The 113542-nt window shown below is 61.7% G+C and carries 101 protein-coding genes, 1 tRNA gene and 8 pseudogenes (1 of these 110 cut by a window edge); 57 read left to right on the plus strand and 53 right to left on the minus strand.

The window, feature by feature from the left end:
• Positions 1–301: 301 nt before the first annotated feature.
• A complete protein-coding gene (locus tag QME24_RS08360; RefSeq protein ID WP_054905696.1) occupies positions 302–1009 on the minus strand; it encodes a LexA family transcriptional regulator in 708 nt (235 codons plus the stop codon).
• 88 nt (positions 1010–1097) lie between these two features.
• Here QME24_RS08360 and QME24_RS08365 point away from each other — a divergent pair, with 88 nt between their 5' ends.
• Positions 1098–1409 carry a hypothetical protein gene (locus QME24_RS08365; RefSeq protein ID WP_054905697.1) on the plus strand — a complete coding sequence of 104 codons (312 nt, stop codon included), beginning with the start codon at positions 1098–1100 and terminating at the stop codon, positions 1407–1409.
• A gap of 434 nt (positions 1410–1843) precedes the next feature.
• Positions 1844–2359 (plus strand): DUF4880 domain-containing protein, encoded by a 516-nt coding sequence (locus QME24_RS08370; protein WP_192439842.1) that lies wholly within the window; start codon positions 1844–1846, stop codon positions 2357–2359.
• 57 nt (positions 2360–2416) lie between these two features.
• Here the strand turns inward: QME24_RS08370 and QME24_RS08375 are convergent, their stop codons facing one another.
• Genes QME24_RS08375 through QME24_RS08390 form a run of 4 tightly spaced genes read right to left on the minus strand, consistent with a single transcriptional unit; the run spans position 2417 to position 5257 of the window.
• On the minus strand, positions 2417–3148 hold the full coding sequence (locus tag QME24_RS08375; RefSeq protein ID WP_009686366.1) for an amino acid ABC transporter ATP-binding protein: 732 nt from the start codon (positions 3146–3148) through the stop codon (positions 2417–2419).
• The gene (locus tag QME24_RS08380) at positions 3135–3782 is read right to left on the minus strand and encodes an amino acid ABC transporter permease (protein WP_009686365.1); all 648 of its coding nucleotides are present in this window, start codon (positions 3780–3782) and stop codon (positions 3135–3137) included. The genes QME24_RS08375 and QME24_RS08380 overlap by 14 nt, the downstream gene beginning before the upstream one ends.
• Entirely contained in the window at positions 3783–4448 is a 666-nt protein-coding gene (locus tag QME24_RS08385; protein WP_009686364.1) for an amino acid ABC transporter permease, read from the minus strand.
• Between the two features lie 23 nt (positions 4449–4471).
• Positions 4472–5257: a transporter substrate-binding domain-containing protein gene (locus QME24_RS08390; RefSeq protein ID WP_054905699.1), complete on the minus strand. Its 786-nt coding sequence runs from the start codon at positions 5255–5257 to the stop codon at positions 4472–4474.
• Positions 5258–5516: 259 nt separating this feature from the next.
• Between QME24_RS08390 and QME24_RS08395 the strand changes: the two genes are divergently transcribed.
• Positions 5517–6209, plus strand: a complete 693-nt coding sequence (locus QME24_RS08395) for a FadR/GntR family transcriptional regulator (protein ID WP_029887434.1) — start codon at positions 5517–5519, stop codon at positions 6207–6209.
• A 203-nt stretch (positions 6210–6412) separates the two neighbouring features.
• Here the strand turns inward: QME24_RS08395 and hchA are convergent, their stop codons facing one another.
• Together hchA and QME24_RS08405 are read right to left on the minus strand one after the other, a co-directional pair.
• Entirely contained in the window at positions 6413–7285 is an 873-nt protein-coding gene (gene hchA, locus QME24_RS08400) for a glyoxalase III HchA (protein WP_054905700.1), read from the minus strand.
• Between the two features lie 103 nt (positions 7286–7388).
• Entirely contained in the window at positions 7389–9305 is a 1917-nt protein-coding gene (locus QME24_RS08405; protein WP_280091255.1) for a methyl-accepting chemotaxis protein, read from the minus strand.
• 327 nt (positions 9306–9632) lie between these two features.
• Here QME24_RS08405 and QME24_RS08410 point away from each other — a divergent pair, with 327 nt between their 5' ends.
• Entirely contained in the window at positions 9633–10604 is a 972-nt protein-coding gene (locus tag QME24_RS08410) for a helix-turn-helix domain-containing protein (RefSeq protein ID WP_054905702.1), read from the plus strand.
• A gap of 2 nt (positions 10605–10606) precedes the next feature.
• Here QME24_RS08410 and QME24_RS08415 read toward each other — a convergent pair whose 3' ends face one another.
• The 9 genes from QME24_RS08415 to vasI all read right to left on the minus strand — a co-directional run bounded on the left by QME24_RS08415 (position 10607) and on the right by vasI (position 21586).
• On the minus strand, positions 10607–11533 hold the full coding sequence (locus QME24_RS08415; protein ID WP_054905703.1) for a dienelactone hydrolase family protein: 927 nt from the start codon (positions 11531–11533) through the stop codon (positions 10607–10609).
• Between the two features lie 66 nt (positions 11534–11599).
• On the minus strand, positions 11600–11827 hold the full coding sequence (locus QME24_RS08420; RefSeq protein WP_029887440.1) for a hypothetical protein: 228 nt from the start codon (positions 11825–11827) through the stop codon (positions 11600–11602).
• Positions 11820–13070, minus strand: coding sequence for an aminotransferase class I/II-fold pyridoxal phosphate-dependent enzyme (locus QME24_RS08425; RefSeq protein WP_054905704.1), 1251 nt, complete (start codon positions 13068–13070; stop codon positions 11820–11822). The genes QME24_RS08420 and QME24_RS08425 overlap by 8 nt, the downstream gene beginning before the upstream one ends.
• A gap of 46 nt (positions 13071–13116) precedes the next feature.
• Positions 13117–14346, minus strand: coding sequence for an MFS transporter (locus QME24_RS08430; RefSeq protein ID WP_054905705.1), 1230 nt, complete (start codon positions 14344–14346; stop codon positions 13117–13119).
• Positions 14347–14368: 22 nt separating this feature from the next.
• Positions 14369–15091 carry an iron-containing redox enzyme family protein gene (locus QME24_RS08435; protein WP_009686353.1) on the minus strand — a complete coding sequence of 241 codons (723 nt, stop codon included), beginning with the start codon at positions 15089–15091 and terminating at the stop codon, positions 14369–14371.
• A gap of 72 nt (positions 15092–15163) precedes the next feature.
• Positions 15164–15742: a GNAT family N-acetyltransferase gene (locus QME24_RS08440; RefSeq protein WP_054905706.1), complete on the minus strand. Its 579-nt coding sequence runs from the start codon at positions 15740–15742 to the stop codon at positions 15164–15166.
• Between the two features lie 227 nt (positions 15743–15969).
• The gene (gene tssM / locus QME24_RS08445) at positions 15970–19557 is read right to left on the minus strand and encodes a type VI secretion system membrane subunit TssM (protein ID WP_280091254.1); all 3588 of its coding nucleotides are present in this window, start codon (positions 19555–19557) and stop codon (positions 15970–15972) included.
• A gap of 8 nt (positions 19558–19565) precedes the next feature.
• Entirely contained in the window at positions 19566–21017 is a 1452-nt protein-coding gene (gene tssA / locus QME24_RS08450; protein ID WP_192439840.1) for a type VI secretion system protein TssA, read from the minus strand.
• The gene (vasI, locus tag QME24_RS08455; protein WP_082414713.1) at positions 21005–21586 is read right to left on the minus strand and encodes a type VI secretion system-associated protein VasI; all 582 of its coding nucleotides are present in this window, start codon (positions 21584–21586) and stop codon (positions 21005–21007) included. Before vasI ends, tssA begins: the two co-directional genes overlap by 13 nt.
• A gap of 369 nt (positions 21587–21955) precedes the next feature.
• Here vasI and tssB point away from each other — a divergent pair, with 369 nt between their 5' ends.
• The 25 genes and pseudogenes from tssB to QME24_RS08580 form a co-directional block, all read left to right on the plus strand.
• A complete protein-coding gene (tssB, locus tag QME24_RS08460) occupies positions 21956–22459 on the plus strand; it encodes a type VI secretion system contractile sheath small subunit (RefSeq protein ID WP_009686347.1) in 504 nt (167 codons plus the stop codon).
• Between the two features lie 16 nt (positions 22460–22475).
• Positions 22476–23966 carry a type VI secretion system contractile sheath large subunit gene (tssC, locus tag QME24_RS08465; RefSeq protein ID WP_280091262.1) on the plus strand — a complete coding sequence of 497 codons (1491 nt, stop codon included), beginning with the start codon at positions 22476–22478 and terminating at the stop codon, positions 23964–23966.
• Positions 23963–24373: a type VI secretion system baseplate subunit TssE gene (tssE, locus tag QME24_RS08470; protein WP_009686345.1), complete on the plus strand. Its 411-nt coding sequence runs from the start codon at positions 23963–23965 to the stop codon at positions 24371–24373. The genes tssC and tssE overlap by 4 nt, the downstream gene beginning before the upstream one ends.
• Before the next feature lie 3 nt (positions 24374–24376).
• Complete coding sequence (gene tssF / locus QME24_RS08475; protein WP_280091253.1) at positions 24377–26143, plus strand: type VI secretion system baseplate subunit TssF; 1767 nt, start codon at positions 24377–24379, stop codon at positions 26141–26143.
• Positions 26107–27123, plus strand: a complete 1017-nt coding sequence (gene tssG / locus QME24_RS08480; protein ID WP_054905712.1) for a type VI secretion system baseplate subunit TssG — start codon at positions 26107–26109, stop codon at positions 27121–27123. The genes tssF and tssG overlap by 37 nt, the downstream gene beginning before the upstream one ends.
• A complete protein-coding gene (locus QME24_RS08485; RefSeq protein WP_280091252.1) occupies positions 27120–27674 on the plus strand; it encodes an FHA domain-containing protein in 555 nt (184 codons plus the stop codon). Before tssG ends, QME24_RS08485 begins: the two co-directional genes overlap by 4 nt.
• The gene (gene tssJ / locus QME24_RS08490) at positions 27671–28465 is read left to right on the plus strand and encodes a type VI secretion system lipoprotein TssJ (RefSeq protein WP_054905714.1); all 795 of its coding nucleotides are present in this window, start codon (positions 27671–27673) and stop codon (positions 28463–28465) included. Before QME24_RS08485 ends, tssJ begins: the two co-directional genes overlap by 4 nt.
• A gap of 52 nt (positions 28466–28517) precedes the next feature.
• Entirely contained in the window at positions 28518–29855 is a 1338-nt protein-coding gene (gene tssK / locus QME24_RS08495; RefSeq protein ID WP_192439839.1) for a type VI secretion system baseplate subunit TssK, read from the plus strand.
• A gap of 64 nt (positions 29856–29919) precedes the next feature.
• The gene (gene icmH / locus QME24_RS08500; protein WP_280091261.1) at positions 29920–30705 is read left to right on the plus strand and encodes a type IVB secretion system protein IcmH/DotU; all 786 of its coding nucleotides are present in this window, start codon (positions 29920–29922) and stop codon (positions 30703–30705) included.
• 132 nt (positions 30706–30837) lie between these two features.
• A complete protein-coding gene (locus QME24_RS08505) occupies positions 30838–31353 on the plus strand; it encodes an Hcp family type VI secretion system effector (protein ID WP_280091251.1) in 516 nt (171 codons plus the stop codon).
• A 72-nt stretch (positions 31354–31425) separates the two neighbouring features.
• Positions 31426–33396, plus strand: coding sequence for a type VI secretion system tip protein TssI/VgrG (tssI, locus tag QME24_RS08510; protein ID WP_281690803.1), 1971 nt, complete (start codon positions 31426–31428; stop codon positions 33394–33396).
• Positions 33397–33411: 15 nt separating this feature from the next.
• Entirely contained in the window at positions 33412–34773 is a 1362-nt protein-coding gene (locus QME24_RS08515) for a DUF2169 domain-containing protein (RefSeq protein WP_260776969.1), read from the plus strand.
• Entirely contained in the window at positions 34773–35129 is a 357-nt protein-coding gene (locus QME24_RS08520; RefSeq protein WP_260776970.1) for a DUF4150 domain-containing protein, read from the plus strand. Before QME24_RS08515 ends, QME24_RS08520 begins: the two co-directional genes overlap by 1 nt.
• A gap of 2 nt (positions 35130–35131) precedes the next feature.
• On the plus strand, positions 35132–36223 hold the full coding sequence (locus tag QME24_RS08525; protein WP_281690804.1) for a hypothetical protein: 1092 nt from the start codon (positions 35132–35134) through the stop codon (positions 36221–36223).
• Entirely contained in the window at positions 36224–37186 is a 963-nt protein-coding gene (locus QME24_RS08530) for a hypothetical protein (RefSeq protein ID WP_281690805.1), read from the plus strand.
• A gap of 178 nt (positions 37187–37364) precedes the next feature.
• Positions 37365–37751, plus strand: a pseudogene (locus QME24_RS08535) (Hcp family type VI secretion system effector); the annotation flags it as partial.
• A 35-nt stretch (positions 37752–37786) separates the two neighbouring features.
• Positions 37787–39262: pseudogene (tssI, locus tag QME24_RS08540) on the plus strand (type VI secretion system tip protein TssI/VgrG); the annotation flags it as partial.
• A 15-nt stretch (positions 39263–39277) separates the two neighbouring features.
• Positions 39278–40633, plus strand: a complete 1356-nt coding sequence (locus tag QME24_RS08545) for a DUF2169 domain-containing protein (RefSeq protein WP_281690806.1) — start codon at positions 39278–39280, stop codon at positions 40631–40633.
• Between the two features lies 1 nt (position 40634).
• Positions 40635–40991, plus strand: coding sequence for a DUF4150 domain-containing protein (locus tag QME24_RS08550; RefSeq protein ID WP_235768723.1), 357 nt, complete (start codon positions 40635–40637; stop codon positions 40989–40991).
• A gap of 4 nt (positions 40992–40995) precedes the next feature.
• On the plus strand, positions 40996–42327 hold the full coding sequence (locus QME24_RS08555; RefSeq protein ID WP_192439836.1) for a polymorphic toxin type 15 domain-containing protein: 1332 nt from the start codon (positions 40996–40998) through the stop codon (positions 42325–42327).
• A gap of 3 nt (positions 42328–42330) precedes the next feature.
• Positions 42331–42993, plus strand: a complete 663-nt coding sequence (locus QME24_RS08560) for a GAD-like domain-containing protein (protein ID WP_192439835.1) — start codon at positions 42331–42333, stop codon at positions 42991–42993.
• A gap of 713 nt (positions 42994–43706) precedes the next feature.
• The gene (locus QME24_RS08565) at positions 43707–44258 is read left to right on the plus strand and encodes a LysR substrate-binding domain-containing protein (RefSeq protein ID WP_280091267.1); all 552 of its coding nucleotides are present in this window, start codon (positions 43707–43709) and stop codon (positions 44256–44258) included.
• A gap of 381 nt (positions 44259–44639) precedes the next feature.
• Positions 44640–44856 (plus strand): annotated as a pseudogene (locus tag QME24_RS08570) (AlpA family phage regulatory protein).
• Positions 44853–45136 (plus strand): annotated as a pseudogene (locus tag QME24_RS08575) (AAA family ATPase); the annotation flags it as partial. The pseudogenes QME24_RS08570 and QME24_RS08575, both read left to right, overlap by 4 nt.
• Before the next feature lie 25 nt (positions 45137–45161).
• Positions 45162–45447 (plus strand): annotated as a pseudogene (locus QME24_RS08580) (type VI secretion system tip protein VgrG); the annotation flags it as partial.
• 7 nt (positions 45448–45454) lie between these two features.
• On the opposite strand, the pseudogene QME24_RS08585 reads toward QME24_RS08580, so the two are convergent.
• Positions 45455–45623, minus strand: a pseudogene (locus tag QME24_RS08585) (IS66 family transposase); the annotation flags it as partial.
• 310 nt (positions 45624–45933) lie between these two features.
• On the opposite strand from QME24_RS08585, the gene QME24_RS08590 reads away from it, so the two are divergent.
• Complete coding sequence (locus QME24_RS08590) at positions 45934–46449, plus strand: autoinducer binding domain-containing protein (RefSeq protein ID WP_054904193.1); 516 nt, start codon at positions 45934–45936, stop codon at positions 46447–46449.
• 102 nt (positions 46450–46551) lie between these two features.
• Here the strand turns inward: QME24_RS08590 and QME24_RS08595 are convergent.
• The 10 genes from QME24_RS08595 to QME24_RS08640 form a co-directional block, all read right to left on the minus strand.
• A tRNA-Gly gene (locus QME24_RS08595) sits at positions 46552–46627 on the minus strand.
• A 64-nt stretch (positions 46628–46691) separates the two neighbouring features.
• Positions 46692–47252, minus strand: coding sequence for a CDP-diacylglycerol--glycerol-3-phosphate 3-phosphatidyltransferase (pgsA, locus tag QME24_RS08600; RefSeq protein ID WP_029885978.1), 561 nt, complete (start codon positions 47250–47252; stop codon positions 46692–46694).
• A 32-nt stretch (positions 47253–47284) separates the two neighbouring features.
• Positions 47285–49108 carry an excinuclease ABC subunit UvrC gene (gene uvrC, locus QME24_RS08605; protein WP_232892003.1) on the minus strand — a complete coding sequence of 608 codons (1824 nt, stop codon included), beginning with the start codon at positions 49106–49108 and terminating at the stop codon, positions 47285–47287.
• A 5-nt stretch (positions 49109–49113) separates the two neighbouring features.
• Positions 49114–49752, minus strand: coding sequence for a UvrY/SirA/GacA family response regulator transcription factor (gene uvrY / locus QME24_RS08610; protein ID WP_003251380.1), 639 nt, complete (start codon positions 49750–49752; stop codon positions 49114–49116).
• 239 nt (positions 49753–49991) lie between these two features.
• Entirely contained in the window at positions 49992–50423 is a 432-nt protein-coding gene (locus QME24_RS08615; protein WP_054904191.1) for a GNAT family N-acetyltransferase, read from the minus strand.
• A 117-nt stretch (positions 50424–50540) separates the two neighbouring features.
• Positions 50541–51050, minus strand: coding sequence for a ProQ/FinO family protein (locus QME24_RS08620; protein ID WP_009686322.1), 510 nt, complete (start codon positions 51048–51050; stop codon positions 50541–50543).
• A gap of 83 nt (positions 51051–51133) precedes the next feature.
• The gene (locus QME24_RS08625) at positions 51134–51688 is read right to left on the minus strand and encodes an XRE family transcriptional regulator (protein WP_009686321.1); all 555 of its coding nucleotides are present in this window, start codon (positions 51686–51688) and stop codon (positions 51134–51136) included.
• A 143-nt stretch (positions 51689–51831) separates the two neighbouring features.
• Positions 51832–53190, minus strand: a complete 1359-nt coding sequence (locus QME24_RS08630) for an aspartate aminotransferase family protein (RefSeq protein WP_235768721.1) — start codon at positions 53188–53190, stop codon at positions 51832–51834.
• Positions 53191–53203: 13 nt separating this feature from the next.
• On the minus strand, positions 53204–53998 hold the full coding sequence (locus tag QME24_RS08635; RefSeq protein ID WP_192439821.1) for a gamma-glutamyl-gamma-aminobutyrate hydrolase family protein: 795 nt from the start codon (positions 53996–53998) through the stop codon (positions 53204–53206).
• A gap of 67 nt (positions 53999–54065) precedes the next feature.
• The gene (locus QME24_RS08640; protein ID WP_154211435.1) at positions 54066–55412 is read right to left on the minus strand and encodes a glutamine synthetase family protein; all 1347 of its coding nucleotides are present in this window, start codon (positions 55410–55412) and stop codon (positions 54066–54068) included.
• A gap of 339 nt (positions 55413–55751) precedes the next feature.
• Between QME24_RS08640 and QME24_RS08645 the strand changes: the two genes are divergently transcribed.
• Positions 55752–56456, plus strand: coding sequence for an SDR family oxidoreductase (locus tag QME24_RS08645; protein WP_009686317.1), 705 nt, complete (start codon positions 55752–55754; stop codon positions 56454–56456).
• Between the two features lie 27 nt (positions 56457–56483).
• On the opposite strand, the gene QME24_RS08650 is transcribed toward QME24_RS08645, so the two are convergent.
• Positions 56484–57191: a murein L,D-transpeptidase catalytic domain family protein gene (locus QME24_RS08650; RefSeq protein ID WP_177331323.1), complete on the minus strand. Its 708-nt coding sequence runs from the start codon at positions 57189–57191 to the stop codon at positions 56484–56486.
• Positions 57192–57526: 335 nt separating this feature from the next.
• Between QME24_RS08650 and QME24_RS08655 the strand changes: the two genes are divergently transcribed.
• The 5 genes and pseudogenes from QME24_RS08655 to QME24_RS08675 all read left to right on the plus strand — a co-directional run bounded on the left by QME24_RS08655 (position 57527) and on the right by QME24_RS08675 (position 61743).
• Entirely contained in the window at positions 57527–59047 is a 1521-nt protein-coding gene (locus tag QME24_RS08655; protein ID WP_009686315.1) for an NCS1 family nucleobase:cation symporter-1, read from the plus strand.
• 328 nt (positions 59048–59375) lie between these two features.
• Positions 59376–59903 carry a DUF3455 domain-containing protein gene (locus QME24_RS08660; RefSeq protein ID WP_235768720.1) on the plus strand — a complete coding sequence of 176 codons (528 nt, stop codon included), beginning with the start codon at positions 59376–59378 and terminating at the stop codon, positions 59901–59903.
• A gap of 103 nt (positions 59904–60006) precedes the next feature.
• Positions 60007–60555 carry a sigma-70 family RNA polymerase sigma factor gene (locus QME24_RS08665; protein WP_009686313.1) on the plus strand — a complete coding sequence of 183 codons (549 nt, stop codon included), beginning with the start codon at positions 60007–60009 and terminating at the stop codon, positions 60553–60555.
• Positions 60552–61250 carry an anti-sigma factor gene (locus QME24_RS08670; RefSeq protein WP_054904186.1) on the plus strand — a complete coding sequence of 233 codons (699 nt, stop codon included), beginning with the start codon at positions 60552–60554 and terminating at the stop codon, positions 61248–61250. The genes QME24_RS08665 and QME24_RS08670 overlap by 4 nt, the downstream gene beginning before the upstream one ends.
• A 185-nt stretch (positions 61251–61435) precedes the next feature.
• Positions 61436–61743: pseudogene (locus QME24_RS08675) on the plus strand (chorismate mutase).
• 23 nt (positions 61744–61766) lie between these two features.
• Here the strand turns inward: QME24_RS08675 and QME24_RS08680 are convergent.
• A complete protein-coding gene (locus QME24_RS08680) occupies positions 61767–61955 on the minus strand; it encodes a DUF1737 domain-containing protein (protein ID WP_235768719.1) in 189 nt (62 codons plus the stop codon).
• Positions 61956–62390: 435 nt separating this feature from the next.
• Between QME24_RS08680 and dusA the strand changes: the two genes are divergently transcribed.
• From dusA to QME24_RS08695, 3 genes are all read left to right on the plus strand, one after another.
• Positions 62391–63401 (plus strand): tRNA dihydrouridine(20/20a) synthase DusA, encoded by a 1011-nt coding sequence (dusA, locus tag QME24_RS08685; RefSeq protein WP_280091266.1) that lies wholly within the window; start codon positions 62391–62393, stop codon positions 63399–63401.
• Between the two features lie 187 nt (positions 63402–63588).
• Positions 63589–64515, plus strand: coding sequence for a transaldolase (gene tal / locus QME24_RS08690; protein ID WP_054904173.1), 927 nt, complete (start codon positions 63589–63591; stop codon positions 64513–64515).
• 71 nt (positions 64516–64586) lie between these two features.
• Complete coding sequence (locus QME24_RS08695; RefSeq protein ID WP_232892056.1) at positions 64587–66437, plus strand: alkaline phosphatase D family protein; 1851 nt, start codon at positions 64587–64589, stop codon at positions 66435–66437.
• Between the two features lie 82 nt (positions 66438–66519).
• Here the strand turns inward: QME24_RS08695 and rssC are convergent, their stop codons facing one another.
• Both rssC and rssB read right to left on the minus strand, forming a co-directional pair.
• Positions 66520–67002, minus strand: a complete 483-nt coding sequence (gene rssC / locus QME24_RS08700) for an anti-sigma factor antagonist RssC (RefSeq protein WP_009686305.1) — start codon at positions 67000–67002, stop codon at positions 66520–66522.
• Complete coding sequence (gene rssB / locus QME24_RS08705; RefSeq protein ID WP_029885859.1) at positions 66999–68180, minus strand: two-component system response regulator RssB; 1182 nt, start codon at positions 68178–68180, stop codon at positions 66999–67001. The genes rssC and rssB overlap by 4 nt, the downstream gene beginning before the upstream one ends.
• Before the next feature lie 280 nt (positions 68181–68460).
• Here rssB and QME24_RS08710 point away from each other — a divergent pair, with 280 nt between their 5' ends.
• Positions 68461–68760 carry a PilZ domain-containing protein gene (locus QME24_RS08710; protein ID WP_009686303.1) on the plus strand — a complete coding sequence of 100 codons (300 nt, stop codon included), beginning with the start codon at positions 68461–68463 and terminating at the stop codon, positions 68758–68760.
• Between the two features lie 60 nt (positions 68761–68820).
• Here the strand turns inward: QME24_RS08710 and QME24_RS08715 are convergent, their stop codons facing one another.
• Positions 68821–69528 (minus strand): VacJ family lipoprotein, encoded by a 708-nt coding sequence (locus tag QME24_RS08715; protein ID WP_054904171.1) that lies wholly within the window; start codon positions 69526–69528, stop codon positions 68821–68823.
• A gap of 200 nt (positions 69529–69728) precedes the next feature.
• Here QME24_RS08715 and QME24_RS08720 point away from each other — a divergent pair, with 200 nt between their 5' ends.
• Together QME24_RS08720 and QME24_RS08725 are read left to right on the plus strand one after the other, a co-directional pair.
• A complete protein-coding gene (locus QME24_RS08720) occupies positions 69729–70292 on the plus strand; it encodes a hypothetical protein (protein ID WP_054904170.1) in 564 nt (187 codons plus the stop codon).
• Between the two features lie 122 nt (positions 70293–70414).
• The gene (locus QME24_RS08725; protein WP_009686300.1) at positions 70415–70678 is read left to right on the plus strand and encodes a DUF4404 family protein; all 264 of its coding nucleotides are present in this window, start codon (positions 70415–70417) and stop codon (positions 70676–70678) included.
• A gap of 43 nt (positions 70679–70721) precedes the next feature.
• On the opposite strand, the gene queF is transcribed toward QME24_RS08725, so the two are convergent.
• Entirely contained in the window at positions 70722–71552 is an 831-nt protein-coding gene (queF, locus tag QME24_RS08730) for an NADPH-dependent 7-cyano-7-deazaguanine reductase QueF (RefSeq protein WP_009686299.1), read from the minus strand.
• Positions 71553–71620: 68 nt separating this feature from the next.
• Positions 71621–72166 (minus strand): cupredoxin family protein, encoded by a 546-nt coding sequence (locus QME24_RS08735; RefSeq protein WP_232892058.1) that lies wholly within the window; start codon positions 72164–72166, stop codon positions 71621–71623.
• Positions 72167–72365: 199 nt separating this feature from the next.
• Here QME24_RS08735 and cinR point away from each other — a divergent pair, with 199 nt between their 5' ends.
• The gene (gene cinR / locus QME24_RS08740; RefSeq protein ID WP_009686297.1) at positions 72366–73046 is read left to right on the plus strand and encodes a two-component system response regulator CinR; all 681 of its coding nucleotides are present in this window, start codon (positions 72366–72368) and stop codon (positions 73044–73046) included.
• Positions 73043–74387: pseudogene (locus QME24_RS08745) on the plus strand (heavy metal sensor histidine kinase). The gene cinR and the pseudogene QME24_RS08745 overlap by 4 nt, the downstream one beginning before the upstream one ends.
• Before the next feature lie 44 nt (positions 74388–74431).
• Here the strand turns inward: QME24_RS08745 and QME24_RS08750 are convergent.
• The 3 genes from QME24_RS08750 to QME24_RS08760 form a co-directional block, all read right to left on the minus strand.
• Positions 74432–75673, minus strand: coding sequence for a lipoprotein-releasing ABC transporter permease subunit (locus QME24_RS08750; protein WP_054904199.1), 1242 nt, complete (start codon positions 75671–75673; stop codon positions 74432–74434).
• A gap of 61 nt (positions 75674–75734) precedes the next feature.
• Entirely contained in the window at positions 75735–76418 is a 684-nt protein-coding gene (gene lolD, locus QME24_RS08755) for a lipoprotein-releasing ABC transporter ATP-binding protein LolD (protein WP_172828393.1), read from the minus strand.
• A gap of 7 nt (positions 76419–76425) precedes the next feature.
• Positions 76426–77676 carry a lipoprotein-releasing ABC transporter permease subunit gene (locus tag QME24_RS08760; protein WP_192439814.1) on the minus strand — a complete coding sequence of 417 codons (1251 nt, stop codon included), beginning with the start codon at positions 77674–77676 and terminating at the stop codon, positions 76426–76428.
• A gap of 93 nt (positions 77677–77769) precedes the next feature.
• On the opposite strand from QME24_RS08760, the gene QME24_RS08765 reads away from it, so the two are divergent.
• Together QME24_RS08765 and QME24_RS08770 are read left to right on the plus strand one after the other, a co-directional pair.
• Complete coding sequence (locus QME24_RS08765; protein WP_054904167.1) at positions 77770–78354, plus strand: PilZ domain-containing protein; 585 nt, start codon at positions 77770–77772, stop codon at positions 78352–78354.
• 30 nt (positions 78355–78384) lie between these two features.
• Positions 78385–79107, plus strand: a complete 723-nt coding sequence (locus tag QME24_RS08770) for a glycerophosphodiester phosphodiesterase (protein WP_009686291.1) — start codon at positions 78385–78387, stop codon at positions 79105–79107.
• A 42-nt stretch (positions 79108–79149) separates the two neighbouring features.
• On the opposite strand, the gene sthA is transcribed toward QME24_RS08770, so the two are convergent.
• Both sthA and QME24_RS08780 read right to left on the minus strand, forming a co-directional pair.
• Positions 79150–80544, minus strand: a complete 1395-nt coding sequence (gene sthA, locus QME24_RS08775) for a Si-specific NAD(P)(+) transhydrogenase (RefSeq protein WP_009686290.1) — start codon at positions 80542–80544, stop codon at positions 79150–79152.
• Between the two features lie 493 nt (positions 80545–81037).
• On the minus strand, positions 81038–82501 hold the full coding sequence (locus tag QME24_RS08780) for a glyceraldehyde-3-phosphate dehydrogenase (protein ID WP_009686289.1): 1464 nt from the start codon (positions 82499–82501) through the stop codon (positions 81038–81040).
• 167 nt (positions 82502–82668) lie between these two features.
• On the opposite strand from QME24_RS08780, the gene mfd reads away from it, so the two are divergent.
• Genes mfd through QME24_RS08795 form a run of 3 tightly spaced genes read left to right on the plus strand, consistent with a single transcriptional unit; the run spans position 82669 to position 90022 of the window.
• Complete coding sequence (mfd, locus tag QME24_RS08785) at positions 82669–86118, plus strand: transcription-repair coupling factor (protein ID WP_009686288.1); 3450 nt, start codon at positions 82669–82671, stop codon at positions 86116–86118.
• 9 nt (positions 86119–86127) lie between these two features.
• Positions 86128–86700, plus strand: coding sequence for a CsiV family protein (locus QME24_RS08790; RefSeq protein ID WP_235768715.1), 573 nt, complete (start codon positions 86128–86130; stop codon positions 86698–86700).
• A 4-nt stretch (positions 86701–86704) separates the two neighbouring features.
• A complete protein-coding gene (locus QME24_RS08795; RefSeq protein ID WP_280091264.1) occupies positions 86705–90022 on the plus strand; it encodes a DEAD/DEAH box helicase in 3318 nt (1105 codons plus the stop codon).
• Between the two features lie 100 nt (positions 90023–90122).
• Here QME24_RS08795 and nagZ read toward each other — a convergent pair whose 3' ends face one another.
• Positions 90123–91121: a beta-N-acetylhexosaminidase gene (gene nagZ / locus QME24_RS08800; RefSeq protein ID WP_172828394.1), complete on the minus strand. Its 999-nt coding sequence runs from the start codon at positions 91119–91121 to the stop codon at positions 90123–90125.
• 83 nt (positions 91122–91204) lie between these two features.
• Complete coding sequence (locus QME24_RS08805) at positions 91205–91912, minus strand: TetR/AcrR family transcriptional regulator (RefSeq protein WP_009686283.1); 708 nt, start codon at positions 91910–91912, stop codon at positions 91205–91207.
• A 217-nt stretch (positions 91913–92129) separates the two neighbouring features.
• Between QME24_RS08805 and lexA the strand changes: the two genes are divergently transcribed.
• Both lexA and sulA read left to right on the plus strand, forming a co-directional pair.
• Positions 92130–92738 carry a transcriptional repressor LexA gene (gene lexA, locus QME24_RS08810; protein WP_029887015.1) on the plus strand — a complete coding sequence of 203 codons (609 nt, stop codon included), beginning with the start codon at positions 92130–92132 and terminating at the stop codon, positions 92736–92738.
• 13 nt (positions 92739–92751) lie between these two features.
• The gene (gene sulA, locus QME24_RS08815) at positions 92752–93228 is read left to right on the plus strand and encodes an SOS-induced cell division inhibitor SulA (protein WP_009686281.1); all 477 of its coding nucleotides are present in this window, start codon (positions 92752–92754) and stop codon (positions 93226–93228) included.
• 56 nt (positions 93229–93284) lie between these two features.
• Here the strand turns inward: sulA and QME24_RS08820 are convergent, their stop codons facing one another.
• The 7 genes from QME24_RS08820 to QME24_RS08850 form a co-directional block, all read right to left on the minus strand.
• Positions 93285–93518, minus strand: a complete 234-nt coding sequence (locus QME24_RS08820) for a hypothetical protein (RefSeq protein WP_009686280.1) — start codon at positions 93516–93518, stop codon at positions 93285–93287.
• A 50-nt stretch (positions 93519–93568) separates the two neighbouring features.
• A complete protein-coding gene (locus QME24_RS08825; protein WP_054904165.1) occupies positions 93569–94084 on the minus strand; it encodes a DUF6586 family protein in 516 nt (171 codons plus the stop codon).
• Between the two features lie 89 nt (positions 94085–94173).
• Positions 94174–96783 carry a type I DNA topoisomerase gene (gene topA / locus QME24_RS08830; protein ID WP_054904164.1) on the minus strand — a complete coding sequence of 870 codons (2610 nt, stop codon included), beginning with the start codon at positions 96781–96783 and terminating at the stop codon, positions 94174–94176.
• A 101-nt stretch (positions 96784–96884) separates the two neighbouring features.
• Complete coding sequence (locus tag QME24_RS08835) at positions 96885–97136, minus strand: DUF1653 domain-containing protein (RefSeq protein WP_025754461.1); 252 nt, start codon at positions 97134–97136, stop codon at positions 96885–96887.
• A gap of 76 nt (positions 97137–97212) precedes the next feature.
• Positions 97213–98388: an acetyl-CoA C-acyltransferase FadA gene (gene fadA, locus QME24_RS08840; protein WP_003248768.1), complete on the minus strand. Its 1176-nt coding sequence runs from the start codon at positions 98386–98388 to the stop codon at positions 97213–97215.
• Between the two features lie 31 nt (positions 98389–98419).
• Positions 98420–100567 carry a fatty acid oxidation complex subunit alpha FadB gene (gene fadB / locus QME24_RS08845; RefSeq protein ID WP_029887012.1) on the minus strand — a complete coding sequence of 716 codons (2148 nt, stop codon included), beginning with the start codon at positions 100565–100567 and terminating at the stop codon, positions 98420–98422.
• Between the two features lie 692 nt (positions 100568–101259).
• A complete protein-coding gene (locus QME24_RS08850; RefSeq protein ID WP_235768713.1) occupies positions 101260–101697 on the minus strand; it encodes a hypothetical protein in 438 nt (145 codons plus the stop codon).
• Between the two features lie 110 nt (positions 101698–101807).
• Between QME24_RS08850 and QME24_RS08855 the strand changes: the two genes are divergently transcribed.
• A complete protein-coding gene (locus QME24_RS08855; RefSeq protein ID WP_009686273.1) occupies positions 101808–102248 on the plus strand; it encodes a universal stress protein in 441 nt (146 codons plus the stop codon).
• A gap of 125 nt (positions 102249–102373) precedes the next feature.
• Here QME24_RS08855 and QME24_RS08860 read toward each other — a convergent pair whose 3' ends face one another.
• Complete coding sequence (locus QME24_RS08860; protein WP_110679572.1) at positions 102374–104302, minus strand: ATP-binding cassette domain-containing protein; 1929 nt, start codon at positions 104300–104302, stop codon at positions 102374–102376.
• 222 nt (positions 104303–104524) lie between these two features.
• On the opposite strand from QME24_RS08860, the gene QME24_RS08865 reads away from it, so the two are divergent.
• Positions 104525–106450, plus strand: coding sequence for a transglycosylase SLT domain-containing protein (locus tag QME24_RS08865; RefSeq protein ID WP_054904161.1), 1926 nt, complete (start codon positions 104525–104527; stop codon positions 106448–106450).
• A gap of 64 nt (positions 106451–106514) precedes the next feature.
• Here QME24_RS08865 and QME24_RS08870 read toward each other — a convergent pair whose 3' ends face one another.
• Together QME24_RS08870 and QME24_RS08875 are read right to left on the minus strand one after the other, a co-directional pair.
• On the minus strand, positions 106515–107318 hold the full coding sequence (locus QME24_RS08870) for an MOSC domain-containing protein (RefSeq protein WP_054904160.1): 804 nt from the start codon (positions 107316–107318) through the stop codon (positions 106515–106517).
• A 55-nt stretch (positions 107319–107373) separates the two neighbouring features.
• Positions 107374–108309, minus strand: coding sequence for a chemotaxis protein CheV (locus QME24_RS08875; protein WP_192439809.1), 936 nt, complete (start codon positions 108307–108309; stop codon positions 107374–107376).
• 326 nt (positions 108310–108635) lie between these two features.
• Between QME24_RS08875 and QME24_RS08880 the strand changes: the two genes are divergently transcribed.
• The 3 genes from QME24_RS08880 (at position 108636) to QME24_RS08890 (ending at position 111056) form a co-directional block, all read left to right on the plus strand.
• Entirely contained in the window at positions 108636–109145 is a 510-nt protein-coding gene (locus QME24_RS08880) for a hypothetical protein (RefSeq protein WP_054904197.1), read from the plus strand.
• A gap of 365 nt (positions 109146–109510) precedes the next feature.
• Entirely contained in the window at positions 109511–110407 is an 897-nt protein-coding gene (locus tag QME24_RS08885; RefSeq protein ID WP_280091263.1) for a histidine kinase, read from the plus strand.
• A complete protein-coding gene (locus QME24_RS08890; RefSeq protein WP_054904157.1) occupies positions 110397–111056 on the plus strand; it encodes a response regulator transcription factor in 660 nt (219 codons plus the stop codon). Before QME24_RS08885 ends, QME24_RS08890 begins: the two co-directional genes overlap by 11 nt.
• Here QME24_RS08890 and yegS read toward each other — a convergent pair.
• Positions 111040–111927, minus strand: a complete 888-nt coding sequence (yegS, locus tag QME24_RS08895) for a lipid kinase YegS (RefSeq protein WP_054904156.1) — start codon at positions 111925–111927, stop codon at positions 111040–111042. The two genes, QME24_RS08890 and yegS, sit on opposite strands and share 17 nt — an antisense overlap.
• Positions 111928–112291: 364 nt before the next feature.
• On the opposite strand from yegS, the gene QME24_RS08900 reads away from it, so the two are divergent.
• Positions 112292–113536, plus strand: coding sequence for a glycosyltransferase family 4 protein (locus tag QME24_RS08900; protein WP_054904155.1), 1245 nt, complete (start codon positions 112292–112294; stop codon positions 113534–113536).
• Here QME24_RS08900 and glp read toward each other — a convergent pair.
• Positions 113525–113542, minus strand: partial view of a gephyrin-like molybdotransferase Glp gene (glp, locus tag QME24_RS08905; protein WP_054904154.1) — the end only. It continues 1209 nt past the right edge of the window; 18 of the gene's 1227 nt are visible here — the last part of the coding sequence; the start codon falls outside the window, past its right edge — the gene reads right to left on this strand; it ends in the stop codon at positions 113525–113527. The genes QME24_RS08900 and glp overlap by 12 nt on opposite strands.

The raw sequence follows: 113542 nt of genomic DNA on the forward strand, positions 1-113542 counted from the left end.
TTTGATACGGCCAAGCTTTTCAGCTCTGAACACCTCAGAAAAGCTTGACCGCCAACAGAGTATCTACGTTTGTTTCGGGCCAGTTATGCCTGGGGGATTTGCGCGCGCCCCCTTGGGGCATGGCACGATACCGCGCCGTACGAACAAGGCGGTCGCGCGCGCCTGTCACAGGCCATACTGGCCTGAAACAAACGTAGGAGCGAGCGCAGCTCGCGATGCGCCGCGCGGGCGGCGCTCGATTTCACAAGCGCCATACTGATCAAGCCCTACGCTCACCAGCCTCACAACAACCCCAAAACACCTAGAAGGAGCCATGCACCCGCACAACCACCCCCAAGAACTCGCAGCCTTCCTCGCACAACAAGGCCGGGTAATTACTGTTCAATGCCTTCAGATACCGCTGCCCACCCTCCTCGGCCAATTCACGAAAAATCGCCGGTTTACCTGGCTGACGCGCAATCACCAGACGCCCAGGTACAGCTTGCGCCCCAGGGTCCACCAGCATTCGCATGCCCTGCGGCACACTGCGGCCACTGATAGCACTCATCGCATCATTTTCCACCGTCAGCCAGAACGCCTTCCCCTGAGCCAGGTAATCGGTCTGCTCGAACTCAGCAGGCTCCGCGATCTGGGCACCACCTAGCTGATCCCAACTCAACACCGGATAGCGGAAACATACGATGTATTGCATCAGGTCCAGGTCATCATCATCGTCATCCACCTCGTAGGCACCGCGCTCCTCGCCGACCTGGCCCTGAACGCGCAACTGCAAGCTGACGTGGTAATGAGGCATGCCAATCTCGACGAACGTGCGGTTCATCGACTCGATCTTCGGCTGACGCCTTTTGTTCACCCAATGCCCCACGCTGCCTTGAGACACGCCAACGCGCTCGGCAAGCTGCTCTTGGGTAAGCCCTAGCTCCTCCATCCGGTCACGGACGAGGGCAATCCATTTATCCATATTCATCGCTGGCACGATACGGACTGCCTTCTGGCGCTCAATAAACATTCAGTATTATTTCTTGGTGGCAATTCAAATACTACAGGTATTAGTATCGGCCTGATCCCTTTCCTTACTGGCATTAGCAGGTATCAGGATGAAACTACCGAAAAACGACGAAACAGATCTCGACAGCGAAGCCGCCCGCCGCGCCCTCGACTACTACCTAAACCCCAACCCGCCACGCCCGACGCTGGACAACAAGATCTGGACCCTGCACGAAGGCGTGACCAGCGAGCAGGCCCAGGAACACGCCATCGCCCTGCTGCGCTGCGCTGCGGCCACCGCACAGGAAACCGCCACGCACCAGCACGGCAGCCAGCGCGAGCTGACCTTCGCGCTGATGCACATGATGGACATGGCACGCGCGCTGCTGGAGCACAAGCAACATGAAGACCGGGGTTTGTAAACGGAAGGGAGAGCACGTGATGGCCGCGTAACGGCAAAGGCCCCGATTGCCGGGACAAGGAAGCGCACCGGTAAAACTTTTTTACCGGAATGATGAAAATTCATTTGACTGGCAAATGATAACGATTATTATTGCACTCAGCTGATCGCGAGATCTGCTGGATAACCTGAAAGCTTAGGTCGCTTTCAGATTATCTCCTCATCAGGCTAATCACGGTTTTTGACCCGGCTTTTTGCCGGGTCTTTTTTTTTGGCTCTTCAGGCTAATGAAGATCGTGATGGCGCGCATGGTAGCAAATGTGTTTCAGGGCGTGAACGCTCATTACAAAACTTTGCGCAATCAGCACTTGAGAATCAATCTCGTTTCGCCTACGCTGAAAACGCATCACGGAAGATGCCCCCACCCCTTCCCCTTTGTAGCGCAAGGAGCCGGTCATGACCCGTCTGCTGCTGCCCCTCGAACACCCCACCGCGGTCAATGAGCCTGATGCCGAAAATGCCCTGCTGCACGCGCTGAAGCGGCTGCCACGCCGGGTGCAGCAAGTGATGCTGCTGAGCCGCCTCGACCAGCTGGACTTCGCCAGCATTGCCACCCGCCTTGACCTGCCACTGGCCACTGTCGAACGCAACATGGACCAGGCCCTGATGGCCGGGCGCCCGCGCCGGGACGTGCTGGCAAGCGTGGCCAGCCAATGGTACGTGCGCTTGCAGAGCCCCCAGGTGACCGCATGCGAGCGCATCGACTTCCGCCGCTGGCTGGACGCAGATGCCGCGAACTTACAGGCGTTTCACCAAACGGAATTACGCTGGCGCAGCCTGCTGGCGCCGGCGCGCCAGCTTGGCCAGGATGGTTGGTACCGGCAAGGCCGGGCGGCGCTGTCGCTAGGCGGCTGCTCGGTAGCGGTCGGGGCTGGCCTGGCGGCGTTACTGGTGTGGGCGTGGTGCAGCTGATGCCCGCTGCCGGTTCACTTCAGGCCCGCCGCCGCAGCCCTTCTGAAGCCTGCCCCCTCAGCCCATTACGCTGCCAATGAAATTCGCCAGCTCCGCCGTACGCGGCGCGGCGAATACATCACGTGGGTGACCGGTTTCGTGAACCTTGCCGTGGTGCATGAACACCAGCTTGTCACCCACTTCCCGGGCAAAGCGCATTTCATGGGTCACCATGATCAAGGTCATGCCTTCCTTGGCCAATTGCCGCACAACGCCGAGCACTTCGTTGACCAGTTCCGGGTCGAGCGCCGAGGTGATCTCGTCGCACAGCAAAACCTTGGGCGACATCGCCAGGGCGCGGGCGATAGCCACCCGTTGCTGCTGCCCGCCAGAGAGGCGGTCCGGGTAGGCGTCGAACTTGTCGCCCAGGCCAACCCTGGCCAGCATTTGCTCAGCCAGTTGGCGGGCCTGGGCCTTGCTCGTCTTCTTCACCACCTGCGGCGCGAGCATGACGTTCTCGCCCACCGTCAGGTGCGGGAACAGGTTGAACTGCTGGAACACCATGCCGACTTTCTGCCGCAGCGTGCGCAGGTCGGCGCGCGCGGCATCCAGGTACTCGCCATCCACTTCGATCACGCCGTCACTGATCGACTCCAGGCCGTTGAGCGTACGCAGGAAGGTACTTTTGCCGGAACCGCTACGGCCGATGATGGCGACCACCTCACCCTCTTCGATGCTCAGGTCTACGCCCTTGAGCACGTGGTTGTCGCCATAGTACTTGTGCAACGCGGACACTCTAAGCAGGGGCATGCAGCCTCCTTTCCAGGTAACGGGCGCTCAGCGAGAGCGGGTAGCAGAGCATGAAATAACCCACGGCCACCAAGCCGTAGATCAGGAAGGGCTCGAAGGTGGCGTTGGCGAGCATGCCGCCGGTCTTGGTCAGCTCGGTGAAGCCGATGATCGAAGTGACCGCCGTGCCTTTGACCACCTGCACCGAGAAACCGACGGTAGGTGCCACGGCAATCCGCAGCGCCTGCGGCAGGATCACGTAACGCATTTGCTCCAGCCGGGTCATGGCCAGGCTGCCGGAGGCTTCCCACTGGCCACGTGGAATGGCCTCGACGCAGCCGCGCCAGGTTTCGGCGAGAAAGGCACTGGTGAACAACGTCAAGGCGATGGCCGCCGCCATCCAGGCCGAAATATCGACGCCGAACAGGGCAATGCCGAAAAACACCATGAACAACTGCATCAGCAGTGGCGTGCCCTGAAATAGCTCGATATAGCCCTTGGCGGCCCCGCGCAGCACGAAGTTGTCAGAGAGGCGCGCCAGCAGCACCAGCAGGCCGGCGACGCCACCGCAGATGAACGCCACCAGCGACAGCAGCAGGGTCCACTGCATGCCAACCAGCAAGTTGCGGACGATGTCCCATAAGGTGAACTCCATTCATCGTCTCCCCATCAGAAAGCGCTGCCCGAACCACAGCAGCAGCTGGCGTACTGCAATGGCCATGATCAGGTACAGGCCCGTGGTCAGCAGGTAAGTCTCGAACGCCCGGAAATTGCGCGACTGAATGAAGTTGGCTGCGAACGACAATTCTTCGGTGGCGATCTGCGAACAAACCGCCGAGCCCAGCATGACGATCACGATCTGGCTCGAGAGGGCCGGCCAGACTTTGGCCAGCGCCGGTTGCAGGACCACATGGCGAAACGCCTCGGCGCGGCTCATGGCCAGTGCCGCCGCCGCCTCCAGTTGCCCTTTGGGAATGGCCTGGATACCGGCGCGGATGATTTCGGTGGAATAGGCACCCAGGTTGATCACCATGGCCAGCACCGCGGCTTGCCATTCCGTCAGGCGCACCCCCAACGCGGGCAAGCCAAAGAAGATGAAGAACAGCTGCACGATGAAGGGCGTGTTACGGATCAGCTCCACGTACACGCCGAACAGCACATCGAACGGTTTGAGCCGCCAGGCACGCGCCACAGCGCCAAGTACGCCCAGGGCTACCCCGAACAGGGTGCCCACTGCGGTCAGCTGGAGCGTGAACAACGCCCCCTTGAGCAGCAGGTCGCCTTGGGCCAGCACGGGCGCGAAATCGAATTGATAGGCCATCAGTCAGCGAATCCAGGGGCAATTCAGAGGTCGGCCGGCAATGGTTGCTTCAACCATTTTTCAGCATTGCGGTTGAGGCTCCCGTCTGCCTTGGCGGCATCGAGGGTGGCATTGACCTTGGCCAGCAAGGCAGGCTCCTGCTTGGCCAGCCCGACGTACACGGGCGAGTCCTTGAGCTTGACCTTCATCACCGGCACCTTGGCCGGGTTCTTCTCGGCGATGACAGCCATCACCACGCTGCCGCTGGCAATCAGTTCAACCTGGCCAGACAGGTACGCTGCGATAGTGGAGTTATTGTCCTCGAACCGCTTGATGACCGCGCCTTTGGGGGCAACCGCTGTCAGTTCCATGTCCTCGATCGAGCCGCGGGTCACGCTGATGGTCTTGCCGGCAATGGCACCGATGTCGCTGATCGACGTCTGCTCCGGCCCGAACACGGCCAGGTAGAACGGCGCATAAGGGCGGGAGAAATCGATCACGGCTTCGCGCTCGGCATTCTTGCCCAGGCTGGAGATCACCAGGTCGACCTTGCCCGTGGTGAGGAACGGGATGCGGTTGGTGCTGTTGACGGGCGTGAGGGCCAGCTTGACGCCCAGCTTGTCCGCCAACAACTGCGCAGTGTCGATGTCCAGGCCGCGGGGCTTGAGGTCGGGGCCGACCGAGCCGAACGGTGGAAAGTCCTGAGGCACGGCCACTTTGAGCACACCACGGGCAGTGATGTCGGCCAGGGCGTCGGCCTGGGCATGGGCAGCGCCCAGTGCGCCACCACACAGCAGCGTCGCCAGCAACAGGGAGCGGATGTTTTTCATGGGAAAGCCTCGGGGTATGCAGAAGGTCGTTAGCGCTGAAACTGCACAGCCCGTGCCAGCATTGGCGCCTGGCCCCGGAAAAGCCCGGGGCATGCGGCTGTTCGCGGTCTTACTGGTCTGAACAGTCAGCCCGCCAGCGATGGCCGCGCCCCGCTTTCGTGCAGCCTGCCCTGCACTTGCGCCAGCACGGAGCGAGGCTTGCCAGACACCCGGTAAAGCCTTTACAAAGCGCAGACCGCTTCCCAACTGGTCTGAACAGATGCTCGACACGCTCCCCCGCGCCGTTCCGGAAATAGCCTTGCAGGCCATTCGCAAGCTGATCGAGGCAGGCGACTATCAACCCGGCGATGCCCTACCCTCGCAACGCGACCTGGCCGAGCAGTTGGGCATCAGCCGTGCGTCGCTGCGCGAAGCGCTGTCGTCGTTGAGTGCGCTGGGGCTGGTGAGCGTGCAACCGGGCAAGGGCGTTTTCGTGCAGGCGCCCTCGGCACCCCCGGCGGCCACGTTCTCATGGCCATACGCCGAACAGGTATCGGCGGTGGACACCTTCCAGTTGCGCTATGCCTTGGAGGGGTTCGCGGCAGGCCTGGCTGCCCTGTACCTGACCGGTGCGGATATCGATGCGCTGGAGGCGAATGTCGAGGCGATGCGCCAGGAGCTGCGTGCCGGCCGTTTCGACGCCGCCGCCCGCCTCGACTACGCCTTCCACCGGCGCCTGCTGGAGGCCAGCGGCAACCTGGCGATGCTGCAGGTGATCACCGCCAGCCAGGACATTTTCCTGGAAAGCCAGAAACTGCCCTTCATTCGCCCCGAGCGGGCCATGGAAACCTGGCAAGAACACCGCAAGATCCTGCGCCAGCTGGCCCGTGGCAACCAGGCCGGTGCACAGCGTGCCATGCAGGAGCATATCCGCAATGCGGCTGCCCGTACCGGTGTGGTATTTGCGGCCTGAAACCCGGCCGCCGCCCTATTCCGGGCGGCTGCCCAACTCGCCATTGTGCAGGGCGATCTTGATCGCCTGAGCCGTGGTTGCCACACCCAGGCGCTACCGCTCCGCACGCAGGTGACTGTACGCGGTGCGTCAGGCGTCGACCGCTTGCCCATCCCCCCATAGTGCCAAGGCCACCTGCATCGCCACTTCGGCTACGCCGCAGGTCATCGCCCGGAGGTTTCTTTCAACAGGGCGGCCGCGGCCAGCTTGCCAAGGTTGTTGCCCGCAAGCGGGCTGTCGCCGGTGAGCAACTTGCGGTCCTGGTACACCTTGCCAGTAATGTCCTGGTTGATGATCTCTACCCCCAAGGCCCGCAGCTTTTCACCAAACTTCCAGGTCAGGTGCCCCGGCATGTAGCCGATATCCGGGGTTTGCGCATCCAGCGCGTCAGGGAACGCACAGATCTTGTAGCCGCTGAACCTGTAGTTTTCCGCCGTTTTACCCACGCCCGCGGCCAACAGTGCCGCGGGGCCATGGCACAGCGAAATGATGAATTTATCGTGGTCGGCCGCCCACTCCAGCACCTGTTTGACCTCGCTGCTTTCCGGCAAGCCGATCAGTGCACCGTGCCCCCCGGGAATGAACACGCCGATGTAGTCGGAGTCATCACCCAAGCCCTTGACGACCTCTGCCAGCTTCAGCGGCTGCCTGAATGACGCCTGGTACTTGCGGTAAAACGCTTGTACCTCCTGGTCTTCCGAGGGCATGGCCCAGAATTCGAACTTGACCGGGTTGCCCGACACCGTGGCGATATCGAAAGCGAAGCCCGCCTTGTCCATGTGGTACATGGGCAACAAGGTTTCTACCGGGTGGTTGCCTGTCGAGAAGAGGGTGCCATTGGCAGTTTGCAGGTAGCGCTCATCGGCACCGATGACCAGAACCTTCCAGCGGCCACCTTTGTACGCACCAGGGTACTCGGCATCGCTCAGGTCAGAGGTGGGCGAAGTGTATTGGCTCAACGAATACGGTGAGGGGAAAAACGCGCCCACCTCAGCAGGGTCTGGGGTTGGGCGTTTGTCTTCAGTTGCAGTGGTCATCGCGTACTCCTCGATAAAGGTTGACGTCGATGACCATCCTAGGCCCCGCCCCACGTTCCAGCAATGCGGGTTTTCCCTTAATGGCGCGCTACCTCAGGCCGGGTCAGAGCTGAAACCGGCGTACCTGCCCCTGCAGTGAATTGCCCAAATCGGCCAACTCCAGGCTGGCCGTGCTGGTCTGTTCGCTGGCGGTTTGCGCCTGCTCGGTAATGTCGCGTACGTTCAGCACATTACGATTGATTTCTTCGGCGACGGCACCCTGCTGTTCGGCAGCCGCCGCGATTTGCTGGGTCATGCCCTGAATGCCACTGATGCTGTGGGTGATGTTGTCCAGCGCAATGCCTGCATCGCGGGCCAGTTGCACGCTCTCGCCGGTCAGGCCGCGGCTGGTTTCCATGCGCTGCACGGCTTGCAACGTGCCCGCGCGCAGGGCTGCGATCAGTTGTTCGATGTCTTCGGTTGAGCGCTGGGTGCGCTGCGCCAGGGCACGCACCTCGTCCGCTACCACGGCAAAGCCACGGCCGGCCTCGCCTGCCCGCGCGGCCTCGATCGCCGCGTTCAATGCCAGCAGGTTGGTTTGTTCGGCCACCGCCTTGATCACGTCGAGCATACTGCCAATGCGCCCGCTTTCTTCAGCCAGCGTGCTCACCGCTGCGCTGGTCAGCTCCACCTCGGCAGACAGGTTTTCGATGCGCGCAATTGCGCTTTTGACGATGTCGCCGCCACTGACAGCATCCTGCGCCGCCTGGTTGACCGAGCGCGCGGTTTCGACCGCGTTGCGGGCCACATCCTGCACCGAGGTGGTCATTTCGTGCATGGCCGCAGCCACCTGCTCGGTTTCCTGCATCTGCTCGGTAGCACCTGCCTGCGTCTGCCGGGTAATCGCCGACAGCTCTTCGGTGGCGCTGGCGATCTGCGTCGCCCCATCACCGATATGCCCAACCAGTTGTCGCAAGCTGCCGGTCATGTGCTGCAAGCCATCTTGCAACTTGCCGATTTCGTCTTTGCGCGAGCCCGTGGGGAAGACGCTGAGGTCACCCTCGGCAATGCGCCGCACCCGGGCCAACGCTTCGCGCAGGGGTGGCACGATCTGCCGCGTGATCAACACTGCTGCCAGCCCGCCCAGCAGCAGCGCCAGCACCAGGCAACTGATCAGCGTCCACGCCGCATCACGGGTATCGTCCTGGCGCATCTGCATCTGCTGGTCGTACAGGTCCTGGCTGGTCTGCAGCAATGCATCACCCTGCTTCTGGATGTCCTTGAGCAGGGTGTCGATGCGGGTCAACGCCGCGCGGTGAGTGTCCAGCGAGGCCCGGTAGGCGGTAACGGATTGCGTCAGCTCATTGAGCAGGCTTGCACGCGAGCCCTGCAGAACATCCCCCAGGGTTTGCGACGCGGTCAGTGTCGCGTCAACGGCCTTGGCCGCAGCAGCGTACTGCTTGCCATTGCCACCGTAGGTGTAGCCACGGGTTTCAAAGCGCGCGTACAGAAATTGCATCTGCAGGTCGTTTACCGCCTTGTAGAGTGCCTGGTCACGCAAGCCGTTCTGTTCACCCGTCAGGCTGTCGAGCTCATCCAGGCGCTTGAGTGCGCTGTCGCCGCTGCTGCGGCGTACCGCCCGCGACTGCTCGATCTGCTCATAGGCCTGGCCCAAGGATTCAATACCCCGCTGGTAGGTGGCCAGGTATTCCGCCAGCGAGGCAATCCGCCGTGCATTCTCGGCATTGGCAAAAAACCCTTGCAGCTCGACCAGGTGCTGCCCAACTTCGACGATCTTGTCCTGCAAAACCTTGGCAGCCTGGGCGTCGCCTTCACTTTGCAGGTAAGCCGAACGGTCCAGGCGCATCTTGGATATGTCGTCCATCAGCCGGTTGACCGCACTCATGCGGTCCATCCGGTAGGACAAGCTGCTGATGGCGCTCCAGCCTGCGCCAATGCTCAAAACCACCAACAGCAATAGCAGGCCGAAGCCGATCATCAGCTTCTTGGCGACAGTGAGGTGGGTTAGCCAGTTATTCATATCATTGCATCCTTGAACGATGTCGCTGCCAGGTCGCGATGTAATGAATGCGAATGGGCAGCTGGGCGCGCCGCCCAAGCGATAAAGCGGACCGGGCTGGGCTCAGGCGATATTTGAGGCAGCTCGAGAGCGTGACAGGGCCATATAAATCAATCAAATGCAAATATCGAAGCAATTGTTGCGAATGGGGAATTAATAGCGGCTATTTACAGCGTTTCCCTAGTGCCTGCATCCGATCAGGGCAGGCTTTCACTGCATGGCCTTTTGACGCTATTTTGCTGAGGTGCCGCTTTACGTCAGGCGCTTGAACATCATAGGAATACCGTCATGCGCACCATTTGGTTCTTGTTACTCCCGGGCACACACATTCTGGACCTCGGCGGGCCGCTGCAGATCATGGCCAGCCTGGAAGAGCTCCGGTTGGCGCCGGTCAGCGTCCGTTGCATCGCAGCCAGACAACAGATGAGCAGCTATCAAGGTGTGACCTTGAGCGGCTTGCATCCCCTGCCCGAACAGCTTTCGCCCGAAGATATGCTGTTCGTGGTCGGCAACAAGCTGTCTACCAGCCCCAGCGACGCTGCGACCATGGCCGCAACCGCGCAGTGGCTGGCGAACGTGATGGGGCAAACCCCAGACGTGCAACTGTGTTCCATCTGCACCGGCGCGTTCCTGCTGGGCGAAGCCGGGCTGCTGAACGGCCGTGAATGCACCACCCATCACCGCTATGTCGGCTTGCTGCAGGCACGCTACCCAAAAGCCAAGGTGCTGGAAAATCGCCTTTTCGTGGAGGACGACGGTGTGTTCACCTCGGCGGGCGTGTCCAGCGGTACCGACCTGGCCTTGCATATCGTGTCGCTGCACTTCGGCAAAGCCGTGGCCAACCAGGTGGCCCAGGAACTGGTGATCTACCGTCGCCGTGCTGGCGAAGATGTGCAACTGCGCGCGGCCGACCTGGCACGCAACCACATCCACCCGCTGGTACACGCGGCCCAGGACTATATCGACACGCACCTGGGCAGCAGTTTCAGCTTCGAACAACTGGCCAGCCAGTTCAATGTCAGCTACCGGCACCTGGCACGCCTGTTTCGCGAGAACACGGGGCAAACCCTGCAGGACTACCTGCGCGCCCAACGCATCGACCTGGCCCGTGACCTGTTACGCGGCAGCCGCCTGAATGTGGAACAAATCGCCGAACGTTGCGGTTACGGCAGCAGCCATGCCTTTCGCCTGGCCTGGCGGCGGGAAATGCCGCAACCGCCGCTGCAGTTTCGCAGCGTGATCACCCAGGACAACACCTAGTATCAGCGACCACTGACGGTGGGCGTGGCGAAACTGTCTGTGAAAAACGCTACCACAGCCTTGCGCGACGCCTCCCGGGCTGTTGGGTCCGGTGCCGAACGCCCCAAGCCGCCCTGGCCACGGTGCAGGAACGGGTCCTTGTATTCCTGCGCGGCTTCCAGGCCATTGAAGCCATGCTCGGCACCGGGGTAGACCAGCACCTTTGCCCGTGCCTGGTCTTCGGCTGGCAGGCTTGCAACCAGTTTGGTGCAAGCCTTGGGGTCATCATCGTACTGGTCCTTTTCACCGACCAGCACCAGCAGGCGGGCCGGCGCCAGGTGCTTCAAGTCATAGCCTGGCACACGGTTGTATCCCCAGCACACGGGATAGAACGCTGCCAAGGCTACGGGGCGCACCCCAGAGGCCTGTTGCAACTCATCGTCGATGGACGCAGACGCGGCGAGCATGGCCTGGGCGCCACCCCATGAAAACCCGAGCACCCCTACCCGCTCGCTATCGACCCCTGGCTGATTGGCCAGATAAGACAAGGCGCCCGCCAGGTCCGGCAAGGTATCGTGAACCCGGGGCGGCCGCCCCTGTGCGCCGCCAGCCAGCCGGCGCGCGCCCCACATGTCCAGTTCCAGCGTGGCGATGCCGCGGGCATTGAGGTCGGCCGCGTGCAACGGCCCGCGTGAGTCCATCCCCGCCGAGCCGTGCAATATCACCACAGCCGGTGCTGGCCCGGCCTGGTTGGCCGGCATGGAGAGCACCGCTGGCACCCTGATCGGTTTCAGTTTGCCGGCAGAAGGCAGGGGCTGGCTGTAGAACGAAACGAGCCGCTTGCTGACGCTGGCCACAGTCTCGCCAGCGTCGGATGCAACCTCAGCCTGGGCCGCTGCCAACGGCAGCGCACACCCCAATAACAGGCTGATGGCCAATTTTTTATACATTTAACGACTCCTGAACGCCCCAACGGGCTTTTATTGCTGCTGTTTCACAAAGAACGGACGCCCGTCTCAGCCGCACATCGCCATCGCTGCCACACCCTCGATGGGCCAGCGGCCAAGCGCCAACGGGTCCAGCACCACCATTGCGATCAGCACACAGCAACCCAAGCCGAACGCCACGGCATAACCGCGCACTTGCCGGGCGGTGCACGCGCCATACACCGCGACCAGGGCGAGCAATTGCATGCCCACGGCAAACACCCCAATGGAGAACCCGGAAGCGAGCAGTTCAGCCATTGGCGACCACACTGCGGGGGCGGCCCGACGCTGCCTGTACCGCGGGTTGGAAGGCCACGGCATCGAAGGCCTGTTGCAGGTCGGCCTTGATATCGCTCACCCGCTCCAGGCCGACGCACAGCCTGATCAACCCGTCGGAAATGCCGGCGTGGCGCCGCGCTTGCGCATCCAGGCGGCCATGGGTGGTGCTGGCCGGGTGCGTGACCATGCTGCGGGTATCACCAATATTGGTGCAGCGCGCCACGCACTGCAGTTGATCGATCCATTGCCAGGCCGCTGCCTGGCCGCCGAAGATCTCGAAACTCAGCAAGCCGCCATGGCCATCCTGTTGCCTGCACGCCAAGGCATGCTGAGGGTGTTGCGCCAGGCCGGTGTAATGCACAGCGCTCACCAGGGGTTGTTCGCCAAGCCACTGGGCCAGCTCCAGGGCGCCCTGTTGCACCCGCAGCATGCGGATTTCGAGGGTTTCCAGGCTTTTCAGCAACAACCAGGCATTGAACGGGCTGCAGGAAATACCCAACGTGCGCAACACGCCCCTCAACACCTGCATCAGGCTCTTGGAACCGGTCACTACACCGGCCAGCGCACGCCCCTGGCCGTCCATGTACTTGCCCGCCGAATGGATGACCAAGTCCGCACCCAGGCTGTGCGGGCGCTGGAGCACCGGCGTCAACAGGGTGTTGTCCACCACGACCAGCGCATCCTTGGCGTGCGCCAGAAGGCTGATGGCACGGATGTCACCAATTTTCAGCAGCGGATTGGAGGGGGATTCCAGCACCACCAGGCGGGTCTTGTCGTCGATCGCCTGCTGCCACTGGCCCAGGTCGGTAAGGTCGACGAACCGCGCCTCGATGCCGAACCGCGCCATGTAAACGCTGAAGGCACTGGCGGTGGTACCGAACACATCGCGGCTGCAGACAATGTTGTCACCCTGCTGCAGGAACCCATGGCACAGCGCGGTGAACGCGCCCATCCCGGAAGCGAACGCCACCGCATCTTCGGCTTGTTCGAGCGCCGCCACGCGGCCTTCGAAGGCTTGCACCGTGGGGTTGGTGAAGCGGCTGTACACATTACCCTGCTGTTGCCCGCTGAAACGTTCTGCAGCCTCTTGCGCCGACGCAAAGGTATAAGCAGACGTCATGGCCAATGGCTCGCAGAAAACATCGGACAAATCGCTGACCCGATTGCTGTGCAGCGCCGAAGTTGCGTCAAAGCCGTCCAGGCCAATCGCAGACGATTGCATGGTGCATCTCCTTGTTTGCATTGAACAATGCGCAGTTGATCGGGGGCTATTCCGCTTCAGCCACTGGCGGGGCCGAGGCTTCTGCGGCCACGCGTGCCGAAACCAGCCACAGGGAAGCCAGTGCAGCCATCACGGTGGCCGTCGCCAGGCCAACCAGGGTCAACTGGTAGCTTTGATGCCGGTCGAAATCCAGGGCGCCGAGCTGTGTGGCCAGCAACGCACCCAGCTGGTGTACAAGGAACAGCAGGCCAAACACCTTGCCTTTGATTTCGGCGCCATACAGGGCAAAGCAGAATGCTGACGTGAGCACCACCGTACCCAGGTAACTGGCACCGAACAGCACCGCAAACAGGTAGGTACCCAGCGGCCCAGGTGTGGTCAGCAGGACGATCACCGCCGCCGTACGCAGCAGGTAGAACATCATCAGCAGCAGCCCTTTGTTGTAACGGGTAGCCAGCCACCCAGCCATCAGGCCACTGACCAGTTCCAGCACACCCAGCAAGCTCAGGCCGCTGGCCTGTACCGAGCTAGGCAGCCCCTCGCCCTGCCAGAACGACACCAGGTGCACGTCGATGAACGCCATGGTGGCCCCACAGCTGGCGAAGCTGAGGGCCAATACGAAGAACCGCGAATCACGCCACAGAAACGCGACCGAGTGCTTGACCAGCGCCGCCTGCGGGTCGGGCTTGAGCGCAACGGTGCGCGCCACCCAGTACAGCGCCAGGCTCAACGGCACCAGGAAGATCAGGCCGACCCAGGAGAACACCGGCTGCCAGCCCACGCGCTGCTGCAGCATGATCCACAGCGGCGAAAGCACGATGAAGCCGATCGACGTGCCATTGGTCACGAAAGCGAAGGCGAAGGCCTTGAAACGCTCTGCGACCAGGCGATCGACCAGAATGCCCATGGGTACGTAGGTCATCGCGGCAAGGGCGAAGGCACCCAGCAGGCCATACAACAGGGTGAACAGCATCAGCTGGCTGCCGACCAAGGTCACCCCCAGCAGCACCACCCCTGCACTTACGCTGCCCAGGGCAACCGTGCTCAGCGGCCCAACCCGGTCGCTCAGCCAACCCACCACCGGCGACACCAGGCCAATGGTCAGCACGAACAAAGAACCTGCCGTGGCCAAGGCTGCACGCCCGCCACCAAAGTGCGTGGCCAGGTCGACGAAGTACACTTGGTACAGCCCTTTCAGGGCGCTGGACAGGAACATCACCACGAAGCCGACTACCAGCACCGAGACGATCAGGGTTGAGCTGAATTTCTGTTTCATGGCCAATCCTCTGCGCGGGGTATTACACCGCTTCGGCCTGGGGAGCCCGGCAATACACCTGGTACATGTTTTCGTACATCGCGTAGAACAGCTGGCAGGTGTGATCTACCGCTTGCAACGCCTCTTGTTGCATCTGGGCCGTGGTGCACAGCTGCGAAACCAGATCCAGGCCTTCGTTGACGTGGCCAACGTCTTCCTTCTGGTGCACGGAGAAGAACAGCAAGTCGTGCTCGGTCAGGCCGTACGCCCGGCCGAGCAGCACGTGACGTGCATCACCGGCAACGGTCTCGAGGTTTTGCCCCTCGCTGGCGATCATCACCGCGGCAGCCCCCACGTGGTAACGCGCCGGGTCACGTACCGCCTGCAGGCGGTAGTCGATCAGCTCCCAGGTGGCCGGCAGCGGTTGCTCGGCATCACGCTCGGCATCGCTGATGCCCAGTGCACGCAAGAAATTCTGCATGAGCACCACATGGTTATCGGTACGCGAGAGCCGCCCGGTCTCCTCCTCGAAGCAGTTGGTGATCAGCGCGCGCTTGTGGGCAGGCAGCGGGCAATGGAAGAACAGGTGCTCGACATAAGTCAGGAAGTACTTGGTGAGTTGGTAACCTTGCAACGCGACCTTGCGCAGCAGCGGCTTGTTGCCTTCAGGTGAAAGCAGGGCTTCGAAGATCGGGTGAGACAGCGTCAGGTGGTGGTGCAGTTTCTGTTCCAGCTGATCGCGAAAGGCTGCAGTCGACAAGGCCATGGTGGCGTTCCTTGAATGATGGAAAAGGGGGCCCTTGGCGGCGATGGCCGCAGGCGAAGGATTGAGGGCGCTTCAGCTCAGGTTGAGTCGCTGGGCCAGGCTTTGTACTGACTGGGCCATGTAGTGGCCGCGGTGCTTCACACCGTTGACCCGCGCGTAGTCGTCGAGCACGCCGTAGGTCTGAAACCCGAAACGTTGCCATAGGCGGTGGGCACGGGTGCCTTCGCGTACGTCCAAGGTCAGCAGTTCGATACCCTTCGCCTGGCACAGCCGCACGATTTCCGCGAAGGCCCGGGCCACCAGCCCGGAGCCCCGGTAGTCTGGGTGTACCACGCCTTTGCTCAGGTCAGCGATATGGCGGCAGTTGGGCATGCTGCTACGGGACAGGATGACCAGGCACGCCGCGCCGGCAGGTGCACGGCCGAGCAAAGCGTAGGTATGCCCGCCCTCGATACGTGCCTGCAACGCCGCGGCGAAATCGACACCCTGGTCGACCGACATCGCCTGCTCGTAGCCCAGCACCCCGCCATCCTCAACCGTGCTGTTGATGAGCGTCATGATGTCCAGTGCAACAGTACGGTCAGCCCGTTGTAGCCATTGCAACTGCGCCTCGGTGGAAACTTGTGGCGCCAAGGAGAGGGAGGTGTTCATGGTGAAATCCCGTGTACGTTCAGGCAGGGATTTAACCGTTTAGGTGTAACGTGGAGTAAGCAGGCAATCGGACAGAAACCGGAAAGATAGTGACAACCCTCAACCTGCCCGGGAACCGCGGCGCAGACGCTGTGCTGCACCGCGCCGCCTGCTCGGCGCGCAGGGTCGCGCACCCGCCCGGTGCCGTGGCATTTTTCAAACGATCCCTGCGCCCCTGCGAACCCGCCTTACAGCCGGGCCTCAAGCGGCTGCTGCAGCAACCCACGGGGTAACTGGAAGCCGTTGAACGGTTCCTGGGTAATGGGGTTGAACGCTTTTTCAGCGCTGAGCCGGTAGCGCATCACGCCATCACCGGTGCTGAAGCTCAGGTCCACGCTGGTTGCGGTTCGCCCATTGAGCGAACCGCGGCTGAGCAAGCGGAACATCGACCAGGGGCCGCGGTACTCCAGGCGGCTGCTACTGCCGTTCTGCCTGAGCAGGGTCAGGTTACTGCGCACGTGCCGGCCAAGCGTGTTCGGCCAGATGATGCCGGTGAGCTGCCGCGGGCCATGGGTGTAGGCAATCAGCTGGCCGTCAAGGTCCAGCAGGCTGGTGCGCTGGTTAGCGCTGAGCCCCAGCGGCTCGATGCTGAACTGCACGCTCAGGTTGCCACGCTGGTCGAAGAAGGTTTCGCGAATGCGGTTGGCCTGCGCCAACTGCTCGATCACATCGCTGCGGATCAGCGACTGCCCTTGCGGGCCGGCGCGCAGCGCCTCGAGGTTGTCGTGCAGGAATGCCTTCAGGTATTGATCACTGAAGCGCTGCAACCGCCCCTGCGGCCCGAAGAACGCCTCGAAGTCATCCAGCGATGCATCCGGCGCCCTGGCCACGAAAGGGTAACGCCCGGCAAGGCGCTGCTGGAAGAAGCTGTAGACCTCGGTGTCCCAACGCCGCTCCAGTTCGCGCAGGGCTTCGATGTGCAGCACCCGGGCGGTTTCATCGGCCACTTTCCTGGCGTGGTGATTGAGCGGTTCAGGCAAGCCGGTGGCCACCCGTTGCAGGGTGCCGATCGGGTCTGGGCCGGTCATTGCAAAGCGCTGCTGCACCGCTTGCAGGGCGGCCTTGCCCCGGTCTGGGCTGCCCTGCACGGCCTTGGCGTAATCGTGCACGGCCACCATGGCCGCCAGCACTTCATCGTAATAGCTTGGCTTGTCTTGCGTTGCATGCAGCATCCCGTTCAGCCCCGCAAAAGCCCGCTGGATGGCCCAGGCCTGCTGGCGCTCAAGCTCGCTGCCCTTGGGCATGAGCGTGTCGCTGGCGCTGCCCGTGTCGGGTACCTCAGCCGATGACAGCGAAGTGTTTTCCTTCACCGTAGCCAGCAGCCGATGCCACGGCGCCGCGGGCCCGGTCAGCTGCTGCAGGACCATTACGCCATGTTCGAGGTCGTGAAAATCCGCCACCGAAACGGCATTCAATGCATGCCGCCAGCTGTTTATGTAGTCGGTGCTATACAGGTTGCGCAGACGCTCGCTCAACACCACCCGGTCAGCGTCCGAGTACTCCAGCTGGCTGCGCTCACCCAGCGCCCACTGGTCGATCATCGCCATGTCGGCGAAGCTTTGGCTGCGGGGCTCGAAGTACTCTTTGAAACCCTTGGCGGTGTGTATCGGCGCCAGTCGCACATCCTCGCCGCTGGCCCCAGCCGAGCGCTGGTACACCACGTCGAACGCGGGGCCGACCTGCTGACGCAAATCCAGGCCCGTGAGCAGGTGTTCCTGAGCCTGCTGCTTGAGCCCGGCATATACCCGCTCCGGTAACGGCACCTTGCGCAACGCCGCCTGCACCACGGCGATACGCTGGCGGTACTGCGGCAACTCGGTGTCGGCATAGGCCAAGGCGTACTTCAGGTGGCGCATGAGGTCGCGCTGCAGCTGCCCTTGGCCAGGAAACTGTTGCTGCCACTGGCGGGCCATCCATGTCTCGACCCACTCAGGCCGCCGGTTCTGGCGGTCTTCCAGCATACGGTAAACCCGCAGGGCAGCCATTTGCCGTTCACTGCCAGGCGTAGCGGCTTCCATGGCGTCGAGCACGCCACTGGCCAAGGCCGGCAGGAATCGCCTGGAGAGCAAGCTGAGGTAAGCCTCATCGACACGCGGGCCAATGATACGCCCCTGGTAGAGGCCTAGATCGGAAACACCCGGCCAGGCGGCGCGGTAGTCGCCAAACACTGAAACCGCATCGCGGATCTGGTCCAGCGGCTCCAGCAGGTTGCGCCCGGTCGGGTCCAGGCGCTGATCCACCTGGTGGTGGCTGTACTCCCGGCTTTTGGCGAGCACGTTGGCGGCCTTGGCGCCATTGATGTCGAAAAAGCGCTGCCAGCTGGCTACGGCAACACAGAAAGCCAGCATGCCTACACCCGAGCCGACCCATAACAACCGGCGCTTGCTGCGCGCCACCTTGATGTTGTCTCCGGCAAGCCCCGCCTCCTTGTAGATGACACGCCGGAACGCATGCTGGATGAAGTAGGCAAACGCTTTGCCTTGCGCTTTGCCCTCCAGCAACGGAAGCGCTGTGTTGTAGGGCTGGGCTGACTCGCGCACGAAGGCGTTGAGCACGTCCCCTTGCTGAATGACCGAAGACCAGTACACCCCCCGCACCAAGGCGGGGGTGGTGTAACGGTCACTCGCCAGCGTTTCTTTCAGGAAACCCAGCAGTATCGGGCGCAAGCCGATCAACTGGGCATGCAACGAGAACAGCCGCGCGCGCTGCGGCGCACTGGCCAAGGTATCGAGTCGATCCACCACCTGCTCGAACAGCCGATTGAGCAACTGCTGGTAATGATCGCCATACTCCTGCAGCCAGGCATCGAAGGTGCCGACCGTATCCAGCTTGAAGGTGAAGCCCAGCATGTTTTCCCGCAGGTCGACGGGAAGGCCCCCATAGAGCTGGTCGAAGCCGTCCAGCAGGTCGAATTTACTCAGTACCACATACAACGGCAGGCGCGAGCCCAACTGGCTGCTGACTTCGTACAGCCGCGTGCGCAGCCTGTGGGCCAAGGCAACACGCTGCTCGGGCGTACCCTGCAGTAACGCAGGCAGGTCCACGACCAGCACCATGCCATTGAGTGCCCGCTGGCTGCGATTGTGCACCAGCCAACCCAGCAGGTGCTGCCAGAGCCTGGCGGGGGCAGCCGGTGGCACCTGCGAGGCACCTGGCGCCCCGGCGAGCGAGCCTGCCGGCGAGTCCTGCCTGATAAAGGCCCCGGGCGGGTCGATGATCACCGCCTCGTTGCTGACCCACCAGCCTATCGGGAAGGCCAGCGCCTGCACCTGTGTACCCCGCGCCTGCACCTTGTCGATCCGGGTCAGGGAAAAGCTTTGCTCCGTACGGTCGATGAAACTGGACTTGCCCGCATGCTGGTCGCCTATCACCAGGTACCAGGGCAATCGGTACAGGGCACGCCGCCCTCCCGCACTGCCGAGCAATCGCGCCAGCCCTTGGTCCAAGGCGTTTTCCTGGGCCCGAAGCAACGGCAATACGCTGTCCAGCTCTGCGGCCGCCGCCTCGTTGCGCTCTGCCTGAAGGCGCACGTAGCGCCTGCGCAGCACCAACAGCCAGCACAGCAGCGGCACCAGCACGAGCACCAGGCTGGCCAGACTGCGGTGCGCGATGCTGGCAAGCGGATGCTGTTCACGCCATGCCCACTGTGGGCCTAGCCACCAGATGGCGACCAGCATCAGCACGCTGCCCAGCAGAAGCAGCACAGGCATGGCCAGGCCGACTCGAGTCGCCAGGGGCAAAAGCCAACGTTTCAATAGCGTCCATCGTTGATTCATGGCGGGTCCTAGTCCTTGTTCTGATCGGCCAACGCATCAGGGGCGGCATGCTGTTGCAGGCGTTTGAACACCTCCGGCTCCCAGGCACTGGCCATGGTTTGCTGCATGGTTCGGGCAACGCTGGCGCACAGGTCCTGGGCCAGCCACGAGACGCCGCGCGCGGCCAGCAGATCGGCCGCGATCACGGTGGTGTGGCAGCGCTCACGCGGCGCGCGAATATCTGCCTGCATGGCCTGGAGCCTGAGCAAAACCGGCTCTACCCCACCGCTTTCCAACTGGCTGACAAGTTCTTCGCGCAGGCCCACGAACTCTTGCGCCGTTTCAGCTTGCGGTTGCTGGCCTGCGCCTTTGAGCCAGGCCATGCACTGGTCGTCCAGAAACGCCGTGCCGTCGCTGAAGCACAACTGCTGCAGGGCGGGGATACGCTGGACGAACCGGGCAGTCGCTGCGCGGATGGCTTCGGCCACCTCAGGCATTGCCAACCGTGTGGCGGTGGTGGCCGCAAGCAAGCTGCCGCGCATCCAGAAGGGGCAAGCCGACACGCTTTTTTCGATCCGCTGCAGCAGCGCCGCGTCGAATACGCTGCCGGCAATGGCCTCTTCATAATCGCCGGCGATCTCCAGCGGCACCGCCATCAGCTCGGTGCGGTGACCTTGCCCCGCCTGAGGCGCGGCCTGGATGTGAGCCCACAAGCCGAAGCGACGCAACTGATACCCCGCTGGGTCGTAGGGGTCCTGCTGGTTGATCAGCTCAGCCATGCTCAGCACCGCCCTTCGTGATTCACGCTCGTTGCCTAGCGACACGCGGGGCATGGGTGTGGCGATGACTTCGGCCAGTGGCGCGGGCTTGATGACGGGCGCCGAAGCCCTGGCCGCAGCAGGCTCGCCTGCGCCACTCGCCCGTTCCGAGTGCTTGCGTAGCAGCCGCGCCATATCATCGAGCATGGCGTCGTCCAGCAGGGCCACGGCTTGCAGCTGTTGCAGCCGCAGCAGCGCCTGTTGCGCCCCGGCCGCATGCGCAGGGCTATAGGTGAAACGGTCCAGGCGCGGCAGGGCTTCGTTCAAGCGGTTGAGCACCAAGCCAACCAGCTTGCGCTTACCCAGGTAACCCTTGGGCCCTGGCTTGGGATAAGCCGTCTCCCAGTAGCGCTCGACCATGCCGGCCAGCAAGGTCAACGTGAGCGCCCAGCGTTCCCAACAAGCACTGCGAAGCCATGCGGCACTCAGGTGTGCCACGATGCGCAGATGCTTGCACTGTTGCTCCAGGTACTGGCGCGACGCTTCCTCGATGTACACCCAATCGATAGTGGCCTCCTGCAGGCCACCCAGCTTGACCATTTCCTGGTCGATGGCCTGGTAGGTCTCATCCTCCACATCGAACAGGCCGGCCGGTGCTTGCGCGTCGATGGCTGTGAGCAACCGGGCGATTTCCTGTGCATTGACCTCGGCTACCAGCGACATGCCTTGCGCACCTCGCCGATAAGCCGGTCAAGCCCCTGAGCGTCGAAGACCAACCCGCCAACGGCAGGGTTTTCGCTGTGCACCTGGATGCGCCGGGCCCCGATCAGCTGCCTGATCTGTTCGATTCCGGGCAGGCCGCGGCCGGCATCGAGCACCTGACCGTTCTCCGTCACCTGCCAGGGGGTTGCGGCGGTGGCGCCACGCTCCCCCTGCAAGCGCACCGTCAGCCGGCTGGCATCCACGGGGTGTGCGGCGATCAGTTGCAACCGCGAGATGTTCTGCAAACAGCTGATTACCAGGTAGGGGTGCGGTGCAGCCGAAGCGATTGCGGGTGCAGAAATCGTCAGCCCCTCGTCTTCACGCGTGAGCCGGAACGTCAAATCGTCGGGATTTCGGCCTGTTTCATAGGCCAGCACCCGACGCACCGTGGGTGAGTCCTGCTCCGGTGCCGACCACTGCGCGGCCACGCGGTGCACAGGTGTTCCGGCGGATTGATCGAAACAGGCCAGGCGCTCAACGTTGGATACGATGCGCGAGCAATTCTGATCGGCATGCACTGGCAGTGGCATGCAATTGATTATCAGAAAAAGACCTGCGCCAGAGGTATGTTTCGCCAGGCATCGCAATTAAATTCCCTCTCGATAGTACATATGCCCTGTACCAGCTCCGCTGATATTTAAACGCAATCACGAGCACTCTTACCCGCGAGTGGCAAGAGACTAGCTCATAAAAAATCGCAAATACAAACAAATATTTTTTTACACTTTGACCCTCGACTGAATAACAATTTCAGGCGCAAGGTTTTTACGCAAGAGGCAATGACTGCCCCGCTCTTGTTTATATCGTAATCAAGTCTGAAGGAAATTTCCTACAAACTAAATCAGAACTCGCGAACAACTATCAGGGACTTCCCACACAAACCAAGGAGAGATTCTGCGATGGCAAAGCCCACAGGATCGGTTGCACCCAAAGAACGAATCAACATCCGATACGTGCCCGCCACAGGTGATGAACAGGCCGAAGTAGAGCTGCCGCACAAGATGCTGGTGATGGGCGATTTCGGCCTGGATGACGCCCGCGCGCTGGAAGACCGAACGGTCATGCGCATCGATAAACACACCTTCAACAATGTGTTGAATGACGCCGACGTCAGACTGGCCATGTCGGTGCCCTCCATGCTCACCACGGCTGCCGACGCGGAGCTGGCGGTTCATCTGCAGTTCAGGTCGCTCAATGACTTCGCACCAGACGGTATCGCCCGCCAGGTACCGGAGCTGAGCAAGCTGCTGGAGCTTCGCGAAGCGCTGGTGGCGCTGAAAGGCCCACTGGGCAACGTGCCCGCGTTCCGCAAGCAACTGCAGCACCTGCTGAGCAACGAGCAGGCCCGCAAGCAACTCGCCGAAGAGTTGAACCTGGTGCTTGAGGCGCCAAAAGAAGACTGAGACAACGGAGCGTCCCATGGCAAAATCAACCAGCACTCCCCTCGCCGCTGAACGGTCGGGCGAAGCATTGAGCAACGCCACGTTGCTCGACCAGATCATGGCCGAAACCAAACTGGTGCCCGCACAAGAGGGCTATCAAGTTGCTCGCCAAGGTGTATCGGCCTTTATTGCCGAAATACTCAAAAGCAATGATCCAGATCAACTCATCAACAAACACCGCGTCGATCAGATGATTGCAGAGCTGGACCGGGTGCTCAGCCGGCAGATGGATACCATCCTCCATCAACCGGCATTCCAGGAACTTGAATCTTCATGGCGCAGCCTCAAACTGCTGGTCGACCGCACAGACTTCCGCGAGAACATCAAGCTTGAAGTATTGCATGTCAGCAAAGACGACCTGCTCGATGACTTTGAGAATGCGGCCGATATTACCTGCAGCGGTATGTACAAACACGTTTACACCGCAGGTTATGGGCAATTCGGTGGTGAGCCGGTAGCGGCCATGTTGGGCAACTACCACTTCGGCCCCGCTGCCACAGACATCAAACTGTTGAGTTACATGGCGTCTGTCGGTGCCATGGCGCACGCCCCCTTCCTTGCCGCCCCCGCACCCGATTTCTTCAATTTGAGCAGCTTTGAAGAGCTGCCCAACCTGAAGGAGATCAAAGACATCTTCGCAGGGCCACGGCATGCCAAGTGGCGCGCCTTCCGCGAAAGCGAAGACGCTCGACACGTTGCGCTGACCGGGCCACGTTTCATGCTCCGCTCGGCCTACCACCCTCAGGAACAGCCGATCAAAACCTTCAACTACGAGGAAAACATCGACGGGCGACACGACAACTACCTGTGGGGCAACTCCGCTTTCCTGCTGGCCAGCTGCATCAACGACAGCTTTGCCCGCTACCGGTGGTGCCCGAACATCATTGGCCCGCAGTCCGGTGGCGCCGTCGAGGACCTGCCCGTGCATCTGTATGAGGCGCTGGGGCAACTGCAAGCGAAAATTCCAACCGAGGTGCTGATATCCGACCGCAAGGAATTCGAGCTGGCCGAAGAAGGCTTCATCGCCTTGACCATGCGCAAGGACAGCGACAACGCCGCGTTCTTCTCGGCCAATTCGGTCCAGAAACCGAAGCAGTTCCCCAAGACGCCGGAAGGCCTGCAGGCCCAAACCAACTACAAGCTGGGCACGCAACTGCCCTACTTGTTCATCGTCAATCGCCTGGCCCATTACATCAAGGTGCTGCAGCGCGAGCAGATCGGCAGCTGGAAGGAACGCCGCGATCTTGAGTCCGAGCTGAACAAATGGATCAGGCAGTACGTCGCCGACCAGGAAAACCCTTCGGCCGATGTGCGCAGCCGTCGCCCATTGCGGGCCGCGAAGGTCGTGGTTTCGGACGTTGTCGGGGATCCGGGCTGGTACCAGGTCTCGCTCGCCGTGCGCCCGCACTTCAAATACATGGGCGCAAATTTCGAGATCTCGCTGGTTGGCCGGCTTGATACCGAATGAGTGGTTTTTTCAATCGCTTGGTGACGGACCCGTCTGTTACCCGCACGCCTTCCCGGCAAGAAAACGCTGCCGAAAAGATTGCCGCCATCAAGCGCCACCTGGAAACGCTACTCAATGCACGTCAGGGCTGCTCACAAAGCAGCCCTGAACTGGGCCTGCATGACTTCAACGGGCATGCCACAAGCAGTGGCGACCTGTTGAAGCAAGTGAGTGCCGACATACGCCGCACCATTCAGCGCTTCGAGCCGCGCGTGCACGTGCGCGCGCTCAAGGCCATGCCCGCGTGTCACGCCCCGCTGGAGCTGCATTTCAGGCTGGACTGCCAGGTGCAGGTCAACAACCACCACGAGCAGCTGCAACTGGAGCTGCTGGTCAACGGCCATAGCCGCCATACCCGAGTGAGGTGACCGATGTCACTCAAGGATCGATTCAGCGAAGAGTTGCGTTACCTGCATGAACTGGGCAACGACTTCGCTACCGACAACCCACAACTTGCCCGGCTGCTGGGCAAAGGTGGCAGCGACCCGGACGTCGAACGGCTGATGGAGGCTTTTGCCTTCCTCACCGCCAAGTTGCGCCTCAAGCTGGAGGATGACCTGCCAGAGCTGACGCACCCCATGCTGCAGTTGCTGTGGCCCAATTACTTGCGGCCCCTGCCAAGCGCCACGATCATCCAGTTCACGCCACTCAAGCAAGCGCTCAGCCAATCACACTGCATTCCCAAGGGCTCACCGTTGTTCTCCAGGCCCGTGGATGGCGTGACTTGCGAATTTCGTACGTGCACGGCCGTGGACATCCACCCGTTCGAGATCCAATCGGTCAGCGCTACCCAGACGCTCGACAGTTCGGTAGCACGCATCGAACTGCGCACCCTGGTCGAGCGCCCCTTGAACACCCTCGGCTGCGACAGCCTGGATTTCCACTTGAGCGGTGATGACAAGACAGCCCGCACGCTCTACCTGTGGCTTGCTCAATACCTCAAGCATGTCGCGGTAACGATCGATGGCCAAGTGCACCGGTTGCCGGCCAGCAGCATCATCTTTCCGGGCTTCAGCGCGAACGATGGGCTGCTGCCGTATCCGCAGAACGTCTTCGATGGCTATCGGATCCTGCAGGAATACTTCGTTTTCGCGAAGCGCTTCCACTTCTTCAGCGTTAGCGCACTGCAGAAAGTCTGGCCCGATCAAGCGACTCGGCAGGTGGGCATCGAACTTCACTTCACCCGCCAGCTCCCTGCCTCGGTGCGTATCGGCATGGCGGATTTGCGCCTGTTCTGCACGCCGGCGGTCAACCTGTTCAGCTACAGCGCCGAACCTATCGACCTCTCCAACCGGCAGGCCCCTGCCGAGCTGACCCCCAGAGGGAAAGAACGGCATGCGTATGAGATTTTCAGTGTCGACAAGGTGGTCAGCACCCGCACCACAACAGACGGCAGCACCGGCGAACACCTACGCACGTTCCGCCCGTTCGAATCGTTCGCCCATGAGATCGAGCATGCTCAAGGGCGCACGGCGTTGTACTACCGCTATACCCTCGAGGAGTCCTTGCGCGGCGAGGGCGTCACACATCGCATCGCCTTCGTGCGTGCCGATGCCAACGCTTACACCGGTGAGCTGGAAACGGCGTCCATCGACCTGACCTGCACCAACCGCGATCTGCCCCTGGCGCTGGGCGTTGACGACATCGATGTGATTTCCGAAGCCACGCCGGCGCTGACCACCTACACCAACATCTGCAAACCCACCCGCCCCTACCGACCAGTGCTGGATGGCCAGTTGCAGTGGGCGCTGGTTTCCAACATGTCGCTCAACTACCTGTCGCTGCTGTCTGCCGAGCCGCTGAAGGCGGTGATTCGTGCCTATGACTTCGTGGCCTTGCACGACCTGCAGCAGACACGCACGACCCACAAGCGCCTGGAAGGCATTCGCGATGTTCAGACCGAGCCTCTGGATTGGCTGATCAAGGGCCAGCCCATTCGCGGGCTACGCACACGGCTGAAGCTGGACCAGGCCGCCTTCCTGTGCGAAGGCGACCTGTACCTGTTCGGCTGCGTGCTGGCGCACTTCTTCGCCCTGTACGCCAGCATCAATTCCTTCCATCAACTGGAAGTGATCAACATCACCAACAACGAGCACTACACATGGCCCATCCAGACCGGCAAACAACCGCTGATCTAGCCGACAGGCTGCTCGCCGAGGCACACCAGTACAACTTCTACCAATTGCTGGAGCGCCTGCACGGCTTGCATGGGGATGACCTGGAACCGCGCTGGCCGGACCAGGCCACCCGGCTGCGCGTGCGGCTGGCCTGTGACCCACGGCTGACGTTTCCGGTTTCCGACGTGTACAAAGCCGAACGCATGCCCGGGGCAGAAGACCGCTACCGCGTGTGCGCCACCTTCATGGGCCTGCATGGCACTGACTCACCCTTGCCTGCCTACTACCTGGAGCAGGTGGCCTACGAGCATGCGCAGGGTATCGGTATGCGGCCGGCCTTTTTCGACTTCTTCAACCACTACCTGCTCAGCCTGCTGCACCGCGTGTGGCGCAAGTACCGCTACTACATTCGCTTCCAGCCAGGTGCCAGCGATGGCTTCTCCCAGTACATCTTTGCCCTGCTGGGGTTGAATGACAAACAACTGCGCGGCGACACGCCGTTGCCGTGGAGCCGACTGCTCAGCTTCGCCGGTGTCATCGCCAGCCGCAGCCGCGCACCGGGCACCGTCGCGGGCATCATCGCCCACTGCTTCGACCTGAAACAGGTGCACATCAGGGAGTTCGAGACCCGCTCGGTGCCTACGACAACCCGGCAACTGGTAAGCCTCGGCTGCAGCAACGGCGAGCTGGGCACTTCGTTCCTGGTCGGCAGCCGCACGCGAACGCGCAGCAGCAAGTTCACCATCGTGATCAGCGAGCTGGACCAAACCCAACTGCGTGGCTTGCTGCCCAGCGGCATCAACTTCAATCGCTTGCGCGCCTTGATCGACTTCCTGCTGCGCGATGGGTTGGCCTACGACCTGGAATTGCGGCTGCAGCAGAACGCGCTGTCGCCCTTCTGCCTGCACCCGAGCCAGGGCGCCCACCTGGGCTGGACCAGCTTCACCGATGACCGCCATGGCCAGATCAGCCCCGTGGTGCGCTTTCGGGGGCGCTCATGAGCACATTGACCTTGAACATAACCAACCTCGACCAGTTGCAGCACAACGTCACGGCCCGGCACACATTCGATCGCGCAGGCGGCACCATCGGCAGCGTAGGGGCCGCGTGGCTGATCAATGACGGTGCACAGAGCGTGGCACCGATCCACTGCGAGATCCGCTGGCTGGAAGGTAGCTTCTGCGTCATCGACCGCTGCGGGCGCACCTACCTGAACGACAACCTGGGCAGCCTGGGTACGCGGTCAGCCAGGCGGCTGCTTGAGGGCGACCGACTTCGGGTCGGCGCTTATCGGCTGTTGGTCCAGCTGTCGCCAGCGGATGCCCGTTCGCTGGAGGCGTTATTTAACCCCGACTCACGGGTGCTCGACCAATTCATCCTGGATGCACCTGCAGAGCGTTCGCCTGCCCAGCCCGCAACGGCCCCGGTCGCCGAGATTTGCTCGGTATTCGCCCAAGGTATGGGCAACGATCCCTTGGCAGCACTGGACGCGGTGACGCAAGCCACGGCGCAGGACCCGCTGGACCGCCTGGTTGCAGGAGAACACCCATGACGCGTCATTCGCTGGTGGCCGGGCTTCTGGCAACCCTGATCGGGCTCTCGGGCTGCACCGCCCTGGGCAAAATGGGCCAAGTGGCGCTGAACCCTTCGATACCCGTCGGGCCGCCCAAGGATCACCCTACCGAAATTGCTTTCAGCATCAACGCCAGCCCCACACTCAACAGCAACCCCAGCAGTGTGGACGTGCTGGCCGAGCAAGAAAGCAGCCTAGCCCCCAGCCCCTACGCAGTCACTTTGAGCGCGGGCGACCCCTACGCCCTGGCCGAGAAGGTCGGCACCCTGTTCGAGTTTCTGCAGGAGCAGTACCCGGCCGCCTCGCCTGTCGAGTTACCAGAGGAGGAGGCTGATCTCCCGCTTCGCTCGCCCTTCGAGCACAGCACACCCGGCCGCTACGAAGACGCGAACATGGTGCTGAGCTTACCGCGCAGCACCACGCCGGCCACCGAAGCGGTGGCTACGCCCATGGCTATCAAGATCCTGCAACTGCGCGACGACTCATTGCTGCGCAACAGCCTTTATGAGCTGCTGGACAAAGACCCCGCCAAGGCGCTGCGCAGTACCTATATTCGCGATGACGATTACCTGCTGCACCCTGGGCAGTTCAAGTTCATTCCCTTTACCGCCATCGAGCCCGAGACCCGCTTCGTTGCCGTGATCGCCGATTACCGCAACCAGGACGATGCCACCTGGAACCAGGTACTGCGCATTCCACCGCGGGGCCACCAGATCATCCTGTCGGTGTTGCTCAATGACACGCAGGTTTTGCTCAAGGAGCAAGACTGATGGCGCCTGCAACCCTACCCTTCTCGCTCACTCACGCTGACACGGAGCGCTCATGAGTTCACGTAATCCCGTCCTGTGGCCTGAAGGCCTGTTCGTCAAACCGCAGCATTTCCAGCAGGCTACCCGCGCCGCTGAAGCAGCCCAGCACCAACGTCTGGCCAGCCTGAACGCGGCCTTCTATGGCTTCAGCGAGCTGCAACTGAACGAGGAATACCTGAGCCTGGGCAAGGTCGCGATCACCCGCGCCCGCGGCATCATGCCGGACGGTACGGTGTTCGACATTCCGGCAGACCTGCCGCCGCCGCCGCCGCTGGAAATCGACGACGACGGCGCAAAGGACAGCGAGGTTTACCTGTGCCTGCCGCTGCGCACCGAGGGCGGTCGAGAGGTGAGTTGGCCCGACAACGCCGCCAATTTCCGCTACAGCGCTCAGCCCCAGGAAATCAAGGACACCCACAGCGCCGATGGCGACCTGGCCCAGGTCGATCTGGCAGTGCCCAACCTGCAACTCAAGCGCAAGGCTGACGACAGCAGCGCCTACACCCGCCTGGCACTGGCACGTATCCTGGAGCGGCGACCCGATGGCAGCCTGCAACTCGACGAAGGGTTCTACCCGACCAGCGTCTCGGTACGGGCTGTGCCCGCACTGCAGCGTTACCTCGAAGAAATCACCAACACCCTGCGCGAGCGCTCACGCAACCTGGCCAGCCGAATCGGTGCTGCTGGCCAATCCGGCATCGCCGATATCCGCGACTTCAACCTGTTGCAAGCCATGAACCGCTGGTGGCCGTGCTTCCAGCACTTGGCCAGGCAGGGGCAGACACACCCTGAGCAGCTGTACCTGCACATGAGCCAGGCGTGCGGCGAGTTCGTGACCTTCACCGACGAAAGCCGGCTGCCTGCCGAGTACCCCGCTTACCAGCACAGCGCATTGCGTGCGTCGTTCAAACCCCTGCAGGACACGTTGCGCCGCGCCCTGGGTACGGTCCTGCAGCCGCGGGCGGTCTCCCTACCGCTGAACGCGCTGGATTACGGGGTAATGACGACGACGCTCGAAGACCGCCGCCTGATCGATAACGCGGACTTCATCCTCGCCGTGGGTGCAGACATGCCGCCGCCGACCTTGCGCCAACTGTTCATGCAGAAGGCCAAGGTCACGTCCCTGGAAACCTTGAATGACCTGGTGCACAAGCAACTACCCGGTATTGCGCTACAACCGCTGCCGGTGGCGCCGCGCGAGCTGCCCTTCCACGCGGGCTTCAGCTATTTCGGGCTCGACCGCCGCGACCCGGCCTGGGCCTGCATGAACACGGCCAACGGTTTCGGGATTCATATCGCCGGGGAATTCCCCGGGCTCGAGTTGCAGTTCTGGGCAATCAGGAGTGAGTGAAATGCACGCGAACGACCACCCGGGCGATGGCAGCGCACCTGCGAAAGTCGAGCAGCTGCGCTGGATGCTTGAAAACACTTCAGGCACAAAGGGGGCAGGATGCTCGACACCCACGCCAGAACCCGATCCGGCGGGTGAAGGCTACCCAGCCGATCCGGATTTCCAACTGCGGGGCGGCTACAGCAACGTGATGCTGGACGCCGCCGCCCCTTTGCTCGGCTTGGTCATGCGCATCCGCACGCTCGATACACTGCCCAACCTCGAACAGGTGCACCGGCAGGTGCGCAACCAGATCGAAAATATTCAGCAAGAGCTGCGTCAGCATGGCTACGAGGCCACCCAACTTCTGGCCTATTCCTATGGCCTGTGCCTGTTCATCGATGAAGCCGTGATGGAGAGGCCCTGGGGCCAAGCAAGCCTCTGGAGCCAGGAGCCCCTGCTCAGCATCTACCACAGCGAAACCTTTGGCGGCGAAAAGATCTTCACCGTGATCTCGCGCCTGATGCAAGAACCCCAGCGGTACCAGGACGTGCTGGAGTTCATGTACTTCATCCTGTGCCTGGGCCTGAAGGGCAAGTATGCATTGGCACCAAAGGGCGAAGAAACAATGAACACCCTCATTCACCAACTCCACGGAATCATCCGTGAGCTGCGTGGACCTACGCCGACAACGGTCTGCGACCCCTACACCAACGTCGCCCCGCGCAACTTCCGCATGAACCGGCAATGGCCCTGGTGGAGCCCCTTGGTGATTTCCGCCATTGCGATGGCTACAGCCTACGGCATCTACAGCTACCGCCTGCACCTGATCACCGATGAGGTGCTGCAGTCGCTCAACGGCATCTTGTAGCAGTAAACAGGCGGCACACCCGAATTCAACGAATTGACGGGGCATTTACCTCGTTGAAAAAGCCCATCGATTTCGATGGCCACGCTGCCCTTTGTGCACGTGCTTATCCACATGGACGCAGGAGAAACTGCCATGCCAACACCCGCTTACATCAAGATCGAAGGCCAGACCCAAGGCAACATCACCGCGGGCGCCTTCACCTCCGATTCGGTCGGCAACGTGTTTGTCGAAGGCCACGAAGACGAGATCCTGGTACAGGAAATCAAACACCGGGTAACCGTACCTACCGACCCGCAAAGCGGCCAGCCGGCCGGCCAACGCGTACACAAACCGTTCGCCTTCACCAGCTCACTGAACAAGGCGACACCGCTGATGTATCAGGCACTGTCCAGCGGCGAAATGCTGCCGACCGTTGAAGTCAACTGGTATCGCACTTCCGTTGAGGGCAAGCAAGAGCACTTCTTCACCACCAAGCTGGAGGACGCCACCATCGTCGACATCAACACCACCCTGCCTCATGCACAAAACAAGGAGAACGCTGACTTCACCCAGTTGATCGAGGTGTCGATGTCATACCGCAAGATCTCCTGGACCCACGTCACCGCAGGCACCGAAGGCTCCGACGACTGGCGTAAACCGATCGTCTAACCCGGCTGAACACCCCTGGCAGGCATGCCCTGCCAGGGGTTTTTGAACTCTCAGACGGCGGAAGGATTTTTCATGGCCAGCCAATCTGATTTGCGGTACACCTTCGAGCCACTCGTTGGCAATGCCGAATTTGAAGTGGTGTCGTTCGAACTCAAGGAAGCGATCAGCACGCCCTTCACCCTCGAACTGGAATTGATCAGCTTCGAACCCGACATCGATTTCGGCCAACTGCTGGATAAACCCATCGTGTTCACGATCTGGGATGGCAAAGGTCCGGTGCGTTACGTGCACGGCCTGGTCAGCCGATTCAGCCAGGGCGAAAGCGGCTTCTACCGTACCTACTACAACGCATTGGTCGAACCCATCCTGGCCCGCGCCGGACTGCGCTCGAACTGGCGCATCTTTCAGCAAAAGACCGTCCCGCAGATTCTTGAGCTGATGCTCAAACGTCAAGGCATCGTTCAATACGAGCTTCGCGCGATCAGGGATCACCACGTGCGCGAGTTCTGCGTACAAGCAGGCGAGACCGACCTTGCCTTCATCGCCCGCCTGGCGGCTGAAGAGGGCTTTGTCTATCGCTTCGAGCACAGTGAAACCCTGCATAAGCTGATCATCACGGATCAGCTGCTATCCCTCGGGCTGATCAGCCATGGGGCGCTCAAGACCGACAACGGTGACGAAGGGTTCTTCGACGGCGACGACGTTATCGACCCCGACACCGTGCTGTATCAGTCCGACAGTGGCGGCGATCAGGCCAGGCCTTGCCTGCGGCGCTTTTGCTACAGCGAGCACGTCAGAACCTCGCGACAGGTACAGCGCGACTACACCTTCACCAACCCGGCGTATCGCCAGGAACACCGTGCTTCAGGCGCTTTCCTGGAACACCAGTCCAGCGACTACGAGCGCTTCGACTACCCTGGCCGCTACAAACGCGATGCCGTGGGCAAGCCGTTCACTGAAAACCGGATCACCGCCCTGCGCCATGATGTGCGCATCGCGCAGGTGCAGGGGGATGACGTCAGGCTGCAGCCTGGCCTGAGCTTCACACTCACAGGCCACCCTCGCGACGACTTAAATGTGCATTGGCGCGTGAACAGCGTGGCTCACAAGGGCAGCCAGTTCACCAGCCTCCAGGAAGAAGCAGCCGGCGTCGATCAAAGCACACGCTATGAGCAAACCGCCCAACTGGTACCCGGCAGAACCGAATGGCGCCCCCCTCCGCTGGACAAGCCTCGAGTCGATGGCCCGCACATGGCAACCGTGGTCGGCCCTCCGGGCGAGGAGATCTACTGCGACGAATGGGGCCGGGTCAAGGTCAGCTTCCCTTGGGACCGGGAGAGCAACAACGACGAGTTCAGCTCCTGCTGGGTGCGTGTATCCCAAGGGTGGGCAGGTGGCAGTTGGGGAGCGATGGCCATCCCGCGCATCGGGCAGGACGTGGTCATCCAGTACGTCAACGGCGACCCCGACCAGCCGATGATCACCGGGCGCACCTATTGCGGTAACCAGCTGCCGCCCTACGACCTGCCCGACCACAAAACCCGCATGACCATCAAGAGCCAGACCCACAAGGGTGATGGCTTCAACGAGCTGCGGTTCGAGGACGAGCTGGGTCGACAGGAAGTGTTTATCCATGCGGAGAAGGACCAGAACAACGTCGTCAAACACAACGAAACCACCTTCGTCGGCAATGACCGCAGAGAGCGGGTGGATCATAACGAAACCATCTCCATCGGTGCCAACAAGACCGAGACCATCGCATTGGCCAAGGGATTGACCATTGGCGCGGGCTACCAGGTCAGTGTCGGTGCGGCAATGAACACGACAGTTGGTCTTAGCCAAAGCGAGCAGGTGGGCATTCACAAGTCCGTGATCGTTGGCAACCGCTTCAACATCACAGCAGGCGACGAACTCAGCATCACGGTTGGTAAAGCGTCGTTGGTCATGAAGTCCGACGGAACCGTGCTGATCAACGGCAGCAACTTTGACTTCAGTGCCACAGGGCCTGTGCAAATCAACGGCAAGGATGTCGATATCAACTGAAAGGGACCGCCCAAGATGGAATTTCGCAACCTGACGCCGTTTGACGTCATGTGCTTCAGTGCGCTCAGCAAACTGGATATAGAGCACCCAGTGATTGTGATGAAAGTTGGCTATCGACTACAACCCATTGCCAAGAAACCGGGGAGCTTTTCCGCTGAAGTAATCGATGATGATCCAGTTCCACTTTGCCTAGCCGATAAATATTATGGCGAGGAAGGGCGCAGTAGCGTCAAGGAAGAAAGTGATTTAGCACCTTTCAAACCTCGCTGTGATGTTATTGTCAATGGACATGCCTATGCACCAGGCATGGAAGCTACGCGGTCGTGGACTGCTGGAATTCGCTTGAGCGAACCTGCGGCGCCATTAAAGATAAATATTACATCACCAAAATCGTCCACTTCAGACGGACCTCCGACGGAGCAACAGTTATATGCATGGCGGGATGCACAAGCGGAGGCAACACTGCGCCGCGCTAATGCCCCAACTCGTAATATCTTGTTGAACAAGCGGCTCCGCTTCACCGGGCCTAGGATCTTCAAGCCAAGCCTGTTTACTGGGTGGCATGTTACTGAAGCTGAACTTGCCGAGCGCGTACCACTGCAATGGGAATACGCTTTTGGCGGTTCAAGCATCTTGCATAACCCTCAATTTCCTGATCGTGCCTCTGAGCCTCATATCATTAATCAGGTTTGCTATAGCAATCCACTGGGCCAGGGATGGGTCGACACTCGTCACTTTGAGCTCGCGAGCGCAATTGAGCAGCCGATAGAGGCCTTGCTGGCTCCTCAGATTGAACAAATCAATGACCCCATTACAAAACTTGTAAGTAGCCACCAGCCCGATGGTGATGTCACTGCTAAAGAGATGGCCGAGATATCCAGAGCGCTCACTCACCAGCCAGCAGGGTTTGGAGTAGTCGGGCGCGCTTGGGCGCCACGCCTTGCCCTCGCGGGCACCTATGATGATGAATGGCGGGACACTCGCTGGCCTGGCCTCCCTGCCGACTTTGAGTTTGGCTATTGGAACTGTGCTCCTGCAGATCAGCAAACAGCCTTCTTGAGGCCTGATGTACAGATCGAATTGTTCAACCTGACTTCACATGAAAACGGCCACAACGGTCGCCTGATCGTTGAATTACCAGGTCATCGCCCATTTCTGCTGGCACGGTTTCACAACGGTGCGCTGATTCCCATTCCCTTACTCACTGACACCCTGGTTATCGACACAGACGCAATGAGTTTATCGTTGACTCATCGAATCAGCCTTCCCTCTACCGAACCTATCCGTGCACTGGAAGCCAGGTTCGAGATCGATCCCACAGCCCCACTCATAAAACGCGCCCGACCCACAAAACAAACTGAAGGGGAGAGAGGCTGATGGCAACGAATATACTTGCTCGTAAACAAGCAAACTGGAGAGTCGTCAGCATCGCCCCCGATGTTTGTAAAACTCCCATGGGTAGCGCGACCCCGCCTGTTCCCTATCCCGTCACTGCTGAGCTGAAGATAGCAACTGGCGTAGCGAAATCCGTGCGTGTCAACGGCAAACCAATTGTCGTATATGACATGAGCCTCGTACCCAAAACTGATGGGGATCAGGCAGGTGCGGCGAAAGGGATAGCCAGCAATACCGTTGGCGGTAAATGTTACCCGCAAGGAAAAAGTAGCACAGTGCGCGCCGAGGGGAAATTGGTCGTCCGCCACAATGATCTATTTTGGATGAATGGATCGTAGTCATGGACGAACCTTTAGAAATTAAAATCAGTAAATTCCAACAATACATAAGCGATACGCACAGCATCGCCACCTATCAAGAAGGTAATGCCGTAGTCGTTCAACTCTGGAACGGAAAAATACTAACAACCAGAGAGCACCTGTCTTATGAAGAATATAAAAAATTTCGCGCAGACGCCCCAGAATATGGATTGCCCGACTACGCACCGCCGAAAACAACGAAAGATGAGCACATAGGAACAACTCCCAATGGAAACACTGTAGGTCGAGTCATAGGCTCAGTCGACTTTCCCAACAAGAAAAACAGCGACTACAACCCCACTATCGACGAAGAATTAGATCCTGAACTCAACTCTAAAGACAACACACTAAACAATATACAACTGGGTCTTGAGTTGTTAAGCATTATCCCTGGGATCGGAACAATTGCTGGGGGCACTAACGCTGCCATCAGCATAGGAAGGGGGAATTACACTGAAGCAATGGCATCTGCCGCAGCAATGATTCCGTTTGCTGGGGGACTCATTAAAGGTGGAGTACTCATTGGGAAAACTGGCGGAAAATTCAGCAAATCAACGGCTAGGTTACGAGATGGAGGGAAAGGCAAGCGTGTTATCGACCCGCGCTGCATACTCCGTCCATATAAAATCAAAGGAAGACCGACATGTCCCCCGCCACTGACCGGCCACCATGTCGTCCCAGACCGTGTTTTTCGATTAGGCTCAAGGACTCGAATTCCTGGTGGGCTTTCCAATAATGATGGGTTAGTGATATGCGTTCAGGGCAAAGATCGGACAGGTGAGCATGGTAGAATTCATCGAATTTACGATCCGGAAGAACAGGCTGTGGGTCTACTCAACTCACCGAGGGGTACCGCCCCACTGCTTACATTAGAAGAAATTGGCGCCAGAGCAGTCAGCAGAGTAACAAAATGCAATGAAGCCAACCTATTAGCGCAGCTTAGAGACTATCACCAATCCAAAGGGTTGCAGCTTGACTTCATAGGCAGAGCCGACCCATATGGACATATTACTAAAACCATTCCTGTAGAATCAGTTGGCTCAAAATCCAATTCAGGCACAGGACCACTTTAAATGAAAAAAACAAACAACTCCAGCATCACGATGCTGGCCGGGACCGCAGTAAGCGAAACCATATATTACATGACTGGCACGCTAGACAATCTAGCCAGCGACATGATTTTCACAAGAATGTTTATTTATGACGATAGTGCGACACCCTCCAATCAATGGTTCCATCACGACCTACCGGGTTGGGCAGTGATATCTACATGTTTAGTTCCTGCGAACCCCACAACTCCCCGGCATGTTTGTTCGCTAAGCGAGCAGGGTGATGTAGAACTCTATAGCTCCGCAGGAATCAGAATAGAAAAAATCAAAGGTGCCGGCCTCAGTCACACAGAGGAGAGCCGAGGCTATATGACTCGCATTAGACATATAGGAGATGCGCTATACGCATGCGGGTATGCCGGGCAGGTATACAAGAGGCAAAAAGAAAAGTGGGAGCGCTTTGATGCCGGAATTAGAGACAAAAGCCCCAGCTCCCTCACTACCATCGCTACTCCCTTAGACTTGATTGACATTCACGGACTGCACCAATCTGATATATACATTGTCGGAAGCGAAGGTTTCATCGCTCACTACAACGGAATCAATTGGTCAATACTCCCCCCCATAACCAGGGCATGCCTGTACGGCATATTTATACAGTCGGAGAGCGAGGTCTGGGTCGCCGGATCAAATGGCACCATTCTAAAAGGGAACGCCATAAATGGCTTTCGAGCAATTTGCCGAAAGACGCTTGACTGCGACTTTTATTCTATAGCAAATTTCGAGGATGAATATTACATTGGCGCAAGCGACGGGTTATACAACATGCGTCACGGCAAAATACTAAAAGTTAATCTGCCCGAGAAAATCATTGAGATTGACTCGATAGAGACAAAGAAGGGAACACTTTGGGCATTAGGATCTAAAAAATTAATCAGATACGATGGAAACACCTGGAAATTGATTAATAACATTGACAACAACTGACCTTATCATTCAAGCCAGTGCAGAGGCATCACTCTGCACTGGCAGGACGTACAAATACCACCATAACTTCACAATACCAAACCACATTACAACATTACTCACTGTAGACGTCCGATTAACAGCATGACCTCACCACTCAAAAGCAGGCTTTATCCACATGGGCTCAGGAGAAACTGCCATGCCAACACCCGCTTACATCAACACTGAAGGCCAGACTCAAGGCAATATCACTGCGGGCGCCCTCACCTCCGACTTAGTCGGCAAAGTGTTTGTCGAAGGCCACGAAGACGAGATCCTAGTGCAGGAGATCAAGCACCAAGTGACCGTACCTACCGATCCATAGAGTGGCCAGCCTGCAGGCCAACGGGTCCACAAACCCTTCATCTTCACCAGCGCGCTGAACAAGGCGACACCGCTGATGTATGAAGCACTGCCCAGCGGCGAAATGCTGCCGACCGTTGAAGTCAATTGGTATCGCACTTCCGTGGAGGGCAAGCAGGAGCACTTCTTCACCACCAAGCTGGAGGACGCCAGCATCGTCGACATCAACATCACACGGCCTCATGCTCCTACAGGTATTGCATGGCCCTTGCGTCTTGCTTCGTCTATCGCTTCGAGCACAGTGAAAACCTGCATAAGCTGATCATCACGGATCAGCTGCTATCCCTCGGGCTGATCAGCCATGGGGCGCTCAAGACCGACAACGGTGACGAAGGCTTCTTCGACGGCGAAGACGTTATCGACCCCGACACCGTGCTATATCAGTCCGACAGTGGCGGCGATCAGGCCAGGCCTTGCCTATGGCGCTTGCGCTACAGCGAGCACGTCAGAACCTCGCGACAGGTACAGCGCGACTACACCTTCACCAACCCGGCGTATCGCCAGGAACACCGTGCTTCAGGCGCTTTCCTGGAACACCAGTCCAGCGACTACGAGCGCTTCGACTACCCTGGCCGCTACAAACGCGATGCCGTGGGCAAGCCGTTCACCGAAAACCGGATCACCGCCCTGCGCCATGATGTGCGCATCGCGCAGGTGCAGGGGGATGACGTCAGGCTGCAGCCTGGCCTGAGCTTCACACTCACAGGCCACCCTCGCGACGACCTAAATGTGCATTGGCGCGTGAACAGCGTGGCTCACAAGGGCAGCCAGTTCACCAGCCTCCAGGAAGAAGCAGCCGGCGTCAATCAAAGCACACGCTATGAGCAAACCGCCCAACTGGTACCCGGCAGAACCGAGTGGCGCCCCCCTCCGCTGGACAAGCCTCGAGTCGATGGCCCGCACATGGCAACCGTGGTCGGCCCTCCGGGCGAGGAGATCTACTGCGACGAATGGGGCCGGGTCAAGGTCAGCTTCCCCTGGGACCGGGAGAGCAACAACGACGAGTTCAGCTCCTGCTGGGTGCGGGTATCCCAAGGGTGGGCAGGTGGCAGTTGGGGAGCGATGGCCATCCCGCGCATCGGGCAGGACGTGGTCATCCAGTACGTCAACGGCGACCCCGACCAGCCGATGATCACCGGGCGCACCTATTGCGGTAACCAGCTGCCGCCCTACGAACTGCCCGACCACAAAACCCGCATGACCATCAAGAGCCAGACCCACAAGGGTGATGGCTTCAACGAGCTGCGGTTCGAGGACGAGCTGGGTCGACAGGAAGTGTTTATCCATGCGGAGAAGGACCAGAACAACGTCGTCAAACACAACGAAACCACCTTCGTCGGCAATGACCGCAGAGAGCGGGTGGATCATAACGAAACCATCTCCATCGGTGCCAACAAGACCGAGACCATCGCATTGGCCAAGGCATTGACCATTGGCGCGGGCTACCAGGTCAGTGTCGGTGCGGCAATGAACACGACAGTTGGTCTTAGCCAAAGCGAGCAGGTGGGCATCCACAAGTTCGTGATCGTTGGCAACCGCTTCAACATCACGGCAGGCGACGAACTCAGCATCACGGTTGGTAAAGCGTCGTTGGTCATGAAGTCCGACGGAACCGTGCTGATCAACGGCAGCAACTTTGACTTCAGTGCCACAGGGCCTGTGCAAATCAACGGCAAGGATGTCGATATCAACTGAAAGGGACCGCCCAAGATGGAATTTCGCAACCTGACGCCGTTTGACGTCATGTGCTTCAGTGCGCTCGCACCTGACGGTCAAGAACATCCTGTTATCGCCATGAAAGTCGGATATCGGCTCGAGCCGCTTGAGGGCTGTCTTGGCAAACTCCGAGCCGTCGTCATTGATGACGAACCAGTGCAGCTTTGCACGGCCGATATCTATTATGCAGAGATCGGCAGCAGTTCCGTAGTCGAAGAGAGCGACTTGGCGCCATTCAAGCCACGCTGCGATGTCATCGTCGTCGGCCATGCGCACGCGCCGGCAGGACAACCTGCAACTTCGTGGGAAGCCAGTGTCCGTGTTACTTCGACCCGTCCCAAGCAAGTAATCCCTGATCCACCACCCCCGAAGCGCGCACCGAATGTTTACCTGACCGCCGATGAACTGCAGGCACACCAAGCAGAAGTACTAGAAGTTCGGCGTCGCAACAGGGAACAGCTCACGCCAATCGTGTTACTGGACAAGACGCTGCGCTTCACCGGTCCACGAAAATTTCATCACAACTTCTTCGGCTGGCATCTCACCGACCCAGAGCCTGTCACACGCGTTCCTCTGCGTTGGGAACATGCTTTTGGTGGCGCCAGCCAGTTCGCCAATCCCAAATATGGGCATAACCCCGATGCCCCCGAGTTCCTGCTCAACGAAGTGTGCTTCAGTAATCCGCTGGGCTGTGGCTGGCTGGAGTATCGCCATGAAAAGCTGCACTACGAGCAGAGCGGCGACAAGCTCGCCAGCCTGTCAGCGCCTCAGATCGAACATTTGGACGCCCCCATCGAGCGCCTGTTGCGCGCGCGGCATCCAGCTGGCCCGCTGAATGCCGCTGCTATGGCTGAGGTAGCTGCCTCCTATGGCTGCAGGCCAGCCGGCTTCGGCAGCGTTGGTCGCGCCTGGGCACCGCGCTTGGCACTTGCTGGCACTTATGACGAAAGTTGGGAAGACAATCACTGGCCGGGATTGCCACAGGACTTCGATTTCGGCTACTGGAATGGAGCCCCGGTTGACCAGCAAGTTGCTTTTCCTACACCAGATGCACGCGTTGCCCTGTTCAACTTGATTAATCCATCCCTGAGCCAGGATGGGCACTGTGAAGTCCAGCTTCCAGGCCACCGCCCCTTCGTGCTAATGCGCATGACCAACGGCGGAATACTGCCGCTGCCAATGCTCACCGACACATTGCGCATCGACACCGATGCCATGACTCTGTCGATGACGCACCGCATCAGCCTCTCCAGTTCGCTTGATATCCGCGTGCTCGAGGCGCGTTTCGAAACCAATCCCGACGCTCCCATTATTCGGCGCGCCCCACACCGCGGCAGGGAGCACGTCTGATATGGCCGATACCGTAATGGCCCGGCAGCAGACTAAATGGACGGTCATCAGCATCGCGCCAGACGTTTGCAAAACACCGATGGGCAGCAGCGTTCCACCCGTGCCCTATCCGGTCACGGCAGAGCTGAATACCAGCACCGGTGTGGCGAAAAGCGTGCGCGCTAATGGCCATCCGGTGGTTGTCTACAAGCGCAGTTTCACTCCCAAGACCCTCGGTGACGCCGCTGGCCAAGCCAAAGGCGTCAAGAGCGGTACCGTCGAAGGCAAATGCCACCCGTTGGAGCACAGTAGTTCCGTGCGTGCGGAAGGGTGTCATCTGATTCGACATGGGGACCTGTTCTGGATGAATGGGAGTTGATGCCATGAATGTTCAACCAACTCAACTGGAAACGCTTGTCGTCCAGGTGCACGAAGTACAGTTACGGAAGCTAGCAAGCGGTCCCGACAGGATGTATGTGCAAACCGATGGCTCCGGAAATGTGCTGGTCGAGTTTGCCAGTGACACCGACGAATGGGGCAAATCCCTGACACTGAGTGAAGAGCAGTATGAGGCCCTCCGTCAGGAAGCGTTCCACAAGGAATTGGCTGACTTGAAGGACATCCCGACCTACACTCAACTCTATGCTTCATCAAAAAATAGCGGCTCGACTACCACGCCGAATGGCAACACATTGGGTAGAGTGAGCGGTGAAACGAGCGCCATCGGCGATGCTGCGGAGTACTCCAACCCCGAGATAGAAAGCGAAACACCGGCAGAATGCATTACAGGCGATGAAATACTGGATGGGCTTCAGCTAGGGTTAGATATCGTAGGTCTGATTCCAGTCGTTGGCGAAATAGCTGATGTCGCTAATGCGGGCATCAGCCTCGCACGTGGAGACTATGCGGGAGCAGCCCTGTCTCTGCTATCGGCAGTTCCTTTTGCTGGGTACCTTGGAACAGCAGGAAAAATAGGTAGACATGGCGCCAAGGCAGTGGCAGAGACATCCGTCAAGACATTCAAGGAAGTTGTTGAGCGAACAGCAACAGAAGCAGCGCAGAAGCGAGCTAAGGAAGCAGCAGCACGCAGACAAACGTCAGGCGGAAAGGTACGACCGAAGAAGCTACAAAAGAAAAAACCAGAGTGCTTCGACCCTCGACAGTCTGACGCCTACAAAAAAATGAGCGAGACAGAAAAAAAAGGCTATCTCAAAGACTATGCTCGCCAGCTCAAGCGGCAAGAGGATGCAATCAACAACATGTCGGCCAAAGAATTCTCTGGAGCAAGGAGAATGTTCGACGAAACCAAGCGGAAAACTGGAGATTCCGGCCGAAATCCTCTGGCAGAAAAAGCGCAGCGTGACTACCGGCGTGACAGGCGTAAAGAAATAGAGAAAAGCCTATACGAAAGCAAAAGAAACAAGGGCGTAGCCCCTAAAGTTGCGAAAGCCGAGGCCAAAGCAGAGAGCGGCGCAATCATGGAAAAACTAACAGCGCTCCACGAGCCTGATATGATCGCGGGAGGCTGGGCCAAACCCGACCCTACCGGATTAGGAGACAAACGTGTAAACAGCGCTATTGGTGGAAGCTGGCGACATAAGGAGAGAATTGAGACCCTCGAACGCGCAGCAGAAAGAGCCATTAAGCGGGGCGATGGTAAAGACATGATGAATGTAGAACTAACCATTTGCCCTCCAGATAAAAAGAGGAAATAACTAATGCGTGATTTAGATTTCGCTGAATTCATAGAGTGTTTTGGAGAAGCGACTCAGCGAACCTGCGTACCAGAAGCTAGCCTTGACAAATGGAAGAGCATACTTCCACCTGCATTAATCCAATACTGGAAAGATGAAGGATGGGCAGGATATGCAAATGGACTTTTTTGGACCGTCAACCCCGATAATTACGAGCACATTAAAAACGCCTGGCTCAAGGATACACCGATAGAATCCCTCGATAAATTTCATGTCATTGCTAGAAGCGCATTTGGAAACCTTTACTTATGCGGCGAAAAAACCGGACACAGCGCCTCAATCATCTGCAACCACAATGAAATACTCGCATTAAAAAATCGACTGAAAGCTAAAGAGCTAGCAGCTCAAAACCTCACGATCCAATCGCTATTCGGCACTAGCGAACCAGAAGACTATGATAATACAGACTCAAACGGCAAGCCATTATTCGAGCGTGCAATCAAGAAATACGGCCCGCTCGCTCCAGATGAGATTTATGGCTTCGAACCTGCTTTAGTGGCCGGAGGAAAACCCACCCTGCAAAATCTAAGTAGATTAAAGCTCGATCCTCACCTGCTAATCCTACGTAATTTCGACACACCGAGACTACCCTTCTCCAATACAGACTTGGACAAGCTGATTAAATAGCCCACTTTACTCAGAAAATATATTTATGTGAAACCACCCGAAATCACTCAGTGGCATCATAAGATTTCAGACCGTGCAAATGACAGCAACATCAGCACAGGGGATTACCACCTGTGCTGAATCAAACCCACATACTGCCAACGAAACAGATCCGCCCCATCACCGATGACCAAGACTTATTAAACTCAGTTTATATAAAGCGCGACAGCGGAAAGAGAGCTGAGAGTCAATTTCGATGGACTGACTCACTAGGCCATCGAAGCAGAACTCCACGATTCCTGTAGTAAAATTGGTCCATGCGACTCTCCGGCAGTGAAAGTATAGTCGCATTCTTATTTTATTCCTGTATGGGGATGCCAACCCTGGCCAGAACTCGCCACCTGCCACGTCGAGAAGCCTCATACAGAGATGCCATGCTCTGTGCCGCAGGCATCCGTCCGCCTGCACTGATCGCAGCCGGAGCAACATGTTCGTAGTCAAGCCGTCTTTCAATGCCCCTCTTAGCAACTGCTCCCACAAAGCTCCTCCACGCGGTTGCCATCTTCTCCTATGGCACCCCCTTACTGGAGGTGAGCGATGAACTTGCGCCACTTAAAGTGCTTCCTCGCCGTCGCCGAAGAACGCCATTTCACTCGCACCCCGAGCGTTTGCACATCGCACAATCCCCGCTCTCTCGCACCATTCGCGACCTGGAACACGATCTGGGGGTCGCATTGTTCGAACGCGTCGCCGGTACCGGGACGAATCTGACTCCAGCAGGCCAGGCGCTTGCTGAATCTGCCCCGCGGATTTTCAGCCTGGTCGATCAGGCGCGCAGTGCCACTTTGGCAGCCGCTGCCGGTTCACTCGCAACAATGTGCGTCGCACTGTCGGACGGCATTCTGCCCAAACGTCTGGCGGCGCTGCTGGCCAGCAGCCGTGAGGAAAGAGCCCGACTCAACCTACAGTTATTCGACGTGCCGCTGGCCGAACAACTCAACGGCCTACAGCACAACCTGTTTGATGTCGGTTTTGCCTGCGCTCCCGGCAAACCCCACGGCCTGTCCAGCGAAACGCTGTGGCAGACTGAACTGGTCGTCCCCCTCCCACTTCGTCATCCGCTGCTGGTCCACAAGCACGTCCCCTTGACCGAACTGGCAGCGTGCCCGCTGGCCCTGTTCTATCCCGACCTACAAAGCGGGCTGCATCAGCAGGTTTCATCGCTACTGGCCGGGGAGGCACATCACTCACCGTGGCGGCCCAGGCTAGCAGCCAGGAGATGTTGATTTCTTTGGTGGCCGGTGGATATGCCGTGGGACTGAGCTGTACGGCCCAATTGAAGGCGCACGACATCGAAGACATCGTGCTGCGGCCTCTGGCCGGTGAGGCGGTTCACGTATCGACACATCTGCTCTAGGCCACGTACGAACCTGGCACGCCCTTGGCGCGCTTTATCCATCGAGCCTTGCGGATAGCGGCTACCCCGCACTGATGCCAGAAGACACCGGCTAAGTTGTAGGGGATCTCTGCTTAACGTCTTGTGAGCGCGGCGCGGTCATCTATCCGGTGAGAGCGTGTTCCGCATTGTTTGCTGCGCGATGGCTGCGGCAGGCGCTGAATGCGGGCACATCCTCATCGATGTCAACGGACGTCCAGGAGAGTCAAAGCTGACCCAGCCCATCCAAGCCTCGGTGCTCGACACCGAACACCGCATCCTCCGCCGCCCCGACGTGAAGCGTAAGGCCGGCTTCAAGCGTGCACATCTACGCACTGATCGCCCAGGGCAAGTTCCCCAAGCCCATCAAGCTTGGCATCCGTGCGGTCGGCTGGGATTCCCTAAAGGTCGAGCGCTGGCTAATCGACCGCGTTTCGCCACGCGGCTGAGGCAACTGATCTGCCGCACCACCATCGAGGGCCTGGACCTGGTGGTGTCGAATGATATGCAAGGCCAGTTGAACACCCTACTTTTGCATGCACCGGATGGCCGCCTGCGGCTGCGTAACCTGCGGTCACTGGTCCGGCCACACTACCACCTGTTGTTATCGATACACAGGGCGCACGCAACGTACTGCTGGAGATGGCGATTCTGGCGTCCGACCTGGTGCTGTCGCCGGTCACGCCGGAGATCTTCGCGGCCCACGGACTGAGCCGGGGCACCCTGCAGTGCTCAGGAACCTGGCGTCCATTAAGGCACGCGCTATGAGCAAACCGCCCAACTTGTTCCCGCCAAAACCGAGTGGTGCCCCCCTCCGCTCGAAAAGCCCCGTGTGGACGGCCCGCACATGGCGACCGTCGCCGGGCCGCCTGGTGAGGAGATCTATTGCGATGAATGGGGCCGGGTCATGGTCAGCTTCCCCTAGGACCGGGAAAGCAACAAACAACAAACTCAGCTCTTGCTGGGTGCGGATATCCCAGGGTTGGGCCGGTGGCAATTGGGGAGCGGTGGCCATCCCGCGTATCGGCCAGGACGTAATCCAGTTCCAGGCAGAAGGGCATAGTCAGCGACCAACGACGCATAAGGCAGGCGCTCAGGTACGTAGTGTAGCCGCATAGAGCTCCTGGCCGTTGACCTTGGCGGCCTTGGGCGCAGCGATGAACAGCCGTGCCCTGCGCCCGATGACAAATGGCTCGATCGCACGCTCCGCACCGTTGTACAGCCAGCGTTTCAATTGGCCCAGAATCATTGGCGCGTGAGCCGTGTCTTCCACAAAGGCAGCCAGTTCACCCGCTTGCAGGAGGAAGCCGCTGGCACCGATCAAAACACTCCGAGGCAAAAACCGCCTCTACGCGATCTCAGCGTTATGTGCCCTGTTCAACAGTCTAGCGCTTTGCTTGATCGCGGCGGTGGCGCTACAGTTGACCAATTGAGTAGGATTTAACGCTCATACTCGTTTTACGGTTAGTTTCGTCCTGGATACGACACCTCCAGATCACGTCGGGGCTGCCTTGAACGGAGGTGCGATGATTAACCGAACAGCGGCGGACTGGCAGCGCCTGCAAGACCTGCCAGCGCTGCTCGAGCAGCTGCCTACCCTCGCTGCAGAACTGGCGTTCCCCTTCTACAGCTTTACCTACAGCAGCCAGAACCATCAGCTCAGCGCAGGCAACCTTCCGCCACAGGGCACGCAATTGGTCCAGGCAGCACTGGACTTGCGGCCAGACACTCGCCACTACTCGAACATGCCCGTGATGTGGAGCGAAAACGCATTCCAGTCTGCCGCCGGCTCATGGGCGACGGCCTATGCTCTGGGCCTGCGTTACGGCTGGATCCAGCCGCTGCACGACGGTAGCGGCCGCAGCAGCCTGACGCTGCTGCGCCCTCATGTCAGGCTGTCGATCACCGAGCATTACGAAAAAGCCGCGTGGGTCATGTGGCTGGGTGAGCGCCTGCACCTGGCAGCCGCCCGGGAGGCAGGCCTGGCTGAACGCGAACATGGGCCGGCCTTTAACCCAGCTCAACGAAATCGCTGTAATTGAAAATGTACTTGGAATTTCGTGGCTGACAGAAACGAAAAAAGACGCCGAAGCGTCTATTTTCGATGATTTACAGACCTCAATTGAAACCTGTAAATCCATATTTGGAGCGGGAAACGAGACTCGAACTCGCGACCCCGACCTTGGCAAGGTCGTGCTCTACCAACTGAGCTATTCCCGCGTCGTGATGGGTGCCATTCTAGCGATTTCAAAAACCGCGTCAACCCCTTGATTCAAAAAAACTTTTACTTCTGCTCCGAACCTTCGCGCAGGTGCGGCCAGGCCGCCAGCAGATAGTGCGCCATCGACCACAGTGTGAGCCCCGCCGCCACCAACAGCAGTGCATAGCCGAGGATCACCCAGAAGGTCACCGCTGGCGGGTTGCCCAGCAGGATCACCAGCGCCAGCATCTGCGCTGCGGTTTTCCACTTGCCCAGGTTGGACACGGCCACGTGTGCCCGCGCGCCCAGCTCGGCCATCCACTCGCGCAGTGCCGAAACCACGATTTCACGGCCTATGATCACCGCTGCCGGCAGGGTAAGCCAGAAATTGGCATGGGTCTGTACCAGCAGCACCAGGGCCACCGCCACCATCAGCTTGTCGGCCACCGGGTCGAGGAAGGCACCGAACGGCGTGCTTTGCTGCAGGCGACGCGCCAGGTAGCCGTCCAGCCAGTCGGTGGCAGCGGCAACCGCGAACACGCTGCTGGCGGCCATGTAACTCCACTGGTACGGCATGTAGAACAGCAGAATGAAGCACGGGATGAGCAGGACGCGTAGAACGGTGAGCAAGTTTGGAATATTCATCGGTACGACTGGCCGCAAGTTGAGCCGGCATTCTACTCGCTATGCAGGCTGGCATAAATTGATTCGGCAAGCTTTTTGCTGATGCCGGGCGCTTTGGCAATTTCATCGATACTGGCGCGGTTGAGCTCCTGCAGGCCGCCGAAATGTTTCAGCAGGTCGCGGCGGCGCTTTGGCCCTACCCCAGCAACATCTTCCAGGCTGGACACCCGCCGCGCCTTGCCACGCCGGGCGCGATGGCCGGTGATGGCAAAGCGGTGTGCTTCGTCACGGATCTGCTGGATCAGGTGCAAGGCCGCAGAATCGCCCTTGAGGGTGAATTCGTGGTGCACGTCGTTCAGGTACAGGGTTTCGAAACCGGCCTTGCGCGTGACGCCCTTGGCGACACCCAGCAGGGTCAGTTCGCTGAAACCCAGCTCCTGCATCACATCGCGGGCCATGTTCAGCTGGCCTTTGCCACCGTCCACCAGCAGCACGTCGGGCAGTTTGCCCTCGCCGTCCTTGATACGCCCATAGCGGCGGGTCAGGGCCTGGTGCATGGCGGCGTAATCATCGCCAGCGGTGATGCCTTCGATATTGAAGCGGCGGTAGTCGGACTTGATCGGCCCCTCGGGGCCGAACACCACGCAGCTGGCTACGGTGGCTTCGCCACTGGAGTGACTGATGTCGTAGCACTCCAGGCGCTGCGGCACTTCGTCCAGGCCCAGGACCTCGGCCAGGGCCTCAAAGCGGGCCGCCATGTGCTGACGGTTGGCCAGCCGAGCGTTGAGCGCCTGCTCGGCGTTGGTCACGGCCAGTTGCTGCCAGCGGGCACGGGTGCCCCTTACCCGGTGGCTGATGGTCAGCTCGCGCCCACGCAACGTGTGCAGGGCCTCGGTAATGGCGGCGAAGTCTTCGTGCACAACGTTGACGATCAACTCGCCTGGCAATTCGCGCTCTGCATTGCCCAGGTAGTACTGGGAAAGAAAAGCGGCCATGACCTCGGCCAGGTCTTCCTCAATGCCCACCTGCGGGAAGAAGTTCTTGCTGCCCAGTACCCGCCCACCGCGCACGCTGATCAGGTGCACGCAGGCGCCACCCGGGTTGACGAAGGCAGCGATGACATCGACATCACCTGTGCCACCTTCGATGTACTGCTGGTCCTGCACGCGGCGCAGCAGGCTGATCTGGTCGCGCAGTTCGGCGGCCTTTTCGAAATCGAGGGCCATGGCGGCTTTCTCCATTTCGGCATTCAATTCATTGCCCAACTGCTGGCTGCGCCCTTCCAGAAACATCACCGAATGGCGCACGTCCTCGGCATATTCCTGGGCGCTTACCAAGTCGGTGCACGGCCCTTTGCAGCGCTTGATCTGGTACTGCAGGCAGGGCCGGGTGCGGTTGGCGTAATAGCTGTCTTCGCACTGGCGCACGGAAAAGGCCTTCTGCAACAGGCCGAGGCTTTCACGTATGGCGCCGGCGCTGGGGTATGGGCCGAAGTAACGGCCCTTGGCCTTTTTCGCGCCCCGATGAATACCCAGGCGGGGAAACTCCCCGTCAGACAAGAACACGTAGGGGTAGGACTTATCGTCGCGCAGCAGGATGTTGTAGGGCGGCCGCCATTCCTTGATCAGGTTCTGCTCCAGCAGCAACGCCTCGGTTTCATTGGCGGTGATGGTGGTCTCGACCTGGGCGATGCGCGCAACCAGCGCGGCGGTCTTGGGGGCCAGGCCGGTCTTGCGGAAATAGCTGGCCAGGCGCTTTTTCAGGTTCTTGGCCTTGCCCACATACAGCAGGCGGGCGTCGCCGTCGAACATCCGATAAACGCCGGGGCGACCACTGCAGGTCGCCAGGAATGCGCTGGCATCAAAAACTTGGGACATGAGGTTTACAGGCTTGCGTCAACCATACCGTGGCGAACGGCCAGCAAGGTCAATTCGACGTCGCTGGTGACCGAGAGTTTTTCAAAGATCCGATAACGGTAAGTATTGACGGTCTTGGGCGAGAGGCACAACTTGTCGGAGATGATCTGCACTTTCTGGCAACCGACGATCATCAGGGCGATCTGGATTTCCCGCTCGGACAAGGCGTCGAACGGCGAGCCTTGTGGCTGGAACGGCTTGAGCGCCAGCTGCTGGGCGATCTGCGGGCTGATGTAGCGCTGGCCGGCAAATGCCAGGCGGATGGCCTGGACCATTTCATCGAGCCCTGCGCCCTTGGTCAGGTAACCGGCAGCGCCGGCCTGCAGCAAGCGCGTGGGGAACGGGTCTTCCTCGCACACGGTGACTGCAACCACTTTGATGTCCGGGTGGCTGCGCAACAGTTTGCGAGTGGCTTCCAGGCCGCCGATGCCGGGCATTTTCACGTCCATCAGCACCACATCTGGCTTCAGCTCACGGGCCAGCTTGAGCGCCGACTCGCCCGAGTCCCCCTCACCCACCACCTGCAGGCCGTCAATGTCGGCCAACATGCGCGTAATACCGGTTCGTACCAGATCGTGATCATCGACGACTAAGACCCTAATCAAGCACACACCTCATCAGCAGGGCGATTGGATCCCGCCACCTTAACAAAATTTTTCACAGTGGGCCTAACGCATTACTTCCGTCAGAAACGTCCGACGCTCAACTGTGAGAATCCATACTGTTTACCGGGGTTTAACATGACCCGTCAAGCGCGCCAGCAGGTAGGCAACGTGCCGGCTGATCGTCGATATGGATCCTTGATGCCTGCGCCGTTCGCGCTGGACACGCCAGCGCCTGGCGATCACTCGATAGCGCGCTGCATACGCACGAAGCAATCGTCTTCACCCATCTCGATAAACCCATGGCGCTGATAAAGGCGGCGTGCCGGATTGCTGCGAAACACCATCAGCCTGAGCAGCGGCAACTGCCGCTGCCTGGCCCACAGTGCCAACTGCTCCAGCACCAAACTGCCAACACCGCGCCCGCGGTGCTCGGGGAGCAAATGCAACTCGCGGATGAACAGGGCCTGGCGGTCCTGGCTGAGGCTGCAGTAACCCAGCACCGCGGTGCCATCTGCCACCAACCACTGCTCGCGCCAGCCCCAGGCCTGGTCGAAGGCGTCTTCCACCCAAAGCAGACCGTATTGGCCGTAATAAGGCAGCATGGCGCGGCGAGTCAGGTCGCGGGCGAAGGTGCAGTGGCTGGTAGTGGCAGGGATCAGTTGCAGGCACATGTCAATCAACGCTCACGGTCGCGGTTGACGTTGTGCCCGGGGCTGGCCAGCAGGGCAGCCCCAGGCACCGATGCATGGAGGCGATCAGTAGGTTCGCCAGGTTGGCGAGGGGCCGGGTCAGGCCTCAGGCTGCTCGCCAGCAGGCTCGGCGGCAGGGGCGGCAGCTTGTGCCTTGGCCTTCGCCCGGTTACGGCGTTCCTGGCTGCGGTGCCGCGCAGCCTGCTGCTTGGCATGCAGTGCCTGTGCAGCAGTCACGGTACCCGCTGCTTGGCCACTGAGGTCCAGGCGCGGTGCATTTTCGACCATGCTGGCCCAGTACCGGGCGCCGCGGCACCAGGTGGAAATACCCAGCTTCAGCTGTTCACGGGTAAGCCCGAGCAGCTCCAGGTGTTGCTCGGCATCCTTGAAGATGCCTTCTTTGAGCGGCACCTTGGGGGCCGGGTTGACCGGGAAGGCCAGGGGAAAATGCTTCTGCAAAGGCCAGATCGCAGCGACCGCCGGATCCTGTTCGCGCGGCTTCGCCTGCGGGGACGGCTTGCGCTTTGGCTGTTTCGCGCTTTCGGCCTTTACCTGCTGTTTCTCCGCCCGCAGGCGGTCGCGTAGCTCTGCTAGTTGTTCAAAACCCATCGTTCAATTCACTGCTTGTGGTTGATTGCGGGGTGCAAGGATAACCCATGCAGCCACCCCAGTGTTTGCAGGTCATCTTTCCATCAGCTGAATACCCACAACACCCGCGTTGGTTTGCCGGTCAGGTTGGCATAACGAAAGCTGGCATGTGGCTGCAGCTGGAAACTGTCATTGGCGCGCAGGGTAACGGGCTCACCGCCGTCGAGCCACACGGTCAATTCGCCTTCGAGCACGAAACACCCCTGCTCTGAACTGTCGTCCAGGTACTCCTCGCCGCTGCTCGCCCCAGGTTCAAGGTGGCTATCGAGCATGGAGAAGGCGCCACTGATGCTGGGCGATGCCAGCACGTCGGTGATGCCACCGGCCAGGTGCAAGGTGCGGCGCTCGTGCGGGCGGGTGACCCAGCCGAGCTCGCGGGGCTTGGCCAGCTTGTAGAAGTAGGCAGTCGACACACCGAGCTCTTCGCTGATGGCCGTCAGGTCGGCGACGGTCGGGCGCGAAACACCGCGCTCGACCTGGGACAGGAACCCCACCGAGCGGCCGATACGCTGGGCCAGCTCGCCAAGGGTCAGGCCCTTGAACTTGCGCAGATCGCGAATCAGTACTGCCAGGCCTTCGATTTCTTCGTGCACTTTCATAGTTGAATCGCGACGTTCGGACGGAAAAACAATGCCCTGAAAAGTACAGGATTCAACCTGCAAAGCAAAATGCTTCCAGGCCTTGCGCGCGCCAGCCAGGCAAACCGGGGCCGCTTTGCAGCCCCGCTGAGGCTACCTGCCGCTCAGCGAACAGCCTCATACGTGAGGTCGAGGCATTTGCGCGCCTTTGCCACCAGCTCGTCGATCTCGGCAAGGCTGATCACCAAAGGCGGCGCGATGATCATGGTGTCGCCCACCGCGCGCATGATCAGGCCGTTGTCGAAGCAGTGCTGGCGGCAGATCATGCCCACGCCTTTGCCTGGGTAGCGGGTGCGGCTGGCCTTGTCTTTTACCAACTCGATCGCGCCCAGCATGCCCAGGCCACGCACCTCACCGACCAACGGGTGGTCGGCCAGCTCACGCAGGCGCTGCTGCAGGTAAGGCGCAGTCTTGTCCTGCACCTGCGTGATGATCTGATCGTCGCGCAGGATGCGCAGATTCTCCAGCGCCACCGCCGCGGCCACCGGGTGGCCGGAATAGGTAAAGCCGTGGTTGAAATCGCCACCTTCGCTGACGACCCGCGCCACCTCGTCACGCACGATCACACCGCCCATCGGTATGTAGCCCGAAGTCAGGCCCTTGGCGATGGTCATCAGGTCGGGCTCAAGGTCATAGTAGTCAGTACCGAACCACTGCCCGGTGCGGCCAAAGCCGCAGATCACTTCATCGGCCACGAACAGGATGTCGTACTTGGCAAGGATCTGCTTGACCTTTGGCCAGTAAGTGTCCGGCGCAATGATCACGCCCCCGGCACCCTGGATCGGCTCGGCGATGAAGGCTGCGACGTTGTTTTCGCCCACCTCCAGAATCTTGCGCTCCAGTTGCTCGGCGGCCCACACGCCGAAGTCGGCCTCGGTCATGTCGCCGCCTTCGCCGAACCAGTACGGCTGCGGGATATGCACGATATCCGGGATCACCCCGCCCTGCTGGTGCATGCCGCTCATGCCCCCCAGGGCAGCGCCTGCCACGGTAGAGCCGTGGTAGCCGTTGATGCGGCCGATGATCACCTTCTTGTCGGGCTGGCCTTTCAGCGCCCAGTAGTGGCGCACCATGCGCAGCACGGTGTCATTGCCTTCGGAACCGGAGCCGGTGAAGAACACATGGTTCATGCCGGCCGGGGCCAGGTCGGCGATCGCCTTGGCCAGCTCCAGCGCCGGTGGATGCGCGGTCTGGAAGAACAGGTTGTAGTACGGCAGCTGCTTCATCTGCCGGCTGGCGACCTCGGCCAGCTCATCGCGGCCATAGCCGACCGCCACGCACCACAGGCCAGCCATGGCATCGAGGATCTTGTTGCCCTCGCTATCCCACAGGTATACGCCCTTGGCCTGGGTGATGATGCGCGGGCCTTTCTCGGCCAACTGTTTAACATCGCTGAACGGCGCCAGGTGGTGGTCGCGGCTAAGCGCTTGCCAGGCCTGGGTCTGCGAATTCTGTGCACTCATTGTCTTCACTCCGTCAGGTCGCGCAGGCGCGCTGCGCGGTGGGTTGCTTGCGGTTCTGGCGCAGCAGCGAGCGCTGGCGGCATGCCGCGCCAAACGCCTGGAACAGGGTCAGGTACTGCGGGTTGTCCATGACCTGGTACTCGGGGTGCCATTGCACGGCCAGGCTGAAGCCCTGGCCGTTGTCCAGCGAGATCGCCTCCACCAGGCCGTCGGGCGCCAATGCCTCCACCCTCAACCCCGGCGCCAGCACATCGATGCCCTGGCCGTGGATGGAGTTGACCTCGAACACTGCCGGCAAGCCCAGGCGTTCGAGCAAACCGCCTGGCTGCACATGCATGGTGTGGCGCGGGCCGTATTGCTTGGCAATTGGCTCGCCCGCGCCTTCGCGGTGGTCCATGAATGCGCCAGCCTCATGCACGTTCTGGTGCAGGGTGCCGCCCAGTGCCACGTTCATTTCCTGAAAACCACGGCAGATGCCCAGCACCGGCACGCCGGCGGCGATCGCCGCGCGCATCAGCGGTAACGTGGTGGCGTCCCGCAGCGGGTCATGCTGGGTGCCCTCGGCACTGGCCGCGCCGTGGTAGTGAAACGGCTCGATATTGGACGGCGAACCGGTAAAGATCAGTCCGTCTACCACCTCGAGGATGTCGGCGCTGTCGAGCAGCTCCCCCAGGCTGGGTATCACGATGGGCAGGCCGCACGCCGCCTTGGCTGCCGCACGTGCATACTTCTCGGCAATGGTCTGGGTGGCATGCTGCCCGCTCATGGTGGTGCAAGCGGTGATCCCGATCACGGGCACACGTGGCATAGCGTCCTCCGGCAATGGGTATTGCGCGTGGTTTAGGTTGGCAAGGGATGGGGGCGAACCGCAGGCGCTACAGGAACCAGCGATACTCGCGGGCATCGATGTGGCGCATGAAGTCCAGTTGCTCCTGGTACTTGTTTTCGCAGTAGACCATCACGAACTCGCTGCCCAGGCCTTGCTCCAGCACCGGGTGATGACGCATGGCGGCCAGGCCGCTGAGCGGGTCCTTGGGGAAGTCGATGCCGCTCTGGCGGTCGTTGTTCAGCGGGGCGATGGGCTCGACGCCCCGCTCCAGGCCGTACTCCATGCCGGTGAGAATGGCCGCCAGCACCAGGTACGGGTTGGCATCTGCGCCTGCCAGGCGGTGCTCGATGCGCAGGTTGCGCGGGTCGGATTCGGGGATGCGAATGCACGCATCACGGTCTTCGAAGCCCCAGCTGGCCTTGCTCGCGGCGTTGACCATGGCACCGTAACGGCGGTAGGCATTGTGGTTGGGGGCAAAAATCGGCATACAGTGCGGCAGCAGTTCCAGGCACCCCGCCACCGCATGGCGCAGCTTGCGCTGTTCGGCAGCGGCGAGCAGGTTGTTGCCGTCGTTGTCGTACAGGCTGACGTGCACGTGCATGCCGCTGCCTGGCGCATCCAGGTAGGGCTTGCTCATGAAGCTGGCGCGGTAGCCGTGCTTCAGGGCAATGCCCCGGGTACTGCGGCAGAACAGTGCCGACCAGTCAGCCGCGGCAAGGGCATCGTCGCTGTGCAAGAAGTTGATTTCGAACTGGCCTGGGCCCAGCTCGGCAGTGATCACGTTCGCCGGCACGCCTTGCTCATTGGCGCCATCGACCATTTCATGCAACACCGAGGAAAAGCGCGAGAGGCGCTCGATGTGCATGTTCGGCTGGTCGTCTGCGTCGCCGCTGGCAGTGTCACGCGGGTAACACGGCAAGCCGTTGTCCAGCGCGCGGTCGAACAGGTAAAACTCCAGCTCGAACGCCACCACCGGGCGTATCCCACGCCTGGCAAGGCGCTGCAGCACGCGGGCCAGCACTTCCCGTGGCTCGAACTCGATCGGCCTGGCGGTGCCGTCGGAGGTGATCAGCATCTGGGCGATCGGTTCTTTTTCCCAGCGCACCGGCTTCAGCGTACCTGGCACCAGCCGCCGTACAGCATCCGGGTCGCCGTCGGCAAAGCAGTAGTCACCTATGGGGTAAAGGCCGCCCTGGGTACCCAGCAGCACGCAGTTCTGCGGCAGCTTCAGCGGTGCCCCAGCTGCAACCTTTTCCAGCATGTCGATGGGGTAGCGCTTGCCGTAGAAATGCCCGGGAATGTCCAGCGCAATCAGGTCGACATAACGTATGGCCGGGTGCTGCGCCCGAAACGCACGCACTTCAAGCAGCAAATCCGCAGAGGGGGCACTCATGTTCTTGTCCTTGTGGGGTGAACCAACTCAAGTGAAGACTCGCCCTTGAATGCCGCCCGCGCTTGCAAGGGCTTCAACCTCTGGCACGGCTTCAATAGCCTGGGCGCTCGTGAAATTTTCGCAGATATTTTTCATGAAAAAATACATTAAAAATTTCACACGTCAAGATCATCTGCGTGCCGCCGGTCTGCGTCTGCGCGACTTGGCCCCTGCCACGCGCAACAAGCCAATAGCTTAACTACTGGCTCTGAGAAGCTTGACTGTCTCACTTGCCACCCGAGGGCGCTGCTATGGTGGAAGCACCTACGCAATCAAATGAACGCCAAACTGGGAGGCAGCATGACAGTAGACAAAGTTGCAATTATCACGGCTGGTGGCAGCGGCATGGGTGCCGCCGCAGCCCGGCGCCTGGCCGCGGATGGCTTTAACGTGGGCATCCTTTCTTCATCGGGCAAGGGCGAGGCCCTGGCCGCAGAGCTTGGCGGCATCGGCGTTACCGGTAGCAACCAGTCGGTTGAAGACCTGCAGCGCCTGGTAGACGCTGTGGTCGGCAAATGGGGCCGCATCGATGTGCTGGTCAACAGCGCGGGGCACGGCCCACGTGCGCCCATCCTGGAGATCAGCGACGAGGACTGGCACAAAGGCATGGACACTTACCTGCTCAATGTCATTCGCCCGACACGCCTGGTGACGCCCTATATGCAGCGGCAAAAGGGTGGCGTGATCATCAACATCTCTACCGCCTGGGCATTCGAGCCGAGCGACCTGTTCCCCACTTCCGCGGTGTTCCGCTCGGGGCTGGCGGCCTTCAGCAAGATCTTCGCCGACACCTACGCCGCCGATAACGTGCGCATCAACAACGTGCTGCCGGGCTGGATAGACAGCTTGCCGGCCACAGAGCAACGCCGCGACAGCGTACCGCTCAAGCGTTACGGCACCCCCGAAGAAATTGCCGCCACCATCGCGTTCCTTGCCAGCGAGGGTGCTGCCTACATGACCGGGCAGAACATCAAGGTCGACGGCGGCCTGACGCGTAGCGTGTGAGGCTGCTGACGAGGTAAGCGCGCCTCGTCACTTGCCGGCGATCGATGGGCTTGCCACGCAACGTTGGGCGTTCAAGTAACGCGAATGCTTCAGCCACGCCTGCTGCGGGTAGTAGGCGAACACGTAGCTGCCGCGTTGCAGCGTGTGGATCAATTTCTCGGCAATCGCCGGGCGCACGGCAGGGCAACCCTGGCTGCGCCCAAGGCGGCCGAGGCTAGGCACCACGCTGGGGTCGGCGTACGCTGCGGCGTGCATGACGATCGCCCGCGCCATGCTGTTGTCATTGAACCCTGGCTCCAGCCCCTGCAGGCGCAACGAGCGCCCATGCTTGCCATTGTAGGCCTGGCCGGTTTCATAAAGGCCGACGGAGGACTGGTAACTGTTCGGCGCATTGGAAAACGCGTTCGGCAGATCGGCGCCGCTGTTCTTGCCATGGGTGACCCACTCTTCAAACAACAGCTGCCTGGCGCGCAGGTCGAACACCCACAAGCGCTTGTCACGCGAGGCCCTGGAATAATCGATAACGGTCAGCAATTTGTCCCCTCCCCCCTGGCTCGCACAGTGATAGGCGGTAAGCGCCAGGGCCAAGGTCGCCAGACTGGCGGCGGGTGCCAACCGCTGCAGCTCGGCAGCACTGGGCAGCGACTGCGCCTGAGCGCTGTGCCAGGCACCGAGAATGAACAGGCCGGCAATGGCCATCGCAAGCCGCACAGCGCGGCGCACTGAGGTGAACATCGATACGGATCCCTGTTGGAAAACGGGCCTGTGCAGCCGTTGCTTGCAGCCAAATGCGGCTACTGTGTTCGCTTTCAGGCCATTTGCCGATCATTTGCTGACCAATGGCCTGAGTGTATCTGCGTTGTTCACAGCAAGCGCCTCGGCTTGGCGCGCGGGGTAACAAATGCGCACCTGAAATGTGCACAAAATTCCCAACTCAAATACGCGCCCGCTAGGCAATGATCGGTTAGAGACCGGCAACCCGCTGTAATTACCTGCGCCTGACCGATTGGTACGAATCTTGTTTGTATACAAATCCAAAAACAAAAGTACACAACCATCATGGAGTCCCGATGGCGTCGATTTCGCGTTCCGATGTTAGCCAGCTTGATGCACGCCCCACCGCCACGGCGGATCCCGGCCAGGTGACATTGAGCCCGCGCCTGTACAGTGCCGACCTGGCCCCTACCCGTGCCGCCAAGCGCACCTGGGGTCGCTACAGCCTGTTCGCGCTGTGGACCAACGACGTGCACAACATGGCCAACTACTCGTTCGCCATCGGGCTGTTCGCCCTGGGCATGAGCGGGGCGCAGATCCTGGCCGCCTTCGCCCTCGGTGCCTTGGTGATCTACGGCTTGATGAACCTTTCCGGCTACATGGGTCAGAAAACCGGCCTGCCCTACCCGGTCATGTGCCGCATCAGCTTCGGCATCCATGGTGCCCAGATTCCGGCACTGATCCGCGCGGTGATCGCCATTGCCTGGTTCGGCATCCAGACCTACCTGGCTTCGGTGGTGCTGCGTGTACTGCTCACCGCCATCGCCCCAGACCTCAAGGCCTACGACCAGAACAGCATCCTCGGGCTGTCGAGCCTGGGCTGGGTCACCTTCCTCGGCATCTGGTGCGTGCAGGTGGCGATCTTCGCCTACGGCATGGAAATGGTGCGCCGCTTCGAGTCGTTGGCCGGGCCGATCATTCTGGTCGCCTTCGCCAGCCTGGCCGGCTGGATGTACTGGCGCAGCGGCTTGTCGATCGCCTGGTCCAGCGGCAATGCCCCGACCGGTTCGGCCATGTGGCTGAAAGTGCTCGGCGCTGCTGCGCTGTGGGTCTCGCTGTACGGCACCATGATTCTCAACTTCTGTGACTTCACGCGCAATTGCCCGGACCGGCGCACCATCAGCGTAGGCAACTTCTGGGGCCTGCCGGTGAACATGCTTGGTTTTGCCCTAATTGCAGTGGTACTGGCCGGTGCGCAGTTCAGCATCGATGGCAAGCTGGTGCAGAGCCCGACCGAAATCGTTGCGGCCATCCCCAACACCGCCGGCCTGGTATTGGCTTGCCTGGCTTTCCTGATCGTGACCGTGGCAGTGAACATCATGGCCAACTTCGTCGCCCCGGCCTACGTGCTGACCAACCTGGCACCCAACCTGCTGAATTTCCGCCGCGCAGGCTTGCTCAGTGCCGCCATTGCGGTCGTGATCCTGCCCTGGCACCTCTACAACAGCCCCTCAGTGATCGTGTACTTTCTCGGTGGCCTGGGCGCCCTGCTCGGCCCGCTGTACGGCATCATCGTCACCGATTACTACCTGGTACGCCGCAGCCGGGTGAACCTGCCGCAGCTCTACAGCGAAAGCAGGCAGGCGGCCTACCACTACAGCGGCGGGGTCAACCTGCGTGCCGTCGCGGCATTCGTGCCGGCGGCACTGATCGCCATCGTGCTGGCGCTGGTGCCAGCCTTCGAGACCTTGTCGCAGTTCTCCTGGTTCTTCGGCGCCGGCCTGGGTGGGCTGATCCACTACGCCCTCGCCAACCGCAACGCCAGCTACCTCGCGGTGAGCGGCGAGAGCATTGCGGTGGATAGCGCGCATCACTGATCGGGGCACCATCAGCCGACTGATGAGGGCCAGTGATGCTGGCCCTTAGCCCGCACGGATGCACGCGTGTAAAGAGGTCTGTACCTCCACTGCGCGCCCCTGGCATCTTCCTGGCGCACATGCCCCGCGACCCGCCTGGCCCGCAGGGCCACCCACGTAACCGCGCCAGACGACACCACCCTACTCCCGGGCTTTGGTTGCCCGCTGCCGGCCGGCCATTTGCAGGCAACTATTTTTTTGTCCCCGTGCATCCAATAGACCCCGTGGTGGGTATTGCTGATGGGTGGACCATGACCGCCCAGCCAAATGACCTGTCAGGAGCATTACCATGAGCCATACATACTCCGCTTGCCTGCTCGCCTGCAGCCTTGCCCTGGCGCTGCAGACCGCCCACGCGCAAACCGCCGTGCCCACAGCAGTCCAGGTGCCCGAGGGGCATCGCGTTATGCTGGAGACCGTCGGGGTCGGCGAGATCACCTATGAGTGCCGCGACAAAGCCGATGCGGCCGGCCAGACCGAATGGACCTTCGTTGGACCCAAGGCCGTGCTCAATGACCGTAGCGGCAAACAAGTGGGCGACTACTTTGGTCCTCCCGCCACCTGGCAAGCGAAGGATGGCTCGAAAGTCACCGGCAACCAGTTGGCGCTGGCCCCGGCAGACAAAGGCGCCATTCCTTATCAACTGGTCAAGGCCAACCCGGCCGAAGGTAAAGGCGCCATGCATGGGGTCAGCTACATCCAGCGCCTGGCCACCCGCGGCGGCGTGGCCCCTACCAGCGACTGCACGGCCCAGAACAAGGGGGCCAGGCAGGTCGTCCAGTACCAGGCCGACTATGTGTTCTGGACAGCCAGGTAACGCGCGCCGGCGCCAACATCCAGCAGCGGATGATCTAAGCTCGATGGCAAGCCCCCGGCTGGATGGCCGGGGTACCTCGCCAGACACAAGGAAGCCGTACACCTTGAATTCGCCTGTCACCCCATTCGACTTCCACCACTGCCTGGAGGCCTGCGCACAGGGTGACCGGCGAGCCCTGCAAGCGCTGTACGATCACGAAGGGCCACGCCTGCTGGGCGTAGCCCGGCGTATCGCGCGTGACAACGCCACGGCCGAAGACATCGTCCACGATGCGTTCATTCGCATCTGGACTGGCGCTGCCAGCTACGACCCCGCGCGCGGCTCGGCGCGCGGCTGGATCTACAGCATCACACGCCATCTGGCATTGAATTCGATACGCGATACCCGGCGCGAAACTGTGCTGGACGATGCCGACATGGCTGCCGTGCCCACCTTGCCGGGCAGGCTGGATGACCTGGCCCTGTGGTCAGGCTCGGCAAAGATTTACCGTTGCCTGGAACAATTGCAGCCCGGCCCGCAGCACTGCATCCTGCATGCTTACGTGGACGGCTGCAGCCACGCCGAAATCGCCACTCTGCTGGGCGCCCCCCTTGGCACCGTCAAGGCTTGGATCAAGCGCAGCCTGAAAGCACTGCGGGAGTGCCTGGAATGAAGCCGGAGACTGACGAAGCGCTGGACACCCTCGCCGGCGAGTTCGTATTGGGCACCTTGGCGCCGGAGCAACACACGGCAGTGGCTGAGCGCCTGCGTACCGACTCAGCCCTGCGCGCCGCAGTGGATGCCTGGGAGTCGCGCCTGCTGGAACTGGCCGCGCTGGCCGCGCCGCAGCCACCGAGCCTGCGCCTGTGGGGCCGTATTCAGCGCAGCCTGAACGAGCTGGAGCCCCCGGCAAGCGAGCGGCGAGCCAAGTGGTGGCAACGCCTGGGCCTGTGGCAAGCACTGACGGCCGCCGGGTTGGCGGCCAGTGTAGTGCTGGCGTTCACCTTGCTGACAACGCCCCCACCCGCGACGCAATTCGTGGTGGTGCTGGTGGCACCGAGCAGCCAGGCCCCGGGTTGGGTGGTGCAGACCAGCGACAGCCGCACCATCGAGCTTCTCCCGCTCGGCAAGGATGCGCTCCCTGAAGGCATGGCCTTGCAGTTCTGGACCAAGGGTCCGCAGTGGGGGGCGCCAGTATCACTGGGCCTGGTCAAACCCGGCGAACCCTACAGGGTCCCCTTGCAGAGCCTGCCACCGCTGGAAGCCGACCAGTTGTTCGAGCTGACACTGGAGAAAGCCGGCGGCTCGCCTACCGGCCTGCCAACGGGGCCGGTCAAATTCATAGGCCGGGCGGTGAAAGTGATTTGACCCGTTTGCGTGCCGGCCGGCGAGAGACAGAAACGGTACGCCACAGAAAGCCTGGGAATCATGGGCCGGAGCGAGTTAAATGGTGGGCCTTGCTCTATTGCCGTAGCCGGCAGCGCTGGCCGGCCCGGGTAAGCGCAAGTGATACCCCCAATCAACCGCAGTCTCATGAAAAGGAAGTCGCGCAAATGGAAGTACGTTGCACCTCACTGGAAGAAGTCCGCCACGGGATTGATGCAATTGACCGCAGCCTGGTTTCGCTTCTCGCCAACGTGGCCGACTCGTGGCGCAAGCGGCCGCCTTCAAGAAGACGACCGATGACGTGCGTGCGCCTGCGCGGGTCGAGCAGGTGATAATGAAGGTTCGCGAAATGGCGGAGCAAACCGGCGCGTCAGCCGAGGTGGTGGAGCAGGTTTACCGGGCGATGATCGCGGCCTTCATCAATGAAGAACTGACCACCCACGCGAAGCTGGCCACTGCACCTTCGGCGTCTTAAAAAGCATGCAAGGCGGCCGATGATCAGTCACCGGTTCGAGGCCAGAGCACGGCCTGCGCCACGATCACATCGCTGCCATTGAAGGTGACTGCAGGTGAGCCATGTAACTGGTACCCCATTTCCAAGGCCTCGCTGACCCGCCGGCAGAAGGCGGCGTTGTCGGGGCCAGTCAGCACTCGGTAGATGGGCAGATCATTGAGGGGTTGGCTCATCGCTTTCTTCCTTGGTTCACGCGGCGCGCGTTGTGGCTGATGATCGTGCTGGTGATTCTGTAACAGTTGCATCGATCATCGGTGCTCTACTGTATGCGGGCCAACAGGGCTTGGCTATCGGTGGATCGCGCCAGCGTTTCAGCCTTCCTGGTCGAGGCGCGTTACCGGGGCAGCCCCCCGATAACCCTCGCCTCGTTCAACTCGGCGTACCGTCGCTTCGCCCAGGCCCTCGCGACGTGTTTGCAGGCGAACACCCGGCTCTCTTGGTAGACTGTCGCCTTGTCGCGATCAGTGCGGAACTGGACGGGGTAGCGGGTGCTGCCATCGACCCTTTTCCACGATTGGTACATGTCGTATGTCGGTTGGTACTTTGTACCAAACGCCTGGGTAAAAACGCCTCGAACCCCGAAACCGGTACAGAACACGTTGAACGAAATGACTGCAACATCAGGCTCCCAGCCACAAACCACGCGCCCTGAGCCGTCACGCCGCTTCAGCGTTGCCCCCATGATGGACTGGACAGACCGCCATTGCCGCTTCTTCCTGCGCCTGCTGTCCAAGCAAACCTTGCTCTACACCGAAATGGTCACCACCGGCGCCCTGCTGCACAACGACGCCGACCGTTTCCTGCGCCATGACGTTTCCGAGCATCCGCTGGCCCTGCAGCTGGGCGGCAGCGTGCCTGCCGACCTGGCGGCCTGTGCCCGCCTTGCCGAGCAAGCCGGCTACGACGAGGTCAACCTCAATGTCGGCTGCCCGAGCGACCGGGTGCAGAACAACATGATCGGTGCCTGCCTGATGGCCCACCCGGCGCTGGTGGCCGATTGCGTGAAGGCCATGCGCGATGCGGTAGCCACCCCGGTGACGGTCAAGCACCGCATCGGCATCAATGGGCGCGACAGCTACGCCGAGCTGTGCGACTTCGTCGGCCAAGTGCGCGAAGCGGGCTGCCGCAGCTTTACCGTGCATGCGCGCATCGCGATCCTGGAAGGGCTTTCGCCGAAGGAAAACCGCGAGATCCCTCCGCTGCGCTACGACGTGGCAGCGCAATTGAAGGCCGACTTCCCGGACCTGGAGATTGTGCTCAACGGCGGAATCAAAACCCTCGGCGAGTGCCAGGCGCACCTGCAAACCTTCGACGGGGTGATGCTGGGGCGTGAGGCCTATCACAACCCGTACCTGCTGGCGGAGGTGGATCAGCAACTGTTCGGCAGCGAAGCTGCCATGATCAGCCGCAGCGAGGCGTTGGCGCAGCTACGGCCGTACATCGTGGCGCACATGGAAAGTGGTGGCGCGATGCACCATGTTACCCGGCACATTCTGGGGCTGGCCCAGGGGTTCAAGGGCGCCCGGCGCTTCCGCCAGCTGCTGTCGGCGGATATTCACAAGGCGGCGCAGCCGCTGGCCGTGTTCGACCAGGCAGTGGAGCTGCTTCAGGGGCGCTGATGCGCTGTGTAGCGACAGCGGGTGCAGATGACGCCAGCACGCGCGGTGGTGTGCGGAACCTCGGGGTGGCGCCGGACTCGAATATCATCTTCACACCACCCTTCGTGGCAGACCCGCGCCTACCGGCCCTTGAGCGGCCGTCGGGGCTCGGGTAATGTCGAGTCATTGCACAGGACAGAGCACGCCCATGACCTCCAAGCTGGAACAACTCAAGCAGTTCACCACCGTGGTCGCCGATACCGGAGACCTGGACGCCATCACCCGCCTGAAACCGGTCGATGCCACCACCAACCCGTCGCTGCTGCTCAAAGCCGCTGCCATCACCGGTTACGCGGACCTGCTCAAGCAGGTCAAGGCAGATGCCAAGGGCAATGTCGACCTGGCCTGCGACAAGTTTGCCGTGGCCGTGGGCTCGGGCATCCTCAAGGTCATTCCCGGGCGTATCTCCACCGAGGTGGATGCCCGCCTGTCATTCGACGAACCGGCCCTGCTGGCCAAGGCCCGGGCGCTGATCGACCTGTATGAAAAAGCCGGCGTCGGCCGTGACCGCGTGCTGATCAAGCTGGCCTCGACCTGGGAAGGCATCCGCGCTGCCGAGAAGCTGGAAAAGGAAGGTATCCAGACCAACCTTACCCTGCTGTTCTCGTTCGCCCAGGCCCAGGCCTGTGCGGATGCCGGGGTGTTCCTGATTTCGCCGTTCGTGGGCCGGATCTACGACTGGTACAAGAAAAGCACCGGCCAGGACTACGTGGGCGCCGAAGACCCGGGTGTGCAATCGGTCACGCGCATCTACAACTACTACAAGGCCAATGGCTACGACACCGTCGTCATGGGTGCCAGCTTCCGCAACATCGGCCAGATCGAACAACTGGCGGGCTGCGATCGCCTGACCATCAGCCCTGACCTGCTCGACCAATTGAGCAGCGACCAGGGTGAGTTGCCGCGCATGCTCAAGCCAGGCAATGCTGGCGAAGCCAAGCAGGTGCTGAACGAAAGCCAGTTCCGTTGGGCAATGAACGAAGATGCCATGGCCACCGAGAAACTGGCCGAGGGCATCCGCCAGTTTGCCCGGGACCAGGAAAAGCTGGAAAAACTGATGGCTGAAAACGCCTGAGTAGTTTCGGCCTTGCCAGACGGGCGTAAAGTGCCAAGCACCTTGCGCCCCATACCCTTCCCGAGCTGTTGATGACCGCCCCTACACTGTTGCCCCTCGTACTCGCCGGCCCGGTCCTGCGGCGCCTGGAACCCCAGCGCCTGGCTATCTGGCTGGTTGCCACCGAACCGCTGCACGCGCAATTCGTCTGCACCGCCAGCGAGGCCCAGGTCGACTGCCAGGTGGTAGCCGTAGGCAAGCAGGCCTTCATTCACTTGCTGGACATCCATTTCAACGATGCGCTGCCCTGCAACCAGTTGCTGGACTATGACCTGCTGATCAATGGCAAGGGCATCGCCGATTGGGCACCTCACCTGGTCTACCCCGGCAACCAGCGCCCCAACCTGGTGTTGCGCGAGCGCCTCGACCACCTGCTGCATGGCTCCTGCCGCAAACCGCACCACCCTGCGGCCGACGGCCTGCTGTGCGCAGACCGCCTGCTGCAGGCTTGCACAACCCCGCAAGACCGCCCCGCCGTGCTGCTGATGACCGGCGACCAGGTGTATGCCGACGACGTGGCCGGGCCGATGCTGCGTGCCATCCACAGCCTGATCGCGCGCCTGGGCCTGTTCGACGAGCAACTTGAAGGTGCGGTGGTCACCGACAGCCAGGCGCTGTACCAGCACCCGGCCAGTTACTATCACCGCGCAGACCTGCTGCCGGCACAGAAGCTCAACGAAACCCTGCGCGAGCGGTTTTTCGGTGGCAAGCGCAAACCGATCTTCTCTTCCAGCAACGCTGACAACCACCTGGTGACCTTCGCCGAAGTCATGGCCATGTACCTGCTGGTGTGGTCCCCCGTGCCGTGGCAGCTGGTCGACCTGGCCATGCCAGCCGGGCTCAGCGACCAACACCAGGCCCGTTACCAGCACGAGCTGCCGCTGGTCCGCGGGTTTGCCGAAAACCTCGGCCAAGTGGCCAGGGCCATGGCCCACCTGCCCTGCCTGATGATCTTCGACGACCACGACATCACCGACGACTGGAACCTGTCGGCACAATGGGAGCAGACCGCCTACGGCCACCCGTTTTCACGGCGGATCATCGGCAATGCCCTGCTCGGCTATCTGTTGTGCCAGGCCTGGGGCAATGCCCCGGACACCTGCAAGCCACTGCTCGACCAGTGCCAGGCACTGACCGGCGACAACCAGGATGCAGTGATCGGTGAGCTGCTGCGCTTTCAGGGCTGGCAGTTCAGCCTGCCTACCGAGCCGCCCTTGCTGGTGCTGGACACCCGCACCCGCCGCTGGCGTAGCGAAAGCAACCTAGCCAGGCCATCCGGCCTGCTGGACTGGGAAGCGTTGAGTGAACTGCAGCAGGCGCTGCTCGATCACCCATCGGCAGTCATCGTTTCACCGGCGCCGATTTTCGGCGTGAAACTGATCGAGACGGTGCAGAAGGTCTTCAGCTGGCTGGGCTACCCCTTGCTGGTCGACGCCGAAAACTGGATGGCCCACCGCGGGGCGGCGCAGGTCATCCTCAACATATTCCGCCACTCGCGCACACCCGGGCACTACGTGGTGCTGTCGGGCGATGTGCACTATTCGTTCGTCTACGAAGTGCTGATTCGCCACCGCCAACGCAGCCCGCACTTGTGGCAAGTGACCAGCAGCGGCATCAAGAACGAGTTCCCCCGGCGCCTGCTGGACGTGCTGGACCGCCTCAACCGCTGGCTGTACTCGCCGCGCTCGCCGCTTAACTGGTTCACCAAACGCCGGGAAATGGAGGTCGTGCCACGCACGCCCAGCCACAGCAAGGCCGGGGAACGGCTGTGGAACGGCGCAGGGCTGGGGCAGGTGTTTTTTGATCGGCAGGGGCGGCCGGTACGCGTGTATCAGCTGGATGCGGGTGGCGCGCAGGCAACCGAGTTTATCGGGGGCCCGTAGCCAGGCAGCGTGGCCAGCGCGTGGGCCAGGCTCTAGCGAAGTGGCGCGGCGACGACCGCGCACGCCCCTCAAGGCACAGTGCCTAGCTGCGCTCCAGCGCATTCACCAGGTCATGGAACGCTTCGCGGTTGGAGTCATTCAGGCCCATGAGGATCTTGTGCGCCTCCAGCACCTTGGAACGCACCACGTCTTCGTTCTGGTCCTGCGACGGCAGGTCGGTCAGGCACTCGGGGCAGGGAATTGGCCGATCGACGATATTGAACACCTGATCGAAGCCCATTGATTGCAGCAACCGGGAGATGTCCGGATTGGTGGTCACCACCGTCGGCAGCAGGCCTACCTTCTGGCGCGACAGGATCGACAGCTTGGCCAGCAGGCCCAAGGTGGTGCTGTCGATGCTCTCGGTTTCGGTCAGGTCGATGACAATGGCCGAGAAGTTCAGCGCCGTGAAAATCTTCTCGATCGTTGCATCCAGCGCCGAACACAAGGTCAGGCGCACTTCACCGACAAATTTCAGTACAAAGGTACCGCTCTGCTCGGCGAACTGGATTCTACCGGTACTCATTGAAGGTTCCTGCTTAACACCAATAGGGCGATATCATCCGGCATCTCCCCAAGCGTAGCCAATCCAAAACGTTGACGCAGCCCATCCAGGCTACCACCTGCTGCCTTGACGATCTCCGGCAAGGCGGCTTCTTTATCTTTGAGCGTATCACCCGGCAAAAGGTCCAGAATGCCATCGGACATGAGGCTGATGCTGAATTGTGGCGGCAGCTCCACGACCAAGTCCTGGTAAGTGGCCTCGTCAAACAGCCCCACCGGCAGGCCACGGCCTTCCAGGTAGCGAGCGTTGCCTGGGGTGTACAGCACCGGCAGCGGCAAGTGGCCGCCAACGGCGTAGGTCAGCAGTCCCGAATCCTCGTCTATCACGCCACCTACCATGGTCACGTGCTTGCCCAGCTTGCTGTTGATCAGGCCGCGGTTGATGTGGCTGAGCACTTCCGAGGGCTTGAACTCACGCATCTTGTTGCGTTTGAGTTCGAACATGAGGCGTGTGGTCATGAATTTCAACAGCACGGTGACAAAGGCCGACGACGCGCCATGCCCGGAAACATCGGCAAGGTAGAAGGCGATACGCCGGTCATCGACGCGGAAGTAGTCGACGAAATCACCCGACAGGTACAGCGACGGGATGATCTGGTGCTCGAAGGCGAACTCGCCGGCAGCCCACGGGCTTTCCGGCAGCATGTTCATCTGTACCTGGCGGCCGGCGGTCTGGTCTTCCTGCAGCAGGTGCAGGCTGGCCTCCAGCTCGCGGTTGGCGGCTTCGAGCTTGTCGCGGTAGCGCTGGTTTTCCAGCACCAGGCGCGAGCGGTCGAGGGCGCGGCGCACCGAGTGTTCCAGTACGGCCAGGTCTTCCAGCGGCTTGATCAGATAGTCGGCAGCCCCCAGGCGCAGTGCTTCCACCGCATCACTCATGACGCCGGCACCGGACACCACGATCACCGGCACCTGCGGCGCACGCTCGCTGACCTGGCGGATCAGTTCGAGCCCGCCCATCTGCGGCATGCGCAGGTCGCAGATCACGAGGTCGGGCTGGTGCTCTTCGAAGACCTGAAGCCCCTGCTGGCCATTACCGGCCTGGAGCACGCTGAAACCACTGTCTTCAAGATACGCGGCGAGGCTCGCACGGACCACGTCGTCGTCATCGATGATCAGCAGCGTTGCACTGGTATTCTGCATGTGGGCGAACGGCGCCGATTTAGGTTGGTGCAGCGGTGTCGGCAAGGCAGACGGCCAGCTACGGGAATTCTTTGTGGTCATACTCTACTTGAGTTGTAGGACAAGAACACCTGCCCGGCAACTGTCGGCAACTGTGAGAGCAACCTTGTAAGGCGCAGACGGTACTCCCATCCGCCAGGGGTTTCAAGCATGCGTGGGTCGACCTCATCGCTCTTTACAGGGCAAATCGCCGGGAGTTATAAGAAAGTCGACCAGCGCAACCCGATGGGAAGGATGCAGCATGCCCCACACGCCCTCCAGCCACAGCGAGAAACGCGATTTCATCCGCATGCGCATCGACGCCGAAGTCAGCTTGTTGCACGAAGGCCAGGTCATCGCCGCGCGCTGCCTGGACCTGTCCAGCGGCGGCATGCAGGTGCAGGCGCCAGAGCATTTTCAGGTAGGTCAGCAGCTCGAAGTGCGGATCGACTCCGACCACCCGGCGTTGAAGGGGCTGCACGCCAGCACCGAGGTGGTGTGGATCGCCGACCAGCCAGGCGGGCAGCAGAAGTTCGGCTTGAGGATACTGGCAATGCATTGAAGCGGCGCCCGAAGCCGGCAGGGGCGGCGTAGCCCGGGCGCCCCTGCACAGCATGAACGATCAGAAGTCGTCTTCGACTTCGCCATCCTTGACCTTGAACTCGCGGTTCTGCAAGTAGGCATTACGAATGAAGATGTACTTGTCGCCTTGGATCAGCTTCTCGGCCGACAACAGGCTGGCGCGGGTGTCGATCACGTCCAGGGCGAAGATCGAGTTACGGGTCGGCACGTGGTCTATGTAACGGTAAGGCTTGGTATAGGTGTCCGGGTACCTGGCCACGCCATCACGCACGGTGCTCGGGCCCAGCAGCGGGATGACCACGTACGGGCCACTCGGCACGCCCCAGTAGCCCAGGGTTTGGCCGAAGTCTTCGTCGCTGCGCTGCAGGCCCATCTTGGTGCCCACATCGAAAAACCCACCCAGGCCAAAGGTGGTGTTGACGATCAGCCGCGCAGTGTCCACGCCGGCTGCGTGGGGCTTGAGCTGGAGGATGTTGTTGGCCAGGTTGGTCACATCGCCCAGGTTACGGAAGATGTTGTGGATACCGTCTTCGAGAAACTGCGGGGTAACGGCCTCATAGCCCTTGGCCAATGGCTTGAGGGCATAGGTGTCGACCGTATCGTTGAAACGGAAGATCGGGCGGTTGACCGCCTCCCAGGGATCTTCCTCGGTGGCCGCCTGGGTGGCGGCCACGGGCGCCAGCAGCATGCCGGCACAGACACAGGCCTGGGTGACTCGATCGATCACACTGGCACCGATCCTACGCATAGATGTCTCTCCATCGGGTTTCTCGACCGCCAGCGCACGGGTCGCGTGGCGTTAAGGCGGCAGTATAGAGGCTTACGGGCTGTTAGACAGCTTTACACATTTTTGCTCAATATTTTGTGAACAACTGTTGCACCATCCCCCCGCTGTCACAGGGCGGTAACAATCAGCCAATAGCCTGCGGCGTATTTGGGGACCCCGCCATGCACGCTACACCCGCCCTCACCGCTGTGCTGTTCGGCCTGCGCGGTTGCCTGGTACAGAGTGCCAACGGCGCACCCGCACCGGCCCCCGGCGCGCTGGCCATCCTCGCCAACCTGCATCAGCGCCACGTCCCCTGTATCTGGCTGGATGAGCGTGCCGACCCGCCGAGCCAGCGCATGGCCCAGGTGCTGCCTGACTGGCTACCGGGGCTTACGGTGATCGACCCGGGCTTGCCAGCACCCAATGCCTGCTGGCAGGCACTGATGCAGCTGGGCAGCCAGCGCCTGGCAGGCTGTGTACTGGTCAGCGGCGACCCGCGGTTGCTGCAGGCGGGGCTCAACGCCGGGCTGTGGACGATCGGCCTGGCTGCCTGCAGCCCACTGTGCGAACCCGGTTCCGCCCAATGGCAAGCGCTGCCCCCTGCGGAGCAGGACCTGGCGCGCGGCAAGGCGACCCTGGCGTTGTTCAGCCTGGGCGTGCATTCGGTGATCGACCACCTGGAAGCGCTGGATACCTGCCTGCAGGACATCGCCCGGCGCCGTGCCAAAGGTGAAAAACCCTGATACAGCCATGTTGACGCGGATCATGCAAAGCGCCGGCAGGTGGATTACGCTGAAAGCAGGCCAGAACCTTTGCCGCTTCGCTGAGGTCCATGGCTAGCCAAGCCATTGATGGAGAAAAGCCAATGCCTGCCCGCGAATTGCAAGAGCGCCTGAACACCTTGCGCGAGCAACTGGACCGTAACGTACCGCTTTCGGAAGAAGAGCTGGCCGCACTGCACGAAGAAGCGCGCCAGATCGAGGCACAGCTGAAACTGGAGGAAGCCACCCCGGACAACAACCTGGTGGACGGCGTGAACCTGGCGATCGAGCGCTTCGAGGCCGAACACCCCGACCTTACCGCCACCCTGCGCAGCATTGCCAACTCGTTGCACAGCATGGGGATCTGACACCACGAAGGGGTGCATTGCACCCCTTCTGCGTTCCCAGCCCTTACTGGCGAACCAGCCGCTGGTTATCCGGGCTGATAGCACCGGTGCTGCGGTACGGGTTGATATCCAGCCCCCCGCGGCGCACATACCGTGCATACACGGTCAGGTGCTCCGGCTGCAGCAAGTGCTTCAAGTCCAGGTAGATGCGCTCCACACACTGCTCGTGGAAGTCGGCATGCTGGCGGAAGCTGATCAGGTAGGTCAGCAAGCTGGCGTGGTCCAGCGCCCTGCCCTTGTACTCGACGACCACGCTGCCCCAGTCCGGCTGCCCGGTAACCGGGCAGTTGGACTTGAGCAGGTGGCTGTGTACGGTTTCTTCGACCACCCGCTCAGGGCTGCAGCGCAACAGCTCTGGCTGCGGCTGTGCGTAGTTGCTGATGGCAACGTCCAACGCATCGATGCACAGGCCGGGCAACGCCACCACCCCCTGGGCCTCGACCTCTGCCAACGTGCGCACCTTCACCCCAACCGGCTTGCCCGCTGCTGCCGACAGGTCCTTCGCCAAGCATGCCTGCAGCTCGTCGAGGGTGGCGAAGACTGTCTGGTTCAGCGAGTTGAGGTACAGCTTGAACGACTTGGACTCGATGATGTTGGGCGAATCGGCCGGAATGGCGAACTCACCAATCGCCACCACGGGCTTGCCAGAAGGCAGCAGCCAGCTCAGCTCAAAGCAGTTCCAGTAATCCACACCGTGCCACGGCAAGGTCTGAGCGGTAACACCCAGCTCGGCCCACTTGGCCGTACGCGGGATCGGGAACAGTTGCTCCGGGGAGTAGGTAGCGACGTATTCGCTGGCTTTGCCCAGCGGGGAGTGTTCGGCAGCGGGATGCATGTAAACTGACCTGGAGGTTCGGAATTGCCCCTAGTCTACCGGTTTTGCACCCCGCCTTGCAGGCCCCGTCACTCGATGGTCAGTGCCCCGACCATACCGGCCTGGTAGTGCCCCGGCACATTACAGGCGAACTCGATAGGCGCCGACTTGCGGAAGGTCCAGGTCAGTTCGGCGCGCTGGCCAGGCATCACCAGCACCGTGTTGCCGCCGCCGTGCGCGTGCCCACCACCGTGATCGTTCATCTGTTCATGGCCCATCATTTGCCCAGGGTCCATCGCCTGACCATGGTCCATGCCCTGGTGGTTCATGCCCTCATTGAACAGCTTGCCTTGCATGGCAAGCATTTCCTTCTGGTGTTCGGCGTGCATGGCCTTGTCGCCCAGGTTGAATTCGTGTGGCAGCTTGCCTTCATTCACGAGCACGAAACGTACGGTTTCGCCAGCTTTTACCTGCAGGCGCTTGGGCTCGAAGGCGATGTCCTTGAGTACCACCTCTACAGTGCGGGTGGCCTTGGCCGCCGAGGCTGGCTCGCCGAAGGCAAAGGTGCCGGCCTGGCCGGCTAGGGCCGGCAGGCTGGCCATGGCAAGGGTGGCGGCGAGGAACAGGCGTTTCATGATGACTCCGGGAATACACGACAGGGTGCAGCCACATTAGTCACCGGTGACTGGCAACTGGCTGACAGCAAGATTACAACTTTGTCAGGTTGGGCATGCAGACACACCGTCACGTATCATTTCAGCCGCCCCAGCGGCCTACGCACGGGGCGCGCCGTCTCCACCACCACCGCAAGCCAGCTGAAACCTTGGTGCCTCTATGAAACTGCTGATCGTCGAAGACCAGGCCCGTACCGGCCAGTACTTGCGCCAGGGCCTGAACGAGGCCGGCTTCGCCACCGAACTGGCCAGCGATGGGGAGACCGGCCAGTTCCTGGCCCTGAGCGGCGACCACGACCTGCTGATCCTGGATGTGATGCTGCCCGGTCGCGACGGTTGGCAGATCCTGCAGGCCGTGCGCCAGGCCGGTCGGGATACGCCTGTGCTGTTCCTGACCGCGCGCGATGCCGTCGAGGACCGGGTACATGGCTTGGAGCTGGGCGCAGACGATTACCTGGTCAAACCGTTCGCCTTTTCCGAACTGCTGGCGCGGGTGCGCAGCCTGCTGCGCCGTGGCGCCAGCCCGAGCCAGGACACCACCCTGAGCCTGGCCGACCTGCGCCTGGACCTGATCCGCCGCCGCGCCGAACGCGCAGGCAGCCGTATCGACCTGACCGCCAAGGAATTTTCCCTGCTGGAACTGTTGCTGCGCCGGCAGGGCGAGGTGCTGCCCAAGTCGCTGATTGCCTCACAGGTGTGGGACATGAACTTCGACAGCGACACCAATGTGATCGAAGTGGCAATCCGCCGCCTGCGCCTGAAAATCGACGACCCGCACCCCAACAAGTTGATCCACACCGTGCGCGGCATGGGCTATGTACTCGAAGAGCGGCCAGCGTGATGCGCCGGGTATCCCTCGGTAGCCGCCTGGCGCTGCTGTTCGCCGCGTGCACCGCCGCTGTTTCGCTGGGCGCCGGCCTGTTGTTCAACCGGGCCAGTGAGCAGCACTTCATCGAACTGGATCAACAACTACTCGCCTCACGGCTGTCGCTGCTGCGCACGCAACTGGACGGCATCACTACCGCCGAAGCGCTGAAGGCGCGCCTGCCCGCCCTGCGCGAAGCGCTGAGCCATCAAGCCGACCTGGCCTTGCGCATCAGCGGCGCCGACGGCACGCCCTGGTTCGCCAGCCGCAGCGGCCTGCCGCCGGCAGTGCTGCCGACCGGGCTGGGCACCCAGCATGCCCAAGGGGCGGACTACCGCAGCCTGACCGCGCCCTTGGCGCCGGGCAGCAACGCATCGCCACATCTGGTGTTGTACCTTGATATCACGCACCACCAGCATTTCCTGCAAGGCATGCAGCGCCTGATCTGGCTGACCGTCGGCCTGTCGGCGCTGGCCACCGCGCTGCTGGGCGGCCCGCAGCGGTCTGCGGCCGTTGCGGCAAATGGGCCAAGTGGCCGCTGGGGTGTCGGCTCGCTCGCTCACCACCCGCCTGCCAGTGGCCCAGATGCCCGAAGAACTGGCCGAGCTGGCCAGCACCATGAACGCCATGCTGCAGCGCCTGGACGATGCGTTCCAGCGCCTGTCGGCGTTCTCCGCCGACATCGCCCACGAGCTTCGCACACCGCTGTCCAACCTGCTGACCCACACCCAGGTCACCCTCACCCGCCCGCGCAGCCTGGAAGAATACCGCGAGGCCCTGCATGGCAACCTGGAGGAGCTGCAATGGATGGCGCAGATGATCAATGACATGCTGTTCCTCGCCAAGGCCGACCATGGGCTGCTGGTGCCTGGGCAAGCGCCACTGGCACTGCATGAGGAAGTGGATGCGCTGCTGGAATACTACGCACCGCTGGCCGAAGACGGCGACGTGCAGATGCTGCGCGAAGGTGAGGCCATGCTGCACGGCGACCGGCACATGCTGCGCCGGGCCCTGTCCAACCTGCTGGATAACGCCCTGCGCTTTACCCCGGCAGGCGGGCAGATACGGGTGGCCCTGGCAGCGGGGCCCAGCATCAGCGTGGCCAATACCGGCGCGGCCATCGAGCCCGCGGCCCTGCCACGGCTGTTCGACCGCTTCTACCGGGTAGACCCGGCACGCCGTGAAGGCAGTAGCGAGCATGCCGGCCTGGGGCTGGCGATTACCCGGTCGATCGTGCAGGCCCATGGCGGCTGCATTCGCGCGGAGTGCGCGCAGGGGTGGACGCGCTTCGTGATCGAATTCACTGAAGGCCGGTGAAACAGGCTGCCTTGCAGCCCGCTGCGCAAGCCTTCAGCTGTGGCTCAAACCGCCAGGCCAATGGCCGGCTGCACCTGCGAAGCCCGGTAAGCCGGGTAGATGGTTGCCAGGAAGCTCATCACCAGGCCGGCGGTGCAGATCATCAGCACATCGCTCCCCTCCAGCTGCGACGGCAAACTGCTGACGAAGTACACATCCGAGGTGAAGATATGCTGCCCGCTCACCCGCTCCAGCCAGCCGACGATCTGGCTGACGTTCAGCGCGGCAATCACGCCCAGCACCCCGCCAATCAGGGTGCCGACAATACCGATCAGGCTGCCCTGGACCATGAACGTACCCATGATCTGCGCTGGCGTGGCGCCCAGGGTGCGCAAAATGGCGATGTCCGGGCCTTTGTCGTTCACCACCATCACCAGGGTGGCGATGATGTTGAACGCCGCCACTGCAATGATCATCATCAGCAACAGGCCGATCATGGTCTTTTCCATCTTCATCGCACTGAACAGGCTGCCCTGGGTGTGCGACCAGTCATCGGCACGGTAGGCATCGCCCAGCCCGGCGGCGATGGCCTTGGACACCTGCGGCGCGGCGTACAGGTCGTGCAGCTTCAGGCGCACGCCTTGCACCTGGCCCGGCGCCCAGCGCTGCATCTGGCCAGCATCGGCCATATGGATATAGGCCTGCGAGCCATCCAGTTCGGCGCCGACCTTGAAAATGCCGACCACGGTCAGGCGCTGCATGCGCGGGGTGATACCACCCGGCTCCTTGCTGATTTCCGGCACGATCAAGGTCAGCTTGTCGCCGGTATTCAGGCGGAAACGGCGGGCCGTGAGCTCACCGATGACCACGCCGAACTCACCGGGCTGCAGGTCCTGCAAGCGGCCCTGGACGATGTGCTGGCCGACGATGGAGACCTTGCTCTCCTCGGCCGGGTCGATACCGCTCACCTGGATCGGCTGCATCGCGCCCTTGTACGAGAGCATGCCTTCCATTTCGGTAATGGGTGCGGCGGCCATCACTTCCGGGTTCTGCAGCGCCGCATCGGCAACCTTGTGCCAGTCGTCCAGTGGCTGCACCCCGAGGATGGCGGCATGCGGCACCAGGCCCAGGATGCGCGAGCTCATTTCGCGCTGGAAGCCGTTCATCACCGACAGCACCACGATCATCGCCAGCACGCCCAACGACAGGCCGATCATCGAGGTCATGGAGATGAACGAGATGAAGTGGTTGCGGCGCTTGGCTCGGGTGTAGCGCGCGCCGATGAAAATGGGCAAGGGTCTGAACATGTACGAAATCACCCAATGAAAACAGGAAAACGGGGCAACGCCTGTTACCCCGTACAGTCGCTCAGATCGCCACCAGGTGGCCGTCGTCGAGCTTCAATACACGGTCCATCTGGCGCGCCAGGCTGAGGTCGTGCGTTACCACCAGGAACGCTGTGCGCGAAGCACTGGACAGCTCCTGCATCAACTCCTGAATACCCTGGGCTGTATGGTGGTCGAGGTTGCCGGTAGGCTCGTCGAGCATGACCAGGCCAGGGCGGTTGACCAGGGCCCGGGCAATGGCCACACGCTGGCGCTCGCCACCCGACAGCTCGGCCGGCTTGTGGTTGAGGCGGTGGCCCAGGCCCACGCGCTTGAGCAGTGCTTCGGCCCGCTCGCGGGCCTCGGGGATGGGCGTGCGGCCGATCAGCAATGGCATGCAAACGTTTTCGATGGCGGTGAATTCCGGCAGCAAGTGGTGAAACTGGTAGACGAAGCCCAATTCACGGTTGCGCAGCAGGCCGCGGGCACGCTCACCCAGCGCCGACAGCTCTTCGCCCGCTAGCCAGACGCTGCCCTGGGTGGGCCGGTCAAGGCCGCCCAACAGGTTCAGCAAGGTGCTCTTGCCAGAGCCCGAGCTGCCGACAATGGCAATGCGCTCACCGGCGTGCAGCTCCAGGTTGAGGCCGGACAGCACCTGCACCGACTCCGGGCCCTCGTCGTAGGACTTGCCCAGGTTGCGGCAACTCAGAACGGCTTTATCACTCATGCGCGACTCACTCATAACGTAGCGCCTCGGCAGGCTGGGTGCGGGCCGCACGCCAGGCCGGGTACAAGGTGGCGAAGAAACTCAGGACCAGCGCCGCGCCACAGACCATGTACACGTCCTGGGCCTGGATCTGCGACGGCAGGTAATCGATGAAATACACGTCGGCATTGAGGAACTTGTGCCCGATCAGTTTCTCGATGCCGGCGATGGCGGCACTGACATTCAGTGCGGCAAGAATGCCGACCACGGCGCCGATCAGGGTACCGATCACCCCGATCACCGTGCCCTGGACCATGAAGATGAGCATGATTTGCCCGGGCGTCGCGCCGAGGGTGCGCAGGATGGCGATGTCGCCACGCTTGTCGTTGACCACCATCACCAGCGTGGAAATGATGTTGAACGCGGCCACCGCCACGATCAGCAGCAACAGCAGGCCGATCATGGCTTTTTCCATGCGGATCGCCTGGTACAGGTTGCCGTGGGTACGGGTCCAGTCGCGGCTGTAGAACGCCTGGTCACCCAACTGCTGGGCGATGCTCCAGGCCACCCGCGGCGCCTGGAACAGGTCGTCGAATTTCAGGCGCAGGCCCTGTACCTGGTCGGGCTTCCAGCGGTGCAGGCGCGACAGGTCGCTGATGTTGGTCAAGCCCAGGTAGCCGTCGATCTCGCCCGCGCCAACGTGGAAGGTGCCGACCACAGTGAAGCGCTTCATGCGCGGGAACATGCCGGCCGGGGTCACGCTGACCTCGGGGGCGACGAAGGTGAGCTTGTCGCCGATGGCCACACCCAGCTTGGCCGCCGCCTTGTCACCGATCATGATCCCCCACTCACCCGGCGCCAACTGGTCCAGGCGCCCCTGCAAGACAAAGTTGTCGATGATCGACACGTCGCGCTCGCGGGCCGGGTCGATGCCATTGAGCAGCACTTTCTGCACCTTGCCATCATGGGTCAGCAGGCCTTGCATCTGGGTGAACGGCGCAACCGCCACCACCTGCGGATTCTGCTTTACTTGTTGGGCAAGGGCCTGCCAATCGGCAATGGGTTGGCCGCTCTCCAGCGTGGCATGCGGGATCATGCCCAGCACGCGGGTACGCATCTCGTGGTCGAAACCGTTCATCACCGACAGCACCACGATCATCACCACCACGCCCAGGGCGAGGCCGATCATCGAGGTCAGGGAAATGAACGAGACGAAGTGATTGCGACGTTTGGCACGGGTATAACGCGTACCGATAAATGCGAAAAGAGGTCTGAACATGTCGGGGCTTGTTCGGATGAAAGGGAACGTCCTTGTGGCGAGGCGCCTACGGCGGCTTTACACTCGGACCACCGCCGCTACCTTGGGTTCGCCATGACGACATTAGACGAAGAAGATCGCCGCGAATACTACCGCATCGACGATCGGATCGCACTTCAAATAAGCCCCCTCAGCGCGGCCGAAGCCCTTGACCCAGATGTATTGCAAGATGATTCCCCACTGTTCAACCTGCTCAGCGAGCTGCACCTGTCGGACTTCGAGGCGCAGCACCTGCTGCGCCAGCTGAGCGACAAGGACCGCACCCTGGCCGCCTTCCTGCGTGCGCAGAACAAACGCCTCGACCTGCTCAGCGCAGTGGTTGCCCAGACCCTGCTCGGCGAAGTCGGGCAACCCCAGCCAGTGATCATTTCCGAAGGCGGTATCGAATTCACCCAGCGCAACCCGCTTGCCCCCGGCACCCGGGTCAAGGTGAAAATGGTGCTGATGCCACGTGCCCACGGCCTGCTGCTGCGCGGTAAAGTCACCCACTGCGACCAGCGCACGGGGGGCGGTTACGACGTCGGCACCGAGTTCATCGACATGACCGACGCCCAACGGCAACTGCTGGCCCGTTACATCCTGCAGCGCCAGCAGCAGCAACGGCGCCAGCAACTGGAACAGAACAGCCCTGCATCCTGAACCTGTTTTCTCTGATCTGAAGGAACGAACGTGACCCTGATCTACGGCCATCGCGGCGCCAAGGGCGAAGCACCCGAAAATACCCTGACCAGCTTCCAGCAGTGCCTGGCACACGGCGTGACCCGCTGCGAACTGGACCTGCACCTGTCAGCCGACAACCAGCTGATGGTGATCCACGACGCCACCCTCAAGCGCACCACCGGCCGGCGCGGCAAGGTGGTCGAACACCCGGCCGCCGACCTGGTCAAGGTCGATGCCCGCAAGGGCGGGCCAGGCCACGTGCAGCCCTGCCCGATTCCCACGCTGGAAGAGCTGTTCCAGAAATGCCCGTTCGAGCACTGGCAACTGGAGGTGAAAAGCGCCTCGCGCACGCGCGCTGCCACCACCGTTCTGGCCATCCGCGAGCTGGCCCAGCAGTACAACTTGCTGGACAAGGTCACCATCACCTCCAGCTCGCGCGAAGTACTGGGTGCAGCCCAGGAGCTGGTGCCAGATGTGAAACGTGGGCTGGTGGCGGAGTACGCCTGGCTCGACCCGTTGAAGGTCGCCCAGAACTACGGCTGCGACTTGCTGGCCCTGAACTGGACGCTATGCACCCCCGAACGCCTGCTCAAAGCACAGGCCCAGGGTTTGCACGTGTCGGTGTGGACGGTCAACGAGCCGGCACTGATGCGCCGGCTGGCTGACTTTGGCGTGGACAGCCTGATTACAGACTTTCCCGGTTTGGCCAAGACCACCCTCGGGCAGGGTTGAAATCGGTCTCTCCGACCGGCTCAGGCCACCGGTCGGAGCCGCTCAAAAAAGCCGGTTCAGGCCGTCGTAGGCAGCTACCCGGTAGGCTTCGGCCATGGTCGGGTAGTTGAACGTGGTGTTGACGAAGTACTTCAGGTTGTTCTGCTCACCAGGCTGGTTCATGATCGCCTGGCCGATGTGGACGATCTCCGAGGCCTGGTAGCCGAAGCAGTGAACACCCAGGATTTCCAGGGTTTCGCGGTGGAACAGGATCTTCAGCATGCCTTGCGGCTCGCCGGCAATCTGCGCCCGCGCCATGCTCTTGAAGAACGCCTTGCCCACTTCGTACGGCACCTTGGCCTGGGTCAGCTCCTGCTCGTTCTTGCCGATCGAGCTGATTTCCGGAATGGTATAGATGCCGGTCGGCACGTCATTGACGAAACGCCAGCTGCCGTTGTCCACGATGCTGCCAGCGGCCGAGCGGCCCTGGTCATGGGCGGCACTGGCCAGGCTTGGCCAGCCGATCACGTCACCGGCGCCGTAGATGTTCGGCACGCTGGTACGGTACGCCTCGTCGACCTCGATCTGGCCCCGGCTGTTGACCTTGATGCCAATGTTCTCCAGGCCCAGCTTGTCGGTGTTGCCGGTACGGCCGTTGCACCACAGCAAGGCGTCGGCCTTGATCTTCTTGCCCGACTTCAGGTGCAGGATCACACCGTTGTCCAGGCCTTCGACGCGCTCATAATCTTCGTTGTGGCGCACGGTGATGTTGTTGTTGCTGAAGTGGTAGCTCAGCGCCTGGGAAATTTCCGAGTCGAGGAAGCTCAGCAACTGGCCGCGGTTGTCCACCAGCTCTACCAGCACACCCAGGCCACTGAAGATCGAAGCGTATTCACAACCGATAACGCCGGCGCCGTAAACGATCAGCTTGCGCGGGGTGTGGCTGAGGCTGAGGATGGTATCGCTGTCGTAGACGCGCGGGTGGTGGAAGTCGATGTCGGCCGGGCGGTAGGGGCGTGAACCGGTCGCGATGATGATGTGCTTGGCATTGAGCTTTTCCACCACGCCGTTCGAGCACACCACTTCCACGGTCTGCTCGTCGGCAAAACTGCCGGTACCGACGAACACGTCAACCCGGTTGCGGGCGTAGTAGCCCGTGCGCGAAGCCACCTGCTTGGCGATGACCTTCTCGGCGCTTTTCAGCACGTCCGGGAACGAAAACCAACGCGGCTCGCCAATGGCACGGAACATGGGGTTGGTGTTGAACTGCATGATCTGCCGCACCGAGTGACGCAGTGCCTTGGACGGGATGGTGCCCAGGTGGGTGCAGTTACCACCGACCTGGCGACGGTCATCGACCATCGCAACCTTGCGCCCTGCTTTGGCGGCATTCATTGCCGCGCCTTCACCGGCCGGGCCGGAACCCAGCACCACTACGTCGTAGTTGTAGACAGCCATGCGTACTCCTTCAGAACTGGCCCGCAAGCCACGGTCGCTCGCGGGACGCGATCATGCCGCCGGGGCGCCATGAGAAAATTCGGGTGCAGTCTAATCAAGCGTGAACGCCGCGCACATTAACCCTTGGTCGCGTCGTAGGCCAATTTCGCCCGCACTACATATGCTTTACCGATCCCTGGCGGCAATCATCCCTGCTTGCGCTTTCATTCGCCTTTCACCGCCTGCGCAAACGCGGGCGTAGCTAGGAAGACGCAGCCACCCCCGGGCCGAGTCACCCGAACGGCGGCACGGTCATGCGCACCGGGCGCCGGGCACGGGCATCGAAAGGGGGTGCCAATAGCGCCGGCCATTGTCCTCGAAATAGTGCCGCTCGTCATCCGAGCCCAAGTGATTTACCGGGCGTACGCACCTGCAAAGGCCGCAGCAACATGAAAAGCAGGCAAAAAAAACGGGAACCCGAAGGTTCCCGTTTCTTCATTGCCTTACCCGCGAATCAGCGTGGGAATGCAGGCGGGTTCACACCGGCCATGTCTTCCATCACGCGAACCACCTGGCAGCTGTAACCGAATTCGTTGTCGTACCACACGTACAGAACAACACGGTTGTCATTGGCGATGGTCGCTTCAGCGTCCACCACACCGGCATGGCGCGAGCCAACGAAGTCGGTCGAAACCACTTCCTGCGAGGCAACGTAGTCGATCTGCTTGTGCAGCTCCGAGTGCATTGCGGTCTGGCGCAGGTACTCGTTGATTTCGTCGCGAGTAGTGGCCTTTTCCAGGTTCAGGTTGAGGATGGCCATCGAAACGTTCGGCGTAGGTACGCGGATGGCGTTGCCGGTCAGCTTGCCCTTGAGCACTGGCAGTGCCTTGGCAGCAGCGGTGGCGGCACCGGTTTCGGTGATGACCATGTTCAGCGGCGCGGCGCGGCCACGGCGGCTGCCCTTGTGGAAGTTGTCGATCAGGTTCTGGTCGTTGGTGAACGAGTGAACGGTTTCGACGTGGCCGTTGACGATGCCGTACTGGTCGTTGATGGCCTTGAGCACCGGCACGATGGCGTTGGTGGTGCAGGAAGCTGCCGAGATGATCTTGTCATCGGCCGTGATATCGCCGTGGTTGATGCCATGCACGATGTTCTTCAGCGCGCCCTTGCCAGGTGCGGTGAGGATCACGCGGGCAGCGCCCGGGCAGGCCAGGTGCTGGCCCAGGCCGTCGGCATCACGCCATACACCGGTGTTGTCGACGATCAGCGCGTTTTCGATACCGTACTGGGTATAGTCGACTTCGCTTGGGTTCTTGGCGTAGATAACCTGGATCAGGTTGCCGTTGGCAGTGATGGTGTTGTTGGCTTCATCGATGGTGATGGTGCCATCGAACGGGCCATGCACCGAGTCACGGCGCAGCAGGCTGGCACGCTTGACCAGGTCGTTTTCGGCGCCCTTGCGCACAACGATGGCGCGCAGGCGCAGGCCGTCGCCGCCACCGGTCTTCTCGATCAGGATGCGCGCCAGCAGGCGGCCGATGCGGCCGAAGCCGTACAGCACCACGTCAGTGCCTTTGCGTGCCGAAGCGTTCTGCTGGCCAACCACGTCGGCCAGCTCTTCACGGACGAACTGCTCGGCAGTGCGGCCATTGCCTTCCTGCTTGAACTTGTTGGCCAGCTTGCCCAGGTCGACCGAAGCGGCGCCCAGTTTCAGCTCGCTCATGGCTTTGAGCAGGGGGAATGTCTCGTGGACGGACAGTTCGGTTTCGTCGGTTTGGCGATGACGCGCAAAGCGGTGCGCCTTGAGGATCGAGATAACCGAACGGTTGATCAGGCTGCGGCCATAAATCGAGCTCACCACATTGTTGTTGCGGTAGAGCTGACCGATAAGCGGGATCATCGCTTCAGCCAGCGCTTCACGATCGATCCACTCACCAAGACACTGGTCGGGCTTCTGAGTCACGGGAACCTTCCACATGTAGGGACAGAAAAAAGGGGCTACATTATGACGCCCCAACACAGAACCGGCAATGAGCGCCTGTCGCAGTGAGCCAAGCCAGCATTCATGCCCTTTGGAGCCTGACAGCCGGCACCGTCACCGGTACAATCGGTCTCTTTGCCGCAACGCTTGGAGTGCAATCTCCCGTGTCAGTTCTGCGCCTACCGCAAATGTCGGCCACGGCCGGCAAACAAACCTGGGGCAACCTGCCCGGTGCCGCCCTCAGCCTTGCCATCGCCGAGGCCGCCAGCAGCGCTGGCCGCTTCACCCTGTTATTGACGGCCGACAGCCAGGCCGCCGACCGCCTGGAACAGGAGCTGCGTTTCTTCGCACCCGACCTGCCGGTGCTGCCGTTTCCCGATTGGGAAACCCTGCCCTACGACCTGTTCTCGCCGCACCAGGACATCATCTCCCAGCGCATCGCCAGCCTTTACCGCTTGCCTGAGCTGAGCCACGGCATCCTCGTGGTGCCGGTGACCACCGCCCTGCACCGCCTGGCACCCACGCGTTTTCTGCTGGGCAGCAGCCTGGTGCTGGACGTGGGCCAGACCCTCGACGTGGAGCAGATGCGCACGCGGCTGGAAGCCACCGGCTACCGCTGCGTCGACACGGTCTATGAGCATGGCGAGTTCGCCGTGCGCGGTGCACTGATCGACCTGTTCCCCATGGGCAGCAAGCTGCCCTACCGCATCGACCTGTTCGATGACGAGATCGAGACCCTGCGCACCTTCGACCCCGAGACCCAGCGCTCGATAGACAAGGTGGATTCCGTGCGCCTGCTGCCTGCGCGCGAATTCCCCATGCAAAAGGACGAAGTGACCCGCTTCAAGGCACGCTTTCGCGAACGCTTCGACGTCGACTTCCGCCGCAGCGCGATCTTCCAGGACCTGGCCAGCGGTATCATCCCCGCCGGTATCGAGTACTACCTGCCCTTGTTCTTCGAAGAAACCTCCACCCTGTTCGACTACCTGCCGGCGGACACCCAGGTGTTTTCGCTGCCGGGGGTGGAACAGGCCGCCGAACACTTCTGGAACGACGTGCGCGGGCGTTATGAAGACCGCCGTGGCGATCTCAGCCGGCCACTGCTGCCACCGGCCGAGCTGTTCCTGCCGGTCGAAGACTGCTTCGCCCGGCTCAAGCAGTGGCCGCGGGTGGTTGTCAGCAGCGACGACCTGGAAGCCGGCGCAGGGCGCGAGCGCTTCCCGGCGCGCGCCCTGCCCAACCTGGCGATCGAGGCCAAGGCCAACCAGCCACTGGCCGAGCTGGCCAGCTTCCTCGACCAGTTCCCCGGCCGCGTGCTGTTCACCGCTGAATCGGCGGGCCGACGCGAGGTATTGCTGGAGCTGCTCGAACGGCTGAAGCTGCGCCCGCACACCGTTGATGGCTGGCACGATTTCATCACCGGTGCCGAGCGCCTGGCCATCACCATCGCCCCACTGGACGAAGGCCTGCTGCTGGACGACCCGGCCATTGCCCTGGTCGCCGAAAGCCCGTTGTTCGGCCAGCGCGTCATGCAGCGCCGGCGCCGTGACAAACGTGGCGAAACCGCCAATGACGCGGTAATCAAGAACCTTACCGAACTGCGCGAAGGCGCACCGGTGGTGCACATTGACCACGGCGTAGGCCGCTACCTGGGCCTGGCCACGCTGGAAATCGACGGCCAGGCTGCAGAATTCCTGACCCTGGAATATGCCGAAAACGCCAAGCTTTATGTGCCGGTCGCCAACCTGCACCTGATCGCCCGCTACACCGGCAGCGACGACGCCCTGGCACCGCTGCACCGGCTGGGTTCGGAAGCCTGGCAAAAGGCCAAGCGCAAGGCTGCCGAACAAGTCCGCGACGTGGCCGCCGAACTGCTCGACATCTACGCCCGGCGTGCCGCGCGCAAAGGCTACGCCTTCGCCGACCCGTCCGCCGACTACGCCACGTTCAGCGCCGGCTTCCCGTTCGAGGAAACCCCCGACCAGCAGGCCGCCATCGAAGCCGTGCGCGCCGACATGCTTGCGCCCAAGCCGATGGACCGCCTGGTCTGTGGCGATGTGGGCTTCGGCAAGACCGAAGTGGCTATGCGCGCGGCGTTCATTGCCGTGCACAGCGGCCGCCAGGTGGCGGTATTGGTGCCGACCACCCTGCTCGCCCAACAGCACTACAACAGCTTCCGCGACCGCTTCGCCGACTGGCCGGTGACCGTGGAAGTGATGAGCCGTTTCAAGTCCGCCAAGGAAGTCGCCGCCGCCGCCGCAGACCTGGCCGAGGGCAAGATCGACATCCTGATCGGCACCCACAAGCTGCTGCAGGACGACGTACGCTTCAAGGACCTGGGCCTGGCAATCATCGACGAAGAGCACCGTTTTGGCGTACGCCAGAAGGAGCAGCTCAAGGCCCTGCGCAGCGAAGTCGACATCCTCACCCTCACCGCCACCCCCATCCCGCGCACGCTCAACATGGCGGTGGCGGGCATGCGCGACCTGTCCATCATCGCCACGCCGCCGGCGCGCCGCCTGTCAGTGCGCACCTTCGTCATGGAGCAGAACAAGAGCACCGTCAAAGAGGCGCTGCTGCGCGAACTGCTGCGCGGCGGCCAGGTGTACTACCTGCACAACGATGTGAAAACCATCGAGAAATGCGCAGCCGACCTCGCCGAACTGGTACCCGAGGCACGCATCGGCATCGGCCATGGGCAAATGCGCGAGCGTGAACTGGAACAGGTGATGAGCGATTTCTACCACAAGCGCTTCAATGTGCTGGTGGCTTCGACCATCATCGAAACCGGTATCGACGTGCCCAGCGCCAACACCATCGTCATCGAACGCGCCGACAAGTTCGGCCTGGCCCAGCTGCACCAGCTGCGCGGCCGGGTTGGCCGCAGCCACCACCAGGCTTACGCCTACCTGCTCACGCCCACCCGGCAGAAGGTCAGCGCCGACGCCGAAAAGCGCCTGGAAGCGATCGCCAACACCCAGGACCTTGGCGCCGGGTTCGTGCTGGCGACCAACGACCTGGAAATCCGCGGTGCCGGCGAGCTGCTGGGCGAAGGCCAGAGTGGGCAGATCCAGGCCGTTGGCTTCACCCTGTACATGGAAATGCTCGAGCGCGCAGTCAAGGCCATTCGCAAGGGCACCCAGCCCAACCTGGAACAGCCACTGGGCGGCGGCCCGGAGATCAACCTGCGCCTGCCGGCGCTGATCCCCGAAGACTACCTGCCCGATGTGCATGCCAGGCTGATCCTGTACAAGCGCATTGCCTCGGCGGCCGACGAAGAGGGCCTCAAGGACCTGCAGGTCGAAATGATCGACCGCTTCGGCCTGCTACCGGAACCCACCAAGAATCTCATGCGCCTGACGTCGCTCAAGCTGCAGGCGGAAAAGCTCGGCATCAAGAAAGTCGATGCCGGCCCCAATGGCGGCAAGCTCGAGTTCGAGGCCGAAACCCCGGTAGACCCACTGACCTTGATCAAATTGATTCAGGGCCAGCCCAAACGCTACAAGTTCGAAGGCGCGACCCAGTTCCGCTTCCTGGTGCCAATGGAGCGCCCGGACGAACGCTTCAACACCTTGGAGGCGCTGTTCGAGCGCCTGACCCCACAGCCTGCCTAAGGAAGATTCATGCGTGCCATCCGTTGCCTGACCCTGCTGCTGGCGCTGTTCGCGCCAGCCGCCTTCGCCGAAGGCCTGTATCAGGTAGAAATGATTCTGGTGCGGCAGAACAGCGTGCCCGCCTTTACCAGCCCGTTCGCACCGGAAGACTGGAGCGGCGGTGCTGCGCGCCTGCACAAAGACGCCGAGCAACGCCCGGCGCTGGAAGACGAAGCCACCCGCCTGGAGGCGACCGCCGACTACACCGTGCTGATGCACAAGGCCTGGCAGCAGCAGGTGGGTGACCAACCCAGCCGTATCGCCCTGGGCGAAGGCGCCGAGCAATTCGGCCATTTCCCTATCGAAGGCAACCTGAGCATTGCCCAAGGGCGCTTTATCGCGGTGGATGCCAACTTCTGGGTCAACCAGCTGGATGGCAACGGCAGCGTGCTGCAAAGCGAGCAGTTCAAGCAAAGCAACAGTAACGTCAAAGGTGGGCAGCTGACCTTCCTCGACGGTGGGCACCTGGCGGTGCTGCTGAAGATCACGCCACCGGGCACGCCGAAAATGCCGGCCATGGAACCGGAGATGATGGAGCAGTAAGCGCATGAAGCCAGATGCCGCCGAGTTGGTGAACCAATACCCGAACTGGACCCAGTCGTTCAGCAAGGCCACCCTGCAGCGCGCAGAACGCTATGCCGACGAAGGCCGGGTGGAACTGGACGGTATCTACCGCCAGATCATCACCGCCCGGTGCGAAGGCAGCGGTGACAATGTCTACCAACAAACCATCGAACTGCACATTGCAGGCGGCCGCTGCCACGTCGAGGGTGAGTGCGACTGCCCGGTACGGCAAAACTGCAAGCATTGCGCTGCGGTACTGTTCACCCTCAGCGGCCCCACCATCAGTACCGAGCCTGTGCAAAGCCCGCCGGGTACGCTGTCGGCCGAACTGCAGCACTGGCTCAGTGGCCTGGAGCAGCCGCCGGCCCATGCCGGCGCAGCCGATGACAAACGCGGGCGCATGGTCTGCTACCAGCTGCAACTGACCGATACTGCCGGCTGCTCGCTGCTGGTGCGCAAAGGCACACGCAGCGAGGACGGCATCCGCTTCAGCCGGGTGCAGTCGCTTTACGATTTTCTCTACGAGCCGCCGCGCTTCGTCACCGACCAGGACACGCGCATCCTGCGCCTGCTTGCGGCATTGAACCAGGGGGCCGGCCAGGACCGCGGCTACCAACTCAAAGGCCAGGAAGGCGGCGAACTGTTCCAGCGCGCACTGGAAACCGGGCGCATGCTGTTCGACGTCAACATGCCCCTGCTGCACGAAGGCCCGACGCGCCCAGCCGAGTTCCGCTGGGTACGCCAGGACAATGGCAACTACCGCGGGCTGTGGTACAGCGGTGAGGAACCGCTGCGCTGCGTCATCCCGCTGCTGCCGCTGTACTACTTCGATGTGCAGGCGCAAGAGGTGGGCAAGGTCGAACACACCCTTGACCCGCATGTGGCCGTGCAACTGACCATCGCCCCCGATGTGCCGGAACACCTTGTCGTCCCCCTGAGCCACAAGCTCAATGCCCTGAGCCACAAGGTGCCGACCCCAGCCCCCGTGCGAGAGCAAGTGATCGAGGACATACAGCCACAGGCCCTGCTGGCCCTCGGCAGCCTCGAGTACACCGCCTACATGCCGAAAACCGGGCGCATGCAACGGCAGATGCAACATCGCGCCGCATTGGCATTCGACTATGACGGCCTGCAAGCCAGCGGTAGCGACGACAAGCCGCTGACCCGCCTTGCAGGCAACACCAGCCAGCGCATCCGCCGCCAGCCCCAGGCTGAACAAGCCCTGCGCAAGGTGCTGCGGGACTTCGGCTTCAGGCCTGCAACCCGGCAGAGCAAGGCATTGCCCGACAGTGCCGGGGAAATGTATCAACTGCCCGACGACGAAGCCTGGCTGCACTTTGCCCGCGAAGGCCTGCCACGCCTGCGCGAAGCCGGCTGGGCCATCGATACCCACCGCGATTTCGCCTTCGAACTGCAAGAGGTGGAAGACTGGTACGCGACCATCGACGAAGCGCCGGGCCATGAATGGTTCGACCTGGAACTGGGCATCGTGGTCGATGGCCAGCGCCACAGCCTGTTGCCGATCGTGCTGCAATTGCTGCGCAGCAGCCCAGAGCTGTTACGCCCCAGCGAACTGGCCCGGCGCAGTGACGACGAGCACCTGCTGATCGACCTGAACCGCGGCCGCCTGGATGCCTCGCCCTTGCGCGTCGCCCTGCCTTATGGCCGTATCAAGGCAGTGATGGGCACCCTGGGCGAGCTGTACCTGCACGAAGGCAGCGTAGGCCCGGCCCTGCGCCTGGACCGCGCCGACGCCGCGCGCCTGAACCAGATCGAAGGCATGCCGCTGCATTGGCAAGGTGGCGAGCATGTGCGCGACCTGGGGCGCCGCCTGCGTGACGCGCGTGACCTGCAGGTCGCACCGCCAGTCGCGCTGCGGGCCAGCTTGCGCGCCTACCAGCAGCAAGGCCTGAACTGGCTGCAGGCCCTGCGCGAAATGGGTACCGGCGGCATTCTGGGCGACGACATGGGCTTGGGCAAGACCCTGCAAGCCTTGGCTCACCTGCTGCTGGAAAAGGAAAGCGGGCGCCTCGTCAGCCCAGCCCTGGTCGTGATGCCGACCAGCCTGATACCCAACTGGCTGGACGAAGCCGCACGCTTCGCCCCCGACCTGCGTGTACTGCCCCTGCACGGGCCAGGGCGCAGCAAGCATTTTGCCAAGCTGGGCGACTACGACCTGGTCCTCACCACCTATGCGCTGCTGCCGCGCGACCTGCAGCACCTGCGCGCGCACGCGTGGCACGTGCTGGTGCTGGACGAGGCACAGAACATCAAAAGCAGTACCAGCAAGGCGGCCCTGGCCGCCTGCGAACTGCAGGCCACCCAGCGTCTGTGCCTGACCGGCACGCCGATGGAAAACAACCTGGGCGAACTGTGGTCGATCTTCCACTTCCTGATGCCCGGCTGGCTGGGTGAACTGAAGCGCTTCAACCAGGACTACCGCACGCCGATCGAGCGCCACGGTGACAGCGAGCGCATGGCCCACCTGGCCAACCGCGTCCGGCCGTTCCTGTTGCGCCGCACCAAGGAGCAGGTGGCCACCGAGCTGCCGGCCAAAACCGAGATGGTGCACTGGGTCGAGCTCAGCGACGCCCAGCGCGACACCTACGAAGCGGTACGCGTGGCCATGGACAAGAAAGTCCGCGATGAAATTGCCCGCAACGGTGCCGCGCGCAGCCAGATCGTGATCCTCGACGCGCTGCTCAAGCTGCGCCAGGTGTGCTGCGACCTGCGCCTGGTAAAAGGCGTGGAGAGCAAGGGTAACCAGGCCGACAAGGGCAAGCTGGGGGCACTGCTGCAAATGCTCGATGAGCTGCTCAGCGAAGGCCGCCGGGTACTGCTGTTTTCGCAGTTCACGTCGATGCTTGCACTGATCGAGCAGGAACTGCAAAAGCGCCAGATCCGCTACAGCCTGCTCACCGGCGATACCCGCGACCGGCGTACGCCGGTGCAGCAGTTCCAGCAGGGTGACAGCGAGGTGTTCCTGATCAGCCTGAAGGCCGGCGGCGTGGGCCTGAACCTGACGGCGGCAGACACGGTGATCCACTTCGACCCCTGGTGGAACCCGGCCAGCGAAAACCAGGCCACCGACCGCGCCTACCGTATAGGCCAGGACAAACCGGTGTTCGTGTTCAAGCTGATTACCCGCGGCACGGTGGAAGAGAAAATACAGGCACTGCAGCAGGAGAAGGCCGCGCTGGCGGCGAGCCTGCTCGATGGCGGCCAGGCTGGGCAGTGGCGGCTGGGGGATGAAGAGATCGATGCCCTGTTTGCACCGTTGCCAGGCAAGCGTGGGCGCTGATGCCCTCGGGTCGGCCGTGAGGGTTGGCTGGCAGTGAGGCCGAGCGCCGCGCCGGCGGCGATCTCACTGGCAACCAGAAACCCGCTCCAGCGGCGACAGGTCAGTCGACCAGCTGCGCCTCTTTCAACGCGCCCAACGCCGCCAGCCAGCGTGGCTGCTGGCGATAGTCGGTACGTGCAAAGCCCTGCCCGCGCATCCGGGCGATACGCGGCGAGGGCCTGACCTGCATGCGCTGCGCTGCGCTCAGTGCCAGCTCTGCGGCCGCGCGGTCATTGCAAACCAGGCCCATGTCGCAGCCGGCAGACAATGCCGCCTCGATACGGCTGGCCGCATCGCCCACCACATGGGCACCGGCCATCGACAGGTCATCACTGAAGATCACCCCGTCAAAGCCCAGCTCGCCACGCAGAATGTCCTGCAGCCAGCGGCGCGAGAAGCCGGCCGGCTGGTCGTCCACCTGCGGGTAGATGACATGCGCCGGCATCACCGCCGCCAATTGCCCGCTCAGGCGGCTGAACGGTACAAGGTCGGCCTGGCGCAGTTGCGCAAGGCTGCGCTCATCGGTGGGAATGGCCACGTGCGAATCGGCCTCGGCCCAGCCATGCCCCGGGAAGTGCTTGCCGCAGGCCGCCATGCCGGCGGCATTCATGCCGCGGATGAACGCCCCGGCCAACTGCGTCGCACGCAGCGGGTCGCCCTCGAAGGCGCGGCTGCCCACCACGGCACTGCGCTGGTGATCAAGGTCAAGCACCGGAGCGAAGCTCAGGTCCAGGCCCACTGCCAGCACTTCGGTCGCCATCAGCCAGCCACACTGCTCGGCCAGGTATTCAGCGTTGTCGTTGTCGGCCAGCGCGCGCATGGCGGGCAGGCGTACAAAGCCCTGGCGCAGGCGTTGCACACGGCCGCCCTCCTGGTCCACCGCCAGAATCAGATCGGGGCGTATGGCGCGGATGGATGCGCATAGCTCACGCACCTGGCGCGGGCTGTCGATATTGCGGGCGAAGATGATCAGGCCGGCCACTTCGGGCTGGCGCAGCAGGTGACGGTCTTCGGCGGTCAGCCATTTACCGGCGATGTCCACCATCAGGGAGCCTTGCAGACTGACGGTCATGGGTATTCCTTAATTGAAGACTGAACAGAAGCGGCGCTAGCTTAGCCCAAGCGCCCCGCCGCGCCCAGCTTTCAGGCCTTGGCCGTGGCGGCGCTGCTCTTGGTGCGTGGCCGCAGTTGTGCAGTGGCCATGGCCGGGTCGGTGACGCCACTGTCCGCCCGCATGCCGGCCGCCAGGAACGGCACCATCAGGCGCATGACCTGTTCGATGGACGTATTGATACCGAAGTCGGTTTCGGCGATGGCCCGCAGGGCCTTGATGCCGGACATGCTGAACGCGGCCGCCCCCAGCATGAAGTGCACGCGCCAGAACAGCTCCAGCGGCGGAATACGGGGAGCCGCCTCGTTGACCAACAGCATGTAGCGGCGGAACACCTTGCCGTACATGTCTTCCAGGTAGCGCCGCAAGTGCCCTTGGCTCTGGCTGAAGGCAAGGCCCAGCAGCCGCATGAAGATCGACAGGTCGTTGTTGCTGCGCGGCTGCACGGCCAATGCCTGCTCCACCAGCATTTCCAGCAGCTCTTCCAGGCTTGGCTTGTGCTCGGGCTTGGCCTGGCGGCGTTCCAGTTCACGCTCGAGGCTGGCGCAGAACGGGCCCAGGAAGCGCGAGAACACAGCCTGGATAAGCGCTTTTTTGGAACCGAAGTGATAGTTGACCGCCGCCAGGTTGACCCCGGCCTTGCTGGTAATCAGCCGCAGCGAGGTTTCAGCGAACCCCCTTTCCGCGAACAGCTGCTCGGCAGCATCGAGAATGCGTTCAACGGTTTCCGATTGGGCCATGACTACTCCGACTACTCCGCCAGACAAACAGTTGTTTGAAACATACGTTTCAGCCCTGCATCTGTCAAGGCTCGGTGACCGGGCGGTCGCCGTTGGAAAACAGCGCGCGTCGTGCCTCCGGGAGGGGGCGTGCGACTTTTCTTGCAACGTGTGGCTTGAAGCTTATCCAGTACTGTATATAATCCCAGTCACTGTACAAAAAGCCAGAGCACCCAACATGCTGAAACTGACGCCACGCCAAGCCGAAATTCTCGCGTTCATCAAGCGCTGCCTGGAAGACAACGGTTTCCCGCCCACACGTGCCGAGATCGCTCAGGAACTGGGCTTCAAATCGCCCAACGCTGCCGAAGAACACCTCAAGGCCCTCGCCCGCAAGGGTGCCATCGAAATGACCCCAGGTGCATCCCGCGGCATCCGCATCCCGGGCTTCGAAGCCAAGGCCGAAGAAAGCGGCCTGCCCATCATCGGCCGTGTGGCTGCCGGTGCACCGATCCTGGCCGAGCAGCACATCGAGCAATCGTGCAACATCAACCCCGCCTTCTTCCACCCCCAGGCCGACTATTTACTGCGCGTGCACGGCATGAGCATGAAGGACGTCGGTATCCTGGACGGCGACCTGCTGGCAGTACACACCTGCCGTGAAGCACGCAACGGCCAGATCGTGGTGGCCCGCATCGGCGACGAAGTGACCGTCAAGCGCTTCAAGCGCGAAGGCAGCAAAGTCTGGCTGCTGGCCGAAAACCCCGAATTCGCCCCCATCGAAGTCGACCTGAAAGAACAGGAACTGGTGATCGAGGGCTTGAGCGTCGGCGTCATTCGCCGCTGATCCAGGAGGCGTCATGCAGCAGTTCATTCACGTACCCGAGCAAGCCCAGTTGCCGTTGTTCGAAGCATTCCTTGCCCAACCCGTACTTCCTGGCTTAAAGGCCAGCGAACTGGCACGCAAGCACAGCGACCCCGAGCTTTTCAGCGAACTGTCGCTGCGTGGCGCCCAAGGGCACTGCCAAAACCTGCTGGCACCCGTACTGCGTGAGCTGAGCGAAGAAGACGAGACCCGCTGGCTGACCCTGATCGCGCCGCCGTCGAGCCTGACCCAGGCCTGGCTGCGCGACGCAGGCCTCAACCGTGAACGGATCCTGCTGCTGCAACCCCGTAGCAATCAGAGCCCATTGCAGCTGGCCTGCGAAGCCCTGCGCCTGGGCCTTAGCCACACAGTGGTCAGCTGGCTGGGTAGCGTGAATGCCACTGCCCGCCAGCAACTGCTACGGGCAGCCACTACCGGAAATGCACAAAGCCTGAACATCCGCCTCGGCTGATGTTCAGGCTTTGCCTGTTACTTCAAAACGCCAGCCACCTGCTGCACCCTCAGGGTTCAGTGCAGCACCCGCGGCCCTTCATCACGCTCAGCCTCACCTTCCATCAGGCGACCGGCCATCTGCACACCCACGCTGAGCATGGCCTTGGCCACTTCAACATGCTGACCCTGCAGAAATACCTTGGCGTCTTCCGAGAAATCCAAGGTTACCAGTGAGCCTTCATCCTCGGCGCGACGCAGTTCGATGCGGCCATCAGGCAACTCGACAATTTCCAGAAAAGACGTAGACATAAATGGCAGTTCTCCGCGAAAGGCCAGTATTGTATCAGCCGTTGCCGCGATCAGCACTCACTCAACGCGTCGCGAAAACGCCTGACCAGGCCTTTGAGGTTATTGCGCCAGCTTTCCAGCTCGGCGCGGGACAATGCTGGCTGCTCGGGCTCGTCAAGGTTCACGGCTTGGATCAGCGGCTGAGTAACATCGGTTTTTGGCGCTTTCCTGGCGACAGGTGGTCGGAACAAATCGGCATAACCACTGAGCATTTGCGCCAGCCAGGTTTCACGCTGGCGCGCCAGCTCCAGCAGCTCGGCCACCTCGGGGATGGCAATACCGTTCAGGCTGTCGTCGGCCAGTGCCTGCTCCACAGTTGCCACCACCGGCAGGCGGTAGAAAGCACCAATTTCATGGCACATGCCCAGTAGCGCGCCGTACAGGTGAAACAGCGCCGACTCGCGCTCGGCCTGTACCAAGCCCTGGGCATTCATGGCCTGGCTTTGCTCGGCCTTGGCCATGGCCTCGAGGGCGAGGCCGGCAAAGAACAGTTTCTGGTTGGTGCGGGTGTAGGTTTCCTGGGCCATTTCTGTGCCCTCCCTTCAGGCTGCAAGGCAAGTTTCTGCATCATAAATGATTGGGGCCGCTAAGCGGCCCCAATTACAGCACTGAAGGCTCAGCGCTTGTCTTCTACCTTCCACGCGCCACCGTCGTAGAACGCCTTCCAGCCGGTAGGCTTGCCATCGACCTCGGACTGCACGTACTGCTCCTTGGTCTTGCGGCTGTAGCGGATCACCGCAGGGCGGCCGTCCGGGTCCTTCTGCGGCGCATCGCACAGGAAGTGGTACTTCGGGTCGATCTCGTGCTTGTGCGGCACGATTTCCATGACCAGTGGTGCCCGGGTTTCGCGGTTCTTGGGGAACTGGCTGGCCGCCAGGAACAACCCCGAGGCGCCATCGCGCAGTACGTAGGTGTCGTCCACCTTCTCGCACTTGAGCTCAGGCATGTCCACCTTGTCCATCTTCGGTGGCGCTGCCTCACCGCTTTTCAGCAGTTTGCGGGTGTTCTTGCAAGCCGGGTTGGTGCAGCCGAAGAACTTGCCGAACCGGCCGGTCTTCAGTTGCATCTCGCTACCGCACTTGTCGCATTCCAGGCTTGGCCCTTCGTAACCCTTGATGCGGTAGTTGCCTTCTTCGATTTCGTAGCCAGCGCAGTCCGGGTTGTTACCGCAGATGTGCAGCTTGTGCTTCTCATCCAGCAAGTAGGCATCCATCGCCGTGGCACAGATCGGGCAACGGTGCTTGCCCAACAGCACCCGCGACTCGGACTCGCCCTCGTCGTCCGCAGCGATCTCATCGCCGGGCACCAGGTTGACGGTCGCCTTGCAGCGTTCTTTCGGCGGCAGGCTGTAGCCAGAGCAGCCAAGGAATACCCCAGTGGAAGCGGTACGAATCATCATTGGCCGGCCACATTCCTTGCACGGAATGTTGGTCATGGTCGGCTGGTTGGCGCGCATGCCGTCTTCGCTCGACTCGGCCGTCTGCAGCTTCTTGCTGAAGTCGCCATAGAACTCGTCGAGCACGTTCTTCCAGTCACGCTCGCCCTGGGCCACGTCGTCGAGGTTCTCTTCCATGTCGGCGGTAAAGCCGTAGTCCATCAGGTTGGAGAAGCTTTCCGACAGGCGCTCGGTGACGATGTCGCCCATTTTCTCGGAGTAGAAGCGGCGGTTGTGCAGGGTCACATAACCACGATCCTGGATGGTGGAAATGATCGCCGCGTAGGTCGACGGGCGACCGATGCCGCGCTTTTCCATTTCCTTTACCAGGCTGGCTTCGGTGAAGCGTGCCGGCGGCTTGGTGAAGTGCTGGCTCGGGTCGATCTGCAGCAACTTCAGCGCTTCGCCCTGGACCATTTCCGGCAGTACGTCGTCTTCACCCGGTTTGCTCTGCTGTGGCAGCACACGGGTATAACCGTCGAACTTCAGGATACGGCCCTTGGCGCGCAGCTCGAAATCGCCGGCAGCCACGGTGACACTGGTAGACAGGTACTGCGCCGGCGGCATCTGGCAAGCCAGGAACTGGCGCCAGATCAGCTCGTACAGGCGCTCGGCGTCGCGCTCCATGCCACTGAGCTTGGTCGGGTGTGTATTCACGTCCGACGGGCGAATCGCTTCGTGCGCTTCCTGGGCGCCTTCTTTGCTGCCGTAGACCAGCGGTGCATCCGGCAGGTACTGCTTGCCGAACTCACGCTCGATGTAGCTGCGGGCCATGTCCAGAGCATCGGCCGACAGGTTGGTCGAGTCGGTACGCATGTACGTGATGTAGCCAGCTTCGTACAAGCGCTGGGCCATCATCATGGTCTTCTTCACACCAAAGCCCAGGCGGTTGCTGGCGGCCTGCTGCAGGGTGGAGGTAATGAACGGCGCCGACGGCTTGCTGCTGGTCGGGCGGTCTTCGCGCTTGACCACGCTGTAGCTGGAAGCCTTGAGCTTCTCCAGCGCGGCCATGGCCTGGGCTTCGTTCAGCGGCTTGAACGCCTCGCCATTTTCGCGCGCCACTTCGAAACGCACCTTGGCGTTTTTCGCGGTGCCGAGGTCGGCGTGGATTTCCCAGTATTCTTCCGGGATGAACGCGCGAATTTCACGCTCGCGCTCTACCACCAGCTTGACCGCTACCGACTGCACGCGACCGGCAGACAAGCCACGGGCAATCTTGGCCCACAACAGCGGCGACACCATGTAGCCCACCACACGGTCAAGGAAACGCCGAGCCTGCTGCGCGTTGACCCGGTCGATGTCCAGCTCGCCCGGTTGCGAGAAGGCTTCCTGAATCGCCTTCTTGGTAATTTCGTTGAACACCACGCGCTTGTAGCGGGCGTCGTCACCACCGATGGCCTCGCGCAGGTGCCAGGCAATGGCTTCCCCTTCGCGGTCCAAGTCGGTTGCGAGATAGATGGTGTCGGCATCCTTGGCCAGGCGGCGCAGCTCTTCGATCACCTTTTCCTTGCCAGGCAGGATCTCGTACTTGGCTTTCCAGCCGTGGTCGGGGTCGACACCCATGCGCGACACCAGCTGGCGACGGGCCTTTTCCTTGGGTGAAAGCGCCGGGGCCTCACCCGCAGCCTTACCACGCTTGGCGGCCGGCTCTTTGCTTGCGCTGGCCGAACCGCTGGTGGGGAGGTCTCGGATATGGCCGATACTCGACTTCACCACGTACTGGTTGCCCAGGTACTTGTTGATGGTCTTGGCCTTGGCCGGGGATTCCACAATGACCAGCGATTTGCCCATGGATCGGAGTATTCCTGAATCTGAAGATGAAAAACGCGTCAGGTGCCGACACGCGGCACCGCTATATATAGTGGCAAAAGTGTGAGGTCAAGTTCGAACGATCATGCGTGCGACTTGCCCAGCAACCCGGGCAGCCCCTCTTCGGCCTTGACCAAAGCAAAGCGTGGCACCTGCTCGCCGTCAACCTCGACGGACTCCTGGAACATCGAAAGTGGCCTTACCCAGAAGCTGTAGTCACCATACAGGCACTGGTAGAAAACCATCCACTCTTCGCTCTCGGAGTGCCGCGCAACGCTGAAGACACGGTACTCAGGCCCTTTGTAATGCCGGTAGACGCCTGGCTGTATCTGCATGTTGCACACCCTCCTGAATAAAACCTGAAAAAACAAAACCGGGGCACAAGGCCCCGGTTGCTGTCCAGCGGCGCGATCAGACGCGTTCGAAGACAGTGGTGATACCTTGGCCGAGGCCGACGCACATGGTCGCCACCCCGAGGGTACCGCCATTTTGCTTCATGACATTGAGCAGGGTGCCGGAAATACGTGCCCCAGAGCAACCGAACGGGTGCCCCAAAGCGATGGCGCCGCCGTGCAGGTTAACCTTCTCATCCATCTTGTCGAGCACTTTCAAATCTTTCAGCACTGGCAAGGCCTGTGCAGCGAAGGCTTCGTTGAGCTCGATGAAGTCGATGTCTGCCATGGTCAGCCCGGCACGCTTGAGGGCTTTCTGGGTCGATGGCACCGGGCCGTAGCCCATGATCGCCGGGTCCACACCTGCCACCGCCATCGAGCGGATTACCGCCAACGGCTGTATACCCAGGTCCATGGCGCGCTGGCCAGACATGACGATCATGCACGACGCGCCGTCGGTGATCTGCGACGAAGTACCGGCCGTAACCGTGCCCCCTTTGGGGTTGAATGCCGGCTTGAGCGACGCCAGGCCTTCGAGGGTGGTTTCCGGGCGAATGGTTTCGTCGAAATCGAATACCTTCAGGAAGCCGTTCTCGTCGTAGCCCTGCATCGGGATGATTTCATCCTTGAACTTGCCTTCGACCGTAGCCTTGTGGGCCAACTGGTGCGAACGCAAGCCAAACAGGTCCTGCTGCTCACGGGTGATGCCATGCATCTTGCCGAGCATTTCTGCAGTGAGGCCCATCATCCCGGAAGCCTTGGCGGCATGCAAGGACAGGTGCGGGTTAGGGTCCACGCCGTGCATCATGCTGACATGGCCCATGTGCTCCACGCCGCCGACCACGAACACATCGCCGTTGCCGGTCATGATGGCCTGGGCGGCGGTGTGCAGCGCGCTCATCGACGAGCCGCACAGGCGGCTGACGGTTTGCGCAGCGGAAGTGTGCGGGATCTGCGTCATCAGCGAAGCCATGCGGGCGATGTTCCAGCCCTGCTCCAGCGTCTGGTTGACGCAGCCCCAGATCACGTCCTCGACCTCTTTGGGGTCGACCTTGCCGTTGCGCTCCAGCAGCTTGCTGATCAGGTGCGCCGACATGTCTTCGGCGCGGGTGTTGCGGTGCATGCCACCCTTGGAGCGGCCCATCGGCGTGCGACCGAAGTCGACAATCACCACGTCTCTTGGATTCAGGCTCATATCAAATCTCTCGCTCTAGCTCGTTGACCGCTCAGTTGAAGAAGCGCTGGCCATTCTTGGCCATTTCGCGCAGCTTGGCGGTCGGGTGGTACAGCGGCCCCAGGTCGGCATAGCGATCGGCCAGGGCAACGAATTCGGCGACACCGATCGAGTCGATGTAGCGCAGCGCACCACCGCGGAAGGGAGGGAAACCAATGCCGTAGACCAGCCCCATGTCGGCTTCGGCAGCGGTCTCGACGATGCCGTCTTCCAGGCAGCGCACGGTCTCCAGGCACAGCGGCACCATCATCCAGTTGACGATGTCTTCATCGGTGACTTCACGCTGCTCGAACACGATCGGCTTGAGCACGTCGAGCACGGTAGCGTCGAACACTTTCTTCGGCTTGCCACGCTTGTCGGTTTCGTAGGCGTAGAAACCCTTGCCATTCTTCTGCCCCAGGCGGTTGGCCTCGTACAGGGCATCCACCGCCGAGCGGCGCTCGTCCTTCATGCGGTCAGGGAAACCTTCGGCCATCACGTCACGGCCGTGGTGGCCGGTGTCGATGCCTACCACGTCCATCAGGTAGGCCGGGCCCATTGGCCAGCCGAACTTTTCCATGACCTTGTCGATGCGCACGAAGTCGACACCGGCGCTGACCAGCTTGGCAAAGCCGCCGAAGTACGGGAACAGCACGCGGTTGACCAGGAAGCCCGGGCAGTCGTTGACCACGATCGGGTTCTTGCCCATTTTCTTGGCATAGGCCACGGTGGTGGCCACAGCCACTTCACTGGACTTCTCGCCACGGATCACTTCTACCAGCGGCATCATGTGCACCGGGTTGAAGAAGTGCATGCCGACGAAGTTTTCCGGGCGCTTGAGCGCCTTGGCCAACAGGTTGATGGAGATCGTCGAAGTGTTGGAGGCCAGGATCGCATCGTCCTTGACCTGCCCTTCCACTTCCGCCAGCACCGCCTGTTTGACTTTCGGGTTCTCGACCACGGCCTCGACCACGATGTCGACATTGGCAAAGTCGCCATAGGACAGGGTCGGGCGAATGGCATTGAGCGCCTCGGCCATCTTGGCCGGGGTCAGGCGGCCCTTTTCGACGCGGTTGCCAAGCAGCTTGGAGGCCTCGTTCAAGCCCAGCTGGATGGCTTCCTCGCGGATGTCCTTCATCAGGATCGGGGTGCCCTTGACCGCGGACTGGTAGGCGATGCCGCCACCCATGATACCGGCGCCAAGCACGGCAGCCTGCTTCACGTCGTGGGCGATTTCGTCGTGCGCCTTGGCCTTGCGCTTGAGCTCCTGGTCGTTCAGGAACAGGCCGATCAGGCTCTCGGCAACCGAGGTCTTGGCCAGTTTGGCAAACCCGGCCGCTTCGACTTCCAGCGCCTTGTCGCGGCCGAAGTTGGCGGCCTTCTGGATGCTCTTGATGGCTTCGACCGGGGCCGGGTAGTTCGGCCCGGCCTGCCCGGCAACGAAGCCCTTGGCAGTTTCGAACGCCATCATCTGTTCGATGGCGTTGAGCTTGAGTTTTTCCAGCTTGGGTTGGCGTTTGGCCTTGTAGTCGAGCTCGCCGCTGATGGCGCGCTTGATCAGGTCGATGGCGCCAGCCTGCAGCAGCTCGGGCGCAACCACGGCATCGACGGCGCCGACTTTGAGGGCGTCTTCGGCGCGGTTTTCCTTGCCGGCAGCGATCCACTCGATGGCGTTGTCCGAACCGATCAGGCGCGGCAGGCGCACGGTGCCGCCAAAGCCCGGGTAGATGCCCAGCTTGACTTCCGGCAGGCCGATCTTGGCGCTGCTGGACATGACACGGTAATCGGCGGCAAGGCACATTTCCAGGCCGCCACCCAGGGCGATGCCATTGATGGCCGCGACGGTCGGCACTTCGAGGTCTTCGAAGGCGTTGAAGATGCGGTTGGCTTCCAGGTTGCCGGCGACCAGTTCGGCCTCGGGCAGCTTGAAGTTGTCGACGAACTCGGTGATGTCGGCGCCGACGATGAACACGTCCTTGCCACTGCTGACGATGACGCCCTTGACCGAGGCGTCGGCCTGGATGGCGCCTACGGCCTCGCGCAGCTCGTTCAGGGTCAGGCGGTTGAACTTGTTGACGGACTCACCCTTGAGGTCGAACTTGAGCTCGACGATGCCACTTTCAAGAGCCTTAACCGTGATGGCTTTACCTTCGTAAATCATCAACTGATCTCCACGATATGGAAGCTGAACTGTACACGCCGATCGCTGCAGCGGAAGCAGGCCTAGCTGCCCCGCCCAGGCACACCCGTCAGCGCGCTAGTCGGAAGTATGGCTTGGCGTGGTGACATACAAACGCTCAATTCATACGCCCGTTTGATTTGGGTGTGCACACATTCTCCGAAAAGATCTGCGTTGTCAAATGCTCACGAGCACGAAGAAAACGCGACTTTGTGGTCATTTTGTACCGTGCGCGCAGCAAATCATGATGACAGTGATCACCGGTCATTCATGCCAGCGATCGACCCCCGCGATTGCACAGGCGCTGCACATTTTCGCTTGCGCGCCGAGCGGGTATGGCTACACTGCCACTTGCGTGAATGAATACCCGGCCTGCCTGGCCTTTTCTGCGAAAGCAGAACGCAAAGCGGCGACTTGGCACCCCACCCCTTCAGGGGTATGCCAAGCCGCCGCTTTGTCGTTGTAGGAGCGGCATTGTGTCTTGAGAGGGGATTAGACCTGGTCATTCACCGTTCCACTTGTGGGAGCGGGCTTGCCCGCGAACACCGGCAAAGCCGGTGCCAGACACCGCGTCGCCTGCTTCGCGGGCTTGCCCGCTCCTACAGGTGAATCGCGCAGGCTTTTCAAATTTTGAGAAAGAGAGTTGCTCCTAAAGGGATCATGTTTAGCTGAACTCAGGCGAGGGTTTCGAGGACGTAGGCAACATCCTGCAATACAGCCATATCGCCCCGTTCAGTCCAATACAACGCGATCATCCGGGCATCGGCCTCTACCTTGTAAACGCTCGCCGGCAAGCGCGCCAGCGCCTCCACGAAACGCGGGTCTTCGCAGGGTTCGCGGTACTGGTTCCACCACACCCCCGGGCTGACCTGCCAGTAGCTGAAGCTGTTCTGGTGCCCACGGCGGCGCGCCCGGTGGTACTGCGGACAAGGACTTGGCGGCTCCTTCTCCAGCCAGTGCGGCCACTGCTGTGGCGCCAGCTGCATGGCCAACCCCATACGTCGGGCCTCCAGGCGCAGCTTCATCTGCTCGCTCTGCTTGCGCGAACTGCGCAACCAGGAAAACGGGCTGAGAATCAGCGCAAGGATTGACACCACCAGCAATACCGTCATATCAGTAGATTCCATAAAGCGTTGCAAATGAGCTGGTTAGCCACTTTTCACGGAAGACCCGCCCGAAAGCGACCATACTTCCTTTATCGCGATTGTCAGGAGTACTGCTCATGCCCTACGAACATTTGTTGGTCGCGGTCGACCTGACCGAAGAATGCGACCCGGTAATCAAGCGCGCCATGGCCTTGGCTGCCCCATCGAACGCCAAGGTATCGCTGGTGCATATCGTCGAGCCAATGGCCATGGCGTTTGGCGGCGATGTGCCGATGGACCTGTCGCAACTGCAACAACAGCAGTTCGACCAGGCCAAAGAGCGCATGGACCGGTTGTTCAACAAGTACCCGGACATTAATCGAGGCGACTCGCACCTGACCTACGGCCAACCTCGCCAGGAAATTCACCAGCTTGCCAAGGAACAACACTGCGACCTGATCGTGGTCGGCAGCCATGGCCGCCACGGCCTGGCGTTGCTGTTGGGTTCCACGGCCAATGACGTGCTGCACGGTGCGCCATGTGACGTGCTGGCGGTACGCTTGCAGAAGAAAGACTGAGCCGACCTGGTCCGGCCCTATCGCCGGCAAGCCAGCCCCCACAGAGGCACCATGGATTTCAAGCCTTATGGTGTCCCTGTGGGAGCTGGCTTGCCGGGGATAGGGCCGGACCAGGCTAACAACTATCAGCCTTCCAGCTCAGCCCAGCGCTCTACCAGTACATCCAGCTCACCCTGCAGCTTCTCGATCCTGGCCAGCACCGCCGAAGTCTCCGCAATCGGCCGCTGATAGAAGCCCACCGCATTCACTTCTTCCTGGGCTTCAGCCATGCGCTGCTCCAGCGCGTCGATCTGCCCCGGCAGCATCTCCAGCTCACGCTGCAGCTTGTAGCTGAGCTTTTTCTTCGATGCCTCTTCCACCACCGGCGCAGCAACAGGCGCAGGCTTGGCCTCGACCTTCTCCACCACCGCGCTGTTGAGGGCCGACTTGCCGCCCTTGCTCTCGGTCACGCCCAGCAGCTTCGGCGAGCCGCCCTGGCGAATCCAGTCCTCATAACCCCCTACATACTCGCGCACCTTGCCCTCGCCTTCGAACACCAGGGTGCTGGTGACGACGTTGTCGAGGAAGGCCCGGTCGTGGCTGACGATCAGCACGGTGCCCTTGTAGTTGGACAGCACCTCTTCGAGCAGTTCGAGGGTTTCCACGTCCAGGTCGTTGGTCGGTTCGTCGAGCACCAGCAGGTTGGCCGGCTTGCTGAACAGCTTGGCCAGCAGCAGGCGGGCACGCTCACCCCCCGACAGCGCCTTGACCGGCGTGCGCGCACGCTGGGGGCTGAACAGGAAGTCGCCCAGGTAACTGAGCACATGGCGGTTCTGCCCATCGATCTCGATGAAGTCACGGCCTTCGGCGAGGTTGTCGATCACCGTCTTTTCCAGCTCGAGCTGGTGGCGCATCTGGTCGAAATAGGCCACTTCCAGCTTGGTGCCGCGCTCGACCTTGCCTGAAGTGGGCTCCAGGTCACCGAGCATCAACTTCAGCAAGGTGGTCTTGCCGGTACCGTTGGCACCCAGCAGGCCGATACGGTCTTCGCGCTGCAGGACCATGGAGAAGTCCTTGACCAGCATCGGCCCTTCGGGATGATGGAAACTCACGTTTTCCAGCACCATGACCTGCTTGCCGGACTTTTCCGCCGCCTCGATCTGGATATTGGCCTTGCCCTGGCGTTCGCGGCGCTCGCCACGCTCTACCCGCAGGGCCTTCAAGGCACGCACGCGACCTTCGTTGCGGGTACGGCGGGCCTTGATGCCCTGGCGAATCCACACTTCTTCCTGGGCCAGGCGCTTGTCGAACAGCGCGTTGGCGGTTTCTTCGGCGGCCAGTGCGGCCTCCTTGTGCACCAGGAAGCTGGCGTAGTCGCCGTTCCAGTCGATCAGGCCGCCACGGTCCAGTTCAAGGATGCGGGTGGCCAGGTTCTGCAGGAACGACCGGTCGTGGGTAATGAACAGCACCGCGCCGTTGAAGCCGCGCAGGGCCTCTTCGAGCCAGGCAATGGCGCCAATGTCCAGGTGGTTGGTCGGCTCGTCGAGCAGCAGCAGGTCGGGCTCCGACACCAGCGCCTGGGCCAGCAGCACGCGGCGGCGCCAGCCACCGGACAGCTCGGCCAGGGTCTTGTCGGCAGGCAGTTGCAGGCGGCTGAGGGTGCTTTCCACCACCTGCTGCAGGCGCCAGCCGTCGCGGGCTTCCAGTTCGTGCTGAACATGCATGAGCTTTTCCAGGTCATCGTCGCCCTGGATGTTCATGCTCAGGTGGTGGAACTGCGCCAGCAGTTCACCCACGCCGTCGAGGCCGGCCGCGACCACGTCGAACACCGTGCGCTCATCGGCCACCGGCAGTTCCTGCGGCAGTTCGCCGATCTTCAGGCCCGGCGCACGCCAGATTTCCCCGTCGTCGCCCTTCTGCTCGCCCTTGACCAGGCGCAGCATGCTCGACTTGCCGGTGCCGTTGCGGCCGATGATGCACACCCGCTCGCCACGAGCGATCTGCCAGGACACTTTGTCCAGCAGCGGCATGGCGCCGAATGCGAGGGACACATCGCTGAATTTGAGCAGGGTCATGTTGGTCTCCATAAATCGGGCGCGCATTCTACCTGAGTTGGGCCCCCGACGGCAGCTGCCAGGCCAATCGATGCACCCGTGGCGACATCCGGTCGACGTTAATATGCCGATACAAGCACAGTGCTTTCACCCGCTGCCGGCAAACGGCTAAGCTAAGCCAATAGCTTCCAACAGTGCTGGCTCCGCCGTCACTTTCCCATGGTTCAACTGCCCGGACGTATCATGCGCAGCCGCCTGTTACAAATTGCTTCCTGCCTGCTGCTGACCGCTGCCACCAGCGCGGCACAGGCCACCGACCTCACCCTGCAGCGCCAGTACTACGACGAAGCCAAGCGCGCGCTGGCCAAGGGCGACAAAGGCCCTTACCTACGCTATGCCCAGGCTCTGAGTGACTACCCGCTGACCCCGTACCTGGCCTACGACGAGCTCACTGCCCGCCTGAAAAGCGCCAGCAACCAGGAAATCGAGGCGTTCCTCGCCAAGCATGGCGACCTGCCCCAGGCCAACTGGATGAAACTGCGCTGGTTGCGCTGGCTGGCCGAACGCGGGGAGTGGGACACCTTCGTCAAGTACTACGACCCCAAGCTCAATTTCACCGAGCTCGATTGCCTCAACGGCCAGTACCAGCTCAGCCATGGCCTGCGTGCCGAAGGCAACGCCACCGCCGAAAAGCTGTGGAACGTGGGCAAGTCGCAACCTGCCGCGTGCGACACACTGTTCGGCATGTGGGCCGCTGAAGGCCAACTGACCGAGAGTAAGCGCTGGCAGCGCATCAAGCTGGCGGCCCAGGCGCGCAATTACAGCCTGGCCAACAGCCTGATCAATGGCCTGACCACCCTCGGCCCGCAAGGCCGGCTGCTGGTCGACGTGGCACAGAAGCCTGAGCTGCTCAACCAGCCATCGCGCTTTGCCCCGGCCAACGAGGCGATGGCCGATGTGGTCAGCCTGGGCCTGCGCCGCCTGGCGCGCCAGGACCCGGAGCGGGCCATGGCGCTGCTGGACGACTACGCCCAGCGCATGCATTTCTCCCGCGACGAAAAGGTGGCCATCGCCCGCGAAATAGGCCTGACCCTGGCCCGCCGCTACGACCCGCGTGCGCTCGACCTGATGACCCGCTACGACCCTGAGCTGCGCGACAACACCGTCAGTGAATGGCGCCTGCGCCTGCTGCTGCGCCTGGGCCGCTGGGAAGACGCCTACGAGCTGACCCGCCGCCTGCCTCAGGACCTGGCCAGCAGCAGCCGCTGGAAGTACTGGCAAGCGCGCAGCCTGGAGCTGGCACAGCCGAACAACCCGCAGATCCCGCTGCTGTACAAGACCGTGGCGCGCGAGCGTGACTTCTATGGTTTCCTCGCCGCCGACCGGGCCAAGACACCGTACCAACTGAACAACAAACCCCTGTTGCTGAGCCCGCAACTGGTGAAGAAAGTACGCAATACACCCGGCATCCAGCGGGCGCTGGAATTCCATGCCCGCGGCCAGATCGTCGAAGGCCGCCGCGAGTGGTACCACGTCAGCCGGCACTTCAACCGCGATGAAATGGTGGCCCAGGCGCGTCTGGGTTATGAATTGCGCTGGTACTTCCCGGCCATCCGCACCATCAGCCAGGCCCAGTACTGGGACGACCTGGACATCCGCTTCCCGATGGCCCACCGCGATACCCTGGTGCGCGAAGCCAATGTGCGCGGCCTGCATTCGAGCTGGGTATTCGCCATTACCCGCCAGGAAAGCGCGTTCATGGAAGACGCACGCTCCCCGGTAGGCGCCAGCGGCCTGATGCAACTGATGCCGGCTACCGCCAAGGAAACGGCCCGCAAGTTCAGCATTCCGCTTGCCTCACCGGCACAAGTGCTCAACCCGGACAAGAACATCCAGCTGGGCGCCGCCTACCTGAGCCAGGTGCATAGCCAGTTCAACGGCAACCGGGTCCTGGCCTCAGCAGCCTACAATGCCGGGCCCGGGCGCGTGCGACAGTGGCTGAGGGGCGCCAAGCACCTGAGTTTCGATGTGTGGGTGGAGTCGATCCCGTTCGACGAAACCCGCCAATACGTGCAGAACGTGCTGTCGTATTCAGTGATCTACGGGCAGAAACTGAATGCACCGCAGCCGCTGGTGGATTGGCATGAGCGGTATTTCGATGACATGTAAAGTTCGCTGAGCCCTTGCCGGCCTGTTCACGGGCACCTGTGAACAGGCCGGTGCCAGCACACAGCTATTCCAGGATTTCCACGCCCATCCCGACCTCAAGCCACCCGCTGCCATCCACCGCCAGGTTCTGCCCGAACAGGATATCGCCATCCTTTTCGCGGAAGGTCCTGAGCGTGGCCATCGGTTCACGGTCTTCACTGCGCTCGCCGGTGGCGGGGTCGATAGTGGTAAAGATGCACCTCACACTCGGTTTGAGCACCCGGAATTCGAGGGTGCCAATGCGGATCCGCTTCCAGCCATCCTCGGCGAAAGGCTCGGCGCCCTGCACCACCAGGTTCGGTCGAAAACGCAGCATCTCCATGGGCCGCCCCACACGGCGGTCAAGCTCGTGAAGCGAGCCCTGGCCGATCAGCAACAAGGGGAAACCATCCGGAAAAGCCGCGCGATCGCTGTTGAAGCCATAACCGTTGGGCAAATAACGGGCACGCTGCTCCGGGCAATGCACCAGGCGCACAGCCTTGCCCAGCCACTCGCTCAGCCAGGCCGCCGCGCCATCGCCGGCGTCTGGCACGCGCAAGGTATCGCGCCAGATCGTCACGCCACGCAGGCCCTCATCGGCAGGTGGCACTGCCACCCTCAGCGAGGCGCGCCCAGGCGCCTGCAACAGCAGCTGGCCGCAGCCGTCATCGTGCGCCGCGATCTGGCCAAGGCGTGGCCAGGCACGTTGGGTCAGGAAGCGTCCGTTTTCTGCCTCGACCACCATCCAGCGCCGGTCACCCTGCAGGCCCAGCAGCCCCACCGGCGAAGCGCGCAGGCTCTGCGCCTGGCACGACTTCACCGGGTATCGGTACAACTCACTCAGAAACATCCCTGCCGCCTCGCGTCTTGGCAAATGCCAAGCTTATACCGGGCAGGCGTGGCGATCACGCGGTGGCCGTATCCAGCAGCAGGCGCTGCTTGACCACGTCGACCAGGCGATCGGGCTGGAACTTGGAAAGGAAGTTGTCGCAACCCACTTTCTTGACCATGGATTCATTGAAACTGCCCGACAGCGATGTGTGCAGCACCACGTAGAGTTGGCGCAGCCGCGCATCGCTACGAATCTCAGTGGTCAGGCGGTAGCCGTCCATTTCCGGCATTTCGGCGTCGGTGAACACCATCAGCAGCTTTTCACACACGTCCTCGCCTGCATCAGCCCAACCCTTGAGCATGCGCAGTGCCTTCAGGCCATCACTGGCCACATGCAGTTTCATGCCCAACTGGGACAAGGTGTCGCGCAACTGCGCCAGGGCCACACTGGAGTCGTCCACCAGCAGCACCTCGCGGCCTTGCGCCCGTGCCAGCACGGGGTCGGCCAGTTTGTCGCCGGAAACCCGGGCGTTGTAAGGCACGATTTCAGCCAGCACCTTTTCCACGTCGATGACCTCGACCAGTTGCTCATCGACCTTGGTGATGGCAGTCAGGTAATGCTGGCGCCCGGCGCTGGACGGCGGCGGCATGATCGACTCCCAGTTCATGTTGACGATGCGGTCGACCCCTCCTACCAGGAAAGCCTGCACCGAGCGGTTGTATTCGGTGACGATGATGGTGCTGTCGGGCGTGGGTTGCAGCGGGCGCATGCCAATGGCCTGGGACAGGTCGATCACCGGCAACGTCTGCCCACGCAGGTTGACCACACCGCAGACGAACGCATGACGCTGGGGCATCAGGGTGAGCTTGGGCAGTTGCAGCACTTCCTGAACCTTGAACACGTTGATCGCGAACAATTGGCGGCCCGCCAGGCGGAACATCAGGATTTCCAGGCGGTTCTCACCTACCAGTTGCGTGCGTTGGTCTACCGTGTCGAGAATGCCAGCCATTGGAAAGCCCCCAGGCTTGAGTCGAAAAAGGTGAATTGATCCTCCCTGTATCGGCGGCTTCCCGCACACCTTGACCCTTGCGGGAAAATGCCGACCCGGCAATTGATATCACTTTACCATCATGCTTTACTGCCGGCACCCCGCTCGAATTCGGCAGCCCGCATCAGGGAAACCCCTAGGGGCAGTCAGGTGGAACCTGATATTCGCGATATCCTTTAGCCATTAATGTGACGCCATTCTCATTGCATGAATGGAGTCAGGCTTTTGCTAGCTATCGTTGCGGCGTGCCCGTCACCTGCGCCTACCCCACGCGCGGGGACCTGATCATGGACACTGCCTTAGCGTTCGATAACGCACTGCAGGGCTTCCTGCTGGATGCCCAGGTACTGCTGACCCAGGCCCAGGAATGCCTGCAGCATCTGGAATTGATCGACAACGATCCAGACGCCTGCCGCTGCCTGGACAGCACCTTGGCCAGCCTCGCCGGGCAGGCCACCCGCCTGGGCGCGCGCGAAGTTGCCCATTACGCCACCGCGCTTCACCAGTTGCTGGCCCCGGCCTGCTACAGCGGCTGCCTGCAGCCAGAGGCATTGCCTGCGATCGAGGCGTGCCTGACCCTGCTGGCCTGGCAACTGGAGTTGCTCGACAGCCGAACCGGGCGGTTGAACCTGGATATCGGCGAGCAACTGGTGCTGCTGGGCGAGCTGGCCAAGGTCGTGCAGCAACCCCTTGCCCCTGCTTGCGCGTCTTGCGATGAAGCAGGCAAAACGTGCGATCACCCGCATGATGTCATGCGCTCCGGCAGCCATGGCAGCCGGCCGTACCGCGCGCATTAACCTGACCAGAAGTGCAACTAACTACATGCACTCAAGCCCTGCGCTGGTCGAACTTGCAAAGTTCGCAAAGTTTCAGGAAGGCCAAGTTGAATCATTACCGCCTTAGTTGCAGCGCGGGTGCGAGCAGCGGGATCCGCGGGTGGCACTTTGCCACCCGGCACCGCCCTGCCAACAGGCGTTTCGGAGCGTCACCCAGCCGCGACCGACACCGTACGAAGTGGTAATATGCGCCCCCACAAACACTTGCAATCACAAAAAAGTTTGCACATCAGGTGCTCGACCAAACAGCGGAAGTACTGCGCCAAAGCCTCTGACCCGCATTGTGCAAGGCCTCTATCAGCAATACTTCAGTGGCTTCCCTATTTATGCTCCCACGCTTGAAATTCTACATGCGTAGCTGCTGCCACGTTGCCCTGCTGCGCTGGCTGACGGTCGGGCTGTGTGTGGCCTCGCTGGTTACCAACCTGATGCTGTACCTGGCCAACCTTGCTATCCCGGCTGGCCTGCTGCTTTTGCAGTTGGCCGCAACGCTGGCCGCCACCCTGCAGTTGGGATTGGGGGCCAGGTCGATCAGCCTGCGGCCGGCTGAACTGGCCGAGCGCATGCTGAAGGTGCAGGAAGACGAGCGGCAACACCTGAGCCGGGAGTTGCACGACGACATTGGCCAATTGCTGACTGCCGCCAAACTGCAACTGCAGTGGCTGAAACGGCGCATGCCGGCCGAGTTGCAGGGCCACTGCGATGCGCTGCACAGCACCCTGGATGACACCCTGGGCACGGTACGCAACGTGTCGAGCCTGCTCAACCCCAGGCAATTGGCGAGTCTTGGGTTGGAAGCCAGCTTGCGCGCGCACTTGGTCCGCACGCTGGGCAGCAGCAGCGTACACTGGAGCCTGGCGTGCAACCAACGCCTGGGCGGCATTGACGATGCAGTGGCCATGGCAGTGTTCCGCATCACCCAGGAAGCAGTCACCAACATGCTGCGCCATGCCCAGGCACACAACCTGGTTGTGCGCCTGCAACGCACCCCTGCCGGGCTGGCGTTGTCGATTCACGACGATGGCCGCGGCTTCGTTCCCGCCCGGCACCCGGCCGAGGCCGGCCAGCGCGGCCTGGCCGGCATGCAGGAGCGGGTAACGGCCTTGCAGGGCAGCCTGCAGATCACCAGCCAGCCTGGCCAGGGTACACGGATAGAAGCGATGTTCCCGTGGCCACCGCGCACCCAGCAACGCGCCAGGAGTACTGTTGCCCATGACCTGTAGATTGCTGCTGGTCGACGACCACTCGCTGATCCGCGCCGGCGTACGTGCGCTGGTTTGCGACATTCCCGGCTACAGCGTGGTCGGTGAGGCCGAGGATGGCAGCCAGTTGCTTGAGCAGGTGCGCGCACTGGCGCCGGACATTGTCCTGCTGGACATTTCCATGCGCTCGACCAGTGGCCTGGACGCCCTGACCCAATTGCGAGCCTGCGGCAGCAACTGCAAGGTGCTGATCCTGTCGATGCACACCGATCCGGACCTGATCATGCGTGCCCTGGAAAGCGGTGCCCACGGTTACCTGCTCAAGGACACCAGTGCCACCGAGCTGGAGCAGGCCCTGGAGGCAGTACGCCACGGCGAGCGCTACCTGAGCCCGGCCATCGCCCACACCGTCATCAACCAGGCGCTGCAGCGCAACAGGCCGGGCGCACAGGGCGGCAGCGACCGGCATAACCTCACGGCGCGCCAGCTGGAGATCCTGCGCCTGATCGTGCGCGGCAAGTCGACCCGGGAAATTGCCACTGGCCTTGGCCTGTCGATCAAGACCGTGGAAACCCACCGCTCGCAAATCATGAAGCGCCTGCAAATTCATGACGTGGCTGGCCTGGTACTGTTTGCCGTGCGCGAAAAGATCATCAGCCTGGACGACTGAGCAGCGGCGACCCGGCAGGCAGGTGCAGGCGCAACGCTGCGGGCCGGGCTTCGAAACGCAAGTTGGTAGTCTGCAAGGGCTCGCCATCGAGGTTGAGGTCCAGGCCCTGAGCACTCTTGATCTCGACCCAGGGCAACCTGGCACGGACGAACAGGCCATCACCGGCCAGCAGGTCACGCAACGTGCCCAGCATTTCCTGTGGGGCAGGCAACACGGCGATATCGAGCAAGCCATCATCGACTACCGCATCCGGGCACAGCTCCTGCCCGCCTCCCGCCTGGCGGCCATTGCCGATACCCAGTGCCAGCAGATCCCCTTGCCAGTGGAAATCCGGCCCTTGCAGCTCGACCGAGGCCGCCTGCAGTTCGCTGAAGCGTGTGAGGCCGGTGAACAGATAGGCCGCGGCGCCCAGGACCTTCTTCAGGTCTTCGGACGTATTGGCCGTGACCTGACTACCGAACCCGCCGGTGGCCATGTTGAGGAACAGCTGGTCGCCGGCCTGGCCCAGGTCTATGGGCTGTGCCGCCTCATTCAACAAGGCCAGCGCAGCGGCAGGCTCCAGCGGAATGCCGGCAGCCTTGGCAAAATCGTTGGCGGTGCCCAACGGCAGCAATACCAGGCTGGCATCGGTCCCGGCCTGCCCCATGGCCTCGGCCACATCGCGCAGGGTCCCGTCGCCGCCACCGGCGACAATGTGGCTGTAACCTGCCGCCAGCGCCTCGGTCACCAGGCGCTGGGCATCGCCCGCCTCCCAGGTGACCCGCACATCCAGCACCCAGCCACTGTCGCGCATGTCGTGCACGGCATCGCGCAGTTCGTCGTTCATCGCCTGCTTGCCGTGCAGGACCAGCATTGCCTTGCGCGCTTGCATAGGCGCATCTCCCTGAGGTTGACCAACCCTATCTCGACCACATGCACGCGTGGATCGTTGCATGCCGCGTTCAAAAACAGCCAGCGGCGTGTCGCGCGTGGCAGGCGGTGTTCCCAGCAGCAGCGCCGGCTCGGCTGGTAGTGAAGATAATGGCATTTTTTCCACAGCCGACAATGCCCGGCTATGCTGAGTCGAGACACTTTTGACAGGTTTTTGACCCTACAAGCGAATGAGCACAGGCGAGTCAGCATTTTGACTGTAAAATGCCCTGGCTTGCCCGCCACGGACGTTCCTCCCGGCCCTCACCTGCAACCGGCCGACAGGTGCGTCTTGCCCTCTGCAGCCGTCAGCGAGGACCACGGTCATGCGTATTCTCTGGACACTGCCTTACCTGCCTTGGCCGACCACCAGTGGCTGCAAGACTCGCCAATACCACCTGATCCGGGCACTGGCCCAGCGCGGCCACCGCATCACCTTGTTGGTGCAATCGAAGATACCCCTCAGCGACGCCGCACGCGAGGCGCTCGAACCGTACCTCGAACGGCTGATAGTCCTGCCGCGCAGGCCGCTGCATAGCCCGCTGAACCTGCTGGCCTCGCCGATCATCGACTACCCCATGCGGGCGATCATCAACGGCCTTTGCGCAGCGTTGCGGCACCGCTTCGAGCAGTTGCTGGAGGAACCTTGGGACGTGATCCAGATCGAGCACAGCTATAGCTTCCAGCCGTTCGAGAAGGCCCTGCAGGCCCGCGGCCTGCCCTTCATGCTCAGCGAACACAACCTGGAGTCGGTTACCGGCAGCGCCTGCCATGACCGCCTGCCGTTATGGCTACGCCCGCTCAATGCCTTCGACCGCTGGCGCTACCGGCGCTGGGAACAGCGCGTGCTGGGCCAGCCCACCGAGCTGGTAGCCGTCAGCGCTCACGACGCCGAGCTGATCGGGCAGATCAGCAGGCGCCCGGTGAATGTGGTGGTCAATGGCGTGGAATGTGATTTCTACCAGCAGGTGCAGCCGGCGCTGCACAGCCAGCGCCTGCTGTTTGTCGGCAATTTTGAATACGGCGCCAACCTGGAAGCCATCGAGTGGGCGCTGGAAGACATCATGCCGCAGGTGTGGCTGAGCAACCCGGCCGTGCGCCTGGCGATTGCCGGGCATGCGATGCCGGCCAGCTGGAAGCTGCACTGGAATGACCCGCGGATCGAATGGCTCGGCTATCGCCCCGATCTGCGTGAACTGCAAAGCCGCTCAGCCCTGTTTTTTGCGCCGCTGCGCTATGCCGGTGGCTCGAAGGTGAAAATCCTTGAAGCAATGGCTGCCGGCCTGCCGATCATCAGTACCGGCAAGGGCGTTTCCGGCCTGGCGGTGAACAACGGCGAGCATTACCTGGGCAGCGATGACAGTGATCAACTGGCCCTGCTGATCACCCAGTTGCTCAACCAGCCCTGGCGCATGAGCCAGTTGAGCGCGGCCGGGCGCCAGTTCGCCCGCCAGCGCCACGACTGGAGCGTGGCGGCTCATCAACTGGAAACCGTGCACATGCGCCTGACCCAGGCAGCACCGGTGCCAGGGCCACTGGCCGATGCCTGGCTGGGGCGTTCAGCCAAGTAGTTCGCT

The organism is Pseudomonas sp. PARCl1, from assembly GCF_947311875.1.
In the GTDB taxonomy this organism is placed as follows: domain Bacteria; phylum Pseudomonadota; class Gammaproteobacteria; order Pseudomonadales; family Pseudomonadaceae; genus Aquipseudomonas; species Aquipseudomonas juntendi.

Excerpts from the sequence above, each read along its gene's own strand:
- QME24_RS08360 (WP_054905696.1), bottom strand. The coding sequence starts at position 1,009 with ATGTTTATTGAGCGCCAGAAGGCAGTCCGTATCGTGCCAGCGATGAAT.
- QME24_RS08365 (WP_054905697.1), top strand. The coding sequence starts at position 1,098 with ATGAAACTACCGAAAAACGACGAAACAGATCTCGACAGCGAAGCCGCC.
- QME24_RS08370 (WP_192439842.1), top strand. The coding sequence starts at position 1,844 with ATGACCCGTCTGCTGCTGCCCCTCGAACACCCCACCGCGGTCAATGAG.
- QME24_RS08375 (WP_009686366.1), bottom strand. The coding sequence starts at position 3,148 with ATGCCCCTGCTTAGAGTGTCCGCGTTGCACAAGTACTATGGCGACAAC.
- QME24_RS08380 (WP_009686365.1), bottom strand. The coding sequence starts at position 3,782 with ATGGAGTTCACCTTATGGGACATCGTCCGCAACTTGCTGGTTGGCATG.
- QME24_RS08385 (WP_009686364.1), bottom strand. The coding sequence starts at position 4,448 with ATGGCCTATCAATTCGATTTCGCGCCCGTGCTGGCCCAAGGCGACCTG.
- QME24_RS08390 (WP_054905699.1), bottom strand. The coding sequence starts at position 5,257 with ATGAAAAACATCCGCTCCCTGTTGCTGGCGACGCTGCTGTGTGGTGGC.
- QME24_RS08395 (WP_029887434.1), top strand. The coding sequence starts at position 5,517 with ATGCTCGACACGCTCCCCCGCGCCGTTCCGGAAATAGCCTTGCAGGCC.
- hchA (WP_054905700.1), bottom strand. The coding sequence starts at position 7,285 with ATGACCACTGCAACTGAAGACAAACGCCCAACCCCAGACCCTGCTGAG.
- QME24_RS08405 (WP_280091255.1), bottom strand. The coding sequence starts at position 9,305 with ATGAATAACTGGCTAACCCACCTCACTGTCGCCAAGAAGCTGATGATC.
- QME24_RS08410 (WP_054905702.1), top strand. The coding sequence starts at position 9,633 with ATGCGCACCATTTGGTTCTTGTTACTCCCGGGCACACACATTCTGGAC.
- QME24_RS08415 (WP_054905703.1), bottom strand. The coding sequence starts at position 11,533 with ATGTATAAAAAATTGGCCATCAGCCTGTTATTGGGGTGTGCGCTGCCG.
- QME24_RS08420 (WP_029887440.1), bottom strand. The coding sequence starts at position 11,827 with ATGGCTGAACTGCTCGCTTCCGGGTTCTCCATTGGGGTGTTTGCCGTG.
- QME24_RS08425 (WP_054905704.1), bottom strand. The coding sequence starts at position 13,070 with ATGCAATCGTCTGCGATTGGCCTGGACGGCTTTGACGCAACTTCGGCG.
- QME24_RS08430 (WP_054905705.1), bottom strand. The coding sequence starts at position 14,346 with ATGAAACAGAAATTCAGCTCAACCCTGATCGTCTCGGTGCTGGTAGTC.
- QME24_RS08435 (WP_009686353.1), bottom strand. The coding sequence starts at position 15,091 with ATGGCCTTGTCGACTGCAGCCTTTCGCGATCAGCTGGAACAGAAACTG.
- QME24_RS08440 (WP_054905706.1), bottom strand. The coding sequence starts at position 15,742 with ATGAACACCTCCCTCTCCTTGGCGCCACAAGTTTCCACCGAGGCGCAG.
- tssM (WP_280091254.1), bottom strand. The coding sequence starts at position 19,557 with ATGAATCAACGATGGACGCTATTGAAACGTTGGCTTTTGCCCCTGGCG.
- tssA (WP_192439840.1), bottom strand. The coding sequence starts at position 21,017 with ATGTCGCTGGTAGCCGAGGTCAATGCACAGGAAATCGCCCGGTTGCTC.
- vasI (WP_082414713.1), bottom strand. The coding sequence starts at position 21,586 with ATGCCACTGCCAGTGCATGCCGATCAGAATTGCTCGCGCATCGTATCC.
- tssB (WP_009686347.1), top strand. The coding sequence starts at position 21,956 with ATGGCAAAGCCCACAGGATCGGTTGCACCCAAAGAACGAATCAACATC.
- tssC (WP_280091262.1), top strand. The coding sequence starts at position 22,476 with ATGGCAAAATCAACCAGCACTCCCCTCGCCGCTGAACGGTCGGGCGAA.
- tssE (WP_009686345.1), top strand. The coding sequence starts at position 23,963 with ATGAGTGGTTTTTTCAATCGCTTGGTGACGGACCCGTCTGTTACCCGC.
- tssF (WP_280091253.1), top strand. The coding sequence starts at position 24,377 with ATGTCACTCAAGGATCGATTCAGCGAAGAGTTGCGTTACCTGCATGAA.
- tssG (WP_054905712.1), top strand. The coding sequence starts at position 26,107 with ATGGCCCATCCAGACCGGCAAACAACCGCTGATCTAGCCGACAGGCTG.
- QME24_RS08485 (WP_280091252.1), top strand. The coding sequence starts at position 27,120 with ATGAGCACATTGACCTTGAACATAACCAACCTCGACCAGTTGCAGCAC.
- tssJ (WP_054905714.1), top strand. The coding sequence starts at position 27,671 with ATGACGCGTCATTCGCTGGTGGCCGGGCTTCTGGCAACCCTGATCGGG.
- tssK (WP_192439839.1), top strand. The coding sequence starts at position 28,518 with ATGAGTTCACGTAATCCCGTCCTGTGGCCTGAAGGCCTGTTCGTCAAA.
- icmH (WP_280091261.1), top strand. The coding sequence starts at position 29,920 with ATGCTTGAAAACACTTCAGGCACAAAGGGGGCAGGATGCTCGACACCC.
- QME24_RS08505 (WP_280091251.1), top strand. The coding sequence starts at position 30,838 with ATGCCAACACCCGCTTACATCAAGATCGAAGGCCAGACCCAAGGCAAC.
- tssI (WP_281690803.1), top strand. The coding sequence starts at position 31,426 with ATGGCCAGCCAATCTGATTTGCGGTACACCTTCGAGCCACTCGTTGGC.
- QME24_RS08515 (WP_260776969.1), top strand. The coding sequence starts at position 33,412 with ATGGAATTTCGCAACCTGACGCCGTTTGACGTCATGTGCTTCAGTGCG.
- QME24_RS08520 (WP_260776970.1), top strand. The coding sequence starts at position 34,773 with ATGGCAACGAATATACTTGCTCGTAAACAAGCAAACTGGAGAGTCGTC.
- QME24_RS08525 (WP_281690804.1), top strand. The coding sequence starts at position 35,132 with ATGGACGAACCTTTAGAAATTAAAATCAGTAAATTCCAACAATACATA.
- QME24_RS08530 (WP_281690805.1), top strand. The coding sequence starts at position 36,224 with ATGAAAAAAACAAACAACTCCAGCATCACGATGCTGGCCGGGACCGCA.
- QME24_RS08545 (WP_281690806.1), top strand. The coding sequence starts at position 39,278 with ATGGAATTTCGCAACCTGACGCCGTTTGACGTCATGTGCTTCAGTGCG.
- QME24_RS08550 (WP_235768723.1), top strand. The coding sequence starts at position 40,635 with ATGGCCGATACCGTAATGGCCCGGCAGCAGACTAAATGGACGGTCATC.
- QME24_RS08555 (WP_192439836.1), top strand. The coding sequence starts at position 40,996 with ATGAATGTTCAACCAACTCAACTGGAAACGCTTGTCGTCCAGGTGCAC.
- QME24_RS08560 (WP_192439835.1), top strand. The coding sequence starts at position 42,331 with ATGCGTGATTTAGATTTCGCTGAATTCATAGAGTGTTTTGGAGAAGCG.
- QME24_RS08590 (WP_054904193.1), top strand. The coding sequence starts at position 45,934 with ATGATTAACCGAACAGCGGCGGACTGGCAGCGCCTGCAAGACCTGCCA.
- pgsA (WP_029885978.1), bottom strand. The coding sequence starts at position 47,252 with ATGAATATTCCAAACTTGCTCACCGTTCTACGCGTCCTGCTCATCCCG.
- uvrC (WP_232892003.1), bottom strand. The coding sequence starts at position 49,108 with ATGTCCCAAGTTTTTGATGCCAGCGCATTCCTGGCGACCTGCAGTGGT.
- QME24_RS08615 (WP_054904191.1), bottom strand. The coding sequence starts at position 50,423 with ATGTGCCTGCAACTGATCCCTGCCACTACCAGCCACTGCACCTTCGCC.
- QME24_RS08620 (WP_009686322.1), bottom strand. The coding sequence starts at position 51,050 with ATGGGTTTTGAACAACTAGCAGAGCTACGCGACCGCCTGCGGGCGGAG.
- QME24_RS08625 (WP_009686321.1), bottom strand. The coding sequence starts at position 51,688 with ATGAAAGTGCACGAAGAAATCGAAGGCCTGGCAGTACTGATTCGCGAT.
- QME24_RS08630 (WP_235768721.1), bottom strand. The coding sequence starts at position 53,190 with ATGAGTGCACAGAATTCGCAGACCCAGGCCTGGCAAGCGCTTAGCCGC.
- QME24_RS08635 (WP_192439821.1), bottom strand. The coding sequence starts at position 53,998 with ATGCCACGTGTGCCCGTGATCGGGATCACCGCTTGCACCACCATGAGC.
- QME24_RS08640 (WP_154211435.1), bottom strand. The coding sequence starts at position 55,412 with ATGAGTGCCCCCTCTGCGGATTTGCTGCTTGAAGTGCGTGCGTTTCGG.
- QME24_RS08645 (WP_009686317.1), top strand. The coding sequence starts at position 55,752 with ATGACAGTAGACAAAGTTGCAATTATCACGGCTGGTGGCAGCGGCATG.
- QME24_RS08650 (WP_177331323.1), bottom strand. The coding sequence starts at position 57,191 with ATGTTCACCTCAGTGCGCCGCGCTGTGCGGCTTGCGATGGCCATTGCC.
- QME24_RS08655 (WP_009686315.1), top strand. The coding sequence starts at position 57,527 with ATGGCGTCGATTTCGCGTTCCGATGTTAGCCAGCTTGATGCACGCCCC.
- QME24_RS08660 (WP_235768720.1), top strand. The coding sequence starts at position 59,376 with ATGAGCCATACATACTCCGCTTGCCTGCTCGCCTGCAGCCTTGCCCTG.
- QME24_RS08670 (WP_054904186.1), top strand. The coding sequence starts at position 60,552 with ATGAAGCCGGAGACTGACGAAGCGCTGGACACCCTCGCCGGCGAGTTC.
- QME24_RS08680 (WP_235768719.1), bottom strand. The coding sequence starts at position 61,955 with ATGAGCCAACCCCTCAATGATCTGCCCATCTACCGAGTGCTGACTGGC.
- dusA (WP_280091266.1), top strand. The coding sequence starts at position 62,391 with ATGACTGCAACATCAGGCTCCCAGCCACAAACCACGCGCCCTGAGCCG.
- tal (WP_054904173.1), top strand. The coding sequence starts at position 63,589 with ATGACCTCCAAGCTGGAACAACTCAAGCAGTTCACCACCGTGGTCGCC.
- QME24_RS08695 (WP_232892056.1), top strand. The coding sequence starts at position 64,587 with ATGACCGCCCCTACACTGTTGCCCCTCGTACTCGCCGGCCCGGTCCTG.
- rssC (WP_009686305.1), bottom strand. The coding sequence starts at position 67,002 with ATGAGTACCGGTAGAATCCAGTTCGCCGAGCAGAGCGGTACCTTTGTA.
- rssB (WP_029885859.1), bottom strand. The coding sequence starts at position 68,180 with ATGCAGAATACCAGTGCAACGCTGCTGATCATCGATGACGACGACGTG.
- QME24_RS08710 (WP_009686303.1), top strand. The coding sequence starts at position 68,461 with ATGCCCCACACGCCCTCCAGCCACAGCGAGAAACGCGATTTCATCCGC.
- QME24_RS08715 (WP_054904171.1), bottom strand. The coding sequence starts at position 69,528 with ATGCGTAGGATCGGTGCCAGTGTGATCGATCGAGTCACCCAGGCCTGT.
- QME24_RS08720 (WP_054904170.1), top strand. The coding sequence starts at position 69,729 with ATGCACGCTACACCCGCCCTCACCGCTGTGCTGTTCGGCCTGCGCGGT.
- QME24_RS08725 (WP_009686300.1), top strand. The coding sequence starts at position 70,415 with ATGCCTGCCCGCGAATTGCAAGAGCGCCTGAACACCTTGCGCGAGCAA.
- queF (WP_009686299.1), bottom strand. The coding sequence starts at position 71,552 with ATGCATCCCGCTGCCGAACACTCCCCGCTGGGCAAAGCCAGCGAATAC.
- QME24_RS08735 (WP_232892058.1), bottom strand. The coding sequence starts at position 72,166 with ATGAAACGCCTGTTCCTCGCCGCCACCCTTGCCATGGCCAGCCTGCCG.
- cinR (WP_009686297.1), top strand. The coding sequence starts at position 72,366 with ATGAAACTGCTGATCGTCGAAGACCAGGCCCGTACCGGCCAGTACTTG.
- QME24_RS08750 (WP_054904199.1), bottom strand. The coding sequence starts at position 75,673 with ATGTTCAGACCCTTGCCCATTTTCATCGGCGCGCGCTACACCCGAGCC.
- lolD (WP_172828393.1), bottom strand. The coding sequence starts at position 76,418 with ATGAGTGATAAAGCCGTTCTGAGTTGCCGCAACCTGGGCAAGTCCTAC.
- QME24_RS08760 (WP_192439814.1), bottom strand. The coding sequence starts at position 77,676 with ATGTTCAGACCTCTTTTCGCATTTATCGGTACGCGTTATACCCGTGCC.
- QME24_RS08765 (WP_054904167.1), top strand. The coding sequence starts at position 77,770 with ATGACGACATTAGACGAAGAAGATCGCCGCGAATACTACCGCATCGAC.
- sthA (WP_009686290.1), bottom strand. The coding sequence starts at position 80,544 with ATGGCTGTCTACAACTACGACGTAGTGGTGCTGGGTTCCGGCCCGGCC.
- QME24_RS08780 (WP_009686289.1), bottom strand. The coding sequence starts at position 82,501 with ATGTGGAAGGTTCCCGTGACTCAGAAGCCCGACCAGTGTCTTGGTGAG.
- QME24_RS08790 (WP_235768715.1), top strand. The coding sequence starts at position 86,128 with ATGCGTGCCATCCGTTGCCTGACCCTGCTGCTGGCGCTGTTCGCGCCA.
- QME24_RS08795 (WP_280091264.1), top strand. The coding sequence starts at position 86,705 with ATGAAGCCAGATGCCGCCGAGTTGGTGAACCAATACCCGAACTGGACC.
- QME24_RS08805 (WP_009686283.1), bottom strand. The coding sequence starts at position 91,912 with ATGGCCCAATCGGAAACCGTTGAACGCATTCTCGATGCTGCCGAGCAG.
- lexA (WP_029887015.1), top strand. The coding sequence starts at position 92,130 with ATGCTGAAACTGACGCCACGCCAAGCCGAAATTCTCGCGTTCATCAAG.
- sulA (WP_009686281.1), top strand. The coding sequence starts at position 92,752 with ATGCAGCAGTTCATTCACGTACCCGAGCAAGCCCAGTTGCCGTTGTTC.
- QME24_RS08820 (WP_009686280.1), bottom strand. The coding sequence starts at position 93,518 with ATGTCTACGTCTTTTCTGGAAATTGTCGAGTTGCCTGATGGCCGCATC.
- QME24_RS08825 (WP_054904165.1), bottom strand. The coding sequence starts at position 94,084 with ATGGCCCAGGAAACCTACACCCGCACCAACCAGAAACTGTTCTTTGCC.
- topA (WP_054904164.1), bottom strand. The coding sequence starts at position 96,783 with ATGGGCAAATCGCTGGTCATTGTGGAATCCCCGGCCAAGGCCAAGACC.
- QME24_RS08835 (WP_025754461.1), bottom strand. The coding sequence starts at position 97,136 with ATGCAGATACAGCCAGGCGTCTACCGGCATTACAAAGGGCCTGAGTAC.
- fadA (WP_003248768.1), bottom strand. The coding sequence starts at position 98,388 with ATGAGCCTGAATCCAAGAGACGTGGTGATTGTCGACTTCGGTCGCACG.
- fadB (WP_029887012.1), bottom strand. The coding sequence starts at position 100,567 with ATGATTTACGAAGGTAAAGCCATCACGGTTAAGGCTCTTGAAAGTGGC.
- QME24_RS08850 (WP_235768713.1), bottom strand. The coding sequence starts at position 101,697 with ATGACGGTATTGCTGGTGGTGTCAATCCTTGCGCTGATTCTCAGCCCG.
- QME24_RS08855 (WP_009686273.1), top strand. The coding sequence starts at position 101,808 with ATGCCCTACGAACATTTGTTGGTCGCGGTCGACCTGACCGAAGAATGC.
- QME24_RS08860 (WP_110679572.1), bottom strand. The coding sequence starts at position 104,302 with ATGACCCTGCTCAAATTCAGCGATGTGTCCCTCGCATTCGGCGCCATG.
- QME24_RS08865 (WP_054904161.1), top strand. The coding sequence starts at position 104,525 with ATGCGCAGCCGCCTGTTACAAATTGCTTCCTGCCTGCTGCTGACCGCT.
- QME24_RS08870 (WP_054904160.1), bottom strand. The coding sequence starts at position 107,318 with ATGTTTCTGAGTGAGTTGTACCGATACCCGGTGAAGTCGTGCCAGGCG.
- QME24_RS08875 (WP_192439809.1), bottom strand. The coding sequence starts at position 108,309 with ATGGCTGGCATTCTCGACACGGTAGACCAACGCACGCAACTGGTAGGT.
- QME24_RS08880 (WP_054904197.1), top strand. The coding sequence starts at position 108,636 with ATGGACACTGCCTTAGCGTTCGATAACGCACTGCAGGGCTTCCTGCTG.
- QME24_RS08885 (WP_280091263.1), top strand. The coding sequence starts at position 109,511 with ATGCTCCCACGCTTGAAATTCTACATGCGTAGCTGCTGCCACGTTGCC.
- QME24_RS08890 (WP_054904157.1), top strand. The coding sequence starts at position 110,397 with ATGACCTGTAGATTGCTGCTGGTCGACGACCACTCGCTGATCCGCGCC.
- yegS (WP_054904156.1), bottom strand. The coding sequence starts at position 111,927 with ATGCAAGCGCGCAAGGCAATGCTGGTCCTGCACGGCAAGCAGGCGATG.
- QME24_RS08900 (WP_054904155.1), top strand. The coding sequence starts at position 112,292 with ATGCGTATTCTCTGGACACTGCCTTACCTGCCTTGGCCGACCACCAGT.